Origin of the sequence: Salipiger bermudensis (assembly GCF_017309175.1) — a bacterium.
Taxonomy (GTDB): Bacteria; Pseudomonadota; Alphaproteobacteria; order Rhodobacterales; family Rhodobacteraceae; genus Salipiger; species Salipiger bermudensis.
In genome coordinates this window covers 228,307-340,057 of the sequence record NZ_JAEKJV010000004.1, presented here as the reverse complement: position 1 = coordinate 340,057, position 111,751 = coordinate 228,307, and the positions used below count along the sequence as shown (strand labels likewise).

The 111,751-nt window shown below is 67.6% G+C and carries 103 protein-coding genes (2 of these 103 running past the window's edge); 62 read left to right on the top strand and 41 right to left on the bottom strand.

Going from position 1 to position 111,751, the window contains the following annotated elements:
• The 5 genes from JF542_RS08000 to JF542_RS07980 form a co-directional block, all read left to right on the top strand.
• Positions 1 to 654, top strand: partial view of an HpcH/HpaI aldolase/citrate lyase family protein gene (locus JF542_RS08000; RefSeq protein ID WP_207075440.1) — the 3' portion only. 240 nt of this gene lie to the left of the window's left edge; the window shows 654 of its 894 coding nt (coding positions 241-894); the start codon falls outside the window, past its left edge; its stop codon occupies positions 652 to 654.
• Positions 655 to 658: 4 nt separating this feature from the next.
• The gene (locus JF542_RS07995) at positions 659 to 2,629 is read left to right on the top strand and encodes an AMP-binding protein (protein WP_207075439.1); all 1,971 of its coding nucleotides are present in this window, start codon (positions 659 to 661) and stop codon (positions 2,627 to 2,629) included.
• Between the two features lie 14 nt (positions 2,630 to 2,643).
• Positions 2,644 to 3,804 carry an acyl-CoA dehydrogenase family protein gene (locus tag JF542_RS07990; protein WP_207075438.1) on the top strand — a complete coding sequence of 387 codons (1,161 nt, stop codon included), beginning with the start codon at positions 2,644 to 2,646 and terminating at the stop codon, positions 3,802 to 3,804.
• Between the two features lie 64 nt (positions 3,805 to 3,868).
• Positions 3,869 to 5,080 carry an acetyl-CoA C-acetyltransferase gene (locus tag JF542_RS07985; protein ID WP_207075437.1) on the top strand — a complete coding sequence of 404 codons (1,212 nt, stop codon included), beginning with the start codon at positions 3,869 to 3,871 and terminating at the stop codon, positions 5,078 to 5,080.
• 11 nt (positions 5,081 to 5,091) lie between these two features.
• Entirely contained in the window at positions 5,092 to 5,895 is an 804-nt protein-coding gene (locus tag JF542_RS07980; protein WP_007802333.1) for an enoyl-CoA hydratase/isomerase family protein, read from the top strand.
• 77 nt (positions 5,896 to 5,972) lie between these two features.
• Here JF542_RS07980 and JF542_RS07975 read toward each other — a convergent pair whose 3' ends face one another.
• The gene (locus tag JF542_RS07975; protein WP_207075436.1) at positions 5,973 to 7,160 is read right to left on the bottom strand and encodes a CaiB/BaiF CoA transferase family protein; all 1,188 of its coding nucleotides are present in this window, start codon (positions 7,158 to 7,160) and stop codon (positions 5,973 to 5,975) included.
• Positions 7,161 to 7,437: 277 nt separating this feature from the next.
• Between JF542_RS07975 and JF542_RS07970 the strand changes: the two genes are divergently transcribed.
• Complete coding sequence (locus tag JF542_RS07970; RefSeq protein ID WP_207075435.1) at positions 7,438 to 8,391, top strand: DMT family transporter; 954 nt, start codon at positions 7,438 to 7,440, stop codon at positions 8,389 to 8,391.
• Positions 8,392 to 8,400: 9 nt separating this feature from the next.
• Here JF542_RS07970 and JF542_RS07965 read toward each other — a convergent pair whose 3' ends face one another.
• Together JF542_RS07965 and JF542_RS07960 are read right to left on the bottom strand one after the other, a co-directional pair.
• Positions 8,401 to 9,219 (bottom strand): hypothetical protein, encoded by an 819-nt coding sequence (locus JF542_RS07965; protein ID WP_207075434.1) that lies wholly within the window; start codon positions 9,217 to 9,219, stop codon positions 8,401 to 8,403.
• A gap of 147 nt (positions 9,220 to 9,366) precedes the next feature.
• Positions 9,367 to 10,503, bottom strand: a complete 1,137-nt coding sequence (locus JF542_RS07960; protein ID WP_207075433.1) for a C4-dicarboxylate TRAP transporter substrate-binding protein — start codon at positions 10,501 to 10,503, stop codon at positions 9,367 to 9,369.
• A 286-nt stretch (positions 10,504 to 10,789) separates the two neighbouring features.
• Here JF542_RS07960 and JF542_RS07955 point away from each other — a divergent pair, with 286 nt between their 5' ends.
• From JF542_RS07955 to JF542_RS07945, 3 genes are all read left to right on the top strand, one after another.
• Positions 10,790 to 11,326: a TRAP transporter small permease subunit gene (locus JF542_RS07955; protein ID WP_050768475.1), complete on the top strand. Its 537-nt coding sequence runs from the start codon at positions 10,790 to 10,792 to the stop codon at positions 11,324 to 11,326.
• A 2-nt stretch (positions 11,327 to 11,328) separates the two neighbouring features.
• A complete protein-coding gene (locus JF542_RS07950; protein ID WP_040545687.1) occupies positions 11,329 to 12,636 on the top strand; it encodes a TRAP transporter large permease in 1,308 nt (435 codons plus the stop codon).
• A gap of 98 nt (positions 12,637 to 12,734) precedes the next feature.
• Positions 12,735 to 13,199: a nuclear transport factor 2 family protein gene (locus JF542_RS07945; protein ID WP_207075432.1), complete on the top strand. Its 465-nt coding sequence runs from the start codon at positions 12,735 to 12,737 to the stop codon at positions 13,197 to 13,199.
• Positions 13,200 to 13,224: 25 nt separating this feature from the next.
• Here JF542_RS07945 and JF542_RS07940 read toward each other — a convergent pair whose 3' ends face one another.
• Positions 13,225 to 13,884 carry an NADPH-dependent F420 reductase gene (locus tag JF542_RS07940; RefSeq protein WP_207075431.1) on the bottom strand — a complete coding sequence of 220 codons (660 nt, stop codon included), beginning with the start codon at positions 13,882 to 13,884 and terminating at the stop codon, positions 13,225 to 13,227.
• 249 nt (positions 13,885 to 14,133) lie between these two features.
• Here JF542_RS07940 and JF542_RS07935 point away from each other — a divergent pair, with 249 nt between their 5' ends.
• The gene (locus JF542_RS07935) at positions 14,134 to 14,763 is read left to right on the top strand and encodes a nuclear transport factor 2 family protein (protein ID WP_207075430.1); all 630 of its coding nucleotides are present in this window, start codon (positions 14,134 to 14,136) and stop codon (positions 14,761 to 14,763) included.
• Between the two features lie 45 nt (positions 14,764 to 14,808).
• Here the strand turns inward: JF542_RS07935 and JF542_RS07930 are convergent, their stop codons facing one another.
• Positions 14,809 to 15,303 carry a MaoC family dehydratase gene (locus JF542_RS07930; RefSeq protein WP_040545685.1) on the bottom strand — a complete coding sequence of 165 codons (495 nt, stop codon included), beginning with the start codon at positions 15,301 to 15,303 and terminating at the stop codon, positions 14,809 to 14,811.
• A gap of 226 nt (positions 15,304 to 15,529) precedes the next feature.
• On the bottom strand, positions 15,530 to 16,537 hold the full coding sequence (locus JF542_RS07925) for a TRAP transporter substrate-binding protein DctP (protein WP_207075429.1): 1,008 nt from the start codon (positions 16,535 to 16,537) through the stop codon (positions 15,530 to 15,532).
• 428 nt (positions 16,538 to 16,965) lie between these two features.
• On the opposite strand from JF542_RS07925, the gene JF542_RS07920 reads away from it, so the two are divergent.
• From JF542_RS07920 to JF542_RS07900, 5 genes are all read left to right on the top strand, one after another.
• A complete protein-coding gene (locus JF542_RS07920; RefSeq protein WP_040545683.1) occupies positions 16,966 to 17,517 on the top strand; it encodes a TRAP transporter small permease in 552 nt (183 codons plus the stop codon).
• Complete coding sequence (locus JF542_RS07915) at positions 17,514 to 18,788, top strand: TRAP transporter large permease (RefSeq protein ID WP_207075428.1); 1,275 nt, start codon at positions 17,514 to 17,516, stop codon at positions 18,786 to 18,788. Before JF542_RS07920 ends, JF542_RS07915 begins: the two co-directional genes overlap by 4 nt.
• A gap of 211 nt (positions 18,789 to 18,999) precedes the next feature.
• The gene (locus JF542_RS07910; RefSeq protein WP_040545680.1) at positions 19,000 to 19,857 is read left to right on the top strand and encodes an FAD binding domain-containing protein; all 858 of its coding nucleotides are present in this window, start codon (positions 19,000 to 19,002) and stop codon (positions 19,855 to 19,857) included.
• A 16-nt stretch (positions 19,858 to 19,873) separates the two neighbouring features.
• Positions 19,874 to 20,353: a (2Fe-2S)-binding protein gene (locus tag JF542_RS07905; RefSeq protein ID WP_007802241.1), complete on the top strand. Its 480-nt coding sequence runs from the start codon at positions 19,874 to 19,876 to the stop codon at positions 20,351 to 20,353.
• A gap of 23 nt (positions 20,354 to 20,376) precedes the next feature.
• Positions 20,377 to 21,180, top strand: a complete 804-nt coding sequence (locus tag JF542_RS07900) for an N-acyl homoserine lactonase family protein (RefSeq protein WP_207075427.1) — start codon at positions 20,377 to 20,379, stop codon at positions 21,178 to 21,180.
• Positions 21,181 to 21,295: 115 nt separating this feature from the next.
• On the opposite strand, the gene JF542_RS07895 is transcribed toward JF542_RS07900, so the two are convergent.
• Both JF542_RS07895 and JF542_RS07890 read right to left on the bottom strand, forming a co-directional pair.
• On the bottom strand, positions 21,296 to 23,587 hold the full coding sequence (locus JF542_RS07895) for a xanthine dehydrogenase family protein molybdopterin-binding subunit (RefSeq protein WP_207075426.1): 2,292 nt from the start codon (positions 23,585 to 23,587) through the stop codon (positions 21,296 to 21,298).
• A 322-nt stretch (positions 23,588 to 23,909) separates the two neighbouring features.
• A complete protein-coding gene (locus tag JF542_RS07890) occupies positions 23,910 to 24,983 on the bottom strand; it encodes a zinc-dependent alcohol dehydrogenase family protein (RefSeq protein ID WP_040545676.1) in 1,074 nt (357 codons plus the stop codon).
• A gap of 250 nt (positions 24,984 to 25,233) precedes the next feature.
• On the opposite strand from JF542_RS07890, the gene JF542_RS07885 reads away from it, so the two are divergent.
• From JF542_RS07885 to JF542_RS07820, 14 genes are all read left to right on the top strand, one after another.
• On the top strand, positions 25,234 to 26,406 hold the full coding sequence (locus tag JF542_RS07885; RefSeq protein ID WP_207075425.1) for a thiolase C-terminal domain-containing protein: 1,173 nt from the start codon (positions 25,234 to 25,236) through the stop codon (positions 26,404 to 26,406).
• Positions 26,403 to 26,816, top strand: a complete 414-nt coding sequence (locus JF542_RS07880; protein ID WP_007802197.1) for a Zn-ribbon domain-containing OB-fold protein — start codon at positions 26,403 to 26,405, stop codon at positions 26,814 to 26,816. The genes JF542_RS07885 and JF542_RS07880 overlap by 4 nt, the downstream gene beginning before the upstream one ends.
• Positions 26,813 to 28,003 carry a CaiB/BaiF CoA transferase family protein gene (locus JF542_RS07875; protein ID WP_207075424.1) on the top strand — a complete coding sequence of 397 codons (1,191 nt, stop codon included), beginning with the start codon at positions 26,813 to 26,815 and terminating at the stop codon, positions 28,001 to 28,003. The genes JF542_RS07880 and JF542_RS07875 overlap by 4 nt, the downstream gene beginning before the upstream one ends.
• Before the next feature lie 22 nt (positions 28,004 to 28,025).
• Positions 28,026 to 29,279, top strand: coding sequence for an acetyl-CoA hydrolase/transferase family protein (locus JF542_RS07870; RefSeq protein WP_207075423.1), 1,254 nt, complete (start codon positions 28,026 to 28,028; stop codon positions 29,277 to 29,279).
• A gap of 34 nt (positions 29,280 to 29,313) precedes the next feature.
• The gene (gene kce / locus JF542_RS07865; protein WP_207075422.1) at positions 29,314 to 30,261 is read left to right on the top strand and encodes a 3,5-dioxohexanoate:acetyl-CoA acetone transferase; all 948 of its coding nucleotides are present in this window, start codon (positions 29,314 to 29,316) and stop codon (positions 30,259 to 30,261) included.
• A complete protein-coding gene (locus tag JF542_RS07860) occupies positions 30,248 to 31,030 on the top strand; it encodes an enoyl-CoA hydratase/isomerase family protein (protein WP_040545672.1) in 783 nt (260 codons plus the stop codon). The genes kce and JF542_RS07860 overlap by 14 nt, the downstream gene beginning before the upstream one ends.
• 10 nt (positions 31,031 to 31,040) lie before the next feature.
• Entirely contained in the window at positions 31,041 to 31,982 is a 942-nt protein-coding gene (locus JF542_RS07855; RefSeq protein WP_207075421.1) for a hydroxymethylglutaryl-CoA lyase, read from the top strand.
• A gap of 48 nt (positions 31,983 to 32,030) precedes the next feature.
• Positions 32,031 to 33,218 (top strand): acyl-CoA dehydrogenase family protein, encoded by a 1,188-nt coding sequence (locus JF542_RS07850; RefSeq protein ID WP_207075420.1) that lies wholly within the window; start codon positions 32,031 to 32,033, stop codon positions 33,216 to 33,218.
• A gap of 23 nt (positions 33,219 to 33,241) precedes the next feature.
• Complete coding sequence (locus JF542_RS07845) at positions 33,242 to 33,976, top strand: SDR family NAD(P)-dependent oxidoreductase (RefSeq protein WP_207075419.1); 735 nt, start codon at positions 33,242 to 33,244, stop codon at positions 33,974 to 33,976.
• Positions 33,977 to 33,987: 11 nt separating this feature from the next.
• A complete protein-coding gene (locus tag JF542_RS07840) occupies positions 33,988 to 35,196 on the top strand; it encodes an acyl-CoA dehydrogenase family protein (RefSeq protein WP_207075418.1) in 1,209 nt (402 codons plus the stop codon).
• Positions 35,193 to 36,218 carry a phosphotransferase family protein gene (locus tag JF542_RS07835; RefSeq protein WP_207075417.1) on the top strand — a complete coding sequence of 342 codons (1,026 nt, stop codon included), beginning with the start codon at positions 35,193 to 35,195 and terminating at the stop codon, positions 36,216 to 36,218. The genes JF542_RS07840 and JF542_RS07835 overlap by 4 nt, the downstream gene beginning before the upstream one ends.
• Before the next feature lie 100 nt (positions 36,219 to 36,318).
• The gene (locus tag JF542_RS07830; RefSeq protein ID WP_207075416.1) at positions 36,319 to 36,969 is read left to right on the top strand and encodes a TetR/AcrR family transcriptional regulator; all 651 of its coding nucleotides are present in this window, start codon (positions 36,319 to 36,321) and stop codon (positions 36,967 to 36,969) included.
• Positions 36,970 to 37,037: 68 nt separating this feature from the next.
• Positions 37,038 to 37,859 (top strand): thioesterase family protein, encoded by an 822-nt coding sequence (locus tag JF542_RS07825; protein ID WP_207075415.1) that lies wholly within the window; start codon positions 37,038 to 37,040, stop codon positions 37,857 to 37,859.
• Positions 37,860 to 37,952: 93 nt separating this feature from the next.
• Positions 37,953 to 38,762 carry a shikimate dehydrogenase family protein gene (locus tag JF542_RS07820; protein WP_242533653.1) on the top strand — a complete coding sequence of 270 codons (810 nt, stop codon included), beginning with the start codon at positions 37,953 to 37,955 and terminating at the stop codon, positions 38,760 to 38,762.
• 86 nt (positions 38,763 to 38,848) lie between these two features.
• Here JF542_RS07820 and JF542_RS07815 read toward each other — a convergent pair whose 3' ends face one another.
• A complete protein-coding gene (locus JF542_RS07815) occupies positions 38,849 to 39,616 on the bottom strand; it encodes an SDR family oxidoreductase (RefSeq protein WP_207075414.1) in 768 nt (255 codons plus the stop codon).
• 96 nt (positions 39,617 to 39,712) lie between these two features.
• A complete protein-coding gene (locus JF542_RS07810; protein WP_040545664.1) occupies positions 39,713 to 40,849 on the bottom strand; it encodes a C4-dicarboxylate TRAP transporter substrate-binding protein in 1,137 nt (378 codons plus the stop codon).
• Between the two features lie 458 nt (positions 40,850 to 41,307).
• Between JF542_RS07810 and JF542_RS07805 the strand changes: the two genes are divergently transcribed.
• The 5 genes from JF542_RS07805 (at position 41,308) to JF542_RS07785 (ending at position 46,643) form a co-directional block, all read left to right on the top strand.
• Positions 41,308 to 42,726, top strand: coding sequence for an MmgE/PrpD family protein (locus JF542_RS07805; protein ID WP_207075413.1), 1,419 nt, complete (start codon positions 41,308 to 41,310; stop codon positions 42,724 to 42,726).
• A 71-nt stretch (positions 42,727 to 42,797) separates the two neighbouring features.
• A complete protein-coding gene (locus JF542_RS07800) occupies positions 42,798 to 43,964 on the top strand; it encodes an NADH:flavin oxidoreductase/NADH oxidase (RefSeq protein ID WP_207075412.1) in 1,167 nt (388 codons plus the stop codon).
• 38 nt (positions 43,965 to 44,002) lie between these two features.
• On the top strand, positions 44,003 to 44,800 hold the full coding sequence (locus tag JF542_RS07795) for an SDR family NAD(P)-dependent oxidoreductase (RefSeq protein WP_040545662.1): 798 nt from the start codon (positions 44,003 to 44,005) through the stop codon (positions 44,798 to 44,800).
• Positions 44,801 to 44,840: 40 nt separating this feature from the next.
• Positions 44,841 to 45,569: an SDR family NAD(P)-dependent oxidoreductase gene (locus tag JF542_RS07790; protein WP_207075411.1), complete on the top strand. Its 729-nt coding sequence runs from the start codon at positions 44,841 to 44,843 to the stop codon at positions 45,567 to 45,569.
• Positions 45,570 to 45,695: 126 nt separating this feature from the next.
• A complete protein-coding gene (locus JF542_RS07785) occupies positions 45,696 to 46,643 on the top strand; it encodes an NADP-dependent oxidoreductase (protein ID WP_207075410.1) in 948 nt (315 codons plus the stop codon).
• A gap of 78 nt (positions 46,644 to 46,721) precedes the next feature.
• Here the strand turns inward: JF542_RS07785 and JF542_RS07780 are convergent, their stop codons facing one another.
• From JF542_RS07780 to JF542_RS07765, 4 genes are all read right to left on the bottom strand, one after another.
• Positions 46,722 to 48,125, bottom strand: coding sequence for a hypothetical protein (locus tag JF542_RS07780; protein WP_242533652.1), 1,404 nt, complete (start codon positions 48,123 to 48,125; stop codon positions 46,722 to 46,724).
• Between the two features lie 22 nt (positions 48,126 to 48,147).
• Entirely contained in the window at positions 48,148 to 48,903 is a 756-nt protein-coding gene (locus JF542_RS07775) for an SDR family oxidoreductase (RefSeq protein ID WP_207075409.1), read from the bottom strand.
• Entirely contained in the window at positions 48,900 to 49,658 is a 759-nt protein-coding gene (locus tag JF542_RS07770; protein WP_207075408.1) for an SDR family oxidoreductase, read from the bottom strand. Before JF542_RS07770 ends, JF542_RS07775 begins: the two co-directional genes overlap by 4 nt.
• 232 nt (positions 49,659 to 49,890) lie before the next feature.
• Positions 49,891 to 50,928, bottom strand: coding sequence for a LysR family transcriptional regulator (locus tag JF542_RS07765; RefSeq protein WP_007802107.1), 1,038 nt, complete (start codon positions 50,926 to 50,928; stop codon positions 49,891 to 49,893).
• 530 nt (positions 50,929 to 51,458) lie between these two features.
• On the opposite strand from JF542_RS07765, the gene JF542_RS07760 reads away from it, so the two are divergent.
• The 3 genes from JF542_RS07760 to JF542_RS07750 all read left to right on the top strand — a co-directional run bounded on the left by JF542_RS07760 (position 51,459) and on the right by JF542_RS07750 (position 54,417).
• Positions 51,459 to 52,487, top strand: coding sequence for a TRAP transporter substrate-binding protein (locus JF542_RS07760; protein ID WP_207075407.1), 1,029 nt, complete (start codon positions 51,459 to 51,461; stop codon positions 52,485 to 52,487).
• Between the two features lie 131 nt (positions 52,488 to 52,618).
• Positions 52,619 to 53,134, top strand: a complete 516-nt coding sequence (locus JF542_RS07755; RefSeq protein WP_040545655.1) for a TRAP transporter small permease — start codon at positions 52,619 to 52,621, stop codon at positions 53,132 to 53,134.
• Positions 53,131 to 54,417 carry a TRAP transporter large permease gene (locus JF542_RS07750; RefSeq protein WP_040545653.1) on the top strand — a complete coding sequence of 429 codons (1,287 nt, stop codon included), beginning with the start codon at positions 53,131 to 53,133 and terminating at the stop codon, positions 54,415 to 54,417. The genes JF542_RS07755 and JF542_RS07750 overlap by 4 nt, the downstream gene beginning before the upstream one ends.
• Positions 54,418 to 54,504: 87 nt before the next feature.
• Here the strand turns inward: JF542_RS07750 and JF542_RS07745 are convergent, their stop codons facing one another.
• The gene (locus tag JF542_RS07745) at positions 54,505 to 55,092 is read right to left on the bottom strand and encodes a nuclear transport factor 2 family protein (RefSeq protein WP_207075406.1); all 588 of its coding nucleotides are present in this window, start codon (positions 55,090 to 55,092) and stop codon (positions 54,505 to 54,507) included.
• A gap of 315 nt (positions 55,093 to 55,407) precedes the next feature.
• Between JF542_RS07745 and JF542_RS07740 the strand changes: the two genes are divergently transcribed.
• The gene (locus JF542_RS07740) at positions 55,408 to 55,806 is read left to right on the top strand and encodes a (R)-mandelonitrile lyase (RefSeq protein ID WP_207075405.1); all 399 of its coding nucleotides are present in this window, start codon (positions 55,408 to 55,410) and stop codon (positions 55,804 to 55,806) included.
• A gap of 25 nt (positions 55,807 to 55,831) precedes the next feature.
• The gene (locus tag JF542_RS07735) at positions 55,832 to 56,848 is read left to right on the top strand and encodes an amidohydrolase family protein (protein ID WP_207075404.1); all 1,017 of its coding nucleotides are present in this window, start codon (positions 55,832 to 55,834) and stop codon (positions 56,846 to 56,848) included.
• An 87-nt stretch (positions 56,849 to 56,935) separates the two neighbouring features.
• Here the strand turns inward: JF542_RS07735 and JF542_RS07730 are convergent, their stop codons facing one another.
• Positions 56,936 to 58,522 carry a GAF domain-containing sensor histidine kinase gene (locus JF542_RS07730; RefSeq protein ID WP_207075403.1) on the bottom strand — a complete coding sequence of 529 codons (1,587 nt, stop codon included), beginning with the start codon at positions 58,520 to 58,522 and terminating at the stop codon, positions 56,936 to 56,938.
• 522 nt (positions 58,523 to 59,044) lie between these two features.
• On the opposite strand from JF542_RS07730, the gene kduI reads away from it, so the two are divergent.
• From kduI to JF542_RS07680, 10 genes are all read left to right on the top strand, one after another.
• Positions 59,045 to 59,869 carry a 5-dehydro-4-deoxy-D-glucuronate isomerase gene (kduI, locus tag JF542_RS07725; protein ID WP_040545646.1) on the top strand — a complete coding sequence of 275 codons (825 nt, stop codon included), beginning with the start codon at positions 59,045 to 59,047 and terminating at the stop codon, positions 59,867 to 59,869.
• Positions 59,869 to 60,612, top strand: coding sequence for a 2-dehydro-3-deoxy-D-gluconate 5-dehydrogenase KduD (gene kduD, locus JF542_RS07720; RefSeq protein WP_207075402.1), 744 nt, complete (start codon positions 59,869 to 59,871; stop codon positions 60,610 to 60,612). Before kduI ends, kduD begins: the two co-directional genes overlap by 1 nt.
• A 244-nt stretch (positions 60,613 to 60,856) precedes the next feature.
• Complete coding sequence (locus JF542_RS07715; RefSeq protein ID WP_007802060.1) at positions 60,857 to 61,825, top strand: TRAP transporter substrate-binding protein; 969 nt, start codon at positions 60,857 to 60,859, stop codon at positions 61,823 to 61,825.
• Positions 61,826 to 61,913: 88 nt separating this feature from the next.
• Complete coding sequence (locus tag JF542_RS07710; protein ID WP_242533651.1) at positions 61,914 to 62,420, top strand: TRAP transporter small permease; 507 nt, start codon at positions 61,914 to 61,916, stop codon at positions 62,418 to 62,420.
• Between the two features lie 18 nt (positions 62,421 to 62,438).
• Complete coding sequence (locus JF542_RS07705; protein WP_207075401.1) at positions 62,439 to 63,716, top strand: TRAP transporter large permease; 1,278 nt, start codon at positions 62,439 to 62,441, stop codon at positions 63,714 to 63,716.
• A gap of 5 nt (positions 63,717 to 63,721) precedes the next feature.
• Entirely contained in the window at positions 63,722 to 64,531 is an 810-nt protein-coding gene (locus tag JF542_RS07700; protein ID WP_207075400.1) for an NAD-dependent epimerase/dehydratase family protein, read from the top strand.
• 1 nt (position 64,532) lies between these two features.
• Positions 64,533 to 66,056 carry an aldehyde dehydrogenase (NADP(+)) gene (locus JF542_RS07695; protein ID WP_207075399.1) on the top strand — a complete coding sequence of 508 codons (1,524 nt, stop codon included), beginning with the start codon at positions 64,533 to 64,535 and terminating at the stop codon, positions 66,054 to 66,056.
• A 139-nt stretch (positions 66,057 to 66,195) separates the two neighbouring features.
• A complete protein-coding gene (gene kdgD / locus JF542_RS07690; RefSeq protein ID WP_207075398.1) occupies positions 66,196 to 67,098 on the top strand; it encodes a 5-dehydro-4-deoxyglucarate dehydratase in 903 nt (300 codons plus the stop codon).
• Positions 67,095 to 68,231 carry a mandelate racemase/muconate lactonizing enzyme family protein gene (locus JF542_RS07685; protein ID WP_207075397.1) on the top strand — a complete coding sequence of 379 codons (1,137 nt, stop codon included), beginning with the start codon at positions 67,095 to 67,097 and terminating at the stop codon, positions 68,229 to 68,231. The genes kdgD and JF542_RS07685 overlap by 4 nt, the downstream gene beginning before the upstream one ends.
• Positions 68,228 to 69,088 (top strand): amidohydrolase family protein, encoded by an 861-nt coding sequence (locus tag JF542_RS07680; RefSeq protein ID WP_207075396.1) that lies wholly within the window; start codon positions 68,228 to 68,230, stop codon positions 69,086 to 69,088. The genes JF542_RS07685 and JF542_RS07680 overlap by 4 nt, the downstream gene beginning before the upstream one ends.
• Positions 69,089 to 69,109: 21 nt before the next feature.
• Here the strand turns inward: JF542_RS07680 and JF542_RS07675 are convergent, their stop codons facing one another.
• The 6 genes from JF542_RS07675 to JF542_RS07650 form a co-directional block, all read right to left on the bottom strand.
• Positions 69,110 to 70,189 carry a glycoside hydrolase family 88/105 protein gene (locus JF542_RS07675; protein WP_207075395.1) on the bottom strand — a complete coding sequence of 360 codons (1,080 nt, stop codon included), beginning with the start codon at positions 70,187 to 70,189 and terminating at the stop codon, positions 69,110 to 69,112.
• The gene (gene pglA / locus JF542_RS07670) at positions 70,186 to 71,754 is read right to left on the bottom strand and encodes a polygalacturonase PglA (protein ID WP_207075394.1); all 1,569 of its coding nucleotides are present in this window, start codon (positions 71,752 to 71,754) and stop codon (positions 70,186 to 70,188) included. Before pglA ends, JF542_RS07675 begins: the two co-directional genes overlap by 4 nt.
• A gap of 62 nt (positions 71,755 to 71,816) precedes the next feature.
• Positions 71,817 to 73,073, bottom strand: a complete 1,257-nt coding sequence (locus tag JF542_RS07665; protein ID WP_207075393.1) for an ABC transporter substrate-binding protein — start codon at positions 73,071 to 73,073, stop codon at positions 71,817 to 71,819.
• A gap of 21 nt (positions 73,074 to 73,094) precedes the next feature.
• The gene (locus JF542_RS07660) at positions 73,095 to 74,207 is read right to left on the bottom strand and encodes an ABC transporter ATP-binding protein (protein WP_207075392.1); all 1,113 of its coding nucleotides are present in this window, start codon (positions 74,205 to 74,207) and stop codon (positions 73,095 to 73,097) included.
• Entirely contained in the window at positions 74,207 to 75,130 is a 924-nt protein-coding gene (locus JF542_RS07655; protein ID WP_207075391.1) for a carbohydrate ABC transporter permease, read from the bottom strand. Before JF542_RS07655 ends, JF542_RS07660 begins: the two co-directional genes overlap by 1 nt.
• A gap of 4 nt (positions 75,131 to 75,134) precedes the next feature.
• A complete protein-coding gene (locus tag JF542_RS07650; RefSeq protein ID WP_207075390.1) occupies positions 75,135 to 76,016 on the bottom strand; it encodes a carbohydrate ABC transporter permease in 882 nt (293 codons plus the stop codon).
• Between the two features lie 203 nt (positions 76,017 to 76,219).
• On the opposite strand from JF542_RS07650, the gene JF542_RS07645 reads away from it, so the two are divergent.
• The gene (locus JF542_RS07645; protein WP_242533650.1) at positions 76,220 to 77,140 is read left to right on the top strand and encodes a helix-turn-helix transcriptional regulator; all 921 of its coding nucleotides are present in this window, start codon (positions 76,220 to 76,222) and stop codon (positions 77,138 to 77,140) included.
• Here the strand turns inward: JF542_RS07645 and JF542_RS07640 are convergent.
• Entirely contained in the window at positions 77,112 to 77,432 is a 321-nt protein-coding gene (locus JF542_RS07640) for a cupin domain-containing protein (protein WP_207075388.1), read from the bottom strand. The genes JF542_RS07645 and JF542_RS07640 overlap by 29 nt on opposite strands.
• 72 nt (positions 77,433 to 77,504) lie before the next feature.
• The gene (locus JF542_RS07635) at positions 77,505 to 78,257 is read right to left on the bottom strand and encodes a FadR/GntR family transcriptional regulator (protein ID WP_242533649.1); all 753 of its coding nucleotides are present in this window, start codon (positions 78,255 to 78,257) and stop codon (positions 77,505 to 77,507) included.
• 220 nt (positions 78,258 to 78,477) lie between these two features.
• Between JF542_RS07635 and JF542_RS07630 the strand changes: the two genes are divergently transcribed.
• Genes JF542_RS07630 through JF542_RS07610 form a run of 5 tightly spaced genes read left to right on the top strand, consistent with a single transcriptional unit; the run spans position 78,478 to position 82,979 of the window.
• Complete coding sequence (locus JF542_RS07630; RefSeq protein WP_207075387.1) at positions 78,478 to 79,500, top strand: ABC transporter permease; 1,023 nt, start codon at positions 78,478 to 78,480, stop codon at positions 79,498 to 79,500.
• Positions 79,497 to 80,399: an ABC transporter permease gene (locus JF542_RS07625; protein WP_007801981.1), complete on the top strand. Its 903-nt coding sequence runs from the start codon at positions 79,497 to 79,499 to the stop codon at positions 80,397 to 80,399. Before JF542_RS07630 ends, JF542_RS07625 begins: the two co-directional genes overlap by 4 nt.
• Positions 80,400 to 80,402: 3 nt before the next feature.
• Positions 80,403 to 81,245 carry an ABC transporter ATP-binding protein gene (locus JF542_RS07620; protein ID WP_207075386.1) on the top strand — a complete coding sequence of 281 codons (843 nt, stop codon included), beginning with the start codon at positions 80,403 to 80,405 and terminating at the stop codon, positions 81,243 to 81,245.
• Complete coding sequence (locus JF542_RS07615; RefSeq protein ID WP_207075385.1) at positions 81,242 to 81,988, top strand: ABC transporter ATP-binding protein; 747 nt, start codon at positions 81,242 to 81,244, stop codon at positions 81,986 to 81,988. Before JF542_RS07620 ends, JF542_RS07615 begins: the two co-directional genes overlap by 4 nt.
• A complete protein-coding gene (locus JF542_RS07610) occupies positions 81,972 to 82,979 on the top strand; it encodes a dienelactone hydrolase family protein (RefSeq protein WP_207075384.1) in 1,008 nt (335 codons plus the stop codon). The genes JF542_RS07615 and JF542_RS07610 overlap by 17 nt, the downstream gene beginning before the upstream one ends.
• 92 nt (positions 82,980 to 83,071) lie before the next feature.
• Here JF542_RS07610 and JF542_RS07605 read toward each other — a convergent pair whose 3' ends face one another.
• Positions 83,072 to 84,664, bottom strand: a complete 1,593-nt coding sequence (locus JF542_RS07605) for an ABC transporter substrate-binding protein (protein WP_242533648.1) — start codon at positions 84,662 to 84,664, stop codon at positions 83,072 to 83,074.
• Between the two features lie 42 nt (positions 84,665 to 84,706).
• Entirely contained in the window at positions 84,707 to 85,855 is a 1,149-nt protein-coding gene (locus tag JF542_RS07600; protein ID WP_207075383.1) for an enolase C-terminal domain-like protein, read from the bottom strand.
• A 226-nt stretch (positions 85,856 to 86,081) separates the two neighbouring features.
• Here JF542_RS07600 and JF542_RS07595 point away from each other — a divergent pair, with 226 nt between their 5' ends.
• From JF542_RS07595 to JF542_RS07580, 4 genes are all read left to right on the top strand, one after another.
• Positions 86,082 to 86,810 (top strand): FadR/GntR family transcriptional regulator, encoded by a 729-nt coding sequence (locus JF542_RS07595; protein WP_050768469.1) that lies wholly within the window; start codon positions 86,082 to 86,084, stop codon positions 86,808 to 86,810.
• A 158-nt stretch (positions 86,811 to 86,968) separates the two neighbouring features.
• Positions 86,969 to 88,030, top strand: a complete 1,062-nt coding sequence (locus JF542_RS07590; RefSeq protein ID WP_207075382.1) for a methionine ABC transporter ATP-binding protein — start codon at positions 86,969 to 86,971, stop codon at positions 88,028 to 88,030.
• Complete coding sequence (locus tag JF542_RS07585) at positions 88,020 to 88,694, top strand: methionine ABC transporter permease (RefSeq protein ID WP_207075381.1); 675 nt, start codon at positions 88,020 to 88,022, stop codon at positions 88,692 to 88,694. Before JF542_RS07590 ends, JF542_RS07585 begins: the two co-directional genes overlap by 11 nt.
• Before the next feature lie 46 nt (positions 88,695 to 88,740).
• A complete protein-coding gene (locus tag JF542_RS07580; RefSeq protein ID WP_207075380.1) occupies positions 88,741 to 89,517 on the top strand; it encodes a MetQ/NlpA family ABC transporter substrate-binding protein in 777 nt (258 codons plus the stop codon).
• A 77-nt stretch (positions 89,518 to 89,594) separates the two neighbouring features.
• On the opposite strand, the gene phnF is transcribed toward JF542_RS07580, so the two are convergent.
• Entirely contained in the window at positions 89,595 to 90,389 is a 795-nt protein-coding gene (gene phnF / locus JF542_RS07575) for a phosphonate metabolism transcriptional regulator PhnF (protein ID WP_340689147.1), read from the bottom strand.
• Complete coding sequence (locus JF542_RS07570; RefSeq protein WP_207075378.1) at positions 90,382 to 91,506, bottom strand: alpha-D-ribose 1-methylphosphonate 5-triphosphate diphosphatase; 1,125 nt, start codon at positions 91,504 to 91,506, stop codon at positions 90,382 to 90,384. Before JF542_RS07570 ends, phnF begins: the two co-directional genes overlap by 8 nt.
• Before the next feature lie 106 nt (positions 91,507 to 91,612).
• Between JF542_RS07570 and JF542_RS07565 the strand changes: the two genes are divergently transcribed.
• From JF542_RS07565 to phnE, 3 genes are read left to right on the top strand one after another with little or no spacing between them, the layout of a single operon-like run.
• Positions 91,613 to 92,473: a PhnD/SsuA/transferrin family substrate-binding protein gene (locus tag JF542_RS07565; protein ID WP_040545616.1), complete on the top strand. Its 861-nt coding sequence runs from the start codon at positions 91,613 to 91,615 to the stop codon at positions 92,471 to 92,473.
• Between the two features lie 56 nt (positions 92,474 to 92,529).
• The gene (locus JF542_RS07560; protein ID WP_207075377.1) at positions 92,530 to 93,324 is read left to right on the top strand and encodes a phosphonate ABC transporter ATP-binding protein; all 795 of its coding nucleotides are present in this window, start codon (positions 92,530 to 92,532) and stop codon (positions 93,322 to 93,324) included.
• Positions 93,317 to 94,120 (top strand): phosphonate ABC transporter, permease protein PhnE, encoded by an 804-nt coding sequence (gene phnE, locus JF542_RS07555; RefSeq protein ID WP_207075376.1) that lies wholly within the window; start codon positions 93,317 to 93,319, stop codon positions 94,118 to 94,120. The genes JF542_RS07560 and phnE overlap by 8 nt, the downstream gene beginning before the upstream one ends.
• A 71-nt stretch (positions 94,121 to 94,191) precedes the next feature.
• Here the strand turns inward: phnE and JF542_RS07550 are convergent, their stop codons facing one another.
• The 13 genes from JF542_RS07550 to JF542_RS07490 form a co-directional block, all read right to left on the bottom strand.
• On the bottom strand, positions 94,192 to 95,058 hold the full coding sequence (locus JF542_RS07550) for a VOC family protein (protein WP_242533647.1): 867 nt from the start codon (positions 95,056 to 95,058) through the stop codon (positions 94,192 to 94,194).
• On the bottom strand, positions 95,058 to 95,504 hold the full coding sequence (locus JF542_RS07545; protein ID WP_207075375.1) for a DoxX family protein: 447 nt from the start codon (positions 95,502 to 95,504) through the stop codon (positions 95,058 to 95,060). The genes JF542_RS07550 and JF542_RS07545 overlap by 1 nt, the downstream gene beginning before the upstream one ends.
• An 85-nt stretch (positions 95,505 to 95,589) precedes the next feature.
• Positions 95,590 to 95,895 carry a hypothetical protein gene (locus JF542_RS07540; protein WP_207075374.1) on the bottom strand — a complete coding sequence of 102 codons (306 nt, stop codon included), beginning with the start codon at positions 95,893 to 95,895 and terminating at the stop codon, positions 95,590 to 95,592.
• Between the two features lie 93 nt (positions 95,896 to 95,988).
• Entirely contained in the window at positions 95,989 to 97,467 is a 1,479-nt protein-coding gene (locus JF542_RS07535) for a tryptophan halogenase family protein (protein WP_207075373.1), read from the bottom strand.
• Positions 97,467 to 98,237 (bottom strand): SapC family protein, encoded by a 771-nt coding sequence (locus tag JF542_RS07530; RefSeq protein ID WP_340689146.1) that lies wholly within the window; start codon positions 98,235 to 98,237, stop codon positions 97,467 to 97,469. Before JF542_RS07530 ends, JF542_RS07535 begins: the two co-directional genes overlap by 1 nt.
• A gap of 89 nt (positions 98,238 to 98,326) precedes the next feature.
• A complete protein-coding gene (locus JF542_RS07525) occupies positions 98,327 to 99,346 on the bottom strand; it encodes a radical SAM protein (protein ID WP_242533646.1) in 1,020 nt (339 codons plus the stop codon).
• A complete protein-coding gene (locus JF542_RS07520; RefSeq protein WP_207075372.1) occupies positions 99,333 to 100,208 on the bottom strand; it encodes a hypothetical protein in 876 nt (291 codons plus the stop codon). The genes JF542_RS07525 and JF542_RS07520 overlap by 14 nt, the downstream gene beginning before the upstream one ends.
• Positions 100,208 to 100,954, bottom strand: coding sequence for a hypothetical protein (locus JF542_RS07515; RefSeq protein WP_207075371.1), 747 nt, complete (start codon positions 100,952 to 100,954; stop codon positions 100,208 to 100,210). Before JF542_RS07515 ends, JF542_RS07520 begins: the two co-directional genes overlap by 1 nt.
• Positions 100,951 to 102,966 carry a preprotein translocase subunit SecA gene (locus JF542_RS07510; RefSeq protein WP_207075370.1) on the bottom strand — a complete coding sequence of 672 codons (2,016 nt, stop codon included), beginning with the start codon at positions 102,964 to 102,966 and terminating at the stop codon, positions 100,951 to 100,953. Before JF542_RS07510 ends, JF542_RS07515 begins: the two co-directional genes overlap by 4 nt.
• Positions 102,959 to 105,100 carry a PqqD family peptide modification chaperone gene (locus JF542_RS07505; RefSeq protein ID WP_207075369.1) on the bottom strand — a complete coding sequence of 714 codons (2,142 nt, stop codon included), beginning with the start codon at positions 105,098 to 105,100 and terminating at the stop codon, positions 102,959 to 102,961. The genes JF542_RS07510 and JF542_RS07505 overlap by 8 nt, the downstream gene beginning before the upstream one ends.
• A gap of 6 nt (positions 105,101 to 105,106) precedes the next feature.
• On the bottom strand, positions 105,107 to 106,993 hold the full coding sequence (locus JF542_RS07500; RefSeq protein WP_207075368.1) for a GAF domain-containing protein: 1,887 nt from the start codon (positions 106,991 to 106,993) through the stop codon (positions 105,107 to 105,109).
• On the bottom strand, positions 106,993 to 107,310 hold the full coding sequence (locus JF542_RS07495; protein WP_207075367.1) for a DUF3467 domain-containing protein: 318 nt from the start codon (positions 107,308 to 107,310) through the stop codon (positions 106,993 to 106,995). Before JF542_RS07495 ends, JF542_RS07500 begins: the two co-directional genes overlap by 1 nt.
• Positions 107,311 to 107,388: 78 nt before the next feature.
• Positions 107,389 to 111,751, bottom strand: the 3' portion of a protein-coding gene (locus tag JF542_RS07490; RefSeq protein ID WP_207075366.1) for a hypothetical protein. Its footprint extends 25,760 nt past the window's final position; 4,363 of the gene's 30,123 nt are visible here — the last part of the coding sequence; the start codon falls outside the window, past its right edge; the stop codon is at positions 107,389 to 107,391.

The following is a 111,751-nucleotide window of genomic DNA, read 5'->3' as shown; positions in this document are numbered from 1 at the left end:
CTCGAGGCGGTGGCGATCAAGGGCTGCAACGGCTTCCTGCCGCCCAAGACCTACGGCGCACGCGACGTGGTGCAGGCCGAGGCGCTGGTCGATCACTATGAGCGTCGCAACGGGGTCGAGGCGGGCACGCTGGAATTTGTGCTCTCGCTCGAGACAGCGCAGGCCTACGCGGACTGCGAGAACATGATCAAGGCGTCGCCGCGCTGTGCCACGCTGTTCGCCGGCACGGCGCGCGATGCCGACGTGTCGCGTTCGATCGGGTTCGAGTTCACCCCGGACGGGTTCGAGACGCTCTACATGCGTTCGCGCGCGGTGCTGGCTGTGCGCGCGGCGGGGCGGGATTTTCCCATCGTCGGGCTGTGGCAGGATCTCAAGGATATCGACGGCGCGTGGAAATTCGCCCGTGACAACAAGACCCTCGGCTTCCGCGGGCTGGTTGCGATCCACCCCAGCCATGTCGCCATCGCCAACGAGGTCTTCATGCCGACCGAGCAGGAGGTCGCCTTCTATCAGGGCATGATCGACGCTTTTGATGCTGGTGTGGCGCGTGGCGATGCGGCGGTGGCCTACGAGGGCATGCATATCGATCTCGCCCACGTGAAGACCGCGCGCGAGGTGATCGGCATGTACGAGCAGCTCAAGGGCAGGGGGTGAGGCGATGAAGGGACGCGCGCGTTTCGGCGAGGCGGCATCCGGAGACTGGATGCCCGGCCCTGACCAGATGGACCGCAGCCGCCTGGCGGCGGCGATGCACCGCTGGGGCTATGACGGGCTCGAGGACATGCATCGGGCGTCGATCGACGACCCCGAGAGCTTCTGGCCGCGGGCGCTCGACGACCTCGGCGTCACCTTCACGACGCCCTGGTCCACCTTCCGCGACGACAGCGCCGGCTTTGCCTTTCCGCGCTGGTTCACCGGCGGGGCGCTGAACGTCGCGACCCATTGCGTCACTCGCCACGCAGAAGACCCCGAGGCCGCAAAGCGGCCCGCCGTGATCAGTGAAGCCGACAGCGGCGTGTGCCGCGAGCTGAGCTTCGGCGCGCTTGGCGCCGAGGTCGAGCGGGTGGCCGCCGGGCTGGCGGCGCTCGGCATCGGCAAGGGCGACCGGGTAGGGCTGTTTCTTCCGGTGATCCCCGAAGCGGCGGTGGCGCTGATGGCCTGCGCCAAGATCGGCGCCGTGGCGGTGCCGGCCTTCTCGGGCTACGGGCCCGATCCGCTCGCGGCGCGGCTCAACGCGGCGGACGCTGTGGCGCTGGTCACCGTCGACGGCACCACCCGCAAAGGCAAGCCCGTCGCCATGAAAGAGACCGCTGACGGCGCGTTGAAGCAGGCCCCCGGCGTGCGCCATGTGCTGGTGATCGAGAACACCGGAAGCGGCTGCGCAATGACCGAGGGGCGCGACCACGCCTGGGCCGACATCGGCAAGGCGTGCGATCCGGTGCCGACCGTGGCCTGCGATCCCAACGATCCGTTCATGATCATCTATACCTCGGGCACCACCGGTGCGCCCAAGGGCATCGTGCACAGTCATGCCGGCTACCTGATCAAGTCAGGCGTCGATTTCGGCTATGCCTTCGACGTGCAGTCCGACGACCTCGTCGGCTGGATCGCCGACATGGGCTGGATGCTGGGGCCGCTGATGATCACCGGTTGCCTGCAGTTCGGCGCCGGTATCGTCTTCGTCGAAGGGCTGCCGAACTTCCCCGATCACAACCGCATGTGGGACATCGTCGAGCGCCACCGCGTGACCATGCTGGGCATGGCGCCCACCGCCGCGCGCGGTCTGCGGGCGGCGATGGCGGGTGGCGTTCCGGAGCAGGACATCTCGAGCCTGCGCGCCTTCACCTCCACAGGCGAGGCCTGGGACGAGCCGACCTGGTGGTGGCTGTTCCGCGACGTGGGCGGGAAGACGCTTCCCATCATCAACTACACCGGCGGCACCGAGACCGGCGGCGGCATCCTGTCGAACTACACCTGCGCGCCGATCTCCTGCGCCACCTTCGCGGGCCCGCTGCCGGTGCAGGATGCCGACGTGCTCGATGCCGAGGGCAATCCCACCGACGGCATCGGCGAGCTTGCGGTGCACAACACCTGGCCGGGGATGACCCACGCCTTCTGGCAGGATCCCGAGCGCTATTTCGAGACCTACTGGAGCACCTTCCCCGACACCTGGGTGCATGGCGACCTCGCCTCGGTGGCCGGCGACGGCTACTGGCGCATCCACGGCCGCTCGGACGACACCATCAAGGTCTCGGGCCGCCGCATCGGCCCGGCCGAGATCGAGAGCGCCTTGGTGACCAACCCCGAGGTCTCGGAGGCCGCCGTGATCGGCGTGCCCGACCCGGATCGCGGCTCGCGCATCGTGGCCTTCGTGACGCTGGGCAGCGGCGTCGAGGCGCTCGACATGGCGAGGGCAGCAGAGGCCGTCACCCGGCTGGTGGGCAAGGCGATGATCCCGTCGCTGATCGTGCCGGTGCCGGGCCTGCCCAAGACCAAGAACGGCAAGATCATGCGCCGCGCCATCCGCGCGCGCTATCTCGGCCAGCCCGCGGGCGACATGTCGGCGCTCGATGCGTCGACCCCGCTCGAGCTGATCCCGGTGCAGGCCGACACCGAACAGACCGCCTGAGAGGAGACCCCAGAATGGCACTCGACCAATCCGAACTCGACCTGATCCGAGGCTCCGTCAGCAAGATCGCCGAGGAGTTCGATCTCGAATACTGGCGCAAGATGGACAAGACCAAGGAGTACCCCTGGGATTTCAAGGACGCGCTGGCCCAAGGCGGCTGGCTCGGCATCCTGATGCCCGAGGAATACGGCGGCATGGGGCTTGGCCTGACCGAATGCGGCATCGTGCTCGATGAGCTGGGCCAGAAATGCGGGTTCAACGCCAATTCGGTGTTCCAGTACTACGTCTTTCCGCCGGGTCCGGTGATCCACCACGGCTCGTCCGAGATGAAGCAGGAGTTCCTGCCCAAGCTCGCCAGCGGTGAGGAAATGATGTGCTTCGGCGTGTCCGAACCCGACAACGGCGTCGACACCTCGCGGCTCAAGACCTTCGCCAAGAAGGACGGCAACCGTTACCTCGTGAACGGGCGCAAGGTGTGGATTTCGAACGCGCTCAACGCCGACCGCATCCTGCTGCTGACCCGCACCAGCCCGCGCAACCCCGAACGCCCGTTCGATGGCATGACGCTGTTCCTCAGCCGGCTGAAGGACAAGAAGGGCGTGCAGATCAACCGCATCGACAAGATCATGCGCAACGCGGTCGACAGCAACGAGATCGTGTTCGAGGATTTCGAGGTCTTCGAGGACGAGATCGTCGGCGAGGAGGGCAAGGGCTTCCGTTGCCTGATCGACGGCCTGAATCCCGAGCGTATCGCGGTGGCGCAAACCTGCATCGGGCTGGGGCGCGGAGCGCTGAACCTGGCGGTGCAATACGCCAAGGACCGCATCGTCTTCGACCGTCCGATCGGCAAGAACCAGGCCGTGGCGCACCCGCTCGCGGATGCCTGGATGCGGCTCGAGGCAGCGGATCTGGTGACCCAGAAGGCGGCGCGGCTGTTCGACGAGGGCCGCTCTTGCGGGCCCGAGGCCAATGCCGCCAAATACCTCGCAAGCGATGCCGGCTTCGAGGCGGCGGACCGGGCAATGCAGTTCCATGGCGGTTTCAGCATGTCGACCGAGTACCACGTCTCGCGCTTCTGGATGGAGGCACGGCACCTCAAGATCGCGCCGATCAGCCAGCAGATGGTGATGAATTTCATCTCCGACAAGGTGCTCGGACTGCCACGCTCCTACTGAGGACGACCGGCGCCGGCGGGAGGCCGGCGCCAGACAGAACAAGACGACAGGAAGGACAGAATAGATGCGCGATGCAGTCATCTGCGAACCGATCCGCACCCCGGTCGGCGGCTACGGCGGCTCCCTGCGGGATGTGCCCGTCGCCGAGCTTGCCGCCACCGTGGTCAAGGCGCTGGTCGAACGTTCGGGTGTCACCAGCGAGGAGATCGACGACGTGATCTTCGGGCAGGTCTACCCCAATTCCGAGGCCCCGGCGATCGGCCGGATCGCGGCGCTCGATGCCGGGCTCGACATCTCGGTGCCGGGCACCCAGATCGACCGCCGCTGCGGCTCGGGGCTGCAGGCGGTGATCAATGCCTCGATGTGCGTGCAAACCGGCGTGGCCGACCTGATCATCGCCGGCGGCGCCGAGTCGATGAGCCAGGCGGAGTACTACACCATGGGCGCGCGCTGGGGCCTCAAGGGCCGCGACGCCGAGCTCATGTGCCGCATCGGGCGCGGCCGCGTCACCTCGGGCGGCAAGTTCTACCCGGTGGCGGGCGGCATGCTCGAGACCGCGGAGAACCTGCGCCGCGACTTCTCGATCTCGCGCGAGGAGCAGGATGCCTTCGCCGCCAACTCGCACGCCAAGGCCTCTGCCGCGACCGCCGCGGGCAAGTTCCGCGACGAGACGGTGCCCGTCACGATCAAGTCGCGCAAGGGCGAGACCGTGTTCGACACCGACGAGCACATCCGCCACGACGCCACCGCCGAGAGCCTCTCGGGCCTGCGGCCGATCCTCGGGCGCTCGGATGCCGAGGCGACGGTCACCGCGGGCAATGCCTCGGGCCAGAATGACGCCGCCGCCGCCTGCATCGTCACCACCCGCGAGAAGGCCGAGGCGCTCGGCCTCAAGCCGATGGGCCGGCTGGTGAACTGGGGCGTGGCGGGGGTCGGCCCCGAGCGCATGGGCATCGGCCCGGTGCCCGCGGTCGAGAAGGCGCTCGGCCGCGCCGGGCTTGCCATGAAGGACATGGATCTCGTCGAGCTGAACGAGGCCTTCGCGGCGCAGGTGCTGGCCTGCACCAAGAGCTGGGGCTTCGGCGACGACGACTACGCCCGGCTCAACGTCAATGGCTCGGGCATCTCGCTCGGCCATCCGGTCGGGGCCACGGGTGTGCGCATCCTTGCCACCATGTTGCGCGAGATGGAGCGCCGCGAGGCCCGATACGGGCTGGAAACCATGTGCATCGGCGGCGGGCAGGGCCTCGCCGCGATCTTCGAACGCGTCAGCTAAGGGACAGGAAAATGAGCGCTCTCGACAAATACAAGGACTACGCCTTCAAGTTCGAAATGAACGAGCCCGGCGTGCTGGAGCTGATCTTCGACGGCCCGAACCTGAACGCGGTGGACGCGCGGGTGCATTCCGACATTCCCTATGTCTGGAACACCATCGACGAGGACCCGGACGTCAACGTGGTCATCGTGCGCGGCGCCGGCAAGGCGTTCTCGGCGGGCGGAGATTTTGCCCTGATCGACGCCCAGATCGAGGATTACGGCACGCTGACGCAGGTTCTGCGCGAGTCCCGCGATCTTTATTACAACATGATCGACTGCTCGAAGCCGATCATCTCGGCGATCCACGGCCCGGCTGTAGGCGCGGGGCTCGTGGTGGCGCTGATGGCCGACATCTCGATCGCCGCAAAGGACGCGGTGATCGTCGACGGGCACACGCGGCTCGGGGTGGCTGCGGGCGACCACGCGGCGGCGGTCTGGCCGCTGATGTGCGGCATGGCCAAGGCCAAGTACCTGCTGCTGACCTGCGACAAGATCTCGGGGGCGGAGGCCGAGCGCATCGGTCTGGTGTCGCTCACCGTCGAGGAGGAGGATCTGCTCGAGACGGCGCGCAAGACCGCCAGCAAGCTGAACCGGGGCGCACAGGAATCGATCCGCTGGACCAAGCAGACGCTGAACCTGTTCTGGAAGCACAACGCCGGCACCTTCGAGGCCGGCCTGGCGCTGGAATTCCTCGGCTTCGGCGGCCCGGACGTGCGCGAGGGCGTGGCCAGCCACAAGGAAAAGCGGCGCCCGGATTTCTCGCGCCGGCGCTGAGCCGGCAGGCTTGAAAGCAAGCGCCCCCGCGGGTCTCCGCGGGGGCGTTTCTTGTTGGCGCTCGGTGATGCAGCGCGTCAGCCGGCCTTGACGGTGCCCGCCTCGCACATCGCGGCGATCTCCTCGGTGCTGAAGCCATAATCCGCCAGCACCGCCTCGCTGTGCTCGCCAAGCAGCGGCGGGCGGGCGAAGTCCACGCTGCCGCCCGAGAGCTTCGCCGGCGGCGGCACCAGCGGGAAGGGCGCGGAGTCGGGGAAGGCCACGTCGCGCATGAAGGTCTGGCGCAGGTCGAGCGCGCCGCCCATCACCTCGGCCGGAGACAGCACCGGGCCGCAGCCGATGCTGGCATTGCCGAGGATCTCGATGCAGTCGTCGCGGCTCTTGTCGGCGCACCATTTCTGCATGATCGCGCTCAGGTCCTCGCCATTCTCGCCGCGGGTGTCGTCCGTGGCGAAGCGCGGGTCGTCGAGCAGGTCCTCGCGCTCGACGATCTTGCACCAGCGCTGGAACACTTTCTGGCCGATCACCTGCATGATGAACCAGCCGTCGCGCGCCTTGAAGATGTCGGAAGGGCCCGACATCGGGCTGCGGTTGCCTGATGGCTCGCGGTGGCGGAAGCCGGTGCCTTCCTCCATCAGGATCTGGTTGGTGAGGTTGAGCGAGGTGCCCACCAGCGAGGCCTCGACATGGGTGCCCTCGCCGCTGCGCATCTTGCGGATGATTGCCGCCAGCGTGCCATAGGCCAGCGACAGTGAGGTCGAGAAGTCGATCGGCGCCGTCGCCGCGCGATGCGGCTTGCCCGGCTCGCCGGTCAGCCAGACCGCGCCGCTCACCGCCTGGCCCACCCCGTCAAAGCCGATGCGCTCGGCCATCGGCCCCTCGGTGCCATAGGCGCTGGCGGTGGCAAGGATGATATCGGGCTTGATGGCTTTCAGGGTGTTGTAGTCGAGGCCGAAATACTTCAGCGCGTTGGGCGAGTAGTTCGCCACCACCACATCGGCCTGCGCGATCATCTTCTTCATCACCTCGCGGCCCTCGGGCGAGGTCATCGCCAGCGCCAGGCAGCGCTTGCCGCCGTTGCATTGCAGGAACTGCGCGCCCTCGCCGTGATCGGTGACCGGCATCAGGAAGCGGTCGTCCTCGCCGCGCGGGCGCTCGATGCGGATGACGTCGGCGCCGAAGCTGGCGAGCAGATGCGCGCAATAGGGGCCGGCGATCCACCGGCCGAAATCGAGCACGCGGATGCCCTCAAGAATACCCGTCATGACTGGCTCGCTCCCTTTTCCTGTCCGTTCGGGCCCGAGGACGCGTGCGCCTCCGGGCGTCTGCAGAATATGAGCATCCCAACGGCTTAGAAACGTGGCCGGCGTCTTTCGCACCGCCCGAGAGCCTGCGCCTTGCGCGGGGCAACGCAATACCTATGCCTGTGGCCGCACCCTGTCCGTTCCCGTCACCCGAGGGCAGTATGCCTCCAAGGCCAGTGCGCCGCCCCGGCCTCCGGCCGGGCTGGCGGTGCCCTGGGACATCCGAGGGAGAAATGCCATGAGTGAGGCCGCCGCTGTCGCGCAGCCCGACTCGCACCTGCGCGGGATCGCCTTCAAGATCCTCTACGTGATCTGCATCGTGCTGATGCTGACGCTGGTGAAACTGATCGACGACGTGCCGCTGGGAGAGGTGATGTTCTTCCGCTGCTTCTTTTCGATCCTGCCGATCGCGGGGCTGCTGATCCTGCGCGGTGAGCTGACCGCGGCGTTCCGCACCAAGCGCTTCGTCGGGCACGTGACCCGCACCTGTCTGGGGCTGACGATGATGGGCCTCACCTTCGTGTCGGTGCAGGCCCTGCCGCTGCCCGAGACGGTCACCCTGCAATACACCCAGCCGCTTTTTGTCGTGGCCTTCTCGGCGCTGTTCCTGCGCGAGGCGGTGGGGGTGAACCGCTGGGGTGCGGTGGCCTTCGGCTTTGCCGGCGTCCTTGTCATCACCTGGCCGAACCTGTCGATGCTGACCAGCGGCTCGGCCGAGCTGACCACGCGCGAGCTGATCGGCATCGCGGCGGCGCTGATCGCGGCGGCGGGGGTCGCGGTGGTGTTCCTGCTGGTGCGCGGTCTGGTGAAGACCGAGAAGCCGACCACGATCACCGCCTATTTCTGGCTGATCTCTTCGTCGCTCCTTGCGCTCTCGGCCTTTGGCGGCTGGGAGCCACTGACGCTCGAGCAGACCGCGCTGCTGATCGCCTGCGGGATCCTCGGAGGTTTTGGGCAGCTCTGCATGGCGCTGAGCCTGCAGGCGGCGCCAGCCTCGGTCACCGCGTCGTTCGAGTACACATCGCTGCTCTTCGCCATCGGGCTGGGCTATTTCATCTTTGGTGACATTCCCGGCATCAACACGCTGTTCGGCGGTGCGATGGTGATCGCGGCGGGGCTGTTCATCCTCTGGCGCGAGAGCCGCGCCGGGGTGTCGAGCACGCCCAGGCGCAAGCTGCCGCCCGCCCCGTAAGGCGGGCGCTCAGTCGAGCGCCGCGTAGAGGAAGTCCGGCACTGTCACCGCCTTGCGGGTGTTGAGGTCCACGGTCAGTAGACATTGCTCGATGGTGGCCACCGCCTCGCCCATGTCGTCGAAGACGCGATGCACCGCCCAGAAGCTCTTGCCCTTGATCGCCTGCAGCCGTGAGGTCGCGAAGAGCGGCCGCCCTGCCACCGGTGCGGCCCCGCGCGAGACCAGGAACTCCACCCCCATCCGGTTGATCCCGGTGCGGTTCGAGAACTCGGGCGTGAAGCCGAGATGGTTGAGCTGCGCGTGGGACGAGACCGAGCTGTGGCGGATGATCTGCTCGAAGAGCAGCGCGCCGGTGTGGTCGAGATCGCTTGGCCGCACCGGGCCGAGCGGCACCGTCACGTCATGCGCCCCGGCGTCCGGCCAGTCCCGCATCGGGGTGGTGCCGAGTCCGCGGGGCAGGGCGAGCGGCACCTCCTCGGGCGTCACCTCGGGCAGATCCGCGGCGCGCTGGGTCGTCAGATCGAGCGCGGTGGCAGAGATCTCGCCGCCACTCATCAGCAGGTGAACCACGGCGCCGTCCTGTGGCCCGCCCGCGAGCCGCGCGCTGCGCACTTCGACGGGGGCGGACACGAAGAGTTCGCGATGGAAACGCAGGTGCCGAAGCGGCGTGATCGCACCGCCGGGGCCGGGGGCACCCGGCGCGGTGGCGAGCGCCTCGGCCGCCATCTGGAAGCTGCGGCCGTAGAACCGGGCATTCCAGTGGTTGTTGTAGTCGCACTCCCAGCGCTCGACCCGGCTGTAATAGGTCGGTCTGCCGATCTCGGTCATGTGCTTGGTCCCCGTTTCGCGTTGCGATGATCCGTCTGTTGAAGACCGCTTGCGGTCAAGGTGCAAGACCGCACCGGGCGAAGGGGGGTAAAGGAAAAGGCGGGCATGTCGCCATGCCCGCCTCGATCCTGTGCAGTCGCGGCTGCGTCAGTCCATGCCGTAGGTCGCCGGGTCGAGCTGACCGTAAAGGTTGTCATAGAGAACCTTGGTCAGTTCTTCCTCGTTGCCCGGGTCTTCCATGCCTTCGATCAGGCCGGCCCACTTGTCGAGATAGGGCTGGAACGAGGAGAAGAGCGCTTCCGGATCCTCGACGCCGTAGACATCCTTGACCAGCTCGTTGCGGCCTCCAAAACCGTTGTCGACCCATTCCTGAACAGCGTTCTGGATGCTCTCTCCGGGCTCGACAATGGCGTGGCCCTTCTCCTCGGAGGTGGCGAGTGCCTTCTCGTCGGAGGAGAGGAAGTCGATCTGCAGGCGCGCATGGGCCTGCGCGACCAGCTCCATGATGGTGCCGCGCTGCTCGTCGGTCAGGCTCTGCCAGAAGTCCTTGTTGTAGAGCTGGACGGGCGAGTTGAAGCTGCCTTCCCAGTTCAGCAGCGTGACCGAGTTCGACACCTCGTCGAGCGAGTTGTCGATGTTGAGCCACGCGGCAAGGATGCCGGCGCAGTCGATCTGGCCGGTCTGAAGCGCCTGGTAGATCTCGGTGGCGGGGATGTTGACCGGGATGACGCCCAGATCCTGCGCCAGTTTCGAGGTCAGGCCGCCGGGGAAGCGGATCTTCAGGCCCTGAAGCTGATCGAGCTCGGTGATCGGCTCGGAGGTGTTGCAGATCGCCGGGTAGCCCGGGGTCGAGAAGCCGCCGAAGGGCACCACGTTGTGCTCGGCGAACTCTGCCTGGCCCTCGGGATCGTTGGCGACCCAGTCGGCATAGGCGGCACCAAGCGCCGTGGGGTCGGAGACGATGTAGCCCGAGCCCGACAGCGCGTTCGACAGCGGCAGTTCCGACGGGGTGTAGCCCGAGGTGTGGAAGCCTTCCTGCGCCACGCCGTCGCCGATGCCCTGCAGCGAGGATTTGGCCGGCAGCAGCACGCCGCCGGAGAACAGCTCGAAGGCGATCTCGCCGTTGGTGGCCTCGTTCAGCGCCTCGGCAAACCATTTCGCGGTGCGCACGGTCGTTTCGCCTTCGGGCTGGAAATGCGCCATGCGATAGCTTTCGGCCGCGACGCTGGTGGCCGCCATCAGGCCGACGCCGCCGGCAAGCAGCAGTGCTTTGATAGAAGTCATGTGATCCCTCTCCTCCCTTGCGTTGCAGGCCGCTGGCCGTCAGCGCGGCGGCGGCATGCAACAATGATGCAATTTAGGACTATAGCCAGACGCCCTGCCGCCGCGGAACGGTATTTTTCCTCCCATAGGCGGAGGCTGTCGCCACCCAAAGGTTTGCCGCGGCATGGCGCGCTTGCCGGAGAAACGGCCCAGCCGGTAGACAAGGACAATCGGGCGATCTGCGCCGAGCCTGGACGAGGAGGACTGTCCCAGGACCGCGCTGCCCGAAACAGAAGGAGGGAGGAGCATGATCCGCAATCCGCTTGAGTGGGTGTCGGAGGCACTCGTGACCATCACCACCATCCCGGTCCTGGCGATGATGGGGCATGTCACGCTGGACGTTGTCCTGAAATACACCATCAACACCCCGATCCAGGGCACGCTGGAAGTCACCGCCTATTACTACATGGTGGCGATCGTGGTTCTGCCCATGGCCTTTGTCGAACTGACGCGTCAGTCAATCTCGGTCGAACTGTTCTACCAGATGATGCCCTACAAGATGCAGGTTGCGGTGGTGGGCTTCGTCCTGCTGATCAGCGCGATCGGGTATGGCGGGCTTGCCTACATCTCGTGGCCGGATGCCATCAAGGCCTTCGAGCGCAAGGAGATCGTGATGGGCGCGGTGCGCGTCTACATCTGGCCCGCGCGCTTCCTGCTGCCCTGCGCCATGGTGCTGACCTCTCTGGTCTGCCTGCTCCTGTTCTTCCGCCTTCTCTTCAAGCCGCGCGCGCGGGCCGAGTTGGTCTCGGTTCACACCGCAGAAAACGACCACGGAGCTGACTGATCATGTCGATGTTGGAAATCGGATTCGCCAGCACCGGCATCGTGCTGTTCCTGATCGCGCTCCGCGCGCCGATCGGGATCGTGCTTCTTCTCGTCTCCTTCGGGGGAGTCTGGGCCGCGCTCGGCTTCCAGGTCGCCTGGGGCATCGCCCGCGCCATCCCGTTCGACTTCATCGCGAACTGGAGCTTCAGCGCCGTGCCGATGTTCCTGCTGATGGGGTACGTGGCCTCGAACGGGGGGCTGACGGACGGGCTCTTCGCCGCGCTCAAGATCATCCTCAGGCGGGTGCCGGGCGGGCTCGGCTGCGCCGGGGTCGGCGCCTGCGCGCTGTTCTCGGCGGCCTCGGGCTCGTCGGTGGCGACCTCGGCTGCGATGTCGCGCATCGCAGTGCCCGAGATGCTCAAGCAGGGCTATGACAAGGCGCTCGCCACCGGCACAATCGCCTCGGCGGGCACGCTGGGCTCGCTGATCCCGCCGTCGATCCTGATGATCGTCTACGCGATCTTCGCCAATGTCTCGGTCGGCAAGCTCTTCCTCGCGGGCTTCCTGCCGGGGGCGCTCTCGGCGGCGATGTACATGACGATGATCATGCTGCGGGTGAAGGCCAACCCGTCTTTGGCGCCGCGCGCCGAGATCACCGCGACCCGGGCCGACACCATCGCCGCGCTCAAGCAGGTCTGGCCGCTGCCGGCGCTGATCCTTGGCGTGCTGGGCGGCATCTTCGCCGGGGTGATGACCCCGACCGAAGCCGGTGCCGTCGGCGCCTCGCTCGCCATGGTGCTCGCGGCGCTGCGCCGTCGCCTGACCTGGACCGTGGTGCGCACTGCCGTGCGTGACGCGGCCATCGGCACCTCGACGGTGTTCATCATCGCGGTGGGCGCCACCATGTTCACCAGCTTCATGGGTCTGACCGGCGTGCCGCGTGCCATCGCCAACGCGATGCTCTCGGTCGGCGACAGCCCGGTGGTTCTGATCCTGATGATCGCGGTGGTCTATATCGTGCTCGGCATGTTCATCGAGTCGATCGGCATCATGCTGCTGACATTGCCGATCTTCTTCCCGCTGCTGCAGGCGGCCAATGTCGACATGATCTGGTTCGGCATCATCGTCATCAAGCTGCTGGAGATCGGCATGATCACCCCGCCCGTGGGCCTGAACTGCTATGTCATAGGGTCCGCCCTGAGAGGCACGGTGCCGATCTCGACGGTATTCCGGGGCGCGCTGTGGTTCATCGCCACCGACATGATCACGCTCACCCTGCTGATCAGCTTCCCGGCCATCGCGCTCTGGCTGCCAAACCTGCTGGACTGAGCCGCGCCGCGAGAGCACCCGTCATCGGGCCGCGGCAGCGTCAAGAAGTTGCCGCGGCCCGTTCACTTTGAACGGAAACTCACGAGGGAGGAGATCCGATGGACCCCGTGCAACGGATGTTGATCGAACACGAGTGCGCCAAGCTGACGGTGCTCTACTGCCGCCACCTCGATCACCTCGATCCCGATGCCTTCGCAGCGATCTATACCGAGGACGCGGTCTACAAGCCTGCGGTCGAGCCGGTGCCGATCGAGGGACGCGCCGCGATCCGCGACTGGATCGGGCGCTATCCGAAGGATCGGCTGGGGCGGCATGTGGCGACCAACCAGATCGTCGAGGTCATCGACGAGGACAGCGCCACCGGCTCGTCCTACGCCATCGTCTTCCGCGAGCCGGCCCCGCGCGAGGGGGTGATCTCGGACCGGGTGACGCCGCGCAGCCTCGTCGAGTATTCCGACAGCTACCGCCGCACCGCCGAGGGCTGGAAGATCGCCCGGCGGGTCTATCGTTTCGACTTCCTGCAAGGTGAGGAAGCCCGCCGCCCGGGAGAGGCGGCAGGCTGATCGCAAGCCGGATCAGGGAGGCGTCTTAGTCCTTCCAGGAGTTCTCGGGCACGAAATCCTCCGGACGGGTGGCTGCGAGCCCCGCCTGCAGCGCCCGCGCGTCGAGCGGGCGGCAATAGACCGGCCGGGCGCGCTCAAAGCGCCAGCTCTCGGCCAGCGGGCCGGCATGGACCGGCTCGAACCCGGCATCCCTCACGATCTGCGAGACCACGGTGGCGGCCTGTTCGTCGTCGCTGGCGATGGGCAGGGCGGGGGTGCCGCCGGACGGGGGCGTCTTGCCACCCTGCTCGAGATGCGGCGACATGATCGAGTTGAACGCCTTGACGACGCGGGCCTTGGGCAGCTTGCGCTGCAACTGGCCGCTGGTGGTCTCGCCGCCGCCCTCGAACTCGGGATGCACGCCGTCGCGACCGGGATAGTAGTTGCAGGTGTCGATCACGATGCGCTGGCCTATGGCATCGGCCGGAAGGGTGTCGAAGGCATTGAGCGGCACGGTGACCACCGTCACATCGCCGAATTGCGCCGCCTCCTCGGCCGAGCCCCCATGACAGCCGAGCGCCTCGGCGGTCTCGCGAACCGCCTCGGCACCGCGCGAATTGCTGATCATCAGCTCGTGCCCCTTCGGGGCGAGCCTGGTGACGAGGGCGCTGGCGATGCGCCCGGCGCCGACGATACCGATCTTCATGGCAGATCCTCCCATCTCTGTCACAAGCCGCCCGGTGGGGCGGCGTCGTCGTTGAGTGTAGGGCAGGCGGGCCGCCGGTTCGGCCCGTTTCCGGATATCAGGGCGCGGTGCCATGCGTTTCCTCCGCCCGGCATAGGCGGCGGCTATGCGCGCAGGTGCCGCCTCTCGCCGGAGCGGGCGCAACCTGCATACTGTCTCCCGAGACGAGATCCGCCGCCCGAGCGCGGCCACAACCATTGGGGGGAGACCATGGCAAGCGCAGAACCATCACTCGAGCAAATGGTCGCAGAGCTCTGGGATCGCGAACAGATCCGGCAATGTCTCGTCCGGTATTGCCGGGGCGTCGACCGCTTCGACCGCGCATTGATCCTGTCGGCCTTTCATCCGGATTGTCTCGATGAGCATGGCAAGTTCGTCGGCACGCCCGAGGAGTTCGTCGAATGGGCACTTGGCCAGCACGGCGCGGCGCATCTGTCGCACCAGCATTGCCTGCTGAACCAGACCGTGGAGATCGAGGGCGACACGGCCCATTCCGAGACCTACTTCATGTTCGTGTGCATGAATCGCAAGGGCAAGCCGCTGACTCTGGGCGGCGGGCGCTATGTCGACCGGCTCGACAAGCGGGACGGGGAGTGGCGCATCGCGGCGCGGGTGACGCTGCGCGACTGGTCGATGATGGACGAGATCCCCGACATGGACGATCTGACCTCCTTCACCTCGACGCGGGCGATCCTGCCGGAGCCGGTGAAGGCCTTCATGAATGCCGGGCGCGGCCCTGCACGCGACACCAGCGATCCGTCCTACGACCGACCGCTGACCGTCGACCCCAGCCGCCGCGACGGCTATCTCGAGATGATGGCAAAGACCGAGAAGGTCTGAGAAGGGCCCCGCCCCGCGGCCTCAGGGCGCGGGGCGGGGCCGCGGTCAGCTGTCCTCTTCGAGCGAGGATTTCTTGATCATCATGCCGGTGCGGCGCAGGATCACCACGACCTCGTCGCGCTGGTTGAGGCCGCGGGTCTCGAACTCGACGAGGCCTGCATTGGGGCGCGATTTCGACTCGCGCTTCGAGATCACTTCGGTCTCGGTGTAGATCGTGTCACCGATGAAGACCGGGTTGGGGAATTTCACATCGGAATAGCCCATGTTGGCCAGCGTGGTGCCGAGGGTCATGTCGTGCACCTGCACGCCGGCCACCAGCGACAGCGTGAAATTGCTGTTCACCAGACGTTTGCCGAAGATCGACTCATTGCGGCAATACTCGTCATCCACGTGCAGCCAGGCCATGTTGTAGGTCAGCGTGGAGAACAGCAGGTTGTCGGCCTCGGTGACGGTGCGGGTGATCGAATGCTTGTAAGTCGTGCCCGGCTCGAGCTCTTCGTAGAACATGCCGCTGGCCAGTTGCTTGTAGTTTGCGGGCATCCGCACCTCCCTGTTCGAATTGGTCTGGCTCGGGATCGAGCCGCTCTCGTCATGTAGTATCGTGTATCATGCACGATCTGACCCGGAAATATCGCGCCCCTGCCGCCTCTTGCGGCCTTCGCGCTGGCCTATGGTCCGAACGTTCGGCTCAAAGCGACGGCGACAAACAGAAAGGGGAGCGGGCGCATCAGGCCCGCTCCCCTGTCATCCCGCGATGTGGCGCGCGTCAGTCGGAGAGCGCGGCCTTGAACTCGTCGAGCGCGTCCTGGCCTGGCAGACCGCGATCGTTGAGCCGTGCCACGAAATTGCTCTCAACCGGTTCCATCGCTGTCGAGAAGGCCTCGACCTGCTCGGGCGTCAGCTCGTAGATCTCGATGCCCTGCGAGGCGTATTCGTCGCGCAGCCTGCCCTCGTTCTCGTCGACCCAGGCGGCGAGCTCGAGTTCGGTCTTCTTGCCGCACTCGTCGACCACGGTCTGCACCTCGGCGGGCAGCCCGTCGAACACCTCCTGGCTCATGCCGATCCACGAGGCCGAGGTGCCGAAGCTGGCATTGGCGCTCATGTGGGTGGCGACCTCGTTGACCGAGTAGGGCGTGGCGCTGGCGAAGGACAGGATGGTGCCGTCGACGGTGCCACGCTGCATTGCGGTGTAGAGATCGTTGGCCGACATCTCGACCGGAACCGCGCCGATGGACTCGACCAGGAAGTTCAGCGCCGAGCCGGTGGTGCGGATCTTCTGGCCCGACCAGTCCGACACCTCGGCATAGGTCTTGGTGCCCATGATCTGGTAGGGGGCCAGCAGGCTCAGCTGAAGCGGCTTGACGCCGACCTCGTCGAGCTCGGCCTTGAGCACACCGTCCCGGCTGATCGCCTCGCGCCACGCCTCGACCGCGGCCACGGCCGACTCCGACATGCCGGGCAGAAGCGTCACGCTTTGCAGCGGCACCGTCGCGGTCTCGGCCGCGATGGTCGAGAAGGTCATCTGCGCGAGCCCCTTCTGAAGCGCCGAGACCCCCTCGTCGCGCTTGACCAGCTGGCCGGAGGGGAAATAGTTGAAATCGATGGCGTCCCCGGCGCCTTCGGTGATGCAGGTCATCAGCCGCTCGACCCCCTGCACCGACACGAAATGCGTCGGAGGCAGGTCGGTGGCGACGATCAGCGTTTCCGCGGTGGCCGCGGTCGATGTCAGGGCGGTGCCAAGCGTCAGCGCCGCGATCAATCCAGTCCGTTTCACAAGATCTCCTCCCTACTAGATCTAAGATGCATCCTTTTTGCCTGACTGAGGGTTCAGTTACCAGACCAATGCGGCTACGCTCGGCCCAGCTTGGTGGGGGAGGTTCGCCGCTTGAGGCTCCGGTTGACCCTGAAGGCGTGTTCAGAATGCGCCATGACTGTAGGGCCTCGGGCAAGATGCGCATAGCGGGTCCCGGCATGAGTACGGCCACCGACCGCCTGTGCCTATGGCCGACATAGGGGGGTGGTCGAATTGATCCGCCACGGCCTTAGAAGGTAAGACCATGTGTGGGCAAACTTCGCGTAATGCGAGATTGCCGGTGCGCCGCGACCGGCGCGGCCCGGCTCAGGAGATACGGGCGGCGCGTTGCGCCGAAACAGGGCAGGACATCGGGCACATGCCGTTGGCGCCTGCCGGGAGGAGGACAGATGACAGACAATCCCGCGCCGGGATCACCGATCTATCGCGCGCTGAACCGGGTGCTGGCGCCGGTCGAGGTCGCCGCGGCAGTGATCGCCGCGCTGATGATGCTGATCGCGATGGTGCTCAACACCGCCGACGCTCTGCTGCGCTACGCGATCAACAGCCCGCTGAACTTCAACCTCTTCGTGACCGAGAACTACCTGATGGTCGGGCTGATCTGCATGCCGATGGCCTGGGCGTTCCGGACCGGGGGCTACATCCGCATCACCTTCCTGCTGCACGCGCTGCCGCGAAAGGTCGGTGACATCCTGCTGCGCGTGGGCCTCCTCGCCAGCGGCATCTACTGCGCCCAGCTGGCCTGGCTCTCGGGCTACAACTGGTGGGATGCCTACAGCACCAATTCCGTCGACATGGGCGTGGTGGACTGGCCGTGGCACTGGTCTTGGATCTGGATCCCGATCGGCATGGGGTTGCTCTCCTTGCGCCTGCTGCTGACCACCATCGGCCCCGCAGCCGGGCTCGACGTGTCCCACGAGATCGAGGAGGAAGCCGTATGACCTTCGCAATCGGCGTTGCCATCCTTCTCGGCCTGATGGTGCTCGCGGTGCCCATCGGCTACGCGCTCGGGATTGCGGGGGTGATCAGCCTCAACATGCTGGTCCCGATGAGCATGATCGAGACCCTGCTCGGCAAGGTGGTGCACGGCACCGTCGCTAACTCGATCATGCTGACCATTCCGATGTTCATCCTGATGGCCGAGTTTCTCGCCTGCGGCGGCGTCGCCACCGACCTGCTGCTGGCCTGCAACCGGCTGCTGCGCAAGGTGCGCGGCGGTCTCGCCATGGCCTGCATCTTCGCGGGTGCCATCCATGCTGCCGCCACCGGCAGCAGCACCGCCTCGGCGGCAAGCCTCGCGAGGGCCTCGTTCCCGGCGATGATGAAGGCGGGCTACGCGCCGTCGCTGGCGGTGGGCACGATCTCGATCGCCGGTACGCTGGCGATCATGATCCCGCCCTCGGTGGCCTTCGTGATCTACGGTGTTGTGACCGAGACCTCGATCGGGAGGCTGTTCCTTGCCGGGATCATCCCCGGGATCCTGACCATGCTGGGCTACATCCTGAAGATCTCGATCACCCTGAGGGTCAAGCCCGAATGGGGCCCGAGCAACGCGGATCAAGAACGCGCCATGGCCGAGGAGCGCGGCGGGCGCGTCTGGCCGATGTTCGTGCTGATCGTGGTGGTGCTGGGCGGGCTCTACAGCGGCATCGCAACCCCCACCGAGGTTGCGGCCATCGGGGCTTTCGGGGCGCTGATCATCTCGGTCTTCTCGGGGCGGATGACCCAGCGCGGCTTCAACCATGCGCTCGGCGGCACCATGCGGATCACCTCGATGATCATGATGATCATCATCAGCGCGCACGTGGTGGGCTACTTCATCTCCTTCACCAAGATCACCGACACGCTGCTCGAATGGATCGCCCAGAGCGGCATGACGCCGGTGCAGGCGATGCTGATCGTGGTGTTCATCTACCTGATCCTGGGCATGTTCATGGACCAGGCGGCGGTGCTGATCCTCACCGCCCCGATCTCGACCCCGCTGATGGCTGGGCTCGGCTTCGACCCGGTCTGGTGGGGGGTGATCATGATCAAGACCACCGAGATCGGGCTGGTAACGCCACCGCTGGGCATGGTGGTCTTCGTCACCGGCTCATCGACCAAGACAGATCTCAGATCGAGCTTCGCCGGTGTCACGCCCTTCATCATCGCCGAGTTCGTGACGCTCGGCCTGCTGCTGGCGTTCCCGGCGATCACGCTCTGGCTCACCTGAGCCCGCGACCGACCGGAGCGTATCGCGCGCCGGTCGGTCCTGCCCCGCCCACCTATCCGGGAAGCCTGTTCCGGGCATTGGCAACGCCTCTGCGACGCCATCCGCCGGGGCAAGTGCCTTGCCGCAAACGGGGGCAGGGGCGACACTGGGACAAGGTGCGGACCGGGGCGCGCAGGCGCTCGCCCGGTCCAAGGGAGGAGAACCCACACAGATGCAGTATGTATCCGCAACGTCCATCGAGCAGGCGGTCGGCCTTCTGGCAGCCGAGCAAGGTGCCGCGCATGTGCTGGCCGGCGGCACCGATCTTGTCGTGCAGATGAGCGCGGGGCTGCGCGCGCCCGAGCTTGTGGTCGACATCAAGGCAATCCCCGAGGTGGTCTCGATCACCGAGGACGCCGAGGGCTTCCACATCGGCGCGGCGGTCTGCGGCGCCCAGATCAACGAACATGCGGGGCTGCGCAAGGCTTGGCCCGGTGTGCTCGAGGCGATCGACCTGATCGGCTCGATGCAGGTGCAGTCGCGCGCGACCCCCGCCGGCAACCTCTGCAACGCCTCGCCAGCCGCCGACAGCGTCCCGGCGATGATCGCTGCCGGTGCGAGCGCCAGCGTGGTCGGCCCGAAGGGCCGCCGCGAGGTCCCGGTCGAGGAGATCCCCACCGGGCCGGGCAAGACCAGTCTGGAAAAGGGCGAGGTGATCGTCGCGATCAACCTGCCGCCACGCCCCGAACGTGCGGGCGACGCCTACCTGCGCTTCATCCCGCGTACCGAGATGGACATCGCGGTGGTGGGCGTCGGGGTCAATCTCGTGCTCGATGCGGACGGCACCTGCAGCTTCGCCCGGGTGGCGATCGGCGCGGTGGCACCGACGGCGCTGCTGGTGCCCGCGGCTTCGGAGGCGCTGGTGGGCACCACGCTCGACGATGCGGCACTCGAGCGCGCCGCCGAGGCGGTGCGCGGGGTCTGCCGCCCGATCGACGACAAGCGTGGCACCGCCGAGTACCGCATCCGCATCGCGGGGGTGATCTTCAAGCGCACCGTCGCCGCCGCGCTCGCCCGCGCCCAGACCTGACCGAGGAGGACAGCAGATGGCCAAACTCCATGTGACCACGACGATCAACGGCGACGAGGTCGAATTCCTCGCCCGTCCCGACCAGACCCTGCTCTCGGCGCTGCGCGACGAGCTCAACCTGACCGGCTCCAAGGAGGGCTGCGGGTCGGGCGATTGCGGTGCCTGCTCGATCGAGGTGAACGGGCGGGTGACGTGTTCGTGCCTGATGCTCGCCGCCGAGGCCGGCGGCAAGACCATCACCACCATCGAGGGCGTCGCCGATCACGGCGAGCTGCACCCGGTGCAACGGCACTTCCTGCAGGAGGCCGCGCTGCAATGCGGCTTTTGCACCCCGGGCATCATCGTCGCCGCGAAGAACCTGCTCGAGCGCAATCCGGACCCGACCGAGGAAGAGATCCGCTTCTGGCTGGCGGGCAACCTCTGCCGCTGTACCGGCTATGACAAGATCATCCGCGCGGTGCAGGCCGCCGCCGAGGAGATGCGCGCCCCCGCCTGAGGGCGGCGGTACGCGCGCACGTCATGGAGCCCTTCGCGCTCTACGCGATCAAATATGCGGTGAACGGGCCACGCACGCTCGGGCAGAACCTGCAGGGCGGCGACATGCACGAGGCGGATGCAGACCTGGACTTCTATGTCTGGGTGGCGCAGCGCTCGGACCGGGTGTTCCTGATCGACACCGGCTCGAGCGATGCCTCGGCGGAGCGCCGGGGCGACGGCTACATGCGGTCCCCGGCGGATGCCATCGGGCTTCTCGGGCTCGATCCGGCCCGGATCGAGGACGTGATCCTCACCCACATGCATTACGACCACGCTGGCAACCTGCACCGCTTTCCGCAGGCGCGGTTTCACTTGCAGGACACGGAGATGTCCTACGCCACCGGGCGCTGCATGTGCGCGCCGGTCCTGCGGCGCGGCTACGAGATCGAGGATGTGGTGCACCTGGTGCGCTGCGTGCATTGCGACCGCGTGGTGTTCCACGACCACAGCGCCGAGATCGTGCCGGGGCTCAGCGTGCACCGCATCGGCGGCCACACGGACGGGCTTCAGGTGGTGCGGGTCTGGACCGCGCGCGGCTGGGTGGTGGTGGCCTCGGACGCGGCGCATTTCTTTGCCAATGCGAAGCAGCGTGTGCCGTTCCCGTCGATCCTGCATGCCGATGCGATGGCCGAGGGTTTCCGCATCATTCTGGAGCTCGCGGGCGGCTGCTGGGATCACGTGATCCCCGGTCATGATCCGCTGGTGATGGATCTCTACCCGGCACCCGATCCGGCGCTCGAGGGCATCGTCGCACGGCTCGATCTGCCGCCGCGCCGGCCGGCCTGAGCCGCTCTTGTCCCGATCGCAAGCTCGAACGGATGCGCTCCGTGCGAGGCCGTTTGATCCTGTGCTCGGCCCCCTGCACCCCTGCGCCGCCGGGTCGCGGCGCAGGGGCCGTTGATCAGAGCTCTTCGCCGCGCTCGTCGAGCGCCTTGAGCACGGTCTGCGGGTTCATCGGCAGCGAGGTCATCCGGCGTTTGGTGGCGGCGGAGACAGCGTTGGCGACGCAGCCGAGCGCCGAGACCATGCTCGCCTCTGCCACGCCCTTCACCCCGAACGGGTGGAAGGGGTTGGGCACCTCGACGATGATCGCCTGCAGCATCGGCAGGTCCGAGGCCACCGGCATCCGGTAGTCGAGCCAGCCGGAATTCTGCAACACACCGTCCTTGCCGTAGACATAGCCCTCGTTCAGCGCCCAGCCGATGCCCTGCACGCAGGCGCCCTGCATCTGCCCTTCGACATAGGCGGGGTGGATGGCGCGCCCGGCGTCCTGGCAGCTGACGAAGTTGAGGATCTTGGTGGCGCCGGTGTCGGGATCGACCTCGACATCGCAGAACATCGCGCTCAGTCCCGGTGCGTGACCCGACATGGTCTTGCCGTAGGAGGCTCCGAAATGCCCGCCGGTGGCGCTGGCATCCGCCGCCAGTTCCTTGAGCGTCAGCGGCTCGAACTTGCCGACATTGGTCGAGGACGGGTGCGCCGCGCCGCCGGCCCATTCCACGGCCTCGACCTCGACGCCCCAGATCTCGGCGGCGCGTTGCTTGAGCTGGTCGATGACCTCTTCGCAGGCGCCGACGATGGCCTTTCCGGTGGCAAAGGTCACCCGGCTGCCTCCCGTAAGATCGCCATAGGGCACCGACGCGGTGTCGTGGATCTCGGAGCGCACGTCCTCGTAGGGCACGCCGAGCGTGTCGGCCGCCATCATCGCCATCGAGGCGCGGCTGCCGCCGATATCGGGGCTCGAATTCGCGATGGTGACGACGCCGTCGCTGTTGATCAGGCAGGTGGCACCAGAATGGCCCGACATGTTGTGCCAGTAGCCCGCCGCCACGCCGCGGCCCTGATTGGGGCCGAGCGGCTTGGCGTAGTCGGGATGCGCCTTGAGCGCCTCGAGGATCTCGACGAAGCCGTTGTGGGTCACCGTGCGGTCGCCAAGCTGACGGGTGCCCTCGGTGATGGCGTTCTTCAGCCGCAGGTCGATCGGATCCATGCCGATCTTCTTGGCGATCACGTCGAGCACGCCCTCGACGGCAAAGCAGGACTGGGTCGAGCCGGGCGCCCGGTAGGCCGCGGTCATGGCGCGGTTCGAGAGCACGTCATGGCCGACCGCGTGCTGGTTGGCGATGTTGTACTGCCCGAAGGCGCAGAGGCAGCCATTGATGAAGGGCGCGCCGGGGAAGGCGCCGGAATTGTAGTAGAGCTCGATCTCGCCGGCGGTGATGGTGCCGTCGCGCTTTGCGCCGATCTTGACGCGGATCTTGCTGTCCGAGGCCGGGCCGGTGGCGCGGAACACCTCGTCGCGCGACATGGTCATCTTGACCGGGAGCCCGGCCTTCTTCGACAGCATCATCGCCACCGGTTCGAGATAGACCTTGGTCTTGCCGCCGAAGCCGCCGCCGATCTCGGCGGCGCTGGCGCGGATGTCGCCCGGCGACATGCCGGTCATCTTGGCGGTCAGGTCACGCATGGTGAAATGGCCCTGGCTCGAGACCCAGAGCTGCGAGCTGCCGTCGGTCTCGTACTCGGCCACGCAGGCATGCGGCTCGATATAGCCCTGGTGCACCGGAACGCTGTCGAAGGTCAGCTCGACGACCTCGTCGGCCTCGGCAAAGCCCGCGGCGACATCGCCGAGGCTGTCCTCCCAGCGCCGGGTGATGTTCGAGGGCGTCGTGGGGGCCGGCGTGACGTTGCGGGTGGTCATGCCGTCATGCACCTGCGGCGCGCCGGGGGCGATGGCCTCATCGATGCTGATGACATGCGGCAGCACCTCGTAGTCGACCTCGATCAGCTTCAGCGCGGCCTTGGCGGTCGCCTCGTCACGGGCGGCAACGGCGGCGAGCGCGTGGCCGTGGTAGAACACCTTGCCCCGCGCCATGACGTTCGAGGATTCGTGGAACATGTTCTTCTCGATGCGCTCGGGCCCGGCATAGGCATCGGGAAAATCCGGGAAGTCGGCCCCGGTCACCACCGCGTGCACGCCCGGCAGGGCCTCGGCCTTCGAGGTATCGATGGCGCGGATACGGGCATGGGCATGCGGCGAGCGCAGCACCTTGCCGTGGATCATCCCCGCCGGGGCGTAATCGCTGCCATAGCGCGCCGCGCCGGTGACCTTGGGCACGCCGTCGGGGCGCACCGGGCGGGTGCCCACATAGCCGTCGCGTGCGGGCGAGATGTCCGACTTGATCTCGTTCATGAGCTCCACTCCTCCTGAAGGTCGCGTGACGTGGTGGCCGGCCAGCGCCGGTGGCGTCCCGGTTGCCGCAGGCCGTGGCCACGCAGAGTTGGGTTCAGGGTATCATCCCGGCCCGAACGGCGAGGCAGGAAAAATGCGGGCCAGCGCGGATTCCTTTGGCGGGCAAAGGCGTGGCGCATGGCCCGGAGCTGCCGCACTATTCAGCGCCGGCCGGGTTTGCCAGACGGGCGCAGCGCTTTTGGGCGAAACAAAAAGGCGCGCCCCGCGGGAGAACCGGGGCGCGCAGAAAGGGCGGGGCGTGGAGGTCGCGCCGCCCTTGGTCTCAGAATACGAAGACGCCCTTGCCACCGGTCTGCTTGTCGAACATCTGGTAGGCCTTTTCGGCCTCCTCGATGTCCCAGCGGTCCGAGAACACCTTGTCGACCTCGACGCCGTGGTCGGCGATGAACTCGGCGCAGTCCTTCATGCCGTTGATCGAGAAGGTCCACGATCCGATCACTGTGCGCTGGCCGACGATCATGTCGTTCCAGCCCACCACGTTGAGATTGCCGCCCACCGCGACCAGCGCGATGCGACCCCAGGGTGCGGTGCAGCGCACCGCCTGCTGCTTGGCGATGTCGCCGCCGGCGCAGTCCATGGCGCAGGAGGCGCCCTTGCCGCGGGTCAGCTTCTTGACCTCTTCGACAGGGTCGTGGGTCTTGGCGTTGATGACGTGCGCCGCGCCATAGGCCTTTGCTGCCTCGACCCGTCCCGGGTCGATGTCGACGCCGATCACCTCGACACCCATCGCCGCCGCCAGCTGCACCGCCGACAGGCCCACCGGCCCGAGGCCGAAGACCACCAGCTGGTCGCGCGCGCTCACGTCCATGCGGACCAGCGCATAATAGGCGGTGCCAGTGCCGCAGGCCACCGCCGCGCCACCGACGAAGCTCAGCTCGTCGGGCATCTTGACCAGCGTCGAGGCCGGCACCAGCTGGAACTCGGCATGGCCGCCATGCTTGGCGACACCGTGCGGCTCGACGCCGTTCTCGCACATCTGGGTCCAGCCGCCACGGCAATGCTCGCAGAAATTGCAGCCCTCGTAGTGGAACACGATCACCCGGTCGCCGGGCTTGAGCACTTTGGGGTCGATGTCGGGCCCGACCTCCTCGATCACCCCGCAGGGCTCGTGGCCGGCGATGATCGGGGTATCGTCGGGCAGTCCGCGGTCGGCAAAGCTCTTGAGCCCGAGCTGCACCATCAGCTTGGCCATGCTCTCGGCACGATAGTAGTGAAGATCGCTGCCGCACATGCCAGAGGCCTTCATCCGGACCACAGCCTGTCCCGGCCCGGCTTTCGGATCCTCGAAGTTCATCACCTCGAGCGTGCTGTTCCCCGTGAAGACGACGCCTCGCATGTTCGGTTCCTCCCTCAACTGACATGTCGTGTGAAATCGACGCCAGCAGAGGCCTGACTGACGCCCCCGTCAATCTGGCGGGGGCAAAGGCCGCGGGCTTCCTATGGGAGGCATAGGCCAAGGCGGGACGCCCGGGAAAACCCGGCTGGCGCGTTTGACCACTGAATAGCCAGTCAGTAGCGTCAGGGGTGTCGCGGGGAGCGACGAGGAGGACAGGCATCGCCCCTAGGCGTGCCGAGGAAAGCAGGACATGAAGACAAGCATTGTCGGACTCGGTCAGACCGAGTTCTCGAAGAATTCCGGCCGCAGCGAACTCAAGCTGGCGCTCGAGGCCATCCTCGGCGCGCTCGAGGATGCGGGGCTCGAGGTCAACGATATCGACGGTCTGGTGCGCTACACCTGGGACAACACGTCCGAGGCGGCGATCGTGAACGCGCTCGGCCTGCCCTCGCTGAGCTATTACGGCGAAACCGAGTTCGGTGGCGTCAACTGCTGCGGTGCGGTCGCGCAGGCCTCCGCGGCGATCGAGGCCGGGCTGGCGAACTGCGTGGTGTTCTACCGCGCGCTCAACGCCCGGTCCGGCGTGCGCTTCGGACGCGGCGAGCGGGTGCTGGCGGAAGAGGGCGACTGGCTGGTTTCGCGCCAGCCCGAACCGCCCGGTGACATCTATTCCGCGCCCTTCGGGCTGCTCGTGCCGGGCCAGCACCACGCGCTCTACGCGCAAAGCTACATGGGTCATTATGGGCTCGACGAAGAGCGCTTCACCGACATGCTCGGCGGCGTGGCGGTGACCCAGCGGGCCTATGCCAACCGCAATCCGCGGGCGCTGCTGAAGGACAAGAGCCTGAGCCTCGACGACTACCGCGCCGGCCGGGTCATCACCCACCCTCTGCGGATCTACGACTACTGCCTCGAGACGGACGGCGCGATGGCGATGGTCATCGTCAGCCAGGAGAAAGCGCGCCAGCTTTCGGGCAAGGCCGTCGATGTGCTGGCGGCCGGGCAGTACATCTTCCCGGGCTCGGTGCCGATGTATCTCTATGCCGAAAAGACCTACAGCCTCGCCCCGGAGGGCGCGGCGCAGCAGCTCTTCGGGCGCGCGGGGCTCTCGGCCAGCGATATCGACGTGGCGATGATCTACGATGCCACCTCGATGATGGTGCCCATCGCGCTGGAGGATTTCGGCTTCATCGGCCGCGGCGAGGCGGCGGACTTCCTGAGTTCGGGCGGCAACGGACCCGGCGGGCCGCTGCCGGTGAACACCCATGGTGGCCTTCTCTCCGAGGGCTACTTCCACGGCCTCAACACGATTGCCGAAGGCGTTCGGCAGCTTCGGGGCGACTCTCACAATCAGGTCGAGGGCGCCGAAACCGCCTTCGTCACCCTTCGCGGGGCAAGCTCAATGGTGTTGGGGCGCGCATGACTGTCATCAGACCTTCCGACGAGTATCTCGAACAGCCGTACTACCGGCATCTGGCCGAGGGCACGCTGCATCTCAACTGCTGCAACGATTGCGGCGCGGCGCATCATCCGCCCTCGCCGATCTGCCCGAAATGCCGCTCGTTCAACACCGGCTGGAAGCCCGCTTCGGGCCGCGCCACGCTCAACTCCTTCGCCGAGGCGCGCCACGCGGTGCATCCGATGCTCGGCCCCAAGGTGCCTTACGTGATCACGCTGGTCGATCTCGAAGAGGGCGTACGGCTGGTCTCGGGCATCCCCGAGGGAATGCGCTTTGATCTCAAGGTCGGGATGCCGCTCGAATGCAAGGTGATCCGCTTCGACGAGGCCTTCGCACTGCCCTACTTCCTGCCGGTCGGGGAGGGCGGAGCATGAGCCAGACACGACCGCTCGACGGTATCCGCGTGCTCGATTTCGGCGCCTTCGTCGCCGGCCCCTATTGCGGCACCATCCTCGCGGCGCTCGGCGCCGACGTGGTCAAGGTTGAATCGCCGCGCGGCGGAGATCCGTTCCGCCGCGGCGAGGGGGCGAAGAACGCCTATTTCAACCAGATGAACGCCGGCAAGAAGAGCCTCGCCGTCGATCTCAAGCGCCCCGAGGGCATCGCGCTGATCAAGGCGCTGCTGCCGGGCTTCGATGTGCTGATCGAGAACACCCGCCCAGGCAAGATGGCGGCGCTGGGGCTGGGCTCCGACGCGGCCCGCGCGATCAATCCCGACCTGGTCTATTCCTCGGTCTCGGGCTTCGGAGATGGCGGTCCGTGGCGCGACCGCGCCGCCTATGACACCATCGGACTCAGCATGAGCGGTTTCCTGTCGATCATGAGCGACAAGGACAACACTCGCCTTGCCGGCACCTGCATCGGCGACCTGACGACGGCGCTGGTCTCGGTGATCGGCATCGTGACCGGGCTGGTCGGGCGCTTCAAGGGCACGGGGCAAGGTGGCTCCGAGGTCAAGACCTCGCTGCTCGAGGCGATGACCACCATCACCGTCGACGCCATGACGCAGTATTTCGAGACCGGCGAGACCCCGCATCGCGAGTCGCGCCACCCGGCGGCGCAGAGCTTTGCGCTCAAGACCTCCGACGGGCAGGCGATCACCCTGCACATGTCGTCCTCGCCGAAATTCTTCAAGGGCATGCTGAGCGCCATCGAGCGCACTGACCTGCTCGAGGATCCGCGCTTTGCGACCTATGATGATCGCCGCGCGCATTACTTCGAGCTGCGACCCGTCGTTGAGGCGGCCTTCCTGAAACACGACCGCGACGAATGGGAGCGGCGGCTGATCGCCAACGACGTGCCTTATGCGCCGGTGGTGACGCCCGACGAGCTTACCGAGCACGAGCAGATGCAGTGGCTCGACATGTACGAGCCGCCCCGCGACGACGGGCTGCGCCTGTTGCGGGCGCCCATGCGCTTCGACGGCGCGCGTCCCGCGAACCATGTCGGTGCGCCCGAGGTCGGGCAGAACTCGCGCGAGGTCGCACTCGAGGTGCTGCCCGAGGCCGAGGTCGAGGCGCTGATCGAGGCCGGGGTGATCGCCCAGGCCCCCGCCGCGTGATGCCAGCAGCAGGACAGAGACGATGACCAAGACCCCCGTCACCACCAGCGCCGCCGAGGCCGTCACCCGCATCGAGAGCGGCATGTCGGTGGTGTTTCCGCATCTCAGCGCCGAGCCCGGCGCGCTGACCTCGGCGCTCTGGGAGCGCGCGGCACATCTGCGCGACCTGACCGTCACCAGCGGCATGCTGCTGTCGGGCTACAAGTTCCTGCAGATGCCCTGCGCCGAGAACATCCATTTCAAGACGTGGTTCTTGCCGGGCACGCTGTTGCGCAAGACCGCCGCCGACGTGAAGGCCGACTACCTGCCGCTGACCTGGTCGCAAACCGCGCGCTACCTGCTCGAGACGCCGTTCGACGTGGGCCTGATCCAGGTCTCGCCGCCCGATGAAGAGGGTTATCACAGCATGGGGCTGAACTGCACCGTGGTGAAGGGCATCGTGCACAGCGCCAAGGTGCTGATCGCGCAGGTCAATCCCAACGTGCCGCGCACCCTCGGAGACAGCCGGGTCCACGCCTCCGAGATCGACGTGCTGGTCGAGCAGGAAGAGCCCCTGGCCGAGTATCCCAACCGTCCGCTCGATGACATCGACGAGACCATCGGCACCGCCATCGCGGGGATGATCCCCGACGGCGCCTCGATCAGCCTCGGGGTCGGGGGCATTCCGCTGGCCGCAGCCAACGCGCTGATGGCGCGTGGCGCGCGGGATCTGCGCTTCATCAACACCTTCACCGATCCCACGATGGAGCTGATCAAGGCCGGCTGCGCCACGGCCGAGAGCCCCAAGGCCCATGCCGGCGACATCTTCGGCTCGGCCGAGCTCTACCGCTGGGTCGACAACAACCCCGACATCGCCATGGCCAGCGCCATGACCACCCACCGGCCCGAGGATTTCGTCGCCCGCAAGACCGTCTTCTCGGTCAACTCGGCGCTCGAGATCGACCTGCTGGGGCAGGTTAACGCCGAAACCATCGGCGGCAAGCAGGCCGGTTCGATGGGCGGGCTGATCGACTTCGCGGTCGGCGGACAGGTCGAGGGCGGGGCGTTCCTGCTCGGGCTGCGGTCGCGCACCAACAAGGGCAAGCCGCGCATCGTGACCCGGCTCGACGCCAACGTGGTGTCGCTGTCGCGCACCTTCGTCGAGACTGTGGTCACCGAACATGGCACCGCCAGCCTGCGCAACAAGACGGTCTACGAGCGCGCCTTGGCGCTCGCGGGCATCGCCCATCCCGACGACCGCGAGGCCCTCCTCGCCGAGGCGGAGACGCTGCGCTGAGACGCGCGGCAAGGTGAAGAGGGAGGAGACAGACATGAGCGAGACCAAAACCAAACAGCCCCGCAAGGTGATCATCACCTGCGCCATCACCGGCTCGATCCACACGCCGTCGATGTCGCCGCACCTGCCGGTGACCCCGCAGGAGATCAGCACCGCCGCGGTCGCAGCAGCCGAGGCCGGTGCCTCGATCATCCACCTGCATGCCCGGGACCCCGAGACCGGCGTGCCCGACCAGTCCGTGGAGGCCTATGCCAACATCCTGCCGGTCATCAAGCAGCAGACCGGTGCGGTGCTCAACATCACCACCGGCGGCTCGACCACGATGACCACCGAGGAGCGGCTTGCGCCGGCGCTGCGCTACGCGCCCGAGGTCGCCTCGCTCAACATGGGGTCGATGAATTTCGGGCTTTACCCGATGCTGAACCGCTTCAAGGCGTTCAAGCACGACTGGGAGGAGCCCTATCTCGAGGGATCCAAGCACCGGATCTTCAAGAACACCTTCGAGGATATCGAGATGATCCTCAGCCGCTGCGCCGACAACGGCACGCGGTTCGAGGTCGAGTGCTACGACATCGGTCATCTCTACACCTGCGCGCATTTCGTCGATCGCGGACTGCTCAAGCCGCCATTCTTCATCCAGAGCGTCTTCGGTATCCTCGGCGGCATCGGCCAGCATCCCGAGGACATCCTGCACATGAAACGCACCGCCGACCGGCTGTTCGGCGACGACTACCAGTGGTCGGTGCTGGGCGCGGGCGCCAAGCAGATGCAGATCGCGGCGCAGTCGGTGATGCTCGGCGGCAACCTTCGGGTGGGGCTCGAGGATTCGCTCTGGCTCGGCCGCGGCACACTCGCACAAAGCAATGCCGACCAGGTCGCCTTTGCCAAGAAGATGGTCGAGGATCTCGGGATGGCGGTCGCCACCCCGGACGAAGCCCGCGAGATGCTGGCGCTGAAAGGGGGCCATGATGTCAACTTCTGAGATCCTTCTGAGCGACCTGCAGGACGGCATCCTGACGCTGTCGCTGAACCGTCCCGAGCGGCGCAACGCGCTGAACGAGGAGCTGATCCTGTCGCTGACCGCTGCGCTCGAGGCGGCCTCGCAGGATCCGGCGGTGCGGGTGATCGTGCTGACCGGCACCGGCGATAAGGCATTCTGCTCGGGCGCCGATCTCAACCCCAAGGCGGGCACCTTCGGCTTCGACTATGCCAACCCGATGACCGCCTACGCCAACCTGCTGCGCGCGGCGCGCCGCACCACGGTGCCGGTGGTGGGCAGGATCAATGGCCACTGCCTTGCCGGGGGCATGGGGCTGCTGGCGCTCTGCGACATGTCGGTGGCGGCGCGGCCGGCGAAGTTCGGTCTTCCCGAGGTCAAGGTCGGGGTCTTCCCGATGCAGGTGGCGGCGCTGCTGCAGGCCACCGTGCCGCCGCGCCGTTTCGCCGAGATGTGCTACACCGGCGAGTTCATTTCCGCCTCCGAGGCGATGGAGTGGGGGCTGGTCAACTACGTCTGCGATCCCGAAGAGCTCGATGCCAAGGTGGCGTGGCTTGTGGGACGGGTGGCTGACAAGTCGCCCACCGCGATCCGGCGCGGCAAGCACGCGCTGAATTCCATGGCCGGGATGACCACCGATCAGGCCATCGCCTTCATGGAGGCGCAGGTGGGTCTGCTGCCGCTGACCGAGGATGCCAAGGAAGGCATGGCCGCCTTCGCAGAGAAGCGCCCGCCGGTCTGGACCGGGCGCTGAGGAGGGCGGCATGAGCGAGCTTCCGAGCAAGGTGCACATCGTCGAGGAGGGCGCCCGCGAGGGGTTCCAGTCGGAACCCGCGGGCATCCCGACCTCGGAGAAGATCCGCCTGATCGAGGCGCTGGCCGAGACCGGCGTGCCCGAGATCGACTGCGCCTCCTTCGTGAACCCGAAGGTGGTGCCGCAGATGGCCGACGTGGCGCAGATCGCCGAGGGCATCCGCAAGCGCGAAGGCGTCACCTATGGCTGCATGTGGCTCATCGCCAAGGGCTTCCTGCAGGCCGCCGAGAGCGGTCTCAGCCTGCCCGCGCTGACCTCTGGCAGCGCGTCGGACACCTTCTTGGCGCGCAACAACAACTCGACCCCCGAGAAGCAGCTCGAGGGCCAGCGCAAGCTGCGGGCGCTCTATACCGAGCACGGTCTGGGGCGCGGGCCGGTCTATCTCTTCACCGCCTTCGGCTGCAATTACGAGGGCGACATCCCGGTCGCCAAGGCGCTCGAGCGCGTCGCCGATCTGGTCGGTGTCTGCGAGGAGGCCGGACAACCGCCGAGCTGCATCTATCTCTGCGACACCATCGGCGCCGCCGATCCGCTGCAGGTCCGGGCGCTGGTCGAGGCGGTGCGCACGCGCTGGCCCGACTACCCGGTGGCGCTGCACCTGCACGACACCCGCGGCCTCGGGATCGCCAACGCCATGGCCGGGCTCGAGCTCGGGGTGGCGCGGTTCGACGCCTCGGTCGGTGGGCTGGGCGGGTGCCCGTTCGCCGGCAACAGGTCCGCCGCCGGCAACATCGCCACCGAAGAACTCGCGCTGCTTTGCGACCGCATGGGCATCGAGACCGGGATCGACATCCCGGCGCTGCTCGGGGTGGCGCAGATCGCCGAAGAAATCGTCAACCATCCGCTGCCCGGCAAGCTGTTCCGGGCCGGCGTGTTCAACAGGAACCCCTGAGGTCCGCGCGCCCGCGCCGCGACCCGGGACACTTGGGAGGAGTAAGCCATGAAGACCCGTGATCTGCCCATCGGCATCGAGGTGACCGACGAGCGGCGCCAGATCGTCGACAACGTCAAGCGCATCTGCGACCGCTTCGACGACGAGTTCTGGCTCGAGAAGGAGAACAAGCACGAGTTCCCGCACGAGTTCCACGCCGCGATGGCCGAGGCCGGCTGGCTGGGCATCACGATGCCCGAGGAATATGGCGGCGCCAATCTCGGCGTGACCGACGCGGCGCTGCTGATGCAGACCATCGGCAATTCCGCGGGCGCGATCTCGGCCTGTTCGACCATTCACATCAACCTTTTCGGTCCCCACGCCATGGTCAAGCATGGCACCAAGGAGCAGAAGGACAGGATGATCCCGCCGCTGGTCGACGGCACCTCCAAGGCCTGTTTCGGCGTCACCGAGCCCGATGCCGGGCTCGACACGACCCACATTTCGACCCGTGCGGTGAAGCAGGGGGCCAACTACATCGTGCACGGCCAGAAGGTCTGGACCTCCACGGCGCAGAATGCCGACAAGATCCTGCTGCTGACCCGGACCACGCCGATCGAGGACTGCAACAAGCCCACCGATGGCATGACGCTGTTCTACACCGACGTGGATCGCGACAAGATCGCCATCACCCCGATCGACAAGATGGGCCGCAACGCGGTGAACTCGAACGCCATCTTCATTGAAGGGCTGGTGATCCCGGAAGAGGATCGCATCGGCGAAGAGGGCAAGGGCTTCAAGCTGCTGCTCGACAGCCTCAACCCCGAGCGCATCCTCGTCGCCGCCGAGGCCATCGGCGTCGGTCGCCGGGCGCTTCAGAAGGCGGCGGAATACGCCAACGAGCGCGTCGTCTTCGGCCGCCCCATCGGCAAGAACCAGTCGATCCAGCACCCGCTGGCGCAAAGCTGGATGGCGCTCGAGGCGGCCGACCTGATGGTCTGGCAGGCGGCCCGGCTCTACGATGCCGGCGAGCCCTGCGGCGCCGAGGCCAACGCCGCCAAGTTTCTCGCCGCCGACGCCGCCTTCGAGGCCTGCGACCGGGCGGTGCGCACCCATGGCGGCTTCGGCTACGCCAAAGAATACCATGTCGAGCGCTATTTCCGCGAGATCGTGCTGCCGCGCATCGCGCCGGTGACGCGCGAGATGATCATGTCGTTCATCGCCGAGCGCGTGCTCGAGCTGCCGAAATCCTACTGAGGCAGGCAAGAGGGGAGGAGACCATGACGGACCTGACAGGCAAGCGCGCCATCGTGACCGGCGCCTCCGGGGGGCTGGGGCTGCATTTCGCGCAGATCCTCGCCACGCACGGCGCCGAAGTGACGCTGGCCGCGCGCCGGCGCGAGAAGCTCGAGGCGGCGGTGGCCGGGATCGGACGCGGCGCCAGCTCCGTCTCGCTCGACGTGACCGATCCGGAAAGCGTCGCGGCGGCGTTCTCGGGCGCGGTCTATGACATCGTGATCAACAACGCCGGCGTCACTGTGGACGGCCCGGCGCTCAAGACCTCGGAAGAGGATTGGGGCCGGGTGATCGACACCGACCTGACCGGCGTGTTCCGCATCGCGCAGGCGGCGGCGCGCGGCATGACCGCGGCGGGGACCGGCGGCAGCATCGTCAACATCGCCTCGATCCTCGGCCTGAGGGTGGCCGGCAACCTTGCCGCCTATGCCACCGCCAAGGCCGGCGTGGTGCAGATGACCAAGAGCCTCGCGCTGGAATGGGCGCGCCACGGCATCCGCGTCAACGCGCTCTGCCCGGGCTATATCGAAACCGATCTCAATCGCGACTTCTTTGCCTCCGACGCCGGCAAGTCGCTGATCAAGCGTGTGCCGCAGCGCCGGCTCGGACAGATGTCCGAGCTTGACGGCCCGCTGCTGCTGCTGGCCTCCGAGGCGGGCAGCTTCATGACCGGCTCCGAGATCGCCGTCGATGGCGGCCACCTCGTTTCCTCTCTCTAAGGATACCACCCATGGATTTCACCATTTCCCCGAAGATCGAGGATTACCGCGCCCGCATCGCCCGCTTCGTCGAGCAGGAGATCCTGCCGCTCGAGGAGGACCGGGCGAATTACGACCCGCACGAGAACATCCGCAAGGATGTGCTCCGGGATCTGCGCGCCAAGGCCAAGGCCGAGGGCCTCTGGTGTCTTCAGCTGAAGCAGGAGACCGGCGGGCAGGAGCTTGGCATTCAGGGCATGGCGGTGTGCTACGAGGAGATGAACCGCTCGATCTTCGGACCGGTCGTGTTCAACGCCGCTGCGCCGGATGACGGCAACATGCAGGTGCTCGAGAAGGTCGGCACCGAGGCGCAGAAGGCCGCGTGGCTCCAGCCCATCGTGCGCGGTGACGTGCAGTCGGCCTTCGTGATGACCGAACCGGCGCCGGGCTCGGGCTCGGACCCGGGTGGAATGATGCTGACCTCCGCCCGGAAGGACGGTGACAAATACATCGTGCGCGGCCGCAAGTGGTTCATCACCGGGGCCGAGGAGAGCGAGCATTTCATCCTGATCGCGCGGACCTCGGACGATCCGCGCAAGGGGCTCTCGGCTTTCCTGCACAAGCGCGACACGCCCGGTTTCCGCATCGAGCGCCGCATCCCGATCATGGGGCCGGAAGAGCATGGCGGCCATTGCGAGGTGGTCTACGAGGACATGGAGATCCCCGCCGAGAACCTGCTGATGAACGAGGGCGACGGGCTCAAGCTCACGCAGATCCGCCTCGGGCCGGCGCGTCTTACCCATTGCATGCGCTGGCTCGGCCTGTCCAAGCGCTGTGTCGAGATCGCAAGCGAGTACGCTCACAACCGTTTCGCCTTCGGCGAACGGCTGTCGAAGCGCGAGAGCGTGCAGATGATGCTGGGCGACCTGGCGATGCAGATCGAGATCGGCCGGATGCTGGTGATGAAGGCCGCCTGGGCGCTGGACCAGGGCAGTTTCGCCCGCAAGGAGGTGTCGATGGCCAAGGTCCACGTGGCCAACGTGCTGCACAAGGCCGCCGACACCGCGATCCAGATCAACGGCGCGCGCGGCTATTCCAAGGACACGCCGCTCGAGTGGATCTATCGCTACGCCAGGCAGGCGCGGCTGGTCGACGGCGCCGACGAGGTGCACAAGATGGTGCTGCACCGCAATGTCGAGAAGGAAGGCCGCGACTTCTGGAAATGGGACGTGGGCGCATGAGCGGCGAGGTGGATTTCGCCGCCGAGGCGCTGCAGGGCTTCCTCGACGACCGGTTCGGTGCGGCGGAGGTGTTCACGCTCGACCGGATCTCGGGCGGGCAGTCGAACCCGACCTACTTCGTCACCCACGGCAGCCGCGACATGGTGCTGCGCAAGCAGCCCAACGGGCCGATCCTGCGCGGCGCCCACGCGGTCGACCGCGAGTATCGCGTGCTGGCCGCGCTGCACCCCACTGGCGTGCCGGTGCCCGAGCCGGTGCTTTATCACGATGACCCCGGGCTGCTGGGCACGCCGTTCTACCTGATGGCTCGGGTCGAGGGCCGGGTGTTTGCCGATGGCGCCCTGAGCGAGGCCGATCCCGCCGAGCGCCACGCGCTTTGGATGGGGCTCGCCGATGCCATGGCCGAGATGCACAAGGTCCGTCCCGAGGCGGTCGGCCTTGGGGATTTCGGCAAGCCGGGCAATTATTTCGAGCGACAGATCGGACGCTGGGGCCGGCAGTGGGAGGCCAGCGAGACCGAGGGCATCCCCGAGCTCGACCGCCTGCTCGACTGGCTCAAGGCCAACCTGCCGGAGGATGACGGCGCGGTCAGCCTCGCGCATGGGGATTACCGCATGGGCAACGTGCTGTTTCATCCCACCGAGCCGCGGGTTGTTGCGATCCTCGACTGGGAACTGTCGACTCTGGGGCACCCGCTCGCCGATCTCGGCTATTGCTGCATGGCTTGGCACACCGCGCCGGACGAATATGGCGGGCTTCTCGGGCTCGATCTTGACGCCGAGGGCCTGCCGCAGGAGGACGCCTTCGTGGCGCGTTACATGCAGCACATGCCCGACAGCGCGCCGCTGCTGCCGTTTCACGAGGCCTTCGCGCTGTTCCGCTTCGCGGTGATCTGGGTCGGCATCGCCGACCGGGTCCGTCAGGGCACAGCCGCAGGCCACGCCGGCACCGATCCCGCGCAGCTCGCAAAGCGCTTCGCCATCCGCGGGCTCGAGGTGATCGACGGCGGTCATGGCGGCTGATCCATTGTCACGAGACGTCGCGCGCGGATCCGGCGGGGCACCGCTTCGCAGAATGGCAGAGGCGCCACGAGGAGGCGCGCGCTCAGGGAGGACAAGCAGCATGGAAGAACTCGAACGGCGCGTGGCACGCATCCGAACGTCGATCTCGAAGGGTCGCAACGATCTGGTCAGCGGCAACCGCACCCGGATCATCGAGACCGCGACGCGGTTGTTTCGCGCCGAAGGCTACCAGCGCACCGCGATCGGCGACATCGCCGCCGCGCTCGGCGTCAGCCAGGGCAACATCTACCAGTATGTCGAGAAGAAGGACGATATCCTCATTTTGATCCTCTACAGCGCCGTCGAGGATTACAAGAGCGACCTATTCGTCATCGAGGACGAGGATCTCGACCCGGTGGAGATGCTGATCCGGGCGATCCGCACCTACTATGCCATTCTCGATCGCCATCACGAGAAGACCACGGTGATCTATCACCAGATCTTCCATCTGGAACGCGATGACCGGGCACTCTTCGGTCAGGTCGAGGCGGCGGTGACGGCACTGTTCGAGCGCCGCGTCGCAGCGGTGATCGCGGCCGGGGGCTGCGCGCCGACCGATGCCTTCCTGCTGGCCTCGAACATCGTCTCGCTGGGTCATACCTGGGCGCTCAAGCGCCGCAGGCTCAAGGCGCATAGCGATATCGACGGCTATAGCCAGACCCAGATCGATTACGTGTTCCGCATTCTGGGGCGCACCCCCGGGACCGGCTGACCCGCGGCGCCCGGCAAGCCGGTGACCACCGCAGGCAGGGCGCGGGCGGCGCCAGAGGAGGACAACGCATGACGGAACCGCTTGCCGGAACGCCCACGCTCCATGGCCGCGCCGAGGCATGGGAATGCGATTTCAACGGCCACTGGAACACGCGCTTCTACTGCCGCGCCTTCCAGACCGCAGCAGAGGTCGCGGCGGCGCTCGACCAGCGCGCGGAGGACGTGGTCGTCCACCGCCGGCTGATCCGCTTTCACAGCGAGCTGCACAGCGCCGACCCGATCGAGATCCGCTCCTTCGCCCTGTGCGACGCCGGCGAGGTGCCTGCGACGGCGCACTACATGCTCTGCCACGGCAAGCCTGCCGCCACCGCGCTCGACGAGGAGGCCGCGCCGAACCGCGCGCTGGCCCGGCTGGGCCGCGCCGAGGCCAGGCTCGCGTTGCCGCGCGGGCTCATCGGACCACCGGCAGCAGCATGGACGCCCGACCCGGCCCGCGACGTGGTTGTCGAGCTCGGCCCGGTCGGTGCCGATGAGCGCCACGACGACGGCACGCTGCGCTTCGAGCCGGGTATCGCGCGGCTGGCGGTGGCGTCGCATCACCATGCGGTGGCGCTCGGCTATACTCATGATTTCACGAAGCAAAGCGGCATCGGTCGGATGCTGGTCGAGATGCGTTACACCCGGCTCGGGAGCCTCGCCCGCGGCGGCTTCCTGCGTGGCGCCTCGCGGCTCACCGGCGCGTCGGGAAAATCCTATCGCAGCGCGCATCTCCTTTATGACCATGCCGGTGCGCCGGTGGCGCTCTACGAGCTCTGCACGCTGGCGGTCGACATGACCGCGCGCCGCGCCACGGCGCTGCCGGCGTTCCTGCGCGACGCGGTTGTTACCTGAGAGGCCGCGCGCCGAGGCCAGCGCCGGGTGGCGAGATCGAAACCGGAGGCCCGCCATGTCCGGCCGGGCCCGGACCACGCAAGGAGGACCACGATGACCATCAACCTCAACGGCCGCACGCGGCTCTACCCGCTGCTCGGCGATCCGATCATCTATGCGCGGTCTCCGGACTGGCTGAGCCACCGCATGGCCGAGCGCGGCATGAACATGATTTCGTTGCCGATGCAGGTGCCCGAGGGCCAGCTCGAGACGGTACTGGCCGGGCTCGCCGCCACTGGCAATGTCGACGGGCTGAGCCTGACCATGCCGCACAAGGTGACCGGTTTCCAGTATTGCGCCACGGTGACCGAGACCTCACGGATGCTTGGCGTGGTCGCGGCGATCCGGCGCAACAAGGACGGTTCCTGGCACGGTCACACCACCGACGGCGATGCTTTCGTGAAGGCGCAGATCGACAATGGCGCCACCATCGAGGGCGCGAAGGTGCTGGTGCTGGGGGCGGGCGGCGCTGGCAGCGCCATCGTGATTTCAATGCTCGAGCACGGCGCCGCCGAGGTCGCGGTGCACGATGTCGATGTCGCGCGCTCGGAGAGGATCGTGGGCCTCCTGAAGGAGAAGTGGGGCGACAAGGTGCGCGTGGGCGAGGCCGATCCGACCGGGTTCGACGTGGTCAGCAACGCCACGCCGATGGGCATGGAAGACGGCGATCCGCTGCCGCTCGACACCACGCGTCTGAGCGCCGAGATGTTCGTCGGTGACGTGGTGGCCGGCCATGGCGAGACGGCGTGGATCAAGGCCGCGAAGGAGGCCGGCTGCAAGACCGCTGACGGCGACGCGATGGTGGTCGCCGTGCTCGACGTGATGTGCGACTTCCTGCAGGACGCCTGGGTCGCCCAGGGCTGAGGCAGGGGCTGAGGTGGTCCACCTTCAAGACGCAAGACGGCGACACCGGGGGGTGTCGCCGTTCGTCTGTTTGAAGGGGCGCAGGCTCAGAACGAGGCGGCACCGGCGGTGATGCCGCCATCGACCGGCATCATGATGCCGGTGACGTAGCTGGCATCGTCGCTGAGCAGGAACGAGATCACCGCGGCAATCTCTTCCGGCTGGCCTTCGCGGCCGATCGGATGCGCCTTGCGGATCTTCTCGAGGTTTTCCGGATCGGCGCGCATCCCGGCGGTCATCGCGGTGGCGATCATGCCGGGCGCGATGCCGTTGCATCTGATGCCGTGCGGCGCCATCTCGATGGCCACGCCACGGGTCAGGCCGACGACGCCGTGCTTGGAGGTCACGTAGGACAGCCGGTTCGGCACCGCCTCGACACCGGCCTGCGACGAGATGTTGACGATGGAGCCGGGGCGGTTGTGCTCGCGCGCGTAGCGGCAGAAGGCCTGGCTTGTGTTGAACGAGCCCTCGATATTGACGTTCATGTTGAGGTCCCAGACGCCGTGATCGGTGTCGAGGATGTTGCCAACGCCGCGCACCCCGGCGCAGTTCACAACGCCGTCGAGCCCGCCGAACTTGGCGATGCCTTCGGCGGTCATGGCGTCGACCTTGTCCTCGTCCGAGACATCGACACCCACCGCGACGGCTCGGCCCGCGTCGAGGCCGAGCCCGTCCAGCGTCTTTTGTGCGGCGGCCTGATCGAGATCGACGGCGACGACATTGGCGCCATCCTCGATCAGCCGCGCGACGGTCGCGGCGCCGATGCCGCTGCCGGCGCCGGTGACGATGTAGGTGCGTCCTTCAAGCTTGCTCACTTTGGTCTCCTGCTTGGTCTGGGAAACCCCGGAGCGCGGGCGCTCCGGGGCCGCTCTGCGAGCGGTGGGGCTGCGCGGCCCTGCCGCGCCCCCGGGTCAGTCGACCCCGTAGCTCTCGGGGTCGAGCGAGTCGTAGATATTGGCGATCAGCAGCTCGGTGAGGGCGTCTTCGTCGAACTTGTCCTCCATGCCGCCGATCAGCTCCTGCCACTTGGTGACATAGGGCTCGAACCGCGAAAACAGCGCCTCGGGATCCTCGATGCCATAGGTGTCGCGGGCCACGCCGGCCATGTCGCCGACGCCGTTCTCGACCCATTCGGCCACCGCGGCCTGAATGCTCTCGCCCGGCTGCACCAGCGTGTGCCCATGCTCGGCCACGGCCTCGTCCATCGAGGCCTGCTGCTGGTCTTCGTAGGTGTTCTGGAGGCGGGCCTGCGCGCGCGCCGAGAATTCGAACATCTGGCGACGTTGCTCGGGCGTGGCGCTCTCCCAGAAGTCCTGGTTGAACAGGAAGAGCGGCGAGTTGTAGCTGCCGGTCCATTCCATCAGGGTGCTGTGCTTCGACACCTCGGCAAGGCTGTTGTCCACCGTCAGGTAGGACGGGAAGATGCCGGCGCAGTCGATCTGGCCGGTTTGAAGCGCCTGGTAGATCTCGGGCGCGGGGATGTTCACCGCGACGCCGCCGAGGTCCTGAACCAGCTTGCCGATCAGCCCCAGAGAGCGCACCTTGAGGCCCTTCATCTGTTCGAGCTCTGTGATCGGCTCGTTGGTGTTGCAGATGATCGGGTAAGTCGGGGTCGAAAACCCGCCGACCGGCACCACGCCATGCTCGAGGAACTCCTCGTTCTGGGCGGCGTCATGCATGACGAAATCGGTCCAGGCCGCGCCGATGGTGACGGGATCGGGCTCTATGAAGCCGAACCCCGCAAGCGCGTTGGCAATCGGCACCTCGGAGGGCGTGTAGCCCGAGGTGTGGAAGCCAAGCTGCACCACGCCGTCGCCAATGCCCGAGAGATGCGATTTCGGCGGCATCAGCGCACCGGACGAAAACACCTCGAACGAGATGTCGCCATCGGTCGCTTCGGTGATCTGGTCGTTGAACCAGCGCATCACGATCACCGTGGACTCGTTGTCCGGCAGCCAGGACGAGGCGCGGTACATTTCCGCCGATGCCCCGGCCGGAAGCCCGAGCCCGACCACACCGGCACAGAGCAGTCCCTTGAGTTTGTTCATTGGTCTTCCTCCCTAGAAAACCGCCTCTCCGAATGGCGAGGCGCACGAGGTCCGGGGCGGCGATGCGGGAGTCTCCTGGTCTCCTGCGGTGTCCTGCCGTGCCGGATGCGATCTCGCCGCGGGCCCTCCTCCGACCCCAGGCGTTGCTGTCTCCGGCGCTGCGGGGGACGCGCCCCTGTCTCTCGCCGCCCATATCGTAGGGCCGGGAGCGCCGTTCGCGGAAGCCTGTCGCACGGCGCGCCGGGGCTTCATTGCCGCAGACTCTGGCGGCCATAGCCTTCTCCTGTTCATCCCTCCCACGCCATCCGGGCGCCGCATCGCTTTCCTATGGCGCCTCTAGGAAGCCGGCGCGTTGCGTGACCCGGGCGGTCGGCTAGGCTCGCCGGGTCGGGACAGCCGCGCCGCGCGCTGCCGCTGCCCGACGGGCCTGCGCAGGAGGCGGGCCGGGAGGAGGACAGATGACCAAGCCGCAGGGCCTGACGCCGGATCTGGTGCAGGATTTTGCCGCCTTTGCCGTGGGGGCGGAGTACGACCGCGTGCCGGACGAGGCCCGCGACAAGGCACGCAAGAGCCTGCTCGACACGCTGGGCGTCTGCTTGGCGGCCTCGGGGCTGGAGCCGGCGGCGCGCGGCATGAACGCCATCGTGCGCGAACATGGCGGCGCGCCCGACTGCACGCTTCTGGGCTTTGGCGGCCGGGCTCCGGCGATGATGGCCGCGATGAACAACGGCGCGCTGGCGCATTGCCTCGATTACGACGATCAGACCCCGTGGGGCCAGCACTGCTCGAGCTCGATCGTGCCGGCGGCTCTGGCGGTGGCCGAGCGTCAGGGCGGCGTCTCGGGGCGCACGCTGATCACCGCCATCGCAGTGGGGCAGGATCTGTTCGCCCGGATGCGCCGCAACGTGGCGTGGAAAAAGGACTGGAACCTCTCCACCGTGCTGGCGATCTACGGCGCCACCGCCGCCTGCGGCCGCGTCATGGGGTTCGACCAGCGCCGGATGATCGCCGCCTTCAGCGCCGCCAGCCAGTCGTCCGCCGGGGTGATGGAACTGGTCTCCGGCACCGGCAGCGACCTGCGCGCGGTCTATGCCGGATTCTCCGCCAAGGGGGCGGTGCTGGCAGCGCTTCTGGCCGAGCAGGGGGCCAGCGGGCTCGACACGCTGTTCGAGGGGCCGAACGGCGTTTTTCCGACCTATTTCGCGAGTCATGACAGTGCCGTGATGCGTGCGGGGCTGGGCGCTGAATTCCAGGGTGGGGCGACGCTCTACAAGCGCTGGCCCGCCGTCGGCACCTCGCACAGCCACATGAAGGCTGCGATCGACATCGTCACCGCCGAAGGCATTGCGCCGGATGAGATTGCAGAGATCCGCCTCGCGGTCGGGGATTTCCACATGCTGGGTTGCACCCCGCTCGAGAAGCGCCGCGCGCCCGAGACGCTGGTCGACGCCAAGTTCGCCATGCCCTTCCTCGTTGCCGTGGCGATCGTGCGCCGGGGCATGAGCGTGGCGGATTTCTCGCCCGAGCGCCTGCGCGACCCCGAGGTGCTGGCCACCGCCGCCAAGGTGGTGCCGGTGCCCGATCCCGATCTCGACTGGACAATGGAGATGCCGCCCGGGCGGGTCGAGATCGTGTTGGCCGACGGGCGCCGCTTCACCGCCACCGGCACCCAGGTGCCGGGCAATGCCGACGCGCCGATGAGCTGGGACGACGTCTGTGCCAAGTTCCGCGAGTGCTGCGCTGCCGCCCTGCACCCGCCCGCTCCCGACACCGTCGCCCGGGTCTGCGCAATGGCACAGGGGCTCGACGGGCTCGACGATGCCACCGAGATCCTGCGCGTGCTGACGCAGACCACCGCCAACCGGGGAGCCGCCTGAGCGCTCCTTCCGTCTTCGCCGGGCGGTGAGGCCACCGCCCGCCCCGTGACCCAATTCGAGGAATCCGATTCATGTCGCTGCTGTCCCAACCGCTCGCCCTGCGAGGCGTCACGTTGCCCAACCGGATCATGGTCTCGCCGATGTGCACCTATTCGACCTCCGGTGACGGTAACGCGACGGACTGGCACTTTGCCCATTACGGCCGGCTGGCGATGGGCGGTGCCGGGCTGGTGATGCTCGAGGCGACCTCGATCGACCCGGTGGGCCGCCACAGCTATGCCGATCTCGGGATCTGGACCGACGCACAGGTGGCGCCGCTGGCGCGCATCGCACGCTTCATCCGGGCGCAGGGCTCGGTGGCGGCGATCCAGCTCCAGCATGCCGGGCGCAAGTCGAGCGCGCGGCGGCCCTGGCATGGCGGCTCGCCGCTGACCGAGGAGGATCTTGAGCTGCGCGGCGAGGCGCCGTGGCAGGCCATCGGTCCGAGCCCGATCCCGGTGGGCGAGGGCAAGCCGGTGCCGGCCGAGATCGCCTCCGAGGATCTGCCGCGGGTGAAGCAGATGTGGGTCGATGCGGCGCGGCGATCAGTCGAGGCGGGCTTCGACGTGATCGAGGTTCACTCCGCCCATGGCTACCTCTTGAACCAGTTCCTCTCGCCCATCGCCAACCGGCGCAACGATGACTACGGCGGCGAGCTCGAAAACCGGATGCGCTTCCCGCTCGAGGTGATCGCGGCGGTGCGCGACGTGGTGCCCGAGGACAAGCTGCTCTTCGTGCGCATCAGCGCCGTCGACGGGGTCGAGGAAGGCTGGACGCTGGAGGAGTCGGTGATCTACGGCCAGCGCCTGCGCGAGATCGGCGTCGATGTGATCGACTGCTCCTCCGGGGGCATCGGCGGCGCCGCGACGATGAACCGGCTGGCGCGCTACCCCGGCTTCCAGCTGCCGCTGAGCCAGGCGGTGCGCGAGGGCTCGGAGCTGCCGACGGTGGGCGTCGGACTGATCTTCAAGCCTCGGCAGGCCGAGGAGGCGCTGAGCGCGGGCCAGGCGGATATCGTCGCCATCGGGCGCGAGTGCCTCAACAATCCCAACTGGCCGGACATGGCGCTGACCGAGCTCGATCCCGCGCGCAGCTACGGCCACTGGCAGCCCAATGTCGGCTGGTGGCTCGAGAAGCGCGAGGCGATCATCCGCGGCTACGAGGAAGAGCGCGCCGCCGCCGGGCGGGCACAGGCATGAGTAGCGCGCGGCGGAGGCAAGGCGAAGAGGAGACCGGCATGAGCGGCAGGCTCGAGGGCAAGGTGGCACTGATCACCGGCGCGGCGAACGGGCAGGGGGCCGCCGAGGCCAGGCTCTTCGCAGCCGAGGGCGCGGCGGTGGTGGTGACCGATATTGACGACGCCAACGGCGCCGAGGTGGTGGCTGGGATCGAGCAGGCGGGAGGCCGTGCCGCCTACCTGCATCACGATGTCGGCTCCGAGCCGGACTGGACCGCCGCCATCGCGCTGGCGCAGGAGCGCTTCGGCGGGCTCAACGTGCTGGTCAACAATGCCGGGATCGTGCCGCGAAGCACCATCGACGAGACCGCGCTCGGTGCGTGGCAGCGGGCGCTCGACATCAACCTCACCGGGCCGATGCTCGGCATGAAGCTCGCCGCACCGGTGATCCGCGACAGCGGCGGCGGCTCGATCGTCAACGTCTCGTCGGCGGCCGGGCTGACGGCCCATTACGACGCCGCCTACACCGCGAGCAAATGGGGGCTGCGCGGGTTGTCGAAGACGGCCTCGGTGGAATACGCGCCGTGGGGCATCCGGGTGAACTCCATCCATCCCGGCCAGATCGAGGGGACCGCGCTCTTTGCCAACGCCTCGCCAGCGCTGGCGCAGTCCCTGCGTGCCAGCATCCCGATGGAGCGTGCGGGCACGCCCTCGGAATGCGCCGAGCTGGTGCTGTTCCTCGCCTGCGACAGCGCGAGCTTCATCACCGGGGCGGAGATCGCCATCGACGGCGGCTACAGCGCCGGGTCGACCACCTTCATGCGCCAGCAGATGAAGAAGCAGATGAGCACCGGCTGACCGGGCGGACCGGACCGGTGACACAGGGAGGAGAGAACGGATGACAGAGAACACGCGGCGCCTCGCGGGGCGCAGGATCGTGGTGACGGGAGCGGCCTCGGGCATCGGCAAGGCGGTGGCCGAGCTGTTCCGGCAGGAGGGCGCGGCGCTGGCGCTGCTCGACCTCGACGGGGCCGGCGCAGAGGCGACGCTGGGCGAGGGGGAGGGGCTCGGCATCGGGCTCGACATCACCGATGCCGCGGCGGTGGAGCAGTCCATCGACCGCGCCGCCGAGGCCCTTGGCGGCATCGACGGCGTGGTCAACGCCGCCGGCATCATGCTGACCGGCAAGCTGCTCGAGATGCCTGCCGAGGCGTGGCGCAAGCAGATCGATGTCAATCTCAACGGCACCTACCTGGTGATCCGTGCCTGCCTGCCCTTCCTGCAGCGCGAGACCGGGGCCACGGTGGTCAACATCGCCTCGGCGCAGGGGCTTCTGCCGAACGCGCCGGGCCTGTCGAGCTATGCCGCCTCCAAGGGTGCGGTTGTGGCGCTGTCGCGCTCGCTCGCCGCCGAGCTGGCCCCGGGGATCCGCGTCAACAGCGTCTGTCCCGGGCTCGTCGATACGCCGATGGGGGCGCCCTATCTCGGCAATACCGGGAATTACGCGCTCGGGCGCCCCGCCGATCCGGCCGAGGTCGCGCGCTCGATCCTGTGGCTCACCGGGCCCGAGGCCAGCTACGTGACCGGCGCGGCGCTGGCGGTGGATGGCGGGCGTTCGTTCCACTGAGCGGGGTCCGGCAGCGCCCATAGGCTCTGCCTTGCGCTGCGCACCGGTCCGGGCGGCACCGTTGATGGCGGCGCACGGGGCGCATAGACCTTTTTGAAACAGGCCGTTGCGGCAAAGGAGATCCGAATGAAAAGCGTAGCCTTCCACGAATACGGCGACTCGTCGGTCCTGCAGGTGATCGAGCGTGACATCCCCAGCCCCGCCGCCGGCGAGGTGGTGGTCGAGGTGGTCGCCGCCCCGGTGAACCCGACCGACCTGATGATGCGCGACGGCAAACAGGCGGCGATGATGACCGAGCTCACGCCGCCCTATGTCGCCGGGATGGAGTTCTCGGGCCATGTCCACGCGGTGGGCGAGGGGGTGACGCTGAAACCGGGCCAGCCGGTGATCGGAGTGGTGAACCCGCGCCGGCAGGCGGGCGGGGCGCACACCCAATATGTCTGCGTGCCGGCCGAGCAGGTCGCCTCTGTTCCCGAGGGAACAGACCTGGTCGCCGCCGCCACGGTGCCGATGAACGCGCTCACCGCGATGCTGTCGCTGGAGCTGACCGGGCTGAAGGCCGGCGAGCTGCTGCTCGTCACCGGCGGGGCCGGGATGCTGGGCGGGTCGGTGCTGCAACTGGCAAAGCAGGCCGGCATCCGCGCCGCCACCAACGCCTCCGAGGCAGACGCCGAGCTGGTGCGCTCGCTCGGTGCCGAGACCGTTCTGCCGCGCAGCGAGGGGCTCTCGGAGGCCTTCAAGGCGGCCTACGGGCAGGAGGCGGACGGGCTGATCGACGGGGCGCTGATCGGTGATCACGTCTCGCATCTGGTCAAGCCCGGCGGTGTGGCGGTGGCGCTGCGCAAGTCGAACCCGGTCACCGACTCGCGGCTGAAATGCACTTATGTCTCGGTGCTCGACGCGATGGCCCGGCCCGAGATGGTCGCGGCGGTGGGAGAGCATATCGCCAAGGGCTCGCTGGCGGGCCGTGTTGCGCCCGACGGGGTGGTGCCCTTCAGCGAGGCGCAGGCGGCCTTCACCATGGCCGAGAAGAACACAGCGCGCGGGCGGGTGGTGCTGCGCTTCGCCGACTGACGCCGGCGCTTTTCGTGTCCGGTCACGGCCCTTCGCAAGCGATTGCGGAGGGCCTTTCCACGTCAGTAATTCGCCGACCTAGCCCAGCACGTAGGCGAAAAGCAGCACCCAGAGCGAGAGCAGCACCATCACCGCGCAGAAGAAGCCGCGGTTCCAGACCCAGCCGACCTGGTAGGGCGTGATGCCGCCGAAGCGCGCGATCAGCAGCGTCGTGGCGGTGAAGGGCGACGTGATGCCGGTGAGGATCCAGCCGCAGATCAGCGCCACCGCGAGCGCCGTGGGCGAGATGCCGAGCGCCTCGGGGGGCGGCAGCAGCGGGCCGATCAGCGACAGGGTCAGGATCGGGTTGGCCCCGATCTGCCCCATGATCGGCAGGATCCAGAGCAGCGACAGCAGGATCACCGGGGTCGGCAGCGCCGCGAGGTCGATCTCGGCGGCGGCCATCCACGGCCCCAGCAGCGCCGAGGCGGTGATGCCGATATAGCCCGCCGACATCAGCAGCAGGATCTCGTGCTTGTAGCCATTGAGCTCGACCAAAGCGTAGTCGCGCAGCCGCGCGGCGAAGGCGCCGGGTGCCTCGCTCTGCAGCCGCAGCCACACCAGAGAGATCGCCGGGATCACCACCAGAACGATGCCGATCACCCGGATGTGCAGGGCCAGCTCGACCACGAGGATGCAGGTCAGCATGATCGCCAGCAGCAGCGCCAGCGGCAGCAGCGCCGTCCAGCGCCCGGGATCGAGCTGCACCGCCCGGCGGCCGCTCGAGACCTTGGGCTTGAAGATCGTGTCCATCGCCCAGCCGGTGCCGAAATAGATCACCCCCGTCACCAGCCCCGGCAGCAGCAGCTGACCCCAGCTTGTGCCCGGGATCACCGAAACCGCGATTGCCACCGAGAAGGACAGGGGCGACCACGGCAGGGAGGAGATGAAACCGCGTTGGATCGCCAGCATCATGCGACGGATGCGGATGCGGCGGATCTCCTCGTCGGGCTCGGTGCGGGCGCTGGTCAGCGACAGCGCGCCGAGCAGCTGGATGGCGCCGTAATTCAGCACCAGCGCGAAGATATGCGCCCCGACGGTCAGCGCCATGTAGCGCCGCCCGGGCGGCTGGCGGGCGAGGAAGGTGCCGGCCTTCTCCATCGCTGGCGAGGATTGCGAGACGTTGCGCAGCAGCGACAGCGCGCAAAAGAACGCCGCGTAGAATCCGGATGTCAGCAGCGCCCGGCGCACCACCGGCAGCCAGTCGGCCCCCTGCAGGATCAACGCCAGCGTGACTGCGCCCGCCACCGACAGGAAGAGCCAGCCGACGAGCCCCGCCTCGAGCGCGAGGAAGGGCACGATCAGGACGCTGATCACCGCCACCGGCCCCTGCAGTGCCGCCGTGCCCCCCCATTCCAGCAGTGCCTGCAACGCGATCAGCAGCACGACGAGCGCGCTGAAGGCGACCTGCAGGTGGGGGTGGGGCCGGATCATGACGGGCATGGCAGGCCCTGACCGGGACGGCTCACTTGCGCCGCCCCGCAGTGTAGCCGCCATCGACCGGTACCACCGTGCCGGTGACGTAGCGGGCGCGCTCGGAGGCGAGGAAGGCGATGACCTCGGCCACCTCCTCCGGGGCTCCGGCGCGGCCCAGCGGGTAGGCGCGCCTGAGGCGCTCAATCATGTCGGGATCGGAGAAATAGAGCTCGGTCATCGGGGTGCGGATCACGCCCGGCGCCACCGCGTTGACGCGAATGCCCACCGGTCCGAGATCGAGCGCCAGCTGTTTGGTCAGCCCCACGACCCCGTGCTTGGCCGAGACATAGGCGGCGCGGTTCTCGGAGGCGACGAGACCGGAGGTCGAGGCGACGTTGACGATGGCGCCAGTCTTGCCTGCGGTCTTGAGCCGCCGCGCCACGCCCTGCGCGACGTGGAAGGTGCCGCTGAGATTGACCGTCAGCACCCGCGCCCAGTCGGCCTCTGTGATCTCCAGCGGGTCGGCGAACTCGCGCATTCCGGCGGAATTCACCAGCACATCGGGGCCCCAGCCCTCGGCCTCCAGCACTGAGAGCAGCGCGTCGACCGCCGCGGCGTCGGTCACGTCGAGCGCCTCGCCGCGGCCGCCGAGTTGTGCCGCCATCGCCCGTGCCGCATCGCCGTCGAGATCGGCAAGGATCACGCGCGCACCCTGCGACGCGAGCAGCGCGGCCGACGCGGCCCCGATGCCGCTGGCACCGCCGGTGACGAGGGCCGTGCGCCCTGAAAATGCGCCGCCGCTCACAGCAGTGCCCGCGTCATGCCGCCGTCGAACTGGATGGTCTCTCCGGTGATGAAGCCGGCATGGTCCGAGGCGAGAAAGGCCACCGTCGCGCCCAGCTCCTCGCCCTTGCCGGGGCGCTTGAGCGGGATCGCCGCGACGCGGGCGTCGAGGTTGTGGTAATTGGCGAAGGTCGGCGTGATCACGGTGGCCGGCGCGACCGCGTTCACCGTCACCCCGTGCGGGCCGACCTCGTCCACAAGGTGCTTGAGCGCAGCGTGCACTCCGGCGCGGAAGATCGACGACACCGCATGGCGCGGCATCGGTTGCTTCACGCTGGCCGAGGTGATCGCCACGATGCGTCCCCAGCCCTTGTCGAGCAGCAGCGGCGTCAGGTGGCGCAGCACGAAGAGCGCGCTCTCGAGCTGGTTGTGATAGGCCATTTCCCAGCGCGCATCCTCGGTCTCGGCGAGGAAGTCACGCATCGGGCTCGGCGGGCGCGGCGTGTTCAGCACGAGGATGTCGATGCCGCCCGACGCCTCGACCTCTTCGCGGAGGCGGCGCACGTCCTCCTGCGAGGTCACGTCGCCGGCAAAGCCCTCGGCCCGGATGCCGTGCGCCCCGGCGAGCCGCGCGGTGACCTCGGCCAGCGTGGCGGGATTGCGGGCCGACAGCGCCAGGTCGACCCCTTCCGCCGCCAGCGCCTCGGCACTGGCGAGCCCGAGACCCGAGGTTCCTCCGATGATCAGTGCGCGTTTTCCCGCGATTCCGAGATCCATTCCGTTTGCCCTCCCTCAGCGGCCCCGGGCGCTGGCTCGGCAGCTGCCCGACGGGTGCGGTTCCGTCCTTGGGAGTCCCGCGCCCCGGCGCCGCGCAGCGGGTCGGAGACTCGTTGCGAAACAGGCCGTTGGCGTCAGGAATGCCCCCGTGTTGCTGAACCGCAGGATAGGCGCATCGGGCGGTCGGGAGGAACCTGTCCGGCGGTGCCATAGGCACCACCTAGACTTGATATCACGTCTCTTCGGGGACGGGCTCTTCGGCGGGTTTGGCTTGGTCCTTCATCTTCTCAACCTCCTCGGACACGATGGCGCGCAGCTGGTAGCGCTCGACCATCTCGGCGATGATCTCGAGGATGAAGGATTCGACCTCGGTGCGTGCCCGCGTCACCGGGCGCATGCGCGAGCGGGCGAGATAGGCGGTGCGGCGGATCGTCGGTTCCTTGATCGGCACCATCGCAAGCGTGCCGTCGGCCACCTGCTTGACCACTGCGCCGTGCGACAGCAGCGTGTAGGCGCTGGCGCGGCTCACCATCTCGACGATATGCGGCAGCGAGTCGATCTCGGCCACGACGTTGAGATCGACGCCAATGGTGCGGGCAAACTTCTCCTGGAGCTTGCGCGCGCCGTGGGTCTGGCTGGTCAGCACCAGCGGCAGCTCGGCGAGCTGCGCCGCGGTGATCGGCTCGAGCGCCACGCCGTCGGGGCCGAGCTCGCCTTGCCAGTTGTCGGTGGCGGTGACGAGGAACATCTCTTCGGTCAGCAGCGGCTGCAGCGCGTAGGAGATGTTGTCGGGCGCCTCGTAGACGCAGCCGAGATCGAGCCGGTCGGTGTTGAGCCACTCGATGATGTCGCCCGACATCGCTTCGGCAATGTGCAGCTTGATTTGCGGAAACTCGTAGTGGATGGTCTCGAGCAGCGGCACGCTGAGCAGGATGCTCAGTGAGGGCGGCAGGCCGATCGAGAGCGTGCCGCGCGGCTCGCCGCCGATCTGGCGGATCTCCTCGATCATGTCGCCGACGCTCTTGAGGATCTCGCGGCCGCGTTCGGCCAGCGCCACGCCGGCCTCGGTCATCTGCACGCCGCGGGCGCCGCGGATGGCGAGCTTGGTGCCGAGCTCGTCCTCGAGCTTGGCGATGTTCTCGGACAGCGATGGCTGCGCCATGTTGAGCGCGTTGGCCGCGGCCGAGATCGACCCGTGTTCGGCAAGCGCGAGAAAATAGGAAAGCCTCTTGAAGTTGAGATTGCTCCCGGGCTTTTCGTGGCGGCTCATGTCAATTCCTCCCAAAGTCGACGGAGCGCTGGTGCCGTTTCCGGCAATAGGATTTGTCTATGCTGTGAGGCGCGCGCTGTCCAGCAAAAGGTTGGCGGGTGCAATTCCCTGAAACAAATGCAAATATTTTTGCGCTATCCCGACAGGATCGCTTGCCTTGGGCATTTTGTGCGGCAGTGCAGGGTATCAATCTTCAATTTTGCCTATGGCTTCTCCGCGTGCTGCGGCGGCCGGAGGCCGCGTAGCGCACGGAAATAGCAGCGGGCGAGAGGCCTCCGCCCGTCGCACGGCTCGGCAGGCGACATTCAAGGTCCCTCCCACGGTATCAAGCGCTGCAAGCCCCTTTGTTTCAAGCCGGAAATTGTGACCGGCAGTTCAGTCAGCGGTTTTGCCTATGCGCTCGTTAGGCCCAGAGCCGGAGCGCCCGTGGCTCGATTGACCGTTCAGCCGTGACGTCACTAGCATCGACCGGGATTGAGAGGATCCGGGAGCCTGCACGCTCCGGAAGCAGTCACGGGAGGAGTCCGAAAATGATCAAAACGACCATCAAAACGCTGGCGCTCGGCGCTGTGTCGACCATGGCGCTGTCCGCGCCGGCAGCGGCAATCGACGAGCGCACGTTCCGCGTCACCCAGGTGTTTCCGAGCACCCACTGGCACATGACCGAAGGGATCCAGAACTTCACCGACAAGGTGAAGGAGGCCACCGACGGCGCCATCGATTTCGAGATCTACCACGCCGGCCAGCTCGGCAAGGAAAGCACCACCGTCGTGACCTCGGGTCTGGCGGAGTTCGGCCTGCTGGTGCCGGGCTACGAGGTCGAGAAGCTGCCGCTGACCTCGGTGGTCGAGCTTCCCGGCTATTACGACACCTCCTGCGAGGGCACCCGCCAGTTCTGGGAGCTCGCCAAGCCCGGCGGCGCGATCTACGAGGCGGAGTACAAGCCGCTCGGCATCCGCCCGCTCTACGTCATGACGCTGCGCCCCTACGAGGTGCAGACCAACGAGGCCGTCGTCGAGAGCGTCGAGGACATGAAGGGTCTGAAGCTGCGTGCCAACGGTGCGATGGCCAAGACCGTCGCGGCGGTGGGCGGCACGCCGGTGCAGGTGACCTCGAACGAATTCTACGACGCGCTGGCGCGGGGCACCGTCGATGGTGGCATGTGGATCTCGGGGTCGACCAAGCTCGTGGGCCTCGAGAACGTGCTCAACCACACCGTGACCGGCACCCGCATGGGCGCGGGCAGCACCTTCTTCGCGATCAGCGAGCGCGCCTACCAGAGCCTGGACCCCGAGCTGCAGGAGATCCTCACCACCGCCGGTGAGGAGATGACCATGCACATGTGCGAGTATCTTCAGGCGGCCGACGAGAACGGCGAGAAGGAACTGGTCGCGGAAGGCAAGCTCGAGGTGCACCCGCTCTCCGAGGAGGAAGCGGCGCGCTGGAACGAGATGCTGATCCCGGTGGCCGAGCAATGGGCCGAGGAAATGGACCGCAGTGGCCGCCCGGGGACCGACATTCTCGAGGCCTACCGCGCCGTCGCGGAAGAGATCGAGTGATCTGACCCTCCCCGACCGGGGCCGCGGGGCAGTGCGCTTCGTGGCCTGGTCTTCGCCCTCCCGGCCGGCCGCCGATCCGGCCTCGCGCCGGGATGGCCCCTCGAACGCAACCTAACGGAAGGAGGCGAGGAATGGGCCAATTCCTCAAGCGCCTGGAACAGGCGTCGATGCTGATTGCCGTGGCAGCCATCACGCTGATCATGCTGATCGTCAGCTTCGACGCCATCCTGCGCTACCTGTTCAATTCGCCGCTGCAGTGGTCTTACGAGCTGGTCGGCTACTACCTGATGGTGGTGGGGATCTACTTTGCCCTCTCGGGCACCTTCACCTCGGGCGATCACGTCAACATCACCCTCGTGCGCGACATGCTGCCCAAGCGGCTTCTGGCCTGGCTCGACATCGTCTGGTGCCTGGTCGCCGCAGTGGTCTTCGCGCTGCTGACCCTCGGCACCTGGCGCAACACCGCCGACGCATGGACCCATAACGAGTTCATCCCGGGCTACATCTCCTGGCCGAGCTGGCTCTCCCATCTGTGGATCCCGCTGGGCGCGGCGCTGCTCGTCGTCCGGCTTCTCTATCACGTCGTGATCCTTGCCACGCAGGGCCACGACGACGACGTCAACGATCATGGGGAGCCCATGGAATGATCCCGCTCATCGGAGTTCTCATCCTCTTCGCCCTTCTGCTGGTGGGCGCGCCGATCAGCTTCGCCATGCTGATTTCAGGTGCCGTCGGGCTCTACATGATCGGGGGCGAGTTGCCGATGATGGCAATCCTGTCCTCCTTCCCGCGTGAGACCGCGATCACCCGCGAGTTCATCACCGTGCCGATGTTCCTGCTGATGGCCGAGCTGGTGCTCAAATCCGGCATCGCCGACGACCTGTTCCGCACCGCCGCGGCGTGGTTCGGCCGGGTGCGCGGCGGTCTGGGGATCGCCACGGCGCTGGCCGGTGCCGGGTTCGGGGCGATCTGCGGCTCTTCGACCGCCGCCGCCGCGACCCTGTCCTCGACCTCGCTTCCGGCGATGCTGAAATACGATTACGAGCGCCCGATGGCCGCCGGCGTGGTGGCGATCTCGGGTACGCTGTCGATGCTGATCCCGCCGAGCGTGGCGATGATCGTCTACGGCCTGCTGGCCGATGTGAGCATCGCGCAGATGCTGGTGGCGGGCGTCGTTCCGGGCATCATCGTGACCTCGACCATCGCGCTCACGGTGTATTTCCTCGCCTGGCAGAAGCCCGAGCGCGCGCCGATCAGCGAAAAGGTGCCGCTGCGCGAAAAGATCTACCTGCTGCGGCTGATCGGGCCGATGCTGCTGCTGATGCTGGCGGTGACCGGCGCCATCTATGGTGGCGTGGCCACGCCCAGCGAAGCCTCGGCGCTCGGCGCCTTCGGGGCGGCGATCCTGTATTTCGCCCGCGCCCGCCGCACCCCGGCCGAGGTCTACGAGGTCTTCTCCAAGGCCGCGCGCACCTCCTGCATGATCGCGCTCATCGTGATGTCGGCGCATGTGTTCTCGACCTTCTTTGCGATGACGCAGACCACTCAGAGTCTGGTGCGCTGGGTCGGAGAGCTGCCGCTGCCGGGCTGGGGCATCATCATCGTGCTGGTGCTGATCTACATCCTGCTGGGCACCTTCCTCGACCAGATGGCGATCCTCGTGCTGACCGTGCCGATCGTGGTGCCGATGGTGCTGAGCCTTGGCTATGACCCGATCTGGTGGGGCGTGATCGTCATCGTGACCGCCGAGCTTGGCATGGTTACGCCACCCTTGGGGCTCAACGCCTTCGTGGTGGCGCGCTATTCCGACACGCCGGTGGGCGAGGTGTTCCGCGGGATCTGGCCGCATTTCGTGGCGCATATCATCGCCATCGCGATCCTGCTGCTGTTCCCGGCGCTGTCGCTCTGGCTGCCGCACCAGATGAACTGAGCCTCGCTCCGCGCGAAAGAAAACCGCCCCGCCATCATCGATGGCGGGGCGGTGTCGTTTCAGGCCCGGGCTTTCGTTCTGCGGAGGTCAGTTCTCCGAAGACCGGCGCGCGTGCGGGTGGCGGTGCAGATCGGCGAAGCCCGTCACCGCGTGGGAGGGATCGTCCGGGCCGCGGCTGCAATGGTTGTTCTCCGCGCCCACCTCGCGGGCGGTCTGCACCACCTCGTCCAGCCGGCTCCAATCGTCGATGACCTTGCGGCTGAGCACCCGCCAAGCCCCGTCGCGCTTGACGAAATGATCGAGATATCGGCCGACCCGCATCCGGGTCCAGAGCCGCCCATCCTCTTCGCGGCGCTGCGACGCCATGAAGTAGGTCTCCACGTCTGCCACGTCGCCGCGCAGGTCGATCAGGATGTTGCCGATATGGTGCACCGAGGCGGTGACGGCGGGATTGGCCGCGCTCTTCGCAAGCGCTGCCATCGCATCCGCCTTGCTGCCGCGAAAATTGCCGTGATCGTCCTCGGCATCGTCGTGAAAGGCGGGGTCGAGCAACGTTGCATCGCCCCGGTCGACGCCGCGCGCATAGGCATAGACCGCCTGCCGGATCGCCTCGTGATCGCGCAGCCGCGTCACCTCCGCCGCCAGCGCGGCCACCTGATCGGCCAGATCTGTCATCTCGGGCCCTCCCTTTCAAACTGCATGGTTGGCGCGAGCCTAGAGGATCGCGGGCGGGGCGGCAGCCCCAAGCGCATCAGGGGGCGGATGCCAAAGGCGCGCCCTCTGGAAAGGATCGGAGCTGGGGGCCGGGACGGCGGCAGCGCCTTCTCGTACATTTCGGGGCAACGGTCTGCGGGGCCATTGCGGTGCCCGAGAGGTGGCATAGAGAATCCCTATGGCCGCACCCGGACCCCGGGCTGGCCCCCTCCGGCGTCATTTCCACGCCCTGCCGCAACGCCTAGTGTGATGGAAAAACGCGGAGGAGGAGACCCGATGCTGATCAAGGAAAACGGCAGCCAGCCCTCGAGCCTTGGCCCGGAGAGCAACTTCACCGGCCATGCCCGCCGCGACCCGATCCACGTGGCAGACGATCCGTCGCGCCTCGCGGTCGGCGCGGTGACGTTCGATCCCGGTGCGCGCACGGTGTGGCACACCCACCCGGTCGGCCAGTTGCTGGTGATCACCGCCGGGGCCGGGCGCGTCGGCACGTGGGGTGGCGAGGTGCGCGAGGTCAGGGCCGGTGATACGGTCTGGTTCGAGGCGGGCGAGAAACACTGGCACGGCGCCGGGGCCAGCACCGCGATGACCCACATCGCGATCACCGAGGCGGTGGACGGCTCGGCGGTGGACTGGCTGGAGCCGGTCTCGGACGCGGATTTCGACACGGCTTGATGACCGAAGGACAGGACGGAAACCGATGAAGACCAAGCGCAACGAGGGCCGCGACGAGCCCATCCTCGACCCGGATCTGCCCATCGTCGACAGCCATTTCCATCTCTTCGACCTGCCGGGCAACCGCTACATGCTCGAGGAGTATCTCGAGGATGCGCAGGGCGGGCACAACGTCGTCGCCTCGATCTACTGCGAGACCAAGAGCTTTGCCCGCACCGACGGCCCCGAACACCTGCGCCCGCTGGGTGAGGTCGAGTTTGCCAACGGAATGGCTGCGATGGCGGCGACCGGGCGCTACGGCCCCTGCAAGGTTGCCGCCGGGATCATCGGCCATGCCGACCTGAGCCTCGGCTCGAAGGTCGGCGAACTGCTCGATCGCTGCATGCAGGCTGCTCCCGACCGCTATCGCGGCATCCGGCAGGTCACCCTGGACTATCCCGACGAACGGCCGTTCCAGTTCATCATGACCAACCGCCCGCCGCCGGGGCTGCTCGAAACGGCGGGTTTTCCGCTCGGGCTGGCAGAGCTGCAGGCGCGCGGGCTGAGCTATGACGCGGCGGCCTACGACACGGCACTGCCACGCCTGACCGAGCTGGTCGACCAGTTTCCCGACCTGACGGTGGTGCTCAACCATATCGGCAATTTCGTCGGCGTCGACATGAGCCATCATGAGCGTTCGGAGGCCTTCGCGCGCCTGTCCACCGATCTCAAGGTCTTCTCCGAGCGTCCGAACGTGTTCTGCAAGGTCGGCGGGCTCGGGATGCCGGTGCCGGGCTTCGGCTTCGAAAAGCGCGAGGACGTGATCGGCTATGCCGAGCTTGCCGAGGCGTGGCGCCCGCATGTGGAGCTCGCAATCGAAGCCTTCGGACCCGGGCGCTGCATGATCGAATCCAACTTCCCGCCCGACAGCCGCTCTGCCGGGTTCATCCCGACGCTGAACGCCTACAAGCACATCCTCTCGGGGCTTTCGGAGGATGAGAAGCGCGACGTCTTCGGGCGCAACGCCGCGCGGGTCTACCGGCTTGATCTCGACGGCCTCTGAGCAGCTGCTGCCCGGCTGCGATCGTCATCGGCAGGTCCGGGTACGCGCAGGCAGGTGTCGCGACCGCCCGACACGTTCTCGCCGGCGCTAGCCGGTTGCGTCGAGCGACGCGCTCTCGGACGCCGGGAACCGCACCGTGAAGGTGGTGCCTTCGCCTTCCGCGGTCTCTATGTCGATGGTGCCGAGATGCTGGTCGCTGATCGCCTTCACGATGCTCAGTCCCAGCCCGCTGCCTTCGTCGACCCGGTAGCTCGGGGCCCGCGAGAACCGCTCGAAGAGCTTCGGCTGAAGCGCGACAGGGATGCCCGGGCCGCGGTCCTGCACCCAGAAACCGCGCCCGTCCGTGGTCAGGCCGACGGTGACGAGCCCGTTCTCGGGCGACGCCTTGATCGCGTTCGAGATCAGGTTGGACGCCAGCCGCCGGATGCGCTCCGCGTGCAGAGGCAGGGCGGGCGAGGGGGCTGCGGGTTTCAGCTCCATACGGACATGGCGCTCGGTCGCGTAGGGCTGGATCGATTCAAGCGCGTCATCGAGCAGCGGGAGCAGCGGCGTCGCATGGAAATCCGCGCGATCGCCGTCTTCGCGCAGCTTCTCGAGATCGAGGATGTCGCCGGTCATGCGCTCGATGGCAGCGGCGTTGCGCTCCGCGATCTCGAGGAGCTTGCGGCTCTCCTCGGGCAGATCCGTCTCGCGTGCGGCAAGAAGGCGGAGCGCCCCGTGAAGCGCCGCAATCGGATTCTTCAGCTCGTGGCTGACGGTCGCGATCAACGCGTCCTTGGCGCGCTCGAAGCGCCTTTCCTCGGTCACGTCGCGGATCACCCCGAGATAGCCCAGATGCTCGCCTGCCTCGGTGCGCACATCCGCCGAGGAGACCGCGCCTTCGAAGACTGACCCGTCCGCCCGGCGACAGGACATGGCGAAGCGGTCGCGCTGATAATGCGAGCCGGGGTTGAAGTTCTTCTTGCCCATGGCCTCGTAGTCGTCGAGCGCCTCGTAAAGCACCGCTGTCTGCCGCCCGACAAGCTGGTCGGGGCTGTAGCCGAAAAGCTCCTGGACGGCGGGGTTGACCACCGAGACGCGGCGGTCGGGATCGGCCACGATGACGGCCTCGGGCACCGCGTCGATCACGGCGGCAAAGAGGCTTCTCTGCGCGCGCAGCTGCCGCCGCTCTTCGCGCAGGTGCAACTCGTTGCCGAGCCAGCGCGCAAGAAACCCGACGAACTCCCGCTCCTGAGCGGAGAACGGCTGCTGGCGCGGGTCCGGGCTCGAGAAGTTCAGCGTGCCGTGGCGGATCGTTCCGCGAAACACCGGCGCGCCGATATAGCTCTCGAGGCCGAAATTCAGGTAGCAGGGGTGGTCCGAGATGTGCTCTTGGCCGGCGTGATAGAAGGCGGTGACGTCATTGGCCTGAAGCGTGTGAAGGCAATAGGTGCCGTCGACGTCGAAGCGGGTGCCCGGCTCCGGCGCCCAGTCCGGGCCATGAACGAAGCTGCAGGTGTAGACCTGTTCGTCGATCGCGCTGACGATGCCAAGCTCGAGCCCGAGGGCTGCACTGCCAAGTTCGAGCAGGCGACCGACCTTGTCCTCGAAAGACAGGTCCGGTTCGACCGCCAGAAGGTAAAGCCGGCGCAGGGCCTCGTCGAAGCCCCGAAAGGCGGTAGGGTCAGCGGTCATCTTCTGGCGTCACTTCTTGTCGAGCTCAGGAAAGGTTCAGGGCGCGCTAACAAATTCTCTGGTTACCGCGTCAAGCAAATGCACGGCTTGGTTGCCGATGTAAACTGTTGCGTTCAAAAGCCTTCTCGAAAGGCGCTGGTCTGCCACAGGCTCCGGCTGGGCGTTCGCGCCCGCTTTGGCGGTTCCGACCGGCACAGGTCACGCTGACCATGTAGGGCGGTTTGGCGGGCGCGGTGCCGCCCGACGCGGCTCGGTTGGTGGCTGCACGATGAGTGGAGAGGCGCGCGCTTCATCCGTGGTGGGCGGACGCGCCCGACCTCGGGCTGCTCGGCGGCACGTTGTTCTGCGTTATCAGTGGCACCCCGCAGGGAAGTGGCGGGCCAAATCGATCGCCTCTTGATCTGTCATACAAATAATGCAAGTCATATGTCAGAAATGAGCGGCAGGGGAAGACTGTCTGACAAAATCTGCTGTCAGACGGGGCCGCGCCCGGCCGGAGGACATCAAGGAAGAGGATCGATCATGCTTACCGTCGAAACCCGCCACGCCATTCACCCCGACCATGCCAAGGGGATGGACACCACCGCGCTGCGGTCGCATTTCCTTGGCGAGGGGATGTTTGCCGATGGCGAGATCCGTCTCGTCTACACCCATTACGACCGCTTCACGCTGGGCGGCGCGGTCCCCGCGGGCGGCACGCTGACGCTGGACAAGGTCGAGGAGACCAAGACCGACAGCTTCCTCGACCGCCGCGAGATGGGCATCGTCAACATCGGCGAGCCCGGCACCGTCGAGGCCGGTGGAGAGACCTACGAGATGAACCGCGGCGACGTGCTTTATCTCGGCATGGGCAGCGGCGCGGTCACCTTCGGCGGGCAGGGGCGGTTCTACATCACCTCGGCCCCGGCGCACCGGACGCTGCCCTCGCGGCTGGTGACCGTCGCCGATTGTGTCGAGGTCAAGCTCGGCGCGTCGGAGACCTCAAACAAGCGCACCATCAAGCAGTTCATCCACCCGCAGGTGATGGAGAGCTGCCAGCTGATCCTCGGCTACACCTCGCTCGAGGACGGCTCGGTCTGGAACACCATCCCCAGCCACATCCACGACCGCCGCATGGAGGCCTATCTCTACTGGGGCATGGACGAGGATGCGCGGGTTCTGCACCTGATGGGCGAGCCGACTGAGACGCGGCATCTCTTCGTTGCAAACGAGCAGGCCGTGCTGTCGCCGACCTGGTCGATCCACTCTGGTGCCGGGATCGGCGAGTACACGTTTATCTGGGCCATGGCGGGCGACAATGTCGATTACACCGACATGGAGTTCATCCAGCCCAAGGAGCTGCGCTGATGGCCGGGGCATTCTCTCTGGAGGGGCGCAAGGCACTGGTGACCGGCGCCAATACCGGCATCGGGCAGGCCATCGCGGTGTCGCTGGCGGGGCAGGGCGCGCATGTGATCTGCGCCGGGCGCCGGGCCTGCGATGAAACCGTCGCCGAGATCGCCGCGGCGGGCGGCTCGGGTGAGAGCCTGCTGCTCGATTTCGCCGACCCGATGGCCGCTCGAGACATATTCGACGGGGCGGGCATCTCGATCCTCGTCAACAATGCCGGGATTATCCGCCGGGCCGACTCGGTCGATTATTCCGAGGCCGACTGGGACGACGTGATGGACGTGAACCTCAAGGCGCTGTTCTTCACCTGCCAGGCCTTCGGCAAGGCGCTGCTGGCGCAGGACATGCCGGGCGCGGTGATCAACATCGCCTCGTTGCTGTCGTTCCAGGGCGGCATTCGCGTGCCCGCCTACACGGCGGCCAAGCACGGCGTCGCGGGGGTGACCAAGATCCTCGCCAATGAATGGGCGCCGCACGGGATCACCGTCAACGCCATCGCACCAGGCTATATCGCGACCAACAACACCCAGGCCCTGCGCGACGATCCCGAGCGCTCTGCGGCGATCCTCGACCGCATCCCTGCCGGACGCTGGGGCGATGCCTCGGACATCGGCGGCACCGCGGCCTTCCTCGCCTCGCCCGCGGCGACCTATATCACCGGGGCCGTGCTCAACGTCGACGGCGGCTGGCTGGCGCGCTGACCCTGCCACCTGATTGCTGTCAGGGCCCCGTCGCATGTGACGGGGCCCTTTTCCTTTGGGTCGCAGAATCTGTCATATCAATATTGATGGCGATCTTTCTGCAACTGCGAAAGGTTTTCGGGTAAGTGTATGATATAAAGTGAATATAATCGACATTCTCGCGACGCTTGACAGTTATCATACAAGTTGGTCATATATCGCTCAGGCAGACTCGACTCTGCCGACTGTCAGGGAGGACAACACCATGTTTCGTATGACCACTTCCGCGCTTGCGCTCGCGCTGCTTGCCACCCCCGCCATGGCCGAGACCTGGCGCACTTGGGCGATCCACCCCGAGGGCTACCCGAACGTGACCGCGCTCGAGAGCTTTGCCGAGGATGTCGCTACCGCCACCGAGGGCCGCATCGAGCCGCAGGTGTATCCGGGTGGTGTGCTGGGCGCCCAGCCCGACGCCATCGAGCAGCTGCGCGCCGGTGCCATTGCCGTCGGCAACTTCAACATGGGCCCGATGGGCGAGATCGTGCCCGCCACCAACGTGCTGTCGCTGCCGTTCATCTTCCGCGATGTCGATCACATGCACGCGGCGATGGATGGCGAAATCGGCCAGCGCTTCTCGGATGCTCTGTCCGAGGCGGGCATCGTGGCGCTGTCGTGGATGGATAGCGGCTCGCGCAGCTTCTACAACACCAAGAAGCCGATCATGACGCCCGCCGACATGGACGGGCTGAAGTTCCGTGTGATGAGCAACGACCTCTACGTGCAGATGGTCGACAGCCTTGGCGGCAACGCCACGCCGATGGCCTATGGCGAGGTCTACCAGTCGCTCAAGACCGGCGTGATCGACGGCGCCGAGAACAACTACCCGAGCTTCGAGTCGTCCAACCATTACGAGGTGGCGAAGTACTACTCGATCACCAACCACCTGATCATCCCCGAGTGCATCTGCGTCGCCAAGTCGGTGTGGGATGACACCTCGCCCGAAGATCAGGAACTGGTGCGCGAAGCCGCGATTGCCGCCGCCGAGGAGCAGCGACAGCTCTGGGCCGAGCGCTCCGACGCCTCCCGTGCCCAGGTCTCGGAGGCCGGCGTCGAGATCAACGAGGTCGAGGATCCGATGGCGTTCCAGACCGCGATGGAACCGGTCTATGCCAAGTTCATCGAGGCGAACCCGGATCTCGAGCAGCTGATCCGCGACATCCAGGCGGTCGAGTAAGATCGTCGCGCGCCCCGGCCTTCGGGCCGGGGTCTGACGCACTCAGGACTCATGGGCCGCACTCGGGGCCGCATTCAGGGAGGGGGCGATGTTACCTCAGGACAAGGCAGTCGCCGATATGGGGCCGGTGGAGCGGGCGCTGGATCTGCTCGCCAAGGGCTGCGTCGGTGTGGCCGGGACCGGGCTGGTCGTGCTGGTGGCGATCTTCGGCTGGCTGGTCTGGGGGCGCTACGTGATGAACGACACCCCTACATGGGTCGAGCAGGTGGCGCTTCTGCTGGTGGTCTGGATCACCTTCCTCGGCGGCGCCGCCGGGGTCTGGACGCAGAGTCACCTCTCCATCGAGTTCATCCGCGAGATGCTGCCGTCGGTCCTGCGCGTGCCACTGCACTGGATGGCGCTGGCGGGGATGCTGGTCTTCGGCATCGTGTTGTTCTGGCAGGGCTGGACGCTGGCCCAGAGCCTCTGGCCCCGCCGCGTTCCGATGCTGGGCGTCACCGAGGGGCTGCGGGCAGTTCCTATGGCGATCTGCGGCGCGCTGACGACGATTTTCACACTGTATCAAGCGGTGGCGCTGGCCACCGCCAAGACTTGACTGGCAAGGACTGAACCCATGGGTCTGGCACTTCTCTTCGGGCTGTTCTTCTTCGGCCTGCTGACCGGCATGCCGGTGGCCTTTGCCCTCGGGCTCGCCACGGTGGGAGGGTTCCTCTACGAGGGCCTGCCGCTCTTCATCGGCTTCCAGCGCGTGCTGTCGGGGATCTCGGTCTTCTCGCTGCTGGCGATCCCGTTCTTCATCTTCGCCGGCGAGCTGATGATGCAGGGCGGCATCGCCGGGCGGCTCGTGCGCCTCGCGAGCTATGCGGTCGGCTGGATGCGCGGCGGGCTCGGCGTGGTCAACGTGGCATCGTCGATGCTGTTCGGCGGCATCTCGGGCTCGGCGGTGGCCGACACCTCGGCGCTCGGCTCGATCCTGATGCCGGTGATGAAGGAAAAGGGCTACGATCCCGACTATGCCGTCAACGTCACGGTGACATCGTCGGTGGCGGGCGTGGTCATTCCGCCCTCGCACAACATGATCCTCTTCGCGGTGGCGGCGGGCGGCGTCTCGGTCTCGAAGCTGTTCATCGCGGGCATCGTGCCCGGCGTGCTGATGTGCCTCTGCCTCGGGCTGGTGGCCTATGTGGTCGCGGTCAAGCGCGGCTACCCGGCCGAGACCTTCCCGGGCTTCAAGTCGCTGGCGATCTCCACCATCGTGGCGCTGCCGGGCCTGATGACCGCGGTGATCATCGTCGGCGGCGTGCTGTCGGGCGTGATGACCGTCACCGAAAGCGGCGCGTTCGGCGCGATCTGGGCCATCCTCGTGACGGTCTTCGTCTACCGCGAGCTGACCTGGGAGAAGTTCCGCGCCGCCGTGGTGACCTCGGTGCGCACCACCGCGCTGGTGATGCTGCTGGTGGCGACGGCTTCGGCCTTCTCCTACCTGCTGACGCTCTACCGCGTGCCCGATCTTCTGGCGACCGCGGTGACCGGGATCTCTGACAACCCGATCGTCATCCTTCTGCTGCTCAACCTCGTTCTGCTCGGGCTGGGGATGATCATGGACATGGCGGCGCTGATCCTGATCACCACGCCGATCTTCCTGCCGGTGGTCGTGGGCCTCGGCATGGACCCGATCCAGTTCGGTGTCATCCTGATGATGAATCTCGGGCTCGGGCTTTGTACCCCGCCCGTGGGTGCCTGCCTCTTCGTCGGCTGCGTCGTCGGCGGCGTGCGGATCGATCAAGCGGTGCGGACGATCTGGCCCTTCTACCTTGCGATCTTCGGCGCGCTCATGCTGGTCACCTACGTGCCTGCCTTCTCGATGACCCTGCCCGGGCTGATGGAGTGACACAGATGATGAACCGTATCCTGATCACCGGCGCCGCCGGCACCTTGGGCACCATGCTGCGTGACAAGTTGCGCGGCCACGCCAAGATCCTGCGCCTGTCGGACGTGGCGGAGATGCCCCCCGCGGGGGCTGGCGAAGAGGTTGTGCCCTGCGACCTCAGCGACGGCGACGCGGTGATGCGCCTCGTCGAGGGCTGCGACGGCATCGTCCATCTCGGCGGCATCAGCGTCGAGCGCAGCTTCGACCTGATCGAGGCCGCCAACCTGCGCGGCGTCTACAACCTCTACGAGGCGGCGCGCGCGCATGGCATGCCGCGCATCGTCTTCGCCTCCTCGAACCACACCATTGGCTACCACGACCAGACCACCCGGCTCGATCACACCGCGCCCTACCGGCCGGACGGCCTCTATGGCGTGTCGAAGATCTTCGGCGAGGCGGTGGCGAGCCTCTACCACGACAAGTTCGGGCAGGAGAGCGCGCTGGTGCGCATCGGCTCCTGCACCCCCAAGCCCGAGAACTGGCGCATGCTGGCGACCTGGTTCAGCGAAGACGATTTCGTCTCGCTGATCGCCGCGGTCTTCGCCGCGCCCCGGCTCGGCTGCACCATGGTCTGGGGGGCCTCGGCCAACGATCACGGCTGGTGGGACAATGCCCACGCGGCCTTCCTCGGCTGGCGGCCAAGGGACAACGCCGCCGCCTTCGCCGAAGAGATCGCCCGCACCGTGCCGCGCCCCGACCCCAACGAAGCGGTCGCCCGCTATCAGGGCGGCGTCTTCACCGATGAACCCATTCATCCATCCCGCAAGGAGGACTGACATGCTGGACGAAACCTTCACCCCCCACGGCAAGCACCTGATCGCCGGAGACTGGGTCGCCTCGGACGCGACCTTCACTTCCGAGCCCGCCCACGGGCCCGCGCACGGGTTCAGCATCGGCACGCCCGAGCTGGTGACCCGCGCCTGCGAGGCCGCCGAGGAGGCGTTCTGGAGCTACGGCTACACCACCCGCGAAGAGCGCGCCGCCTTCCTCGACGCCATCGCCGACGAGATGGAGGCCCGCGCCGAGGCGATCACCGCGATCGGCACCCAAGAGACCGGCCTGCCCGAGGCCCGGCTTCAGGGCGAGCGCGGCCGCACCACCGGCCAGCTCCGGCTCTTTGCCGAGCATATCCGCAAGGGCGACTATCTCGACCGCCGCCATGACGAAGCGCTGCCCGACCGCGCGCCGCTGCCGCGCCCCGACCTGCGGATGATGCAGCGCCCGATCGGCCCGGTGGCGGTGTTCGGCGCCTCGAACTTCCCGCTGGCCTTCTCCACCGCCGGCGGCGACACCGCCGCGGCGCTGGCCGCCGGCTGCCCGGTGGTGGTCAAGGGCCACTCGGCCCATCCCGGCACCGGCGAGATCGTTGCCGAGGCGATCCACGCCGCCATCGCGTCGTGCGGCATGCCCGAGGGCGTGTTCTCGCTGATCCAGGGCGGCAAGCGCGATGTTGGTCAGGCGCTGGTCCAGCACCCGCTGATCAAGGCGGTGGGCTTCACCGGCTCGCTCGGCGGTGGTCGCGCGCTGTTCGATCTCTGCGCCCAGCGTCCCGAGCCGATCCCGTTCTTCGGCGAGCTGGGCTCGGTCAACCCGATGTTCGTCCTGCCCGAGGCCGCCCGCGCCCGCGGCGCCGAGATCGGCAGCGGCTGGGCCGGCTCGCTCACCATGGGGGCAGGCCAGTTCTGCACCAATCCCGGCATCGCGGTGATCGGCACCGGTGCCGAGGGCGACGCCTTCGTCGAGGCCGCCGCCAAGGCGCTCACCGACGCCCCGGCACAAGTCATGCTGACCGAGGGCATCGCCCAGGCCTATCGCGACGGCAAGGCCCGGTTCGACGGGCGCAACACCGTCAAGCCGGTGCTGACCACCGAGCAGGAGGGCCGCAACGCCAGGCCCAACCTCTACCAGACCGATGCCGCCAGCTACCTGCAGGACCACGCGCTCGGGGAAGAGGTCTTCGGCCCGCTCGGGCTGGTGATCCGCGTCTCCTCCGAGACCGAGATGGCCCAGCTCGCCCGTGGTTTCGAGGGCCAGCTCACCGTCACCATCCACATGGACGAGGGCGACACCGCCGACGCCCGCGCGCTGCTGCCGATCCTCGAGCGCAAGGCCGGCCGGGTTCTGGTCAATGGCTTCCCCACCGGCGTCGAAGTCGCGGACACCATGGTCCATGGCGGGCCCTACCCGGCCAGCACGAACTTCGGCGCCACCTCCGTGGGCACGCTCTCGATCCGCCGCTTCCTGCGCCCGGTCTGCTACCAAAACATCCCCCAAGGCGTGCTGCCCGACGACCTGACCTGACCCAGCCGTGGGGCGCCCCGCATGACGGCGCCCCCTCTCACCCGGCCCGCTCTTCTTCTGGCCGAAAATATCCCGGGGTGAATTGGCCGCAGGCCAAGAGGGGCAGCGCCCCTGCACCCCGCCAATAGAGGACTGCCCAATGGACCCGCAACAGATCAAGACCGCCCTCGGATCGGGCCTTCTCTCCTTCCCGGTGACGCCGTTCGACGCCGAGAATCGCTTCGCCCCCGAGCCCTACAAGGCGCATGTGGAATGGCTCTCGGGCTATGACGCCCCGGTGCTCTTCGCCGCCGGCGGCACCGGCGAGTTCTTCTCGCTGACCCCGGAGGAGATCCCGGCCATCGTCTCCGCCGCCAAGGAGGCCGCCGGCGACACCGCCATCGTCTCGGGCTGCGGCTACGGCACCGAGATCGCCGTGGGCATCGCGAAATCGGTCGAGACCGCCGGCGGCGACGGCATCCTGCTGCTGCCGCATTACCTGATCGACGCGCCGCAGGAAGGGCTCTACGCTCACGTCAAGGCGGTCTGCGATGCGACGGGGATGGGGGTCATGGTCTACAACCGCGACAACGCGGTGCTGCAAGCCGACACGCTGGCCCGGCTCTGCGATGCCTGCCCCAACCTCGTGGGCTTCAAGGACGGCACCGGCGATATCGGCCTGGTGCGTCAGGTCACCGCCAAGATGGGTGACCGGCTGACCTATCTCGGTGGCATGCCCACCGCCGAGCTCTTCGCCGAGGCCTATCTCGGCGCCGGATTCACAACCTACAGCTCCGCCGTGTTCAACTTCGTCCCGGCGCTGGCCAACAGGTTCTATGCCGCGCTGCGGGCCGGCGATCGCGCCACATGCGAGGACATCCTCAAGAGCTTCTTCTATCCATTCATGGAGCTGCGCGCCCGCCGCAAGGGTTATGCGGTCGCGGCCATCAAGGCCGGTGTCCGTCTCGTGGGCTTCGATGCCGGGCCGGTGCGCTCGCCGCTGTCGGATCTCACCGGCGAGGAGGAGGAGATCCTGAAGGACCTGATCGAGGCACACGCATGAAGATTGCCGAGATCCGCACGCATCTGCTCGAGCACAAGCTCGACACCGCCTTCGAGAGCGCCTCGATGCGGTTCGACAAGCGGGTGCACCTGCTGGTCGAGGTGATCTGCGAGGACGGCACCACCGGCTGGGGCGAGGCGCTCGGCCCGGCCGGGCCCAATGCCGCCGCCATCGCCGCCTATGCCGGCTGGCTCAAGGGCATGAACGCGCTCGAGACCGAGAAGGTCTGGGCAACGCTCTACAACGCGTTGCGCGATCAGGGGCAGCGCGGGGTGACGGTGACGGCGCTTTCGGCCATCGACATCGCGCTCTGGGACATCAAGGGCAAGGCGCTTGGCCAGCCGGTTTCGGTGCTGCTCGGCGGGCGCTGGCGCGACAGCGTGCGCGCCTATGCCACCGGCTCGTTCAAGCGCGATGGGGTCGACCGGGTGTCCGACAATGCCGAGGAATGCGCCGGCCACGTCAAGGCCGGCTTCCACGCGGTGAAGATCAAGATCGGCTTCGGCGTCGACGAGGATCTGCGCGTGATCGAGGCGGTGCGCGAGGCCATCGGTCCCGAGACCCGGCTGATGATCGACGCCAATCACGGCTACGACACGATCGAGGCGATCCGCCTTGGTCAAAGTGCTGCGAAGTACGGCATCGACTGGTTCGAGGAGCCTGTGGTCCCCGAGCAGCTCGCCGCCTATCGCAAGGTCCGCGAAAGCCAGCCGATCCCGGTTGCGGGCGGCGAGACCTGGCACACCCGCTGGGGCTTTGCCGAGCCGCTGGCCTCGGGCTGCGTCGACATCGCCCAGCCGGATCTCTGCGGGGTCGGCGGCTTCACCGAGGCGCGACGGGTGGCGGATCTCTGCACCCTGCACGGGGTGCGGCTGGTGCCGCATGTCTGGGGCACCGCGGTGCAGATCGCGGCGGCGCTGCAGTTCATGGCGGCGATGGTGCCGAACCCGGTGCGGGTCAACCCGGTCGAGCCGATCATGGAGTTCGACCGCACCCACAACCCGTTCCGGCAGGCGGTGGTGACGACCCCCATCGAGCACGAGCAGGGTGTGGTCCGCATCCCCGACGCGCCCGGCCTCGGCATCGAGATCGACCGCGCCGCGCTGGCGCGCTTTGCACCGGAGGCGGCATGATCGACCGAAAGCTCTCGGGAGCGAAGCCCCGGACGCCGATGCCGAAAGGCGCGGTCGACACGCAGATGCACATGTACCTGCCGGGTTTTGCCATGCGCGAAGACGGCACGGGTCGGCCGGCCGATCCGCTGCCGACGCCGGATATGTATCGCGAGACCATGCGCTGGCTCGGGCTCGACGCGGTGGTGGTCACCCAGGGCAACGCGCATGGCACCGACAATGCCAGCCTGCTGGCCTGCTTGGCCCAGATGGGCGACTGCGCCCGGGGCGTGGGCGTGATCACGCCGGAGACCACTGAGGCCGAGATCGCGCGGCTCTCGGAGGGCGGCATCGTGGGGGCGCGGATCATGGACCTGCCCGGCGGCGCGGTCGGGCTCGACGCGCTCGAGGCGGTGGATGCCATCGCCGCCGACGCTGGCTGGATGCTGGCGGTGCAGTTCGACGGCTCGGCCCTGCCAGAACTCGAGTCGCGTCTCGCGGCGTTGAAGTCTCGCTGGGTGCTGGATCATCACGCCAAGATCTTCGCCGGCGCGACGTCCGCGCATGTGGATGTCATCAAGCGGCTGCTCGATGGCGGGCGCTGCTGGTTCAAGTTCGCGGGCTGCTACGAAAGCTCGCGCAGCGGCGGGCCGGATTTCCCCGACATCGCCGAGGTCGCGCGCGAGATCGGGGCGCACGCGCCGGACCGGATCGTCTGGGGCACCAACTGGCCGCACAACGCCGCGCAAAAGACCGAGGACTATCCCGACGACGCGCATCTGCTCGATCTTGCCATGTCGTGGCTGCCCGATGACGAGGCGCGGCGCATGACACTGGTCGACACGCCGCGCGCGCTCTTCGGTTTCGCGCCGGCCTGAGGGGCCGGCGCTCGGCGGGGGTCAGGCGGTTTCGGCCGCCAGCCCCGCCCGCACGACTTCCGCTCCGGCCATCATCAGCGGCCCGACGCCCTTGGCGTCATCGGCGACGATCTTCTCGCGCGTGTAATAGCCCGGCGAGCCGTCGCGATAGACGCCCTCGAACCCTCCAAGCCCCGCCACGTGGCAGATCCGGGTCAGCCGGGTGACGCCGCTGGTCTCTTCGAGCCGCGTCGAAACCAGCGCCTCCCACGCCCTGCGCCCCGCCACAGCCTCGGGCGTCAGCCCCAGACGGGCGGCGCCGAGCAGGGCATAAGCGAACATCGCAGAGGCCGAGCTTTCCTCGTAATTGCCGTCCAGCGCGGGCGCGTCGAGCACCTGCGGCCAGAGGCCCGAGGGCGCCTGCTGCGCCACAACCGCGTCGAGAAGCGCCTTGGTGCGGGGCAGTGGCGCGCGCTCGGGGACGAGCTCGGCCAGATCGACCAGCGCCATGGCGAGCCAGCCCACCGCACGCGCCCAGACCGCGGCCGAGCGCCCGGTCTCGGGGTCGGCCCAGTCCTGCGCTCGCACCGCATCGTAGCCATGCACATAAAGCCCCGCCGGCCCCGCGGTGAGGGCAAGCGCGCGCTCGAGCTGGGCCATGGCGTCGTCGATCAGCTCGGGCCGGTCGCGACGCTGCGCGTATTCGACCTGAAACGGCAGGCCCATGTAGATGCCGTCGAGCCAGACTTGCTCGGGGTAGCGCTTCTTGTGCCAGTAATTGCCGGCTTGGGTGCGGGGATGAGCGGCGAGCTGATCGGCCAGCCGGTCGGCGGCGGCCATGTAACGCGGGTCGCCGGTTTCGTCGGCAAGGTGGAACAGGCAGCGCCCGGCGAGGATGTTGTCGATGTTGAACTCGTCCGGATCGAAGCCCTGCAACGTGCCGTCGGCGGCGATCTGCGGCCCGGTCAGCCGCAACAGGTGGTCGCGCCAGCGCGCCTCGCCGGTCGCTTTGTGCAGCAGCACGAGCCCGCGATAGATGCAGCCATCCTCGTAGCACCAGCGACCGTCCTTGTAATGCTCGTAGCGGCTGGCGAAGGCGTCGAAATAGGAGAAAGGGGTCATTGGCGCTCCGGGGCTCTGGCGGTTTCGAGGGAGTCGGCGGCTGTCAGGCCGCCGGGCTGGATCTGGAGGCCGGGGGCGATGATCTCGGCCTGTTCGGCAAGCAGGCCTGCATGCCTGAGCGGGGTGACGCCGGCGGCCATCAGTGGTGGTGCGGGCCGGGCTGCCGGGTCATGCGAGAGCACGCGCACCCGCTCGAGCGTGATCGGCCCGAAGGGGGCTTCTGCCAGGCCAAGAAAGGCGCCAAGCGCGTGGGCCAGGCCGCTGATCTCCACGTCGGAGATCACGATACTGCCGACATGCGGCGTGCCCGTGCCGACCGGCGCGGGGGCGCGGTCCTGGACCCAGGGCGCATGGCCGTCGGGGTCGCAGAAATAATGCCCGTTGGCGGCGAAGGCGGTCTGCACGCCCTCCATCGTGACGTCGTGAAAGCGGATCTCCTCGACCTTGCCGCCACGGCCGCGGCGGGTCTTGATCCGTAGGCCCCGGTCCGTGCCGCGCATCTCGCAATGCGCCACCGTCACATCACTCACGCCGCCCGACATCTCCGAGCCGATCACCACGCCGCCATGGCCGCGCTCCATCAGGCAGTGCTGCACCCTGATGCCGGTGGTGGGGCGCAGATGGGCGCTTTCGCCATCGGGGCCGCGCTTGCCCGCCTTGATGGCGATGCAGTCGTCGCCGACCGAGAAATGCGTGCCGGTGATTTCGACATCCTCGCACATCTCGGGATTGAAGCCGTCGGTGTTGGGGCTGTCATGCGGCGCCTCGATGCGCAGCGCGGCGGCGGAAAGCCTTTGGCAGCCCTGTGGGTGAATCGTCCAGGACGGGGCGTTGCGGATGGTGAAGCCCAGCAGCGTGGTGTCGGTGCAGTCGATGAGATGCAGGCCACGCGGGCGGCGCGCGCCCTGCCGTGTCTCCTTGGGCCAGGTCCACCAGTCGCCGCGGTCACCGCCACCGTCGAGCGTGCCGGGGCCAGAGATCGTGAGGTCGCTTGCGCCGATGGCGTGGAGCGGCGCGGCGAAGCAGGGCTCCGGCAGGCCCTCCCAGCTGCCGAGCATCTCGCCGTCCCGCCAGGCGGGCAGGATCGGCCAGCCCTCGCGCGCGCTTGGCGCGGCAAGCACGGCGCCCTCGGCAAGGTGCAGGGTCATGCGGCTGCGCAGTTCGACGGGCCCGGCGACATAGTGCCCCGGCGGCACCAGCACCGTGCCACCCTCGGGCACGGCGGCAATGGCCGCGGCGATGGCGCGGGCCGTCTCGGCCGCCGCCTCGGGCGTGTCTGCCGTGTCGGCGATGGCGCCGTGATCGCGGATGTCCACCATTCCGGCGCAAGCGGCGGTCTCGAAAGCGAAGGGCGCGAAGCCCTCCGCCTCGAGATGGTAGAGCGTGGCGGGCGCGAGTTCGTGCAACGCCAGACCCACCTGCGCCGCCACGCCCCGGGCGACGGTCTCGCCGGCGCGCGTCAGCTGCCAAGGAATGGCAGGGGAGAGTGTGTAGCGCGCACCGGGTTGTGGCAGACATAGGGCCACCGACCGCGCGGAGCGCGCGGCAAGTCGGATGCTGGGCATGGGTCGGACCTCTGGTCTGGAAAGAGTGGCCGCCCCGGCGCCTGGCCGGAGCGGCCGGGGGCTCAGGAGTCGAAGTCGCTCAGCACGTCGTTGGCGGCGTCGATGATCACCTCGGCAGCCTCGACCTCGTCGATCATGCCGTAGGAATACTCCTCGAGCGCGTCGATGAAGGCGCCGCGCAGCTCGGGATGCTCATTGAAGGGCGAGATCGCCGGTCCGCTGGCCTCCATCGCGATCTCATGCGCCTTGACGATCTCGGGCTTGATCATGCCGGCCTCGATCAGCCGGTCCGCAGCCACCTTCGAGGCGGGCAGGCCCCGCGTGTCCTTGAGCGCATCGATGCCCTCGGGCTCGGTGAGCATGCAGTTGACGATCTCTGCTGCCGCCTCCGGGTTGTCGGAATTGCGCGAGATCGCGAACAGCATCGAGGGCTTGCGGTAGGCGCCATCGGTCACTGCATCCTCGAAACGGATCGGGGCGATGCTGTCGATGGTCTGGCCTTCGTTGAGCGGGTCGGCATATTTGAAATAGGTCGTGTCCCACTCGTAGGAGCCGGCGATGCGGCCCTGCGCCCAGTCCTGCTTCTCGTAGAGATTGACGTTGCCCTCGCCGGCCTCCTGCTGCTGGCTGCGCACCGCGCCGGTCTCGATCAAGCGGCCATAGAAGGCGATGCCTGCGGCAAGCTCCTCGGGGCTCCAGGCGACGCGGTTGGTCTCGGGATCGACCAGATCCTTGCCGGTCTTCTGCACCACGGCCAGCGTCACCAGAAGCTGCGCGGTCTCCTTCACCGCGTTGAAGAGGTTGTACCCCTCGCCCTGGCTTTCGCGAAGCGCGGCAGCGGCGGAGAAGAACTCTTCCCAGGTCGAGGGCACCGGAATGTCAGCCGCCTCGAGCGTGGTGGTGTTGAAGAAGAACACCCGCCCCGTGGTCGACAGCGGCAGGCCGTTGAGCTTGCCCTGCACGGTGACGGTGGCGAGCTGATCATCGGACCATTGCGACAGGTCGATGGTCTCCGACAGCTCGGTCAGATCGTGGAAGCCCTCGCCATCCTGCGAGAACAGCGGCAGCCACGGCCAGTTGACCTGCACGATATCAGCTTCGGTGCTGCCGGCCATCTGGGTGGTCAGCTTCTCGAGATAGCCGTCGAAGCCGGTGAATTCCGGCGCGACCGTGTGGCCATATTTCTCGCCACAGACCTTGAGCGCCTCCTGCGTGGCAACGTGACGGCTTTCACCGCCCCACCACGACATGCGCAGATCGGCCGCGGTGGCCTGCGAGGCCAGCGTGAGCGCCAGCGCGGTTGTCAGATGCAGTTTCATCGGGGTCCTCCTCCCAAAGGGTCAGCCCTGCGCGCGCAGGGAGACATTGCGACCGCTGTCGCGGTCGAAGATGTGCATGTTGGCGGCCTCGGGCAGCAGCCGGATGGTGTCGAGCGAGCGGTCCATGCGCTCGAACTCGGCGGCGCTGGCGACGGTGGTCACCTCGCGCCCGTCGAGCAGGGCGTGGAGATAGACCTCGTGGCCCATGAACTCGACGCCACGCAGCTGCGCCGAGAGCGCGCCGTTGATGCCGGTGGCCAGCGTAAGGTGCTGCGGCCGGATCCCCAGCGCGGCGCGCTCGGGGCTGGCCGAGAGGCGGCTGGTCAGCGCCTCGCCAAGCTGGATCACCTGCCCGCCGGTGCGGAAAGCGCCGCCATCCACGTGACCCTCGATCACGTTCATCTCGGGGCTGCCGATGAAGCCCGCGACAAAGAGGTTAGCGGGCTGCTCGTAGAGCTCCTTCGGCGTCGCGACCTGCATGATATGACCGTCCTTCATCACGCAGATGCGGTCGCCCATGGTCATCGCCTCGGTCTGGTCGTGGGTGACGTAGACCACCGTGCTGGCCATGCCTTCGCGCTTGAGGCGCTTGTGCAGGTCGGTGATCCGCACCCGCATCGAGGCCCGCAGCTTGGCGTCGAGGTTCGACAGTGGCTCGTCGAAGAGGAACACGTCCGGCTTCTTGATCAGCGCCCGGCCCAGGGCCACGCGCTGAGCCTGACCGCCCGAGAGCTGCTTGGGCAGCCGGTCCAGCAGCGGCTCTATCTCGAGGATCTTGGCGACCTCCTCGACCGCCTTCGCCGCCTCGGCCTTGGAGGCGCCGCCGATGCGCAGCCCGAAGGCGAGGTTGGTGCGCACCTTCATATGCGGATAGAGCGCGTAGTTCTGGAACACCATCGCGATGCCGCGCTTGCCCGGCTCGAGCGTGTTGACGATGCGATCGCCGATGCGGATCTCGCCCGCGGTGATCTCCTCGAGCCCGGCGATCATCCGCAGCGTGGTGGACTTGGCGCAGCCCGAGGGCCCCACCAGCACCATGAACTCGCCTTCCTCGACATCGAGGTTGATCCCGTGCACCGCCTTGAAGGCACCGCCATAGACCTTTTCGAGATTTCTCAGTTGAAGCCGTGCCATTATCCCTTGATCCCCCCTGCGGAAATGCCCTCGATGAAGTACTTCTGCGCCATGAAGAACACGGCCAGCGCGGGCGTGATGGTGAGCACCGACATGGCCAGAATGCGGTTCCATTCGAAGGCCTCGGTGGTGTCGATGGAGAGCTTCAGAGCGAGGCTCACCGGGTACTTGTCGACCGAGCTGATATAGATCAGCGGGCCGAGGAAATCGTTCATCGTCCACATGAACTGGAACAGGCAGACCGAGATCAGCGCGGGGGCCAGCATCGGAACGACCACGAAGAGCAGCGTCTGCCACGAGTTGCAGCCATCGACGCGGGCGGCCTGTTCCATGTCGTCGGGAATGGCGCGCAGGAACTGCACCAGCATGAAGACGAAGAACGCGTCGCCCGCCATTGCCGAGGGCACCCAGAGCGGCAGGAAGCTGTCGAGCCAGCCGAGCTCGCGGAAGAGGATGTATTGCGGGATCCGGGTGACCACGTTGGGCAGCAGCAGGATCGCGATGACGCTGGTGAACAGCAGCTTCTTGAGCGGGAAGTCGAAGCGCGCGAAGCCATAGGCCACCATGGTGCAGGAGATCGCCGTGCCGATGGTCTTGGGCAGGATGATCAGGAACGAGTTCCAGAAGAACCGCCCGAAGGTGTAGGGCGTCGAGGTCTCCCAGCCCTGCACGTAGCCCTCGGTGGTGGGCTCGCGCGGGATGAAGCCGGGGTTGGCGAAGATCTCGGCATTGGTCTTGAACGAGGCGCCGACCAGCCAGATCAGCGGGTAGAGCATGACCAGCCCGACGCCGAAGAGGATGGCGTAGCGCAGGATCGCGGAGACCCGGGCGCGGCGCTGCTGGATGCGCTGGTGGCGGCGGGCCTCGGCGAGCGCGTCGGCGCCGGCGGTGAAGACATCGGAGGCGTGTGAGATATCGGTCATCGGCTCAGCTCCGCTTGTCGCCGGCGTAGAAGACCCATTTCTTCGAGGACCAGAAGGCCACGAGGGTCAGCGCCATGATGATGAGAAAAAGCACCCACGCGATGGCCGAGGCATAGCCCATGTCGAAGCGCTTGAAGGCCTCGTCGTAGATGTAGAGCGGCAGCAGGTAGGTGGATTTGAGCGGCCCGCCCTGGGTGATGATGTAGGGGCCGTTGAACTCCTGGAAGGCCTGGACCATCTGCATGATCAGGTTGAAGAAGATCACCGGCGTGATCAGCGGGATCGTGATGAAGACGAAGCTGCGCAGCTTGCTCGCGCCGTCGATGGCGGCAGCCTCGTAGAGCGACTTGTCGATGCTCTGCAGCGCGGCGAGGAAGATCACCATGGCCGAGCCGAACTGCCAGCAGCGCAGCAGGGTGATGGTGAAGAGCGCGTTGGTGGGATCGCCGAACCAGTTGACCGGCTCGATCCCGAACCATGCCAGCACCATGTTCACCAGCCCCTCGGTGGCGAAGATGTAGCGCCACAGCACCGCGATGGCGATCGAGCCGCCGAGGATCGAGGGCACGTAGAAGGCGGTGCGAAAGAGGTTGATGCAGCGCAGCTTGTAGTTGAGGATGTAGGCGATGAAGAGCGCGAAGGCGAGTTTCAGCGGCACTGTCAGGAACACGTAGAGCAGCGTCACCGAGAGCGACCGGCGGAAGGTTCGGTCAGAGGTGAAGAGCTCGATATAGTTCTCCAGCCCCGTCCATTTTGGGGGCTGCATCAGGTTGTAATCGGTAAAGCTCAGATAGAATGACGCGAGGAATGGAATCGCGGTGAACGCCATCAGCCCGAGGATGTAAGGGCTGAGATAGATCAGCCCGAGTGATCGTGTGCGGGTCATGGTGTACCTCGCGACAAGGCTGGATTTCCTGAGATAAACGTCAATTTTCCCTCCCTGAACTGCGGATAGCACGGGGCGTGCGGCGCTCCGTCCGATGGCGCGACGGGCCTCCTCCGGTCCGCGGCGTTGCGCCATCTTCAGTTGTATGATGAATTAGTGACAGATCGGGAGCGAGAGATAAATTGACGATCATGGGGGAAAAGATGGATGAAATCGAAGGCGGCGCTCTGGCTCGGTTTCCTCCGGGCGCCCTGACGCTGACGCTCACGCGTGCGGCAATCCGGATGCAGCACGCCACGACCTGGCGGATCGAGAAGGAAAATCCGGTCGAGGATCTTGTCATCGCGCTCGAGGGGCGGGGGCACTACCGGATCGGAGGGCGCCTGCAGACGCTGTCGGCGGGCGAGGCGATGCTGTTGCCGCGCGACACGCCCTTCGAAGGCTGGAACGAGGGGCCCGAGACCTATCTGGGCGTCGCGCAGCACTTCACCCTCTCGGCGCACGGGGCGCAGGACCTCATCGGACAGATGCGCTTGCGCCCGAAGGTGCGCCTGTCCCGCTGGGAGGTGCTCGGCCCGATGATCCGGCACTACCGACAGAGCGCGCCCCCGGCTTCGGTCACGCTGCCGCAGCATCACCTGTTCATGGTGATGCTGCTCTCGTTCGTCGACGACGCGTTTCTCGGCTGGCGGCAGGAAGCGGTGCCGGTCGATCCCGGCGCGGGCATCGATCTTGCGGTGATGAAGGCCGCGTCAAGGATTGCCGCCACACCGCTCGAGGCGGCGATCGCCGCGCGGGTGGTCGAGGACGCGCCCTACAACCCCGACTATTTCCACCGCGCCTTTCGCGACCGGATCGGGCGCACACCGAAGCAGTACCAGGAATTCTGCCGCATCGAGCGGGCGGCGCATCTGTTGGAGTCCGGCCTCACCGTCGGGGCGGCGGGGGCCGAGGTCGGCTATTCCGACCCCTATTATTTCTCACGCTGCTTCAAACGCATCATGGGGCTGAGCCCGCGCGGGCATCTGCGCCGGGTGGCGCTGTCGCGCGACGGGCAGCTGATGGGGATGGACGAACCCGACCAAGAGGCCGCGCTTACAGGAAATCGTCCCGGCGGGGGGTGAAGCAATCGACGAGCTGGCCGGCTTCGAGGCAGACGCAGCCGTGCCGCGCACCCGAGGGGATGACGAAGCTGTCGCCCGGGCCGACCTCGAACTCTTTGCCTGCGAGGTGGAAGCGGAAGCGCCCGCTTTCGACATAGGTCGACTGCACATGCGGGTGATCGTGCAGCGCGCCCTCGGCGCCCTCCTCGAAGCGGAAAGACACGACCATCAGCTCGGGCGCGTCCGCCAGAACCTGGCGCTGCACGCCGGCGTCGGGCGAAACCACCGGGAAGGTCTTCAGGGGCTCTGTCATGATCCATCCTTTCTTCGGCGTGACCGCCGCTATCGACATGTATGACAGATATGTATGACAGCCACCGAAGCGTCAAGTCTTGCCGAAACTGCCGGCCCGCAGCAGCGCCCGATAGCGCGCCTGGCTGCCCTTGAGATGCTGGCGCATGGCGGCGCGGGCGGCGTCGTCGTCTCCATCGAGGATGGCGTTGACGATCTCGTGGTGTTCCGCCGAGATTACGTCGAGATACTCGCGCGGAACCGGCTCGGAATCGCTTTCGGTCAGCACCTTGCGCGGGATCAGGTTCGATCCGATCATCGACAGGAAGTCGCCGAACCGCGGGTTGTTGGTGGCCTCGGCGATGGCGAGATGCAGGGCGAAATCGGCCTCGACGGTCAGCTCACCGGCATCGGCGGCGCGGTCGACCTCGCGCAGGCATCCGATGATCCTCTCTTCCTGCGCCGGCGAACGGCGCTGCGCGGCCAGCGCTGCCGCCTCGGCCTCGACCGCGGTGCGCAGCTCGAGCAGTTCGATCATCGAGGAGATGCGCACGAAGTCGATGTTCTGGAACGGCAAGTCCACCGGGGCAGGGGGCGCGAGCACGAAGACCCCTGCGCCCTGTCGCGGCTCGACCAGCCCGTCGGCGCGCAGTGAGGCGATGGCCTCGCGGATCACCGTGCGGCTGACGCTGAATTCCTGCGTCATCTGCGCTTCGCTCGGGAGGCGCGTGCCCGGCGGATAGCGGCCCGCGCTGATCTGGTCGCGCAGCGCTTCGCGCACGGTCTCGACAAGCGTGCGGCCGGTTTCGGAGCGGTCAGAACGGCGCATCTTGGCTGGCATATCCATGGCTCGCTTGCTCACTTCTCATACAGGATAGGGATCTGAAGTATGACATCTGTTGAAATCCTTGTCCATGCGACTTCCGTGATGTGTGGCGAAGGGTCTCGCTTCGGCATCAGGGGGCGGCGATTGTTAAGAAACCTTGACAGAAGCAAACCTGTATAACAACTATGTAGATGTGTATGACTGAAAGAGGCCGTCAGATTCGACGGCGAGGGAGGGGAACATGCGGCTCGACAGACGCCGCCTGAATGGCATTGCCGAACAGGGAGTCTCGATCTTCGTGACCCTCTTCGGCCTCTTGATACTGACCTTCGTGATCGGGCGCATCATGCCGGTCGATCCGGTCCGCGCCATCGTCGGCGAGGATGCGACCCGCGAGGTCTATGAGAACGTCTACCGCCAGCTCGGGCTCGACAAGCCCATGTGGCAGCAGTTCCTGCTTTACCTGCGCGACGTGGTGACGCTGGATTTCGGCACTTCGATCCGCACCGGCCAGCCGGTGCTGCAGGATATCGCCCGGGTGCTGCCGGCCACCATCGAGCTCGCCACCTTCGCCATCCTCATCGGCGCCGGCCTCGGCACGCCGCTCGGGGTGATCGCGGCGGTCAACAAGGACCGCTGGCCCGACCAGTTGATCCGCGTGATCAGCCTGATGGGGCACTCGATGCCGATCTTCTGGACCGGGATGATCGCGCTGCTGGTGTTCTACGCCAATCTCGGCTGGGTCGGCGGGTCCGGCCGGATGAGCCAGTTCTATATCGGGCTGGTGCCGGAGCGGACGAACTTCCTGCTGATCGACAGCGCGCTGGCCGGGGAATGGGAGGTGTTCCGCAGCGCCATCAACCACATCATCCTGCCGGCGGCGCTGCTGGGCTATTCCTCCTCGGCCTACATCACACGCATGACCCGCAGCTTCATGCTCGACCAGCTCGGGCAGGAATACGTGACCACCGCGCGGGTCAAGGGGCTGAGCCGCCGACAGACCGTGTGGCGCCACGCCTTCGGCAACATCCGCGTGCAGCTCGTGACCATCGTGGCGCTGGCCTATGGCGCGCTGCTCGAGGGGGCGGTGCTGATCGAGACGGTCTTCGCCTGGCCGGGCTTCGGCCAGTACCTGACCTCCAACCTGCTGATCGGAGACATGAATGCCGTGATGACCTGCGTGCTGATCGTGGGCGTCATCTTCATCGGGCTGAACATCCTCTCCGACATTCTTTACCGCGTATTCGACCCGAGGACGAGATGAGCATGACCCGCGACATACCCGCCCCCGTGCCGCGCCGCCGGATGCCGCAAAGCCTTATCGCGGCCCGCAACATCGTGGCCTTCCTGACCCGCTCTCCCACGTCGCTCTTCGGGCTCGTGGTGCTGGCGCTGCTGATCCTCGTGGCGCTCTTCGCGCCGTTGATCGCCACGCACGACCCGTATGCGCAGAACCTGCAGGCCACCCTGCAGCCGCCTTCGGGCACGCATTTCTTCGGCACCGACGAGCTTGGCCGGGACATCTTCTCACGGCTCGTGCACGGCTCGCGCATCACACTGACCATCATCTCGCTGGTGACCGTCGTGGTGGGGCCGCTGGGCCTCTTCTTCGGCACCGTTGCGGGCTACTTTGGCGGCAAGGTCGACACCGTGCTGATGCGGATCACCGACATCTTTCTGTCGTTCCCGTCGCTGATCCTGTCGCTGGCCTTCGTGGCGGCGCTCGGGCCGAGCCTCAACAACGCGATCATCGCAATTGCGCTGACCGCCTGGCCGCCGATCGCACGCCTTGCGCGGGCCGAGACCCTGACCTTCCGGCAGGCGGATTACATCGCGGCGGCGCGGCTACAGGGGGCGTCTTCGGCGCGGATCATCTGGAAGAGCATTGTGCCGATGTGCCTGCCCTCGGTGACCATCCGCCTGACGCTCAACATGGCGACGGTGATCCTCACCGCAGCAGGGCTCGGCTTTCTCGGCCTCGGCGCGCAACCGCCGCTGCCGGAATGGGGCGCGATGATCGCCACCGGGCGGCGCTACATGATCGACAGCTGGTGGCTGGTGACCTTCCCGGGCATCGCGATCCTCTGCGTCAGCCTCGCCTTCAACCTTCTGGGGGATGGCCTGCGCGACGCGCTCGATCCCAAGCAGATGAACAAGAGGTAATTCATGGATCCGGTTCTCGACATTCAACGGCTCTCGATCCGCTATGCCGGGGCGCCTGCGCCCGCGGTGAGGGATGTGAGCTTCACCCTCGGGCGCGAGCGGCTCGGCATCGTCGGCGAAAGCGGCTCGGGCAAATCCACCGTGGGGCGGGCGATCATGCGCCTGCTCGACACCGCCGAGATCACCGCCGACCGGATGCAGTTCGAGGAGGTCGACCTTCTCAACGCGCCCGAAAAGCAGATGCTCGACGTGCGCGGCAAGCGCATGTCGATGATCCTGCAGGATCCCAAGTTCTCGCTCAACCCGATCCAGCGCTGCGGTCACCAGATCGCCGAGGCCTACCGCACCCATGTCAGATGCTCGAAATCCGAGGCCCGCGCACGGGCCATCGCGATGCTCGAGCAGGTGCATATCCGCGACCCCGAGCGGGTCTATGACCTTTATCCGCACGAGGTCTCGGGGGGCATGGGGCAGCGGGTGATGATCGCGATGATGCTGCTGACCGACCCCGACCTCGTGATCGCCGACGAGCCGACCTCGGCGCTCGACGTGACGGTGCGCTTGCAGGTGCTGCGCATCCTCGACGGGCTGGTGCGCGACAAGGGCATCGGGCTGATCATGATCAGCCACGACCTCAATCTCGTGCGGGCGTTCTGCGACCGGGTGCTGATCATGTATGCGGGCCGCGTTGTCGAGGCGCTCGACGCGCGCGATCTCGACAACGCGCAGCACCCTTATTCGCGCGGCCTGCTCGCGGCACAGCCGCGCATCGGCGGCACCCGCGAGCCGCTGCCGGTGCTGGCGCGGCAGGACAGCTGGCTCGAACCTCTGGAGGCGCAGGCATGAAACCGATCACCATCGACAGGCTCTCGATCAGCTTCGGCCCGATCCGGGTGCTGCACGATGTCAGTTTCGACGTCGCCGCGGGCGAGTGCTTCGGCCTCGTGGGAGAATCCGGCTCGGGAAAATCGACCATCCTGCGCTGCGCCTCGATGCTGACCGATATCTGGGACGGCACGGTGCGTATCGGAGAGCACGACGTGCGCAAGATGCCGGTGGCCGAGCGCTGCCGCACGGTGCAGATGGTGTTCCAGGATCCCTACGGCTCGCTGCACCCGCGCCACTCGATCCGCACCGCGCTGGACGAGGGCCTCCGGATCAACGGCTTCGACGACCGCGAGGCGCGTCTGGCGCAGGCGATGCGCGACGTGGGCCTGCCGGTCGAGTTCCTCGACCGCTACCCGCACCAGCTTTCGGGCGGCCAGCGCCAGCGCGTTGCCATCGCTCGCGCGCTGATCCTTGAACCGGACGTGCTGTTCCTCGACGAGCCGACCTCGGCGCTCGACGTCTCGGTGCAGGCGGAGGTGCTGAACCTGCTGGTGCGGCTGCAACAGGAGAAGGGCTTCACCTACCTGATGGTGAGTCACGACCTCGCGGTGGTCGATCACATGTGCGACCGCTTCGCGATCATGCAGCACGGGCGCATCGTCGAGGTGCTCGACCGCGACGCGATTACCGGTGGCGGGGCGACGCAGCCCTATGCCAAGCAGCTCATCGACGCGAGCCTCGAATATGAACGCGCGATCTGAGCCACCCTCGCTGCCGGCGTTCCTCGAGCGCCGGCGGCTGGATCTGCCGATGTCCCTGGCCTTCGCCGCCGCGCGAGGGCCGTTCCGCGTCTGGGCCGAACGGCTGGGCACGCTCTGGCGCGCCGAACTGCCCGAGTGCGACGCGCCGGCTCGGGGATCTTGCGTCGGGGAGTGCGTGACGCTCGACTATGCCACCGGGGCGCAGGCCGAGGGGGTGTTCCTGCGCCCCTCGGAGCCGGGTCCGCATCCAGCCGTCCTGCTGCTGCACGAGCATGGCGGCAGCTTCGATTGCGGCTGGGAAAAGATGCTCGACCTGCCTGCCTCGCAGGACACCCGTGCGCGCCTTTACGAAGGGCGTGACCCGGCGCAGGCGTTTCTTGAAGCCGGCTTCGCGGTGCTCTGCCTCGACGCGCCGGGCTGGGGCCGGCGCTGGCAGGGCGGGGCGGAGGGGCAGCAGGCACTGGCGGCCAACGCCATGGGCCTCGGCTGGTCGCTCGCGGGCCTTGTCGCGGCCGAGGACGTTCAGGCGGCGCTCTGGCTGGCCCGGCAGCCCGGCATCGATGCCGCCCGGATCGGCGCCTTCGGGTTCTCGTGGGGTGGTTTCCGGGCCTGGCAGGTGGCGGCGCTCTGCGGCGCGGTCAAGGCGCATGCGAGCCTGTCATGGATGGCCTGCAGGGCCGACCTCATGCGCCCCGGCGCGCCGCTCCTGCGCGGGCAGTCGGCCTTCTGGATGTTGCATCCCGGCCTCGCCCATCACGCGGATTTCCCCGACCTCGCAGGGCTTTGCGGGGCCAAGCCGCAGTTCTATCGCTCCGGGCGGGGCGATCGGCACATGCCGGAGGACAGCGTGGCGCAGGCGTGGGACACGCTTGCGGCCATTGCGACCGCCGCGGGCGGTCCGCCGCCAGATACCGGTTTTCACGATCATGCGCATACCTGCCCGTCAGAGACCCTCGACGAGGCGGTCGCGTTCCTGTCCCGGCAGCTCTGAGCTTCGGGCAGACCGAAAGCCGCAAGCCGAACATGGCAAAACGAAAGGCGCGGGACTGGCCCGCGCCTTTCAGCGTCAGCGAGATGCCGACGTCAGGGGGTCTTTGTCACGTCCTCGAAGCGGGTCACCCACGGGTCGACCACGATGCCCTCGATGCCGTCCTGATAGGCGGCGGTGACCACGCGCTCGGAGAACGGCTGGATCGACGGCACGACCTCGTCGATGGTCTGCTGGATCTCCTCGTAGAGCTCGATCTGCCGGTCGCCATCGCCCTCGACAAGCGCCGCCTCGATCTGTTCGTTCAGGCCCTCGTCGTAGAACGAGGTGCGCCAGCCCTGGTAGTTGGTCAGCCCCGCCTCGTCCGAGTTGTCGGGGTTGTAGATCAGCGCGCGCAGGTTGCTGTCCGGGTGCGGCTGCTGGCCGCCACCGCCGCGCCCGACGAGCAGCTCGAAGTTGCGCTCGCGCATGGCGCCGTAGATCTGCCCGCCATCGCCGGTGATGATCTCGGCGTTGATCCCGGCCTGCGCCAGCGTGCCCTGGATCGCGGTGGCGCTGTCGAGGAACTGCTGGGTCGAGATCACCCGGATCGAGGTGTCGAACCCGTCGGGATAACCGGCTTCGGCGAGCAACGCCTTGGCCTTTTCGACATCGAGCGCATAGCCCGGGTCGGGCAGCAGGCCGAAGGCGCCGGAATTGATCGGGCGCTGCTTCTTGACGCCGAAGAAGGGCATGATCGCGCCGTTGATGCCATCATAATCGATCAGGTGCCGCAGCGCCTCGCGCACCTTGGGGTCGGCGTATTTCTCGTCCTTCATCGACGCGGCAAGGTAGTAGAACCCGGCCGAGGGCACGGTCTCGACGGTGATGTCCTCGTTGGCCTCAAGCGCCTTCAGGTCCGGCGCGGCGAGCGAGAAGCCCACGTCGATGTCGCCCTGCTCGAGCCCCAGCCGCTGCGACTGGCTTTCGGGGAGGTGGCGCATCAATACGCGCGTCATCGCGGGGGCGTCTTCCCAGAACTGCTCGTTGCGGGTCAGGATGACGTATTCGTTGGCCTGCCAGCGGGTCAGCTCGAAGGCGCCGGAGCCCGCGGCGTTGTTGGTAAGCCAGGCTTGGCCCCAGTCGCCGTTCTGCTCGTGCTGCTTGACCACCTCGCTGTCGAGGATCGAGCCGCGCCCGGCCTCGGCGAGATTCATCATGATCAGCTTGGGGTCGTCCTGCTGCGGCAGGGTGAGGACGAAGGTCTTGTCGTCCTCGGCGACGAAGTAGGTGTCGATGTCCTCGGTGACGAAGCCGCGCGATTTCAGCGCCGAGGCCTGCGCGAGGTTCAGCGTCAGCAGCCGCTTGAGGCTGTATTCCACGTCATGCGCTGTGACCGGATTGCCCGAGGCGAAGACGGCGTCGTCGCGCAGGGTGAAGGTGACGGTCATGTTGTCGTCGGAGATCTCCCAGCTCTCCGCCAGCCGCGGCTCGAGCACGCGGGTCTCGGGGTTGAGCTGGACCAGTGCGTCGTAGACGTTGTTCAGGATCTGGACGGCCTCGCCTCCCGTGATGGCCGCCGGGTCCATGGTCAGGACGTTGTTCATGTTGAACGCCACGATCAGCTGATCCTCGGGCGTTTCGGCCGGCACGGGGCTGGCCCCGGCCATCAACACCGCCACCGCGGCGCTTGCAAGCAGATGTCTCATGTCTCCTCCCTCAGGTTTCGTGACATCCCGGTGCGCGCGGCCTCAGGCCACGCGGTTGTTCTCGATGTGGTCGAAATCGATGTCCTCGCCCAGACCGGGACGGTCGGGCAGGTGGACATAGCCGTCCGCATCCATCGGATCGGACAGCGATTTCAGGTAGTCGAACCCGTCGTCGTATTCGAGGAACGGGTGCAGCAGGCCGCGCTCGTACCAGCGGCAATTGCGCACCGCGGCCACCACGTGAAGGTTCATGGCGGTGTTGCCGTGGACCTCGCAGTTCATGCCAAAGGCTTCGGCCATGTGCAGGGTCTTGAGCGCGGGGGTGATGCCGCCCACGTCGTTGACGCCGGTGCGCAGGATGTCGCAGGCCCCGGCCTTGACCCATTCGGCGCGCTGCCAGTGCTTGCCGGCGGCGCTTTCGGGCCCGAGCACCGGAATGTCGAGCTGGTCGGCGAGCCACTTGTAGGACGACATCGATTGCTCATCCATCGGCTCTTCGATCCAGTCGAAGCCGAGCTTTTCCAGCCCGCGGCCCAACTCGAGTGCGTCGGTGCGCGAATACCAGTGGAAGGCGTCGATCATCAGGCGGATATCCGGCCCCACCGCCTCGCGCACGGCGGCGCAGGCCTTGAGGTCCATCTTCACATCTGGCGACCAGCTCACGGGCGGCATCCAGGTGTGCAGCTTGATGCCCTTGTAGCCGCGCGCCACGAGCTTTTCGGCAAAGCGGCCGTAATCCTCCGGCGTGGCCAGCCCGCCCTCGATCTCGTCGCCACACATGGTCGAACCGTAGGCCAGCACCTTGTCGCGATAGCCGCCGATCAGCTTGTAGACCGGCTGACCGAGCGTGCGACCGGCCAGATCCCAGAGCGCGCAATCGACCACCGCCAGCGTGCGGTCGGTCAGCTGCGCCGCCGAGCCGCGTTGCCAGTGGGCCAGATCCTGCCACAGCCGCTCGCGGTCGCGGTGATCCTGACCGATGAGCACCTTGCGGACGTATTTGTCGAGCACATGCGGGCGCATCACCTCCGGCGGGGCAAAGCTGTGGCCCTCGTGGCCGTCCTCGGTGCGGATCGTCAGGATGCCCTGATGCACCTCGTGTTCGGGGCCCGGATGGGCATGGCCGGCACTGTCGGAATGGCGTCGCGTCTTGTGCCGGAACACCCGCGCGGTGACGTCGGTGATGATCACGTGTTGGTCCTCCCGTGCCGCAAGCGCCGGGGCGGTTGCGGGTCTTCAATTCTGTATGACAAGTTGTATTACAGATTATTTGGCGCGGTCAATACAGGATTTCGCATGCATAGGGCGAATTCCACCGGGCATGGGGCTGGACGGCGGGCCGCGCTTTCCGGTAGTTTTCAGATCTGTGTAACAGAAAGAAGGGCCGTGCCGCGTGTCCAAGACAGGTTCAGCCGACATGGCGGCCCCGATCGCAGAGCCGCTTCCCGCCCGCACCCGTGTCGCGGTGATCGCCGACGAGCTGCGGGATTCCATCGGCAAGGGCGATTTCGCGCCGGGCGACCGTCTGCCCAGCGAATCGGAGCTCACGCGCCGGCATTCCGTCAGCCGCACCGTGGTGCGCGAGGTTTTCGCGCAGCTGCGCTCGGAGGGGCTGATCGAGGCGCGCAAGGGCTCGGGGGTCTACGTGCTCGACCCGTCGAAGGCGAAACAGCGTCCGTTCTCCGATCTCGACACCGAGCGGCTGTCGGGCGTGATCGAGCTTTTCGAATTGCGGTCCGCCTTCGAGATCCGCTCCGCCGCGCTGGCCGCGACCCGGCGCTCGGGCGCGCAGATCGACAAGATCGTCAAGGCGCAGGGCGAGGTGGCCAAGTGCTTCGAGACCGGCACCTCGACCCGGGAGGCGGATTTCGCCTTTCACTACGCCATCGCCGAGGCCTCGCAGAACAAGCGCTTTCCCGAGTTCCTCTCGCTGATCCGGCCGGGGCTGGTGCCCCGGGTCGAGCTCGAGCCGCGGCGCGGGCCGCCGCGCGCCTACGTGCCGAACCCGCAGCTTGTCAGCGAGCATGACCGCATCATCGATGCCATCATTCTCGGCGATGCCGACGCGGCGGAACAGGCGATGAAGGCGCATCTCGAGGGCAGCCTCGAGCGCTATCGCGACCTGCTCCGCAACAACGCCCGGTAGCCGCCGCTCCACCCGACTCGTCGTCTGACGGGCGTCGCCTGTCGGTCGAGACTGCTGCCCCGCGGACAACGGTTTTGCGCAGACAGACCCTTGCGTCCGTCCGGCTAATCCGGTCTATCGCGCCGCGGGAGGAGGCCGGACGCTAGCGAGAGGCTCGGATGGCCGAGAAACAGACAACGGGCGCCGCGATCAGCTTCGCGGCCCTTGGAAAGTCCTTTGAAAAGAAGGGCTCGGGCCAGGTCATGGCGCTCGAGGACGTGAGCCTCGACGTGCCGGCAGGGACGATCACCGGAATCATCGGGCGCTCGGGCGCCGGCAAGTCAACGCTCTTGCGCATGGTCAACGGGCTGGAACAGCCGACCACGGGCAGCGTGACGGTTGCCGGGCATGATGTCGGGCGCGCCAGCGCCGCCGAGCTGCGCCACATTCGCCGCGATGTCGGGATGATCTTCCAGCACTTCAACCTGCTGAGCTCGCGCACGGTCTATGGCAACGTCGCGCTGCCGCTCGAGATTGCCGGCGTGCCGAGCGCCGAGATCAAGCCGCGGGTCGATGACCTGATTGCCCGCGTCGGGCTCGAGGATCTCAGCCGGCGCTACCCGGCAGAGCTTTCCGGCGGTCAGAAGCAGCGCGTGGGCATCGCCCGGGCGCTCGCGACGCGGCCCAAGGTGCTGCTGTCGGACGAGGCCACCTCGGCGCTCGATCCCGAGACCACGCAGACGGTGCTGAAGCTGCTGGCCGACATCAACCGCGATCTCGGCCTGACCATCCTGCTGATCACCCACGAGATGGCCGTCGTGCGTGACATCGCAAGCCACGTGGCGGTGATCGACGGCGGCCGCATCGTCGAGCAGGGCACCACCTACGACGTCTTCGCCGACCCCAAGCATTCCACGACGCGCTCGTTCCTGTCGGGCATCACCGGCGTCACCCTGCCGAGCTTCATCGCTGACCGCCTGCAGCCCGAGCGCCCGCAAGGCGCCGCTCAGGAGGTGATCCGCATCACCTTTGCCGGGCGCCACGCCACCGACCCGATGCTGGCCATGCTCACCTCGGAGCTCGGCATCGCCGTCAACATCCTCGCCGGCGCCATCGAGGAGATCGGCCCGCACCCGTTCGGCAACCTGCTGGTCTCGGTCGAGGCCGGTCGCGGCGCCGAGGCGCGCGCCTATCTGGAACGTCACGAGCTGCTCACGGAGGTGCTGGGCTATGTCGGCTAACCTGATCAACATGCTGCTCGAAGCAACGCTGCAGACGCTCTACATGGTGGCGATCTCCGGCGCGCTCGGCACGATTTTCGGCCTGCCCATCGGCGTCTACCTCGCCGTGTCGCAGCGTGGCGAGCTGCTGTCGTCTCCGGCGGTGAACAAGGTGCTGGGGCTGGTGGTCAACGCCACCCGTTCGGTGCCGTTCATCATCCTCGTGGTGGCGATCATCCCGTTCACCCGGCTGATCGCCGGCACCTCCATCGGCACCACCGCCGCCATCGTGCCGCTGACCATCGCCGCCGTGCCCTTCATCGCGCGTCTGGTGGAAAACGCCATCCGCGAGGTCGACAGCGGCCTGATCGAGGCCGCCCGCGCCATGGGCGCGACGCCGCTGCAGATCATCCGCAAGGTGCTGATCCCCGAAGCGCTGCCCGGCATCACTCTGGGCCTGACCCTCGCCGTGGTCAGCCTGATCGGCTATTCCGCCATGGTCGGCGCGGTCGGTGGCGAGGGGCTCGGCGATCTCGGCATCCGCTACGGCTACCAGCGCTTCATGCCCGAGGTCATGCTGGCGGTGGTCGTCATCCTCATCGTGCTGGTCCAGCTCGTGCAGTCCCTCGGCGAGGGGCTGGCCAGACTGGTCGACAAGCGCGCGCCGCGCAATCGCGGCCGCTGATCCCTAAATCAAGCATCAGAAGAATGCACCAAGGAAGGAAATTCCCATGAAGCGACTGATCCCCGTCGTCTCCGCGCTGGCGCTCATTGCCGGCACCGCCTCTGCCGAGGACATCAAGGTCGGCGTCTCGCCTGGCGAGCATGCCGAGATCATGGAAGAGGTGGCCAAGATCGCCGAGCCCATGGGCCTGAACATCGACGTGGTCGAGTTCTCGGATTACGTGGTGCCGAACCAAGCGCTGGCCGATGGCGACATCGAGGCCAACTCGTTCCAGCACGAGCCTTATCTCGACAATCAGGTCAATGACCGCGGCTTCGCGCTGGTGCCGGTTGCGACCACCATCACCACCCCGATGGGCGTGTACTCCGACAGCATCACCGACATGGAGGCCTTCCCCGAGGGCGGCTCCATGGGCATCCCGAACGATCCGACCAACGGTGGCCGCGCGCTGCTGGTGCTGCAAAGCCTCGGACTGATCACCCTCGCCGAGGGCACCGGCCTTGTGCCGACCGTGCTCGACATCGTCGAGAACCCCAAGGACATCCGCTTCCGTGAACTCGATGCGGCGCAACTGCCGCGGTCGCTGGCCGATCTCGACGCGGCGCTGATCAACACCAACTACGCCATCGCTTCTGGTCTGAACCCGAAGGAAGACTCGATCGCGATGGAAAGCGCCGACAATCCTTACGTGAACATCATCGTGGTGCGCGAAGGGGACGAGGAGCAGCCTTGGGTCAAGCCGCTGATCGACGCGTATCACAGCCCCGAGATCAAGGCGTTCATCGACGAGAAGTACCACGGCACCGTGCTGACCTCCTGGTAAGCGCGACGCTCTCGTGACAGCGGACGGGCGGCCCTGCGGGCCGCCCTTTTTCATGCGCCGGATCCGACAGGACGCCCTCAGCCGTCGCTGGTAAAGACCAGCTCGACGCTGCTCATCGGCCAGCAGCCGCGGTTGAGTTCGATTGCGGCGCCGTCGGGATCGCGGTTGATCGACGTGACGTGCTGTACCGGTGTCTTCGGGGTGAGGCCGAGGATCTCGGCCTCTTCTCGGCTGGCGAGCCCGCCGCGCACCCGGGTCTCGGCGCGGCGGTAATGCGCGATCCCCGTAGCGCGATAGACCGCGACGACCGATGCGCTTTCCGCGTAATCCGCCTCGAAGCGGGGAAACCGCGCCAGCGGGAACTCCTTGCGCGAAACATAGATCGGCGCGCTGTCGAGCATCCGAAGGCGGTGCAGCTTCAGCACCGGATCGCCGGGAGACAGACCGAAAAGCCGTGCCGCCTCGGCGCTGGCCGGGCCGCGCTCGAGCAGCAAGGTGCGGGTGGAGATCTCGCCGCCATCGGCGACGAGGGAGTCGGCGAAGGTCATGTCGTTGCGGATCTCGAAGTAGCGCGGCTTCTGCCGAACGAAGATCCCGACCCCCTTGCGAGCCTGCAGCTTGCCCTCGCTCTGATGCAGGGCGAGGGCGCGGCGTACGGTGATCCGGCTCACTCCGAAGAGGTCGGCGAGATGCACCTCCCCGGGCAGCTTCGCGCCGGGCGCCACGAGGCCGCGCTCGATGGCGTCCGCCAGCCGGTCATAGATCTGCAACCAGATCGCGCGAAGGGATTTCGGCGCGTAGGGCCGCGTCGCCAGCGCCGCGAACTCCGGATGCGCGCCGGGGATCGGGTTCTCGGGCGAGATGTCAGACACGGTCGAGCACTTTTCTCCCATTCACGAACACGGCGCGGACCTCGCGGCTCTCGGGGTCGAGTACCAGCAGATCGGCGCGCTTCCCGGGCGCGATCTCGCCCCGGTCATGCAGCTTGGCTGCCCGCGCCGGGTTTGTCGAGACCAGAGCCCACGCGTCGGCCAGCGGCAGCACGCCGGTCTGCCAGAGCCGCAACGCGGCGTGCAGCGGCGCCGGGTAGTAGTAATCCGAGGCCAGCACGTCGCAGAGTCCGGCGCCGATCGCGGCGGTGGCGCAGAGCGCGCCGTTGTGGCTCAGCCCGCGCAGCGCGTTGGGCGCCCCGAGGATCACCGGCTCGCTGGCGGCGCGCGCGGCGGCGGCTGCGTCTTCGGTCATGGGGAATTCCGACACCGTGATCCCGAGCCGGTTGCCCTCGGCCCAGTCCTCGGCACTGCACTGGTCGTGCGACAGGATCGGAGCGCCGCACGCGGTGGCGCCGGCGCAGATCTGCGCCGTGGCGCCCGGCACCTCGTCGCGTCGCGCCCAGACGTCGTCGATCATGCGCTTGGTCTCTTCCGGGCTTATCCCCATGCGCGCGGCCATGCGCTTGACCTTGCTCGAGCCCGCCTCGAGGCTCCGGTTCGCGGTGGTGTGGTCGTTGATCGACAGGATGTCGCCCGGTCGGCGCGCGAGCCAGCCCAGCACCTCCTCGACATGATCGACCGCGAAGGTCTCCCAGCGGATGTTGAGGTGGGTGTCGCAGCGCAGCCCCGGCGTGGCCGCCTCGAGCGCTGCGACCAGCTCGCGCGCGACCTCGATGCTGCGCAGCCCCGGTTCCCACGACACGGTCAGCGCGTGAAACGCGGTGGTGATGCCGTTCGAGAGCATCTGCCGGTCGGCTTCGGCAAAGGCGAGCGGGTAGGGGAAGTGCACGCCGGCGCGCGGCTGCACGATCGCCTCGAACCCGTCGCCATGCAGGTCGACGATCCCCGGCAGCACCCATGCGCCGCTGGCATCGAAACGGCGTGCCTCAGGCGCCGCTGCCTCGGTAATCTGACCTCCGGCAAGGTGCAGAGCCCCTTGGGTCAGGGCTCCGCCTGCCAGCACCTCTCCGCCGGTGATCGTCCAATTCTCGGTCATTCTTCGCTTTGCTCCGGTCGTCACGAAACTGTCAACGGAACCCCCTATGACCCCTAACTGTGACACTCCTGTGTACACAGCAACCCATTTCTTTGGAGACCACAGCATGATCCGTTCTCTCCTCGCCGCGACCGCTGCCCTCGCGCTCACCGTCGCCGCCCCCGTCCTTGCCGATCCGCTGAAATTCGCGGTGACCGACATCGAAGGGCTGGAAGCCCTGCAACAGGAATTCGCCGCGTTCGAAACCGCGCTCGAAGAGATCTCCGGCGAAGAGATCGAGCTCTTCGCGGTGAGTTCGCGCACTGCCGCCGTCGAGGCGCTGAACCAGGGCCAGGTCGACCTGGTGCTGACCGGCCCCGCCGAGTACGCGGTGATCAAGGAGCTGACCGACGCGCAGATCGTCACCGCCTGGCAGCGCCCGAACTACTATGCGCAGATCGTCGCGCTGAGCGAGGGCCCGGTGAAGACGGTGCAGGACCTGAAGGGCAAGACCGTGACCTTCGGGTCGGTCGGCTCGACCTCCCAGCACCTCGGACCGGCGCAGGTGCTGTCGGATTTCGGCCTCGCCTACAACACCGACTACATGCCGCAGATCATTTCGCGCAATGTCGCCGTCGAGGCGCTGATCCGCGGTGATGTCGCCGCCGTCGGCATGAACGAGGGCCACCTTGCGAGCATCCGCGAGGCCTTCCCCGAGCAGTCCTTCACCGTGATTGCCCGTGGTCGCGACCTGCCGAACGACATCCTCGTGGCCCGCGCCGATGCGGATGCCGAGGCCGTCGCCGCGGTGAAGGCGGCGTTCGTCGAGAACGGCGAGACGCTGATGCAGGCGGTCCTGCAGGGCGACGACAACCAGAAGTACAAGGGCGGCTTCTTCCTCAGCGAAGTGAAGGACGGCGATTACGACTACGTGCGCTCGATGTACCAGACCATCGGCGTCGACACCTCGTCCTTCGTCGGCAACTGATCCCCGGATCGGACGGTGCCGGGCCGCTGCGGCCCGGCATCCTTTCGGAGGCCCTCATGCTCGATCTCCAGACTGCCCCGCCCGAGACGGCGCAGCTCGCGGTGGCGCCGGTGATCACCGCGCGCGGCCTGACCAAATCCTATGACCGTCGCAGCATGATCCTGCGCGGCGTCGACCTGCAGATCCAGCCGGGCGAACGCATCGCGCTGATCGGCTCCAACGGCTGCGGCAAGTCCACGCTTCTGAAATGCCTGATCGGCCTGCACCCGATCAGCGGCGGTGAGCTCGATTGCCTTGGGGCGCGGATGCAGGGCGGCGGCAGCCGTGCCGAGCGCCAGCACCTGCGCCAGCAGACCGGTTTCGTGTTCCAGAAACACTGCCTCGTGCGGCGCCGCACGGTCCTGTCGAACGTCATCCACGGGCTGTTCGGCGCTCCGGGCAGCTGGCGCGCCTTCTCGCACAGCATCGCGCCCGAGCCGTGGCGCCAGCGCGCGCTCGAGGCGCTGGACGCGGTCAACCTGGCCGACAAGGCGATGATGCGTGCCGACGCGCTCTCTGGCGGGCAGCAGCAGCGTGTCGCCATCGCCCGCGCGCTCGTGCGCCGACCCCGGCTGCTGATCGCCGACGAGCCCGCGGCGAGCCTCGACCCGGTGTCGGGGCGCAACGTGATGGACCTGTTCCAGAGCCTCTGCGGTGGGCAGGGGATCACGCTGCTGTTCACCTCGCACGACATGAAACACGCGCTGGACTACGCCACCCGCGTGGTTGCGCTGAAACAGGGGCGCGTGCTGTTCGACAAGCCGAGCGGCCGGGTCTCGCAATCCGATCTGAACGAGACCTTCCATGGCTGATCCCCGCCCCCTGCCGACCCCGGACCGCATGGGCGGGCTGTCGCCCGCCTCTTTCGCCGCGCTGGTAACCGTCGGCGCGCTGGTTCTGGTGTCGATGAACAACGTCGCGCCCTCGCTGGGGCAACTGGCTGATGGTGTGCCGGGGATGCTGCGTCTCGTGGGCCGGATGCTGCCGCCCAATACCGAGGCGGATTTCCTCGCGCGGATCGCGCTGCGGATCCTCGAGACCTTCCAGATCGCGCTTGCCGGGGCGGCCATCGGCATCGTGCTCAGCCTGCCGATCGCGTGGCTCTCGGCGCGGGGGCTGTCGCCGCTCGGGCGCGGCTCGTTCCTCGTGAAGGCCTTCGTCTCGCTGCTGCGCACCATCCCGGACCTCGTCTGGGCACTGCTCTTCGTGGCGACGGTGGGCCTTGGCGCGGTGGCGGGCACGATGACCATCATGGTCGACACCATCGGCTTCTGCGGCCGGTTCTTCGCCGAGGCGATGGAGGATGCCGAGCGCGAGCCGCAGGAGGCGCTGCGGGCCATCGGCGCCAACCGCGCCTCGGTTCTGGTCGGCGGCGTGCTGCCAGACATCATGCCGTCGCTGATCAACTCCTCGCTCTTTGCGCTGGAAAAGGCGGTGCGCTCGTCGGTGGTGCTCGGGCTCGTCGGTGCCGGCGGCATCGGGCAGGAGCTGAAGGTGGCCTTCGATCTCTTCCAGTACCGCAACGCCTCGATGATCATCCTCGTGATCTTTGCCATCGTGCTGCTCATGGAGCTCTGCACCGACAAGCTGCGCGCGCGCGTCAGGTAAGGCGCATCCCGGCGACCCTCGCGGAGGCCGGGATGCGGTGCGCCGCCCTGCTGGCGAAGGCGGCGCCTGTCTCAGGCCAGCCGGATCGCGGTGCCCCAGTCGTCTTCGAACTGCTCCATGGGCCCGCTATCGCGCCGCAGCAGCTCCAGCAGCTCGAGCCCCGTGGTGCGCTCCGACCGCCGTCCCGCACCGGCGCTGAGCCACTGGTTGACGGCGATGTGGTGGTGATAGCCCCCGGTCGAGAGGAACACCGCATCGTCGCGGCTGCTGACCGCGTCGAAGCCGAGCGTCTCCTGCCACCAGCGTCCCGCACGGGGTGCATCGCCCACCTTCATGTGCACGTGGCCGATGCTCGTGCCCGCCGGTGCCCCGGTCCAGAGCGGCGGCAGGGCCCCGAGCGTCGCCATGATGCCCTCGAGGTCGAGCCGGTAGGAGCCCATTTGCACCTCGCCATCGACCCAGCGCCAGCCCGCCTGCGGGGTGTCGGCGTAGATCTCGACCCCGTTGCCCTCGGGATCGGTGAGGTAGATCGCCTCGCTGACCCGGTGATCGGCGGTGCCGTCGACCGGGATGCGCCGCTCGACCGCCATCGCGATCCAGTTGGCGAGATCGCGGCGCGAGGGAAGCAGGATGGCGGTGTGAAAGAGGCCCGCCTCTTGCTGGCCCGGCAGGTCGAGCCCACTGCGCTCGGTCAGGCCGAGCAGTCGCTCGCCACCCGCGCCGAGCCAGATCGTGGCGCCCTCGCGGGTGATCTCCTGCAGGCCGACGGCGCTCTGGTACCACGCCGCAAGCGCTTCGGCGTCGCGGCAGCGCAGGGTCACGCGGCCAACGCGGACCGGCGCCGAGAGCGGCAGGCTGTTGGCCGCCGCGGCAAGCCCGGGCAGGGTGGAGGCGAGCGCCGCAGCGCCCGCTCCTGTCAACAGGGTTCGCCTGTCCATCACAGTTCTTTCCCGAGCAGTCGGTCGAGAGAGTAGCGGCCGCCGCCCTTGGCGAGGAAGGTGAGGGTCACCGCCGACCAGATCAGCGACAACTCGGCGCCGCTGTAGCCCTCGTCCCGTGCGATCCAGTGGAAGTAGACCGTCACCAGCAGCACGACGGTGGTGCCGCCGGCGGCGAGGCGGGTGAACAGGCCGAGCACCAGCAGCAGGCCGCCGCCGAACTCGGTCACAGCAAGCAGGATCGACCAGAGCCAGCCGGGTGCGAAGCCGAGCCCTTCCACCATGCCTGCGGCACCGGTGGGGTTCTGGATCTTTGGCCAGCCGTGGACCATGAGCGCCACGCCGCTGATCACGCGGAGCCAGAGCTCGGTAAGAGGGGCCGCGGCGCGGTAGAGCGGGGCGAGGACCGGCAGCAGCAGCGCCGGGCGATGGGTGTTGGTTGTCATCGTGTCGTATCTCCATTGGATGCGATCGCCCGGGGGCGTCGCAGAAAAGCCGGCACCTCTTGGTGCCAATGAGAGGGAATGGAGATCAGGCCCGCGGCGGGCGGAGGTCGGGGCGTACCGGTCGGCTCGGGGCAGGGGCGTCATCGGGCGCGATCCGCGCAAGCCGGGTCACCCGGGGCTGCACGGAAAGGTCGCGCGCCGCGGGGACCGTGCAGGTGAAGCAGGGCTTCTTGACCGGAGCACGGGTCGGAAGCGCGACGCCCGGTGCGACGCAGACGTCTTCGAAGGTCAGAGTGCTGGGGCAACGCGACGAGGCCTCGGCCCCCATTGGCAGGAGGGTCGTGACAAGCAGGGCAGTGAGGGTCGCACAGAGCGCCAGGATGCGCAGCATCTGCAGGTCCGGTCGGTTGATGGTGAGGCCGTTCTGGCGTCCGCTGCTTGATGCGGCAAGCTTGGTCCGCACCGGCTCACACAGAAGTGAGGTTCAGCGGCCTGCCTGAGTAAGGTGCCGCAGCAGGGTTCCGTGATCGGGCAGCGCGTCGAGCATCTGGCGCGTCAACGCCTCGGCCGGGGCAGCGCAGGGCGTCGTGCCCGCTGGTGCGGTGGCCGGACGCCACCCCATACCCAGCAGAATGAACTCCCACGCGGTGTGCGAGAAAGGGCTGTAGCGATAGGAGAAATCCGCGAATGAGGGCGGTCGCAGCTGCCAGAGTTCGAGCAGTTCGCGCAGCCGCTCCGAGCGCAGCGCGGCTTCCGCAGCATCGCGCCAGAAGGTCGTGTCACGGCGCTGCGCCACCGCATAGTGCAGGGCGAGGAAATCAGCGAGATCGTCGTGCATCTCGGCCAGCAGCGCGTTGTAGCGCCGCGCCAGCGGTTGCATCGGAAGGCCGGGCGCGGCGGGAAACATCTCGACCAGCGCGCGCGCGGCAAAATCCGCGAGGAAGAGTCCGGTGCTCTCCAGCGGCTCGAGGAACCCCGCCGCAAGGCCAAGCGCCACCACGTTGCCCTGCCACGGCGCGGCGCGCCGTCCGGGGGTGAAATGGATTACCCGGGTGGGCAGCTCGGCGCTGTGCTGGCCCTCTTCGGCGCGCAGCGCTGCTTCGGCCTCGTCATCGCTGAGATGAGCGGAGGAATAGACGTAGCCGCGCCCGCGCCGGTGGCGCAGGCCGATATCCCAGCACCAGCCCACCTCGAGCGCGCGGGCCCGGGTGAAGGGCGCCGGGGTGTAGGCCGGGTCATCCTCGGGCACCCGCATGGTCACCGCCCGGTCGCAGAGCAGGCGGTCGGCGTAGGACACCCAGTCGCGCCCCTCCTCGGGCAGCAGCAACCCGGCAAAACCGGTGCAGTCGACCCAGAGATCGGCGCTGAGCGGTGGGCCGTCCTCGGTGCGAAGCGCGGTGACGGTCTCTCCCTCGCGCAGCACCCCGGTGACATGGGCGCTCTGCCGGGTCACGCCCCTGGAGGTCAGTTGCCCCGCGAGGTACTCGGCGAATTTCTCGGCGTCGAGGTGATAGGCGTAGGGCACCGGTCCGGTGAACTCGGGCGCACCCGCGGGGCGGGGCGCGCGCTCATGCGCGATCAGTGCCGCCTGTGCCGAGGCGATGGCAGCGAAGGGCGGCTCTCCGGAAGAGGCCAGCCAGCGGGCGGCGATGTCGCGGGGCAGGGCGTGGCGATGGAACGGGTGCAGGCAGCGGCTGCCCGGTCCGGACCAGTCGTCAAAGCGTATGCCGTGCTTGAAGCTGGCATCGCAGGCCGCAAGCACGCCGCGCTCGGACAGGCCGAAGCGGCGCAGCATGTCGCGCATGGTGGGGATCGTGGCCTCGCCGACCCCGATGCGCGGGGCCTTCGGGCTTTCAACCACGGTGATCGAGACCGGCCCGGGGCCGGTCCCGTTGAGTTGCGCCTGAAGCGTGGCGGCCGCGATCCAGCCAGCCGAGCCGCCCCCGACGATGGTGACCCGCATCAGGCGTCTTCGGAGACCGCTGCCTCGTCAGTTTCCGGGGCCGCCGCCTGCGACGCGGCGATGCGGCGCGCCATCGGCGTCAGGTTGTTGAGCGACTGCAGGTGCACGTAGCAGAGCTCGAGCTCATCGGTCTTGGCCATCTCGGCCAGCACCTCGGCGGGCAGCGCCTTGAGCTTGTCGCGGTCGAGCGTGAAGAAGCCGCCAAGCTGCGCCGACTGGCCACCGGGGAGGCTGAACTGCGCCTGCGCGGGCTTCAGAAGGTCGTGCTCCATCAGCCGCTTGCAGAACAGCTGCGTACGGTCGAAGAGGCCCTGGTACTCGCGGGTGAAGGTCAGCATCGACTCGAGGTAGCGGGTGCGCTTGCCCTCGGCGTCGAACAGGCGTTCGCCCTTGCCGTCCTTGTTGAAGCCCTCGTGCTCCTCGTCGATGCAGAGCGTGAAGGTCTTGCCGTCGTCGGAGCGGGCGAAGACGAAAGGATAGCGGCGCAGGAAGGCGGGCACGTAGCCGCCGGTCCAGTTGCCCTCGGCATCGACGGCGTTGTTCTCGTTGGCGCGCATTCCGAGAATGACCGACGGGAAGATATTCTTGTCGTCACCGGCGAAGACGATGGCGTAATCGGTGGCGGCGGCGATGAACTCGGCGGCAAGCAGCGGCACCGAGTTGACCTCTTTCGCAAACGCATAGTTGCGGTCGGCCTCGAGCGACCAGTCGCGGTGCCGTTCGGACGAGATCGGCACAGCCCGCTCGTAGATCATCAGTTGTTTCGTCACGTTGATCCCTCCCTCTGGGTCAGTTCGCCACCCACACCGGTTTCCAGTTTCGAAGGCTATCCGGATAAAGCGAGCGAGAAAAGAAAATTTCAATCCGAAATAAGCGGATGTAGCTGTTCGGCCTCGTCGCCGAAGCGGGCGATATAGGCCGGTGTCAGGCCGAGGCACTCGGTCGAGGAGCAAGCGGCGCGGTGCGGGCAACGGTGGAACTGGTTGCGGTCGAATTCCTGCCAGAAGGCCGGGTCGATCATCAGCAGCGGCTGGGCATTGACCAGCGCGTCCGAGAGCTCGCCCATCAGGCATTCGGGTACGTTCTTGACCTCGACGAACCGGCCCGCCGCGCGCGCGGCGAGGATCGCATCGCGCAGGTAGGGCATCAGCTCGGGGAAGGCGACGGCGAGGCGCTTGTCGTCGCGTTCGGCCATCGGGAAGAAGTTCCAGAACTCCATCTGCACGAGCCGCTCGAGATGGCCAAGCGCGGCGACGATTTCGGGCAGATCGCGATAGCAGAGCGAGGTGATCACCGTGTTGGTCAGCAGCCGCACATCCTCGTGACGGTCGAGATACTCCATCCCCGCGAGCATCTTGTCCCACGCGCCGGGGACCTGCGTGATGGCGTCATGGCTGGCTGCTCCGGCCCCGGCGACCGAGACGAAGAACTCGTTCACGCCGGCCTCGAGCAGCCGGTCGGCATACCCGGGCCGCGACAGGTGCACACCGTGGGTCTGGATGCGGACCCGCTCGAAACCGGCAGCGCGGGCGGCGCGGGCGAGATCGGGCAGGTCGGCACGCAGGGTGATCTCGGAGCCGGTCAGGATGAGACCGCGCCAGCGACGATGTACGCGCTGCTCCTCAAGCACCTTGTCGAAAAGCGGCGCGGGGGTCGGCTGCAGCCGGTCCATCGTGCCCTCGATCATGCAGTGCACGCATCTGAGGTTGCAGCGAAATTCCATCGTCACGCTGACGTAGTCGTCGTGATCGCGCAGCGACAGCCGCTCGTCCGGCGCGATGGCCTTGGGCGTGGTCACGCCGGCGCGCACGCCGGGCAGATCGAGCGCCTTGCGCGCCTCCAGCGCGGCGTCGGGGCGGAGGCGGTCAGAGGATCCCATAGACGCTTCCCTTGGTGTATCGGACCCCGCCCTCGGGCGTGGCCTCCCAATCGTAGCCGATATCGAAGAGCAGATGCCCGAAGCGGTGCAGGTTGGTGCGGAAGAAGTCGCGGATCGGCTCGGGATAGCCCAGTCGGTCGAGGCAGAGCACCGTCTGGTCGGCGGGGATTCTCGAAAAATACACCCCGTCGGCGTGGCGCTTGTTGGCGACGACGATGGTCTGGGCGGTGATCTCGGGCCAGAGCCAATGCTCTGGCGAGACCGGAGCCGCCGCCTGCGCGGTCTCGGCGAGTTTGGCGCGGATAGCGTCGGTCTCGCGGAGCGCGTTGAAGAAGAAGTAGAAGTTGCGCATCTCGAAGCCGGATTTCGTCAGCCCATAGCAGATGCCCGACGAGACGCTGCTCCCGGGGTTCCCGATATAAAGGTCGATCTGGTCGATGGCGCCACCCTGCAGCTGCTCGACGGTCAACTCTACCGAGAACATGAAATAGGGCCGGCTGTCGCCGCTGAGCGGTGCGGTGATCGGCACAAGCGGGCCGATGGCGCGGTGCAGGGCACGGGTGTCGAAGCGCCGGCCCAGCCGGGCGTAATCGTAGAAATAGAATTCCCAGCTCAGCCGGCCATCGGCGTGCTTGAGCCCCCAGACGGTGCGGAACGGACCGTTGGCGCCGACGAGCGCGTCGCAGATCTCCAGCATCTTCGGCGGCAGCCCGGCGATGGCGAAGGAGTGATACAGCAGCGCCGCGCTCTGCCAGCTCTCGCGGTTGGGCAGCGCGGGCGGGTCATAGGGCCAGAGACAGAAGTCGAGGCTCGGGTCGGCGCGGCGTGCACGGTGGATGCCTCCGGAGGTCTGTCCGTCCATCACAACGCCCCCCGCACCCGATGCGCGCCGTAATAGAGCGTCGCGAAGGGCCGCCCGTCGCGGGCGGTTCCGGCGGCGACATGACCGAGCGGGCGCGCGGCCTCTCGCGCGAGCAGCAGGGCGGAGGCCGGTCCGAGAAGACGGGTAAGGCTCTCGGCGTGGTCGCCGAGCGTCGCCCCGAGCGGCGTGAGGTTGAGGTCGAGCGAGCGACGCGGGTTGCCGGGTTCCGTCACTTCGAGCAGCGTCAGCGGCTGCGGAGTGGGCAGGGCGGCGAGGCTCAGCAGCGCATCGCGCACCGCTCCCTCGGGCAGCCCGGCGGTGATCCTTTTGGCGAGCTCCGGCGCGGGGAGTGGCCCGGCATCGCGGTAGTCGCTGAGCGCAAATGCACCATCGTCGCGCCATTTCAGAGCGAGGAAGGCGAGACCCGGCTCGGGTCGGTCGCCATCGGCGAACTCGAGATAGCATTTCAGCACCCAGTGCGTGCCTTCCGGCTCGAGCCCGAAATGCAGGCTCGCGGCGCGCGATTGCAGCGGCTCGAGCCGTGCCACACCCTCGGCCGGTGCGCCGAGCTCATCGAGCATTCCGCGCAGCACCCGCGACGGGCCGGGGCCAAGCGCACCGCGCGGGAAGCTCACCAGAAAGCGCCCCTCGCGCAACGCGTCGCCGATCGCCTTGACCGAGTATTCGCGCAGCAGCGGACGTTCGACGGGGGTAAGCACTGCTGCGATCCGCTCCGCCGGGCTCATTCTGCCTCTCCCGAGAGCGCCAAGAGGCTGCCGAGCCCACGATCGGCGGCGAGCAGGTCGTGGCGCATCCGGCCATGCATGCGTTCGACCCGGCGTTGCCGGGCGCGAAACGCCAGCGCCGCCACGCCGGGGCCGAGAGGCCGGAGCAGCCGTGCCGCGCGGCGGTTCCAGCGCGCGCCCTTGCTGCCGAGCAGCTCGTCCTCGAGCGACAGCATGCGCTCGACACGGCCCGGATCGCCCTGCCGTCCGCAGCGGCCCTCGAGCTGACGGTCCACCCGGCGGCTGTCGTGGCGCTCGGTCAGCAGCACGTGCAGCCCGCCAAGCTCGGCCACGCCCGGCGCGAGCTTGATGTCGGTGCCGCGCCCGGCCATGTTCGTGGCCACCGTCACCGCACCGCGCTGGCCGGCCAGCGACACCACCGCGGCCTCGTCCGCATCCTGCACCGCGTTCAGAAGCTGGTGTGCAATACCGGCGCGCGCCAGCTCTGCGCTGATCCGTTCCGAGGCCCCAACCGAGCGGGTGCCGATCAGCACCGGGGTGCCGGTTTCATGCAGCTCGGCGGTGCGCGCGGCGATGGCGCGGCACTTCGCGGCCTCGCTGGCAAAGATCCGGTCGCGGGCAAAGCGGCGCCGGTCGCCCTTGTGAGGCGGGATGCGGATCACCCCGAGCCCGTAGACCGAGTAGAGCTCCCACGCCGCATCGCTGGCGGTGCCGGTCATGCCCGCGAGGCGCTGGTAGCGCCGGAACACCCGCTGGTAGCTGATCCGCGACAGGGTGGCGCGGGGCTCGGTCAGTTCGACGTCCTCCTTCAGCTCGATCATCTGGTGCAGCCCCTCGGACCAGCTCCGGTCCTCCTGAATGCGGCCGGTGTTCTCGTCGACGATCTGGACCTTGCCGTCGCGCACGACGTAATCGTTGTCGCGGTGGAACAGGTGCAGCGCCGAGAGCGCCTGCACCACCGCGTGATCGCGGATCACCCCGACCCGGAACGGCCCGCTGCCATACTCGCCCATGATCTCGAGCCGCTCGGCGCCCTTGGGGGTGATCTCGATCCGGTGCTCGTTGGGGTGAATGCGGTAATCCTTGCCTTCGTCGAGCTGGCGCGCGGCGCGCAGCGCGCGGCGCAGGAAGCCCGGATCCTGATTGCGCGCCACATCGGTGCTGCCAGAGATCACCAGCGGTGTGCGGGCCTCATCGATCAGCACCGAGTCCGCCTCGTCGATCAGCGCGAAATGCAATCCGCGCATGCGCAGCACCGCGCCCGGACCCTCGGCCGCGAGGCGCTCGACCTTGCGGCGCAGGTTGCCGGGGTTGCGCCGCAGCACCATGCGGTCGCGGAGATAGTCGAAAGCAATCTCCTTGTTGGCGCCGAAGACGATGTCGGCACGGTAGATCGCCTCCCGCTCCGGCTCCTGTTGGCCCGCCTGCACCACGCCGGTCGAGAGACCGAGGAAATCATAGAGCGGGCGCATCAGGTCGCGGTCGCGCAGGGCGAGGTAGTCGTTGACGGTAATCACGTGCACCGGCACCCCGGCAAGCGCCATGGTGCAACTTGCCAGCGTCGCGCAGAGCGTCTTGCCCTCGCCAGTGCGCATCTCGGCCACGGCGCCGCGCAGCATGGCGAAGGCGCCAAGCAACTGCACGTCGTAGTGGCGCATCCCGAGCGTGCGCTCGGCGGCCTCGCGCAGCAGCGCGAAGGCCGGGCCAAGCATCTTCGCGTCGGGCAGTCCCTGTGCGATCGCCAGCCGGAGCGGGGCGCGCAGCGCCTCGGCGGCGGCGCGCAGCTCTGCGTCGGTGAGCGGCCGCAGCGCGGCCTCGTGCCGCGCGGTCTCGGTGAGGATCGCGCTCAGCCCATGGCGGCGCAGGCCCGCGGTGCGGGCCACGCCGAGACCGATCAATTTCCGGCCCAGCCGGTCGAGCTTGCCCTCCTCGCTCTCGGGGCGCTCGGCATAGCCGGCGATGCGCGGCAGGGTCAGGCGCGGGCCGGGGCGCGGGGCGGCGAGCTCAGACATTGAAGCGCTTCAGGAAGAGCTGGCGCAGCGCCCGGCCGATCCGGAGGCCGACCGGCGCATCGCCGTGATCAAAGCGCACGATGGCGCGCTCGCCGATGAACGGCGCGGCCCCCGTCGCGGTGGTGGCGACGTCGAAGAGGAACAGGCTCTGGACAGTCCGGCTGCGGTCGGGGTCGTCGGGATCGAGCGCGAAGGGCCCGCCCGCCTGTGTCGAGAGCGCGGGCGAGGGCAGCCGGTTGGTGCCCTCAGGAGACAGGCCGACGATCCGGGCCGGGATCTCGATGCCGGGCTGGCGCTCGAGCCGCAGGCTGACCGCATCGCTGGCGCGCACCAGCTCGGCGGTCTGCTGCGGCACCGCCACCCGGTAGCGGGTGGTGCCGTCGGGCAGCAGGTAGCCCAGCACGGCGCCCTTGTGCATCAGACGCCCCGTCAGGTCGTCGGCCTGCGGGATTAGGGCCATGCCATCGCGCGGGGCCGTAAGTGTGAGGGCGGTGGCGCGTTCGTCGTAGAGCTCAAGCCGGCCCTCGAGATGCGCCACCTGCTCGCGCAGCAGCTTGGCCTGCACCTGGTCCGAGGTGGCGACGGCGGCAAGCTTGAGCCGCATCTCCGCCAGCCGCGCGGCGGCAAGCGTGCGCGCGGCGTCGAGGATGGGGTCCTCCATGCGCAAGAGCGCGGTGCCGGCGGCGACGCTGGCCTGCTCGACCGGGGTCTCGGCGACGAACCCGTCGGTGGCGGCGCGCAGGATCTGATCATCCTCAAGCCAGACCACCCCGGAGGCCAGCGTCCGGTGCGGCACGGGCAGGGTGAAGATCGCCGCGAGCACGGCGGCGGCGAGCCCGCCCGAGACGGCCAGCGCGCGCAGGCGGCGGCCCCGTAGGGAGCCCGCGGTGAAGAGGAATTTCAGCCCCTTCCAGACCGGGAACAGGAAGACGTTGGAAAGCGCCCAGATCGCCAGAAGCACGCCGATGAAGAAGAACTTCGAGGCCACCACCAGCGCGATGGTGATGGAAATGCCGATGCGGTAGACGAAGGCCGCGATCGAGTAGAACAGGAACCACGCCCGCTCGCCCTTGGCGGTGACCGGGCTCTGCGCGCTGCGCAGGCCAAGCAGGTAGCGCTGCACGAGGTACCAGAAATACTTGTTGGACCGTTGCCCCAGATTGGGGATCTCGACCACGTCGCTCAGCACGAAGTAGCCGTCGAAGCGCAGCAGCGGGTTGCCGTTGAAGAACAGCGTCGAGACGCCGCCGATCAGCATCACGTTGAAGGCGAAGGCGCGTACCAGCCCGGGCTCGACATTGATCCAGACGATCATCGCCAGCGCCGCCAGCGCCAGCTCGACCATGATACCGGCACCGCCAACCACCGCGCGGCGCCATTTCTCGGGAAAGGCGGCGGAGGCCGAGGCGTCGACATAGGGCACCGGGATGAAGACGAGGAACATCACCCCGATCTCGTGCACCTCGCCGCCCCAGGCCTTGGTGGCATAGGCGTGGCCCAGCTCGTGCACCGCCTTGACCAGCGGGAAGGCCAGCGCCACCAGCAGGAGGTTCTCGGCCGAGAGCACCCGGTCGATCACCCCGCCGAGCAGCTCTTCGGCATGCAGGACCGCCAGCGCCACCCCGGTCAGCACCAGCGCCAGCCACACGACGAAGCCCCAGACGGTGAAAACCGGACGCACCAGCGCCACGGTGCGGTCGAGGAAGGCGTCGGGGTCGAAGAGCGGCAAACGCATCGCCAGCGGGTTGCGCAGCCGGGCGATCAGGGACTGTCGCGCCTGATCGTGGTGACGGCGGCCCATCTCGGCGATGTCCGGGGGCACGTCGCCGGCGATCAGGTCGGCGCCATGCAGCTGGGCCAGCAGGCGGATCACCTCGGACTGCGTCGGCGGGTCGTCCTCGAACCGGGCGCAGGCCGCCTCCCAGAGCGTCTGCACGGTGCGTCGCCCGTCCATCAGCGACAGCATCAGGTTCGCCGCCGGGCTCAGCCGGTGATAGCGCCCCGAGTGGCTGTCCTGCACCACGAACCAGGTCTGGCCGCGAAAGCGCTGACGGTGGATATCGACATGGCTGCGCAGCCGCGGTCGTAGTGGAGCGACGCGATACCAGTCCTGCGAAAGAAAGCTCTGCACCATCGCCGCCTACTCGATCCGCAGCCATTTCCACGACCACAGTCGCGCCCAGTCGACCAGCGGGCGCGCCCAGATCTCGACCAGCCGGGTCTCGCCGGTGTCGATCTTGGCGACGCCCTCCATGCCGGGCTGCAGCGCGGCGGCAGCATCGGTCAGTGCCGCCTCGACGCGGAAGGTGGTGGCGCCGTCGGCATATTCTGCGACCGGCGTGATCTTGGTGATCTCGAAGGCAAAGCTCTGCTCGGGCAGGGCGGTCGGCACCAGCGCGCCGGTCTGGCCGGGGCGCACGTCGGCGATGCGGCGTTCATCGACATCGAGGGTCAGCCGGTGATCCCCGGCAGGCGCGATCGAGAGCAGCGCGTCGCCGCGTGCCACCGCCGCACCGATGCTCTGGCTGAGATCGCCCGAGATCACCAGACCGTCGAAGGGCGCGGTGAGGCGGGTGCGTTCGAGCTGCTTGTCGATCAGCGCGATCTCGGCTTCGGACTGGTCGATCTCGGCCCGGCGCACCTGCGTCTCGGCGCGGTTGCGGGCGGCAAGCGCGCGGTCGTACTCGATCATTTGCCGCTGGCGCTCGGTGACGAGGCGCAGGCGCTCGAGCGCGAGGTCGCGGTCGTCGAGCTGCACCAGGACCGCGCCTGCCGCGACGGCATCCCCGGCGCGGGCGAAGGCCTCGGCGATGAAACCGTCGAAGGGTGCGGCAACGGTGCGCTGGATCCGGCCAGAGACCTGCGCCTCGGATGAAATCCGGTCCGGCCCGGTGGCGAAATACCCGAACAGTCCAAGCCCGATCAGCGCCAGCAGCGCCAGCTTGCGCCCGATATATCCGGGGCCGAAAAGCCGGGTGAACTGCTGGCCGAGCGCGATGCCCGCCTTGGTGATCAACCAGCGGTCGTTGCGGCGCTTTTCGTCGAGCACCGGCGCGATCACCGTGCTGACAGCCTCGAGGATCTCGAGGTCGTGCTGGGTGAAGGGGGTCTCGAGGGGGCGCTCGTAGGTCACGGCGCCAATGAACTGGCCCATGGCGTAGAGCGGCACGGTGAGCACGTGGCCCGCATCTTGCGCCCGGGCGAGCTTTTCGTGGCGATGCGCGGCGACCGGATCGGCGCTGTCCTCTGCCGGCCAGAGCACCGGGCCGCGCTGGTCGATGGCCTCGTCCATTGCCGCGCCGAGCAGCCGCACGAGGTTCATCTGCTTGCCGAACTGGGCCGAGTGCGAGATCGCGGCCACCTTGGTCGAGAACATCCCGCGGAAGCCGATCGAGACCCGGTCGCAGCCGAAGCGGGTGGCAAGATCGGTGGCGGCGGCGCGGGCAGCGGTGGCGATGTCCTCGCGCTCGGCCACGGCGATCACCACGTTCAGCGCCCCGATGGCGTGGTCATAGCGCTGCCGGTCGGCCTGCATCGCCTCGCGCCGCACGAGGTCGCGCATCCATGCCGCGCCCCATTGCAGGCGCCGCATCGCGGCGCGCAGCTCGGCCATGTCTTCGGGCAGGATCTCGAGCCCGACGGCGCCCTGCGTGCGGCCCTCGACGGTGAGCGGCGTGGCCATAGCGACCAGTCCGCCCGAAGGGCGGCCATCGTCGCCCACCGCGCCGCGCACCACGCCGCGGTCGCTGTCGAGCGCGGCCTCGGCGGCGGCGAGCAGGATCGCCGAGGGCATCCGGGCCTCCGGGGCATTGGCCACCGCGCGCGGGCGGCCGCCATCGGGGTCGGCGAGGAACACCGCCGTGCCCTCGGCGCCCTCGACCTGCGCCAGCATCAGCGGCACCCAGGCGCGGGCGGCCTCGTCGAGCGCCTCGGCCCGGCTCAGCCGGCGCCACGGGCCGGCATCCTGGACCGCGCTGCCCTCGGCCTGCGCGCGTGCCGAGCCGGGAATGCCCAGCCCGTCCTCCATCAGTCCTCGACCTTCAGGATTCCGTGCCGGGCCTCGTACTCGCGCAGCACCCCGGTGAGGATCTGGTGCAGGCGCTTGGCCGCGTAGGGGGTCATGATCACCCGGTTGCTCAGGTCGACCCGCAGCGGGCCGTCATCGGCGGGGTTCCAGCTCCGGTTGGTGCCGAAGAACACCTCGACCTGCTCGCGGGTGCCTTGCACGTTGACCACGTTGGCAAAGCTGGTCTGCATCTCGCTGTCGTTCCAGACCACGCTCGAGCTGCGGCTCTCGCCACCTTCGCTCAGCGGGGCCGCGGTTTCATTCTCGTCTTTCGCCAAGGGGTCCTCCCTCTTTCGGTAGGCAAGGCGGCCCCTTGCCGGGGGCCGCCACGCACGCCGTGTGGATCCGTGCCTTCGTCAGTAGGCGCTGTTGTAATCGCTGACGAAGACCCAGTCGTCCTCGTCATCATCGGCGAGCCCGTCCTCGTTCTCAAGGAGATCGTCGATCACCCACAGACCGCCCTTGCTGTCGATGTAAGCGAACAACGCCCCATCCTCGTCGAGCAGGGTGTAAGCCGAGTCCGTGGGCGCCCCGACATCGGCCTTCTGCCCGACATCCTTGACGAACTCGCCAAGCTCGGGGTCGTAGGAATACGAGCCCTTGCCGACGTTCTTGTCCGCCTTCTTGGGGTGGAACTTGAGCTGGATCTCCGAAGAGGCGATGGCCGCCTGAATCTGCGAGAGGCTGGCGCGGGCCGCGGGGCCCCCGCCTTCCGGCGCCGGGTCCTGAGGCGCAGCGTTGCCGGGCTCGGTCGGCTCCTGAGGCGCGGAGGCTCCGCCCGACGAGCTGCCGGTTTCGTTTGCCGCCGCCGATGCCGCGGCCGGGGTGCCGTTGCCGCCGTAATCGGCGGTCTCGGAACGGGCGTCGTTGCCAGCACCATTGGCGGCGGTGACGCGCACGTCGCGCTGCGCCGGGCCGTTGCCGGGCTGCGGGTCTGCGGGCGCCCCGTGGGTGTCGCTCCAGTCGGCATCCTGCTGCGTGACGATGCCCATCTCGCCCTCTGGCTCGCCGAAGCGGGCGGGGTCGCTGCCGGTGTCGAGCGCGCGGGTCGGATCGGCGCCGTCGCTCTCGCCAAGGAGATACCAGAACTCGATCGCGGCGGGGGCCATCAGGCGGTTCACCGTGGGCGCGCCGAACGGACGGAACGGCACGATGAAGCTGTTGTATTCGCCGGTCCAGTCATGCAGCCGGTCGCCGCCCGTGTTGGCGATCAGCACGTCGCGACCGGCCCCGCCGAGGGCGTAATCCTCGTAACTCTCGTCGGTGTCGGTGCCGTCATTGCTGCCGCCGGCGGTCTCGAGCACGTCGTCGGCATTGAGCCAGTCGTCGCCATAGCCGCCATACATCCGGTCACGCCCGGTGCCTCCGGTGATCGCGTCATTGCCGAGATCGCCGAAGATCACGTCGTCGCCATCCGTCGTCACCCCGCTCGACGAGCGCGGATCGACCGGCCCCTCCGAGGCATCGTGGTTGAGGAAGAAGGTGCCGCCGTTCGGGGTGATCTTGGCGCGCGGATTGTTCTCGTCGTAATGGGCGAACTCCTCCACCGCCGGGTCGTAGGCCAGCAGACCGCCCGGGTTCACCGGGGTGTCCCAGGAGACGATCGTGCCGTCCATCGCCTGCGGAGTCTCGGACAGGGGCAGCGCCTCGGCGCCCGAGATGGCGTCGTCGCCGGCGCCGCCATGCAGCGAGTCGTCTCCCCAGCCGCCGAAGATGACGTCATCGGCGTGGGCGGGGGTGAACTCCTTGTCCTGCGTCGCCGCAGGATCGAGGTTGAAGGGCGTCAGGTTGACCGACTTCTTCAGCTGCTGATCCACGTTGATGGTGTAGCGGAAGTTGAAGCTGTTGGGGCCGGTGATCAGGTCGTCGGTGCTGGCGAGTGCCGCGATGCCGTAGAGACCCTCACCGTAGCTGGTCGAGTTGCGGCTGGTCATGATCCGGCCGTCATCGCCGATCACGCCGTCGTTGCCGGTGCCGCCCGAGATCCAGTCGCTGCCCCAGCCGCCGATGAGGTCGTCGTTCTGACCGTCACCGAACAGGGCATCGCTGCCCATCTGGCCGTAGATGCTGTCGTCCCCGGCCTCGCCGTGAATCTCGTCGCCTGCGCCGTTGTCGGTGAGCGCCGCGGAGTCGTAATCCGGGCCGCCCTCGGTATAGTCGATCAGTTCGACGGCACGGACGACGATCTTCTCGCCGCCGTAATTGTCGTAGGTGAAGCCGAGATAGGCGCCGCTGTCGCTGCCGTTGGTGCCCACGACACGGTAGATGTTGCCGTTGTCGCCGAGGATCACATCGGCGTCGCGGGCATGGCCGTCGATGCCCTCGTTCCCGAGATCGTTGCGCCCCGCTGCGGTGCCCGAGCCGCCGAACAGCAGGTCGGCGCCATCCGGGCGCAGGCTCTCGTCACCGGCGAGACCGGCAAAGAGCGTCGAGCTGCCGCCGATGATGTCGTCCTGCCCAAGGTTGCCGAAGATCACGTCCTCGCCGCCGTTGCCCTCGATATAGTCGTCGCCATCGCGGCCCTCGCCTGCGAAATCGTCGACCGAGGGCAGGGTGGTGAGCAGCGTGTCGCGCGAGGCGCCCACGGCGCCCGGATCGGCGAGGCCGTCGCTGTCGAGGTCGATGGCACCGTCGCCCTGGATCACGTCATTGCCGAGCTGGCCGAAGATCACGTCGTTCTCGGCGCCGCCGGCGATGTAGTCGTTGCCGTGTTCGACCGGATCCTCGACGTCGGAATGGTCGAACAGCTCGATGGCGCGCTGCTGCGTGCCGTCGGGATTGGCCATATGCGTGCCGGTGACCATCGCCTGCGCGTCATCGGCGCCGCCGATGCCGTAAAGCAGCGTGCCGTCGAGCGCCCGCATCCGGGCCTCGATATCTTCGCCGGTGCGGTAGATGAGGCCGTTGTCACCGAGGATCACGTCATCGTCTGCGCCACCGTCGATGGCATCGTCGCCATCATGGGCCAGCGCGCCCTCGTTGTCGGTATCGACGTTGTGGCCGCCGATCAGGTCGTCATCGCCGGCCTCGCCGAACAGCCAGTCGTCGCCCTGCTGGCCCATCACGAGATCCTGCCCGGCGCCCGCGAAGACGGTGTCGTTGCCGCCCATCCGGTCTCCGCCGGTGAAGGTGGCCCGGACGTCGAAGGGCATGACCCCGAGGGTCAGGGGCAGGGCGGTCTCGTCGATGTCACCGGCGATGCGGGCGTGATCGCCCATCACCAGGTCGTTGCCGGCCCCCGCGAGGATGCGGTCCCGGCCGGTGCCGCCGATCACCAGATCGTTCGAGGCACCGGAGGAGATCACGTCATCGCCGCCATGGCGCCAGTCGGTGGTCTCGATCTCCTGCGCGAGATCGGTGGAGCCGTCCTCCGCGTTGACCCAGGTCACCCGGCCCACATCGCCCAGCACGATATCGGCGCCATCGGTGCCACCCGTGCCGTCGGTCATGTCGGTGGTGATGGTGTCGCCGCCTGCACCGCCCAGGACGATGTCCTCGCCGAGCCCGGTGGTGACGGTGTCGTCGCCGCCATTGGCCTCGGTCAGGGTGACCGCGCTCAGCAGCTCCAGTGGCAGCGCGCCGAGATTGGCCGCGCCAGTGCCGGTGAGCAGTTCGCCGTTGTCGCCGAAGACAAGGTTCGCCCCCTGTCCGGCGTCAATGCCGTCATTGCCGAGCCCGCCCAGCACCACGTCGCCACCTGCGCCGGTGATCAGCGTGTCGCTGCCGCCCGAAAGCGTGGTCTGGCTGCGGATCGCGGCGATGGTCATCGCGAGGCCCGCAAGCTGCGGCGCGTCGAGCGCCGCGGCGGCCACGACCTCGCCGAGATCGCCGAAGACGATGTTCTCGCCGTCGCCCGCATCGACCTCGTCATCGCCGGTGCCGGCAAGGATCACGTCGGTGCCGGCGGCGGCGGTGATGGTGTCGTTCCCGGCCACCTCGGGGCTTTCGGTGAAGATGTGGTCGACATCGCTCTCGTCGCCGTCGAGCACCACCATGTCGACGGTGCCGTTGTCGCCGAGCACAATGTTGGCGCCGCCGGTGTCGGTGACGCTGTCTCCGCCCGCGCCGCCCATGACGATGTCGTTGCCGAGACCCGCGAGGATCTCGTCATCGCCGCCGAACCCGTCGCGGGTGGTGGTGACGCGGATCACCGCGCCGGTGGTGACGATGCGCTGGGTGCCGGCCACCTGCTCGATCACGCCGAGATCGGCGATCACGATGTCGTCTCCCGCGCCGGCGTCGATGCTGTCGTCGCCCGGCACGCGGGTGTCGGCACTGTCGAGCGCCGGGGTGGTGACGATGTCGTCGCTGACGACAAGGTCACGCAGCAGCAGGTCGACGGTGAAGCCGGTGTCGCCATAGACGTGATCGGCCCCCGAGAGCGCGGTGATGTGGTCATCTCCGCCACCGCCGGCGATGTGGTCGTCGCCGAGCGAGCCGATGATGGTGTCTTTGCCGATGCCACCATAGATGATCAGGCCGAGCTGGCCCGCGGTTCCGATGGCCGATGCGTCGATCAGGTCGCCGTGGTTTTCCGGGAATTCCCAGCCGTCGAACACCAGCCCGCCGCCCGTGGGCGCACCGCCGAGGTAGTCGTAACGCGCGCCGTAGGTGTCGGTGTCGCCGTAGATCACCAGCAGGCTCTCGGGGCCGCCGCCGCCAAGCACGGTGATCTCGTCCGAGCCGCCGCCGCCATGGATCGCGGTGATCGGCAGATCG

What these genes read in the sequence shown, in the direction of transcription:
- JF542_RS07995 (WP_207075439.1), top strand. Translation starts at nt 659, where the DNA reads ATGAAGGGACGCGCGCGTTTCGGCGAGGCGGCATCCGGAGACTGGATG.
- JF542_RS07990 (WP_207075438.1), top strand. Translation starts at nt 2,644, where the DNA reads ATGGCACTCGACCAATCCGAACTCGACCTGATCCGAGGCTCCGTCAGC.
- JF542_RS07985 (WP_207075437.1), top strand. Translation starts at nt 3,869, where the DNA reads ATGCGCGATGCAGTCATCTGCGAACCGATCCGCACCCCGGTCGGCGGC.
- JF542_RS07980 (WP_007802333.1), top strand. Translation starts at nt 5,092, where the DNA reads ATGAGCGCTCTCGACAAATACAAGGACTACGCCTTCAAGTTCGAAATG.
- JF542_RS07975 (WP_207075436.1), bottom strand. Translation starts at nt 7,160, where the DNA reads ATGACGGGTATTCTTGAGGGCATCCGCGTGCTCGATTTCGGCCGGTGG.
- JF542_RS07970 (WP_207075435.1), top strand. Translation starts at nt 7,438, where the DNA reads ATGAGTGAGGCCGCCGCTGTCGCGCAGCCCGACTCGCACCTGCGCGGG.
- JF542_RS07965 (WP_207075434.1), bottom strand. Translation starts at nt 9,219, where the DNA reads ATGACCGAGATCGGCAGACCGACCTATTACAGCCGGGTCGAGCGCTGG.
- JF542_RS07960 (WP_207075433.1), bottom strand. Translation starts at nt 10,503, where the DNA reads ATGACTTCTATCAAAGCACTGCTGCTTGCCGGCGGCGTCGGCCTGATG.
- JF542_RS07955 (WP_050768475.1), top strand. Translation starts at nt 10,790, where the DNA reads ATGATCCGCAATCCGCTTGAGTGGGTGTCGGAGGCACTCGTGACCATC.
- JF542_RS07950 (WP_040545687.1), top strand. Translation starts at nt 11,329, where the DNA reads ATGTCGATGTTGGAAATCGGATTCGCCAGCACCGGCATCGTGCTGTTC.
- JF542_RS07945 (WP_207075432.1), top strand. Translation starts at nt 12,735, where the DNA reads ATGGACCCCGTGCAACGGATGTTGATCGAACACGAGTGCGCCAAGCTG.
- JF542_RS07940 (WP_207075431.1), bottom strand. Translation starts at nt 13,884, where the DNA reads ATGAAGATCGGTATCGTCGGCGCCGGGCGCATCGCCAGCGCCCTCGTC.
- JF542_RS07935 (WP_207075430.1), top strand. Translation starts at nt 14,134, where the DNA reads ATGGCAAGCGCAGAACCATCACTCGAGCAAATGGTCGCAGAGCTCTGG.
- JF542_RS07930 (WP_040545685.1), bottom strand. Translation starts at nt 15,303, where the DNA reads ATGCCCGCAAACTACAAGCAACTGGCCAGCGGCATGTTCTACGAAGAG.
- JF542_RS07920 (WP_040545683.1), top strand. Translation starts at nt 16,966, where the DNA reads ATGACAGACAATCCCGCGCCGGGATCACCGATCTATCGCGCGCTGAAC.
- JF542_RS07915 (WP_207075428.1), top strand. Translation starts at nt 17,514, where the DNA reads ATGACCTTCGCAATCGGCGTTGCCATCCTTCTCGGCCTGATGGTGCTC.
- JF542_RS07910 (WP_040545680.1), top strand. Translation starts at nt 19,000, where the DNA reads ATGCAGTATGTATCCGCAACGTCCATCGAGCAGGCGGTCGGCCTTCTG.
- JF542_RS07905 (WP_007802241.1), top strand. Translation starts at nt 19,874, where the DNA reads ATGGCCAAACTCCATGTGACCACGACGATCAACGGCGACGAGGTCGAA.
- JF542_RS07900 (WP_207075427.1), top strand. Translation starts at nt 20,377, where the DNA reads ATGGAGCCCTTCGCGCTCTACGCGATCAAATATGCGGTGAACGGGCCA.
- JF542_RS07895 (WP_207075426.1), bottom strand. Translation starts at nt 23,587, where the DNA reads ATGAACGAGATCAAGTCGGACATCTCGCCCGCACGCGACGGCTATGTG.
- JF542_RS07890 (WP_040545676.1), bottom strand. Translation starts at nt 24,983, where the DNA reads ATGCGAGGCGTCGTCTTCACGGGGAACAGCACGCTCGAGGTGATGAAC.
- JF542_RS07885 (WP_207075425.1), top strand. Translation starts at nt 25,234, where the DNA reads ATGAAGACAAGCATTGTCGGACTCGGTCAGACCGAGTTCTCGAAGAAT.
- JF542_RS07880 (WP_007802197.1), top strand. Translation starts at nt 26,403, where the DNA reads ATGACTGTCATCAGACCTTCCGACGAGTATCTCGAACAGCCGTACTAC.
- JF542_RS07875 (WP_207075424.1), top strand. Translation starts at nt 26,813, where the DNA reads ATGAGCCAGACACGACCGCTCGACGGTATCCGCGTGCTCGATTTCGGC.
- JF542_RS07870 (WP_207075423.1), top strand. Translation starts at nt 28,026, where the DNA reads ATGACCAAGACCCCCGTCACCACCAGCGCCGCCGAGGCCGTCACCCGC.
- kce (WP_207075422.1), top strand. Translation starts at nt 29,314, where the DNA reads ATGAGCGAGACCAAAACCAAACAGCCCCGCAAGGTGATCATCACCTGC.
- JF542_RS07860 (WP_040545672.1), top strand. Translation starts at nt 30,248, where the DNA reads ATGTCAACTTCTGAGATCCTTCTGAGCGACCTGCAGGACGGCATCCTG.
- JF542_RS07855 (WP_207075421.1), top strand. Translation starts at nt 31,041, where the DNA reads ATGAGCGAGCTTCCGAGCAAGGTGCACATCGTCGAGGAGGGCGCCCGC.
- JF542_RS07850 (WP_207075420.1), top strand. Translation starts at nt 32,031, where the DNA reads ATGAAGACCCGTGATCTGCCCATCGGCATCGAGGTGACCGACGAGCGG.
- JF542_RS07845 (WP_207075419.1), top strand. Translation starts at nt 33,242, where the DNA reads ATGACGGACCTGACAGGCAAGCGCGCCATCGTGACCGGCGCCTCCGGG.
- JF542_RS07840 (WP_207075418.1), top strand. Translation starts at nt 33,988, where the DNA reads ATGGATTTCACCATTTCCCCGAAGATCGAGGATTACCGCGCCCGCATC.
- JF542_RS07835 (WP_207075417.1), top strand. Translation starts at nt 35,193, where the DNA reads ATGAGCGGCGAGGTGGATTTCGCCGCCGAGGCGCTGCAGGGCTTCCTC.
- JF542_RS07830 (WP_207075416.1), top strand. Translation starts at nt 36,319, where the DNA reads ATGGAAGAACTCGAACGGCGCGTGGCACGCATCCGAACGTCGATCTCG.
- JF542_RS07825 (WP_207075415.1), top strand. Translation starts at nt 37,038, where the DNA reads ATGACGGAACCGCTTGCCGGAACGCCCACGCTCCATGGCCGCGCCGAG.
- JF542_RS07820 (WP_242533653.1), top strand. Translation starts at nt 37,953, where the DNA reads ATGACCATCAACCTCAACGGCCGCACGCGGCTCTACCCGCTGCTCGGC.
- JF542_RS07810 (WP_040545664.1), bottom strand. Translation starts at nt 40,849, where the DNA reads ATGAACAAACTCAAGGGACTGCTCTGTGCCGGTGTGGTCGGGCTCGGG.
- JF542_RS07805 (WP_207075413.1), top strand. Translation starts at nt 41,308, where the DNA reads ATGACCAAGCCGCAGGGCCTGACGCCGGATCTGGTGCAGGATTTTGCC.
- JF542_RS07800 (WP_207075412.1), top strand. Translation starts at nt 42,798, where the DNA reads ATGTCGCTGCTGTCCCAACCGCTCGCCCTGCGAGGCGTCACGTTGCCC.
- JF542_RS07795 (WP_040545662.1), top strand. Translation starts at nt 44,003, where the DNA reads ATGAGCGGCAGGCTCGAGGGCAAGGTGGCACTGATCACCGGCGCGGCG.
- JF542_RS07790 (WP_207075411.1), top strand. Translation starts at nt 44,841, where the DNA reads ATGACAGAGAACACGCGGCGCCTCGCGGGGCGCAGGATCGTGGTGACG.
- JF542_RS07785 (WP_207075410.1), top strand. Translation starts at nt 45,696, where the DNA reads ATGAAAAGCGTAGCCTTCCACGAATACGGCGACTCGTCGGTCCTGCAG.
- JF542_RS07780 (WP_242533652.1), bottom strand. Translation starts at nt 48,125, where the DNA reads ATGCCCGTCATGATCCGGCCCCACCCCCACCTGCAGGTCGCCTTCAGC.
- JF542_RS07770 (WP_207075408.1), bottom strand. Translation starts at nt 49,658, where the DNA reads ATGGATCTCGGAATCGCGGGAAAACGCGCACTGATCATCGGAGGAACC.
- JF542_RS07765 (WP_007802107.1), bottom strand. Translation starts at nt 50,928, where the DNA reads ATGAGCCGCCACGAAAAGCCCGGGAGCAATCTCAACTTCAAGAGGCTT.
- JF542_RS07760 (WP_207075407.1), top strand. Translation starts at nt 51,459, where the DNA reads ATGATCAAAACGACCATCAAAACGCTGGCGCTCGGCGCTGTGTCGACC.
- JF542_RS07755 (WP_040545655.1), top strand. Translation starts at nt 52,619, where the DNA reads ATGGGCCAATTCCTCAAGCGCCTGGAACAGGCGTCGATGCTGATTGCC.
- JF542_RS07750 (WP_040545653.1), top strand. Translation starts at nt 53,131, where the DNA reads ATGATCCCGCTCATCGGAGTTCTCATCCTCTTCGCCCTTCTGCTGGTG.
- JF542_RS07745 (WP_207075406.1), bottom strand. Translation starts at nt 55,092, where the DNA reads ATGACAGATCTGGCCGATCAGGTGGCCGCGCTGGCGGCGGAGGTGACG.
- JF542_RS07740 (WP_207075405.1), top strand. Translation starts at nt 55,408, where the DNA reads ATGCTGATCAAGGAAAACGGCAGCCAGCCCTCGAGCCTTGGCCCGGAG.
- JF542_RS07735 (WP_207075404.1), top strand. Translation starts at nt 55,832, where the DNA reads ATGAAGACCAAGCGCAACGAGGGCCGCGACGAGCCCATCCTCGACCCG.
- JF542_RS07730 (WP_207075403.1), bottom strand. Translation starts at nt 58,522, where the DNA reads ATGACCGCTGACCCTACCGCCTTTCGGGGCTTCGACGAGGCCCTGCGC.
- kduI (WP_040545646.1), top strand. Translation starts at nt 59,045, where the DNA reads ATGCTTACCGTCGAAACCCGCCACGCCATTCACCCCGACCATGCCAAG.
- kduD (WP_207075402.1), top strand. Translation starts at nt 59,869, where the DNA reads ATGGCCGGGGCATTCTCTCTGGAGGGGCGCAAGGCACTGGTGACCGGC.
- JF542_RS07715 (WP_007802060.1), top strand. Translation starts at nt 60,857, where the DNA reads ATGTTTCGTATGACCACTTCCGCGCTTGCGCTCGCGCTGCTTGCCACC.
- JF542_RS07710 (WP_242533651.1), top strand. Translation starts at nt 61,914, where the DNA reads ATGTTACCTCAGGACAAGGCAGTCGCCGATATGGGGCCGGTGGAGCGG.
- JF542_RS07705 (WP_207075401.1), top strand. Translation starts at nt 62,439, where the DNA reads ATGGGTCTGGCACTTCTCTTCGGGCTGTTCTTCTTCGGCCTGCTGACC.
- JF542_RS07700 (WP_207075400.1), top strand. Translation starts at nt 63,722, where the DNA reads ATGATGAACCGTATCCTGATCACCGGCGCCGCCGGCACCTTGGGCACC.
- JF542_RS07695 (WP_207075399.1), top strand. Translation starts at nt 64,533, where the DNA reads ATGCTGGACGAAACCTTCACCCCCCACGGCAAGCACCTGATCGCCGGA.
- kdgD (WP_207075398.1), top strand. Translation starts at nt 66,196, where the DNA reads ATGGACCCGCAACAGATCAAGACCGCCCTCGGATCGGGCCTTCTCTCC.
- JF542_RS07685 (WP_207075397.1), top strand. Translation starts at nt 67,095, where the DNA reads ATGAAGATTGCCGAGATCCGCACGCATCTGCTCGAGCACAAGCTCGAC.
- JF542_RS07680 (WP_207075396.1), top strand. Translation starts at nt 68,228, where the DNA reads ATGATCGACCGAAAGCTCTCGGGAGCGAAGCCCCGGACGCCGATGCCG.
- JF542_RS07675 (WP_207075395.1), bottom strand. Translation starts at nt 70,189, where the DNA reads ATGACCCCTTTCTCCTATTTCGACGCCTTCGCCAGCCGCTACGAGCAT.
- pglA (WP_207075394.1), bottom strand. Translation starts at nt 71,754, where the DNA reads ATGCCCAGCATCCGACTTGCCGCGCGCTCCGCGCGGTCGGTGGCCCTA.
- JF542_RS07665 (WP_207075393.1), bottom strand. Translation starts at nt 73,073, where the DNA reads ATGAAACTGCATCTGACAACCGCGCTGGCGCTCACGCTGGCCTCGCAG.
- JF542_RS07660 (WP_207075392.1), bottom strand. Translation starts at nt 74,207, where the DNA reads ATGGCACGGCTTCAACTGAGAAATCTCGAAAAGGTCTATGGCGGTGCC.
- JF542_RS07655 (WP_207075391.1), bottom strand. Translation starts at nt 75,130, where the DNA reads ATGACCGATATCTCACACGCCTCCGATGTCTTCACCGCCGGCGCCGAC.
- JF542_RS07650 (WP_207075390.1), bottom strand. Translation starts at nt 76,016, where the DNA reads ATGACCCGCACACGATCACTCGGGCTGATCTATCTCAGCCCTTACATC.
- JF542_RS07645 (WP_242533650.1), top strand. Translation starts at nt 76,220, where the DNA reads ATGGATGAAATCGAAGGCGGCGCTCTGGCTCGGTTTCCTCCGGGCGCC.
- JF542_RS07640 (WP_207075388.1), bottom strand. Translation starts at nt 77,432, where the DNA reads ATGACAGAGCCCCTGAAGACCTTCCCGGTGGTTTCGCCCGACGCCGGC.
- JF542_RS07635 (WP_242533649.1), bottom strand. Translation starts at nt 78,257, where the DNA reads ATGGATATGCCAGCCAAGATGCGCCGTTCTGACCGCTCCGAAACCGGC.
- JF542_RS07630 (WP_207075387.1), top strand. Translation starts at nt 78,478, where the DNA reads ATGCGGCTCGACAGACGCCGCCTGAATGGCATTGCCGAACAGGGAGTC.
- JF542_RS07625 (WP_007801981.1), top strand. Translation starts at nt 79,497, where the DNA reads ATGAGCATGACCCGCGACATACCCGCCCCCGTGCCGCGCCGCCGGATG.
- JF542_RS07620 (WP_207075386.1), top strand. Translation starts at nt 80,403, where the DNA reads ATGGATCCGGTTCTCGACATTCAACGGCTCTCGATCCGCTATGCCGGG.
- JF542_RS07615 (WP_207075385.1), top strand. Translation starts at nt 81,242, where the DNA reads ATGAAACCGATCACCATCGACAGGCTCTCGATCAGCTTCGGCCCGATC.
- JF542_RS07610 (WP_207075384.1), top strand. Translation starts at nt 81,972, where the DNA reads ATGAACGCGCGATCTGAGCCACCCTCGCTGCCGGCGTTCCTCGAGCGC.
- JF542_RS07605 (WP_242533648.1), bottom strand. Translation starts at nt 84,664, where the DNA reads ATGAGACATCTGCTTGCAAGCGCCGCGGTGGCGGTGTTGATGGCCGGG.
- JF542_RS07595 (WP_050768469.1), top strand. Translation starts at nt 86,082, where the DNA reads ATGGCGGCCCCGATCGCAGAGCCGCTTCCCGCCCGCACCCGTGTCGCG.
- JF542_RS07590 (WP_207075382.1), top strand. Translation starts at nt 86,969, where the DNA reads ATGGCCGAGAAACAGACAACGGGCGCCGCGATCAGCTTCGCGGCCCTT.
- JF542_RS07585 (WP_207075381.1), top strand. Translation starts at nt 88,020, where the DNA reads ATGTCGGCTAACCTGATCAACATGCTGCTCGAAGCAACGCTGCAGACG.
- JF542_RS07580 (WP_207075380.1), top strand. Translation starts at nt 88,741, where the DNA reads ATGAAGCGACTGATCCCCGTCGTCTCCGCGCTGGCGCTCATTGCCGGC.
- JF542_RS07570 (WP_207075378.1), bottom strand. Translation starts at nt 91,506, where the DNA reads ATGACCGAGAATTGGACGATCACCGGCGGAGAGGTGCTGGCAGGCGGA.
- JF542_RS07565 (WP_040545616.1), top strand. Translation starts at nt 91,613, where the DNA reads ATGATCCGTTCTCTCCTCGCCGCGACCGCTGCCCTCGCGCTCACCGTC.
- JF542_RS07560 (WP_207075377.1), top strand. Translation starts at nt 92,530, where the DNA reads ATGCTCGATCTCCAGACTGCCCCGCCCGAGACGGCGCAGCTCGCGGTG.
- phnE (WP_207075376.1), top strand. Translation starts at nt 93,317, where the DNA reads ATGGCTGATCCCCGCCCCCTGCCGACCCCGGACCGCATGGGCGGGCTG.
- JF542_RS07550 (WP_242533647.1), bottom strand. Translation starts at nt 95,058, where the DNA reads ATGGACAGGCGAACCCTGTTGACAGGAGCGGGCGCTGCGGCGCTCGCC.
- JF542_RS07545 (WP_207075375.1), bottom strand. Translation starts at nt 95,504, where the DNA reads ATGACAACCAACACCCATCGCCCGGCGCTGCTGCTGCCGGTCCTCGCC.
- JF542_RS07540 (WP_207075374.1), bottom strand. Translation starts at nt 95,895, where the DNA reads ATGCTGCGCATCCTGGCGCTCTGTGCGACCCTCACTGCCCTGCTTGTC.
- JF542_RS07535 (WP_207075373.1), bottom strand. Translation starts at nt 97,467, where the DNA reads ATGCGGGTCACCATCGTCGGGGGCGGCTCGGCTGGCTGGATCGCGGCC.
- JF542_RS07525 (WP_242533646.1), bottom strand. Translation starts at nt 99,346, where the DNA reads ATGGGATCCTCTGACCGCCTCCGCCCCGACGCCGCGCTGGAGGCGCGC.
- JF542_RS07520 (WP_207075372.1), bottom strand. Translation starts at nt 100,208, where the DNA reads ATGGACGGACAGACCTCCGGAGGCATCCACCGTGCACGCCGCGCCGAC.
- JF542_RS07515 (WP_207075371.1), bottom strand. Translation starts at nt 100,954, where the DNA reads ATGAGCCCGGCGGAGCGGATCGCAGCAGTGCTTACCCCCGTCGAACGT.
- JF542_RS07510 (WP_207075370.1), bottom strand. Translation starts at nt 102,966, where the DNA reads ATGTCTGAGCTCGCCGCCCCGCGCCCCGGCCCGCGCCTGACCCTGCCG.
- JF542_RS07505 (WP_207075369.1), bottom strand. Translation starts at nt 105,100, where the DNA reads ATGGTGCAGAGCTTTCTTTCGCAGGACTGGTATCGCGTCGCTCCACTA.
- JF542_RS07500 (WP_207075368.1), bottom strand. Translation starts at nt 106,993, where the DNA reads ATGGAGGACGGGCTGGGCATTCCCGGCTCGGCACGCGCGCAGGCCGAG.